This window comes from Sphingomonas sp. RS6 (assembly GCF_054489705.1).
Genome location: NZ_JBTMWM010000002.1, coordinates 54814 through 170156, shown reverse-complemented (window position 1 = coordinate 170156; position 115343 = coordinate 54814). Strand labels below are relative to the sequence as shown.

Annotated in this window: 99 protein-coding genes and 3 tRNA genes (2 of these 102 only partly in view); 38 read left to right on the top strand and 64 right to left on the bottom strand. The window is 66.7% G+C overall.

Features of this window, described 5'->3' with window-relative positions:
• Together ACX40Y_RS05545 and ACX40Y_RS05540 are read left to right on the top strand one after the other, a co-directional pair.
• Nucleotides 1-252, top strand: partial view of a sensor histidine kinase gene (locus tag ACX40Y_RS05545; RefSeq protein ID WP_459118871.1) — the final stretch only. Its footprint begins 1128 nt before the window's first position; only the last 252 of its 1380 coding nucleotides appear in the window; its start codon lies beyond the left edge, outside the window; its stop codon occupies nt 250-252.
• 170 nt (nt 253-422) lie between these two features.
• Nucleotides 423-962 (top strand): hypothetical protein, encoded by a 540-nt coding sequence (locus ACX40Y_RS05540; protein WP_459118551.1) that lies wholly within the window; start codon nt 423-425, stop codon nt 960-962.
• Nucleotides 963-1014: 52 nt separating this feature from the next.
• Here ACX40Y_RS05540 and ACX40Y_RS05535 read toward each other — a convergent pair whose 3' ends face one another.
• Nucleotides 1015-2007 carry an LLM class flavin-dependent oxidoreductase gene (locus ACX40Y_RS05535; RefSeq protein WP_459118550.1) on the bottom strand — a complete coding sequence of 331 codons (993 nt, stop codon included), beginning with the start codon at nt 2005-2007 and terminating at the stop codon, nt 1015-1017.
• A 77-nt stretch (nt 2008-2084) separates the two neighbouring features.
• Complete coding sequence (locus tag ACX40Y_RS05530; RefSeq protein WP_459118549.1) at nt 2085-2819, bottom strand: SDR family NAD(P)-dependent oxidoreductase; 735 nt, start codon at nt 2817-2819, stop codon at nt 2085-2087.
• A 155-nt stretch (nt 2820-2974) separates the two neighbouring features.
• Here ACX40Y_RS05530 and ACX40Y_RS05525 point away from each other — a divergent pair, with 155 nt between their 5' ends.
• Together ACX40Y_RS05525 and ACX40Y_RS05520 are read left to right on the top strand one after the other, a co-directional pair.
• Nucleotides 2975-3412, top strand: a complete 438-nt coding sequence (locus tag ACX40Y_RS05525; protein ID WP_459118548.1) for an antitoxin Xre-like helix-turn-helix domain-containing protein — start codon at nt 2975-2977, stop codon at nt 3410-3412.
• Nucleotides 3399-4106 carry an RES family NAD+ phosphorylase gene (locus ACX40Y_RS05520; RefSeq protein ID WP_459118547.1) on the top strand — a complete coding sequence of 236 codons (708 nt, stop codon included), beginning with the start codon at nt 3399-3401 and terminating at the stop codon, nt 4104-4106. The genes ACX40Y_RS05525 and ACX40Y_RS05520 overlap by 14 nt, the downstream gene beginning before the upstream one ends.
• Nucleotides 4107-4119: 13 nt before the next feature.
• Here the strand turns inward: ACX40Y_RS05520 and pheT are convergent, their stop codons facing one another.
• From pheT to rpmI, 6 genes are all read right to left on the bottom strand, one after another.
• Nucleotides 4120-6543 (bottom strand): phenylalanine--tRNA ligase subunit beta, encoded by a 2424-nt coding sequence (pheT, locus tag ACX40Y_RS05515; protein WP_459118546.1) that lies wholly within the window; start codon nt 6541-6543, stop codon nt 4120-4122.
• On the bottom strand, nt 6540-7625 hold the full coding sequence (pheS, locus tag ACX40Y_RS05510) for a phenylalanine--tRNA ligase subunit alpha (protein WP_459118545.1): 1086 nt from the start codon (nt 7623-7625) through the stop codon (nt 6540-6542). Before pheS ends, pheT begins: the two co-directional genes overlap by 4 nt.
• Nucleotides 7626-7628: 3 nt before the next feature.
• On the bottom strand, nt 7629-7976 hold the full coding sequence (locus tag ACX40Y_RS05505; RefSeq protein WP_459118544.1) for a GIY-YIG nuclease family protein: 348 nt from the start codon (nt 7974-7976) through the stop codon (nt 7629-7631).
• A gap of 135 nt (nt 7977-8111) precedes the next feature.
• The gene (locus ACX40Y_RS05500; RefSeq protein ID WP_459118870.1) at nt 8112-8729 is read right to left on the bottom strand and encodes a LysE family translocator; all 618 of its coding nucleotides are present in this window, start codon (nt 8727-8729) and stop codon (nt 8112-8114) included.
• 90 nt (nt 8730-8819) lie between these two features.
• Complete coding sequence (gene rplT, locus ACX40Y_RS05495; RefSeq protein ID WP_459118543.1) at nt 8820-9185, bottom strand: 50S ribosomal protein L20; 366 nt, start codon at nt 9183-9185, stop codon at nt 8820-8822.
• Nucleotides 9186-9199: 14 nt separating this feature from the next.
• Nucleotides 9200-9403, bottom strand: coding sequence for a 50S ribosomal protein L35 (gene rpmI / locus ACX40Y_RS05490; RefSeq protein WP_116468112.1), 204 nt, complete (start codon nt 9401-9403; stop codon nt 9200-9202).
• Between the two features lie 156 nt (nt 9404-9559).
• On the opposite strand from rpmI, the gene ACX40Y_RS05485 reads away from it, so the two are divergent.
• On the top strand, nt 9560-11689 hold the full coding sequence (locus ACX40Y_RS05485) for an AsmA family protein (protein ID WP_459118542.1): 2130 nt from the start codon (nt 9560-9562) through the stop codon (nt 11687-11689).
• A gap of 211 nt (nt 11690-11900) precedes the next feature.
• A complete protein-coding gene (locus tag ACX40Y_RS05480) occupies nt 11901-13022 on the top strand; it encodes an SGNH/GDSL hydrolase family protein (RefSeq protein WP_459118541.1) in 1122 nt (373 codons plus the stop codon).
• Between the two features lie 7 nt (nt 13023-13029).
• Here ACX40Y_RS05480 and ACX40Y_RS05475 read toward each other — a convergent pair whose 3' ends face one another.
• The gene (locus ACX40Y_RS05475) at nt 13030-14274 is read right to left on the bottom strand and encodes a DUF2254 domain-containing protein (protein ID WP_459118540.1); all 1245 of its coding nucleotides are present in this window, start codon (nt 14272-14274) and stop codon (nt 13030-13032) included.
• 72 nt (nt 14275-14346) lie between these two features.
• Complete coding sequence (hisN, locus tag ACX40Y_RS05470; RefSeq protein WP_459118539.1) at nt 14347-15129, bottom strand: histidinol-phosphatase; 783 nt, start codon at nt 15127-15129, stop codon at nt 14347-14349.
• A gap of 63 nt (nt 15130-15192) precedes the next feature.
• On the opposite strand from hisN, the gene ACX40Y_RS05465 reads away from it, so the two are divergent.
• The 4 genes from ACX40Y_RS05465 to ACX40Y_RS05450 all read left to right on the top strand — a co-directional run bounded on the left by ACX40Y_RS05465 (nt 15193) and on the right by ACX40Y_RS05450 (nt 19396).
• The gene (locus tag ACX40Y_RS05465) at nt 15193-16260 is read left to right on the top strand and encodes a phospholipase A (RefSeq protein WP_459118538.1); all 1068 of its coding nucleotides are present in this window, start codon (nt 15193-15195) and stop codon (nt 16258-16260) included.
• A gap of 68 nt (nt 16261-16328) precedes the next feature.
• Nucleotides 16329-16877, top strand: a complete 549-nt coding sequence (locus tag ACX40Y_RS05460) for a peroxiredoxin (protein WP_459118537.1) — start codon at nt 16329-16331, stop codon at nt 16875-16877.
• A gap of 170 nt (nt 16878-17047) precedes the next feature.
• Nucleotides 17048-18046, top strand: coding sequence for a GGDEF domain-containing protein (locus tag ACX40Y_RS05455; RefSeq protein WP_459118536.1), 999 nt, complete (start codon nt 17048-17050; stop codon nt 18044-18046).
• Nucleotides 18047-18544: 498 nt separating this feature from the next.
• On the top strand, nt 18545-19396 hold the full coding sequence (locus tag ACX40Y_RS05450) for a glucose 1-dehydrogenase (RefSeq protein ID WP_459118535.1): 852 nt from the start codon (nt 18545-18547) through the stop codon (nt 19394-19396).
• A gap of 21 nt (nt 19397-19417) precedes the next feature.
• Here the strand turns inward: ACX40Y_RS05450 and ACX40Y_RS05445 are convergent, their stop codons facing one another.
• The 8 genes from ACX40Y_RS05445 to ACX40Y_RS05410 all read right to left on the bottom strand — a co-directional run bounded on the left by ACX40Y_RS05445 (nt 19418) and on the right by ACX40Y_RS05410 (nt 29989).
• Nucleotides 19418-20032, bottom strand: coding sequence for a YbhB/YbcL family Raf kinase inhibitor-like protein (locus ACX40Y_RS05445; protein WP_459118534.1), 615 nt, complete (start codon nt 20030-20032; stop codon nt 19418-19420).
• A gap of 53 nt (nt 20033-20085) precedes the next feature.
• Complete coding sequence (locus ACX40Y_RS05440; protein WP_459118533.1) at nt 20086-20757, bottom strand: glutathione S-transferase family protein; 672 nt, start codon at nt 20755-20757, stop codon at nt 20086-20088.
• 107 nt (nt 20758-20864) lie between these two features.
• Complete coding sequence (gene gltB, locus ACX40Y_RS05435) at nt 20865-25388, bottom strand: glutamate synthase large subunit (protein ID WP_459118532.1); 4524 nt, start codon at nt 25386-25388, stop codon at nt 20865-20867.
• 8 nt (nt 25389-25396) lie between these two features.
• Nucleotides 25397-25930, bottom strand: a complete 534-nt coding sequence (locus ACX40Y_RS05430) for a hypothetical protein (protein ID WP_459118531.1) — start codon at nt 25928-25930, stop codon at nt 25397-25399.
• Entirely contained in the window at nt 25927-26655 is a 729-nt protein-coding gene (locus ACX40Y_RS05425) for a DUF2059 domain-containing protein (protein ID WP_459118869.1), read from the bottom strand. Before ACX40Y_RS05425 ends, ACX40Y_RS05430 begins: the two co-directional genes overlap by 4 nt.
• Nucleotides 26656-26678: 23 nt before the next feature.
• Nucleotides 26679-28121: an NAD(P)-dependent oxidoreductase gene (locus tag ACX40Y_RS05420; RefSeq protein WP_459118530.1), complete on the bottom strand. Its 1443-nt coding sequence runs from the start codon at nt 28119-28121 to the stop codon at nt 26679-26681.
• Between the two features lie 123 nt (nt 28122-28244).
• Nucleotides 28245-29051, bottom strand: a complete 807-nt coding sequence (locus ACX40Y_RS05415; RefSeq protein ID WP_459118529.1) for an undecaprenyl-diphosphate phosphatase — start codon at nt 29049-29051, stop codon at nt 28245-28247.
• On the bottom strand, nt 29048-29989 hold the full coding sequence (locus tag ACX40Y_RS05410; RefSeq protein WP_459118528.1) for a complex I NDUFA9 subunit family protein: 942 nt from the start codon (nt 29987-29989) through the stop codon (nt 29048-29050). Before ACX40Y_RS05410 ends, ACX40Y_RS05415 begins: the two co-directional genes overlap by 4 nt.
• A gap of 141 nt (nt 29990-30130) precedes the next feature.
• Here ACX40Y_RS05410 and ACX40Y_RS05405 point away from each other — a divergent pair.
• A tRNA-Leu gene (locus ACX40Y_RS05405) sits at nt 30131-30217 on the top strand.
• Nucleotides 30218-30491: 274 nt separating this feature from the next.
• Here the strand turns inward: ACX40Y_RS05405 and ACX40Y_RS05400 are convergent.
• From ACX40Y_RS05400 to ACX40Y_RS05370, 7 genes are all read right to left on the bottom strand, one after another.
• Entirely contained in the window at nt 30492-31904 is a 1413-nt protein-coding gene (locus ACX40Y_RS05400) for a CehA/McbA family metallohydrolase domain-containing protein (RefSeq protein WP_459118527.1), read from the bottom strand.
• A gap of 83 nt (nt 31905-31987) precedes the next feature.
• Nucleotides 31988-35023 carry a TonB-dependent receptor gene (locus ACX40Y_RS05395; RefSeq protein WP_459118526.1) on the bottom strand — a complete coding sequence of 1012 codons (3036 nt, stop codon included), beginning with the start codon at nt 35021-35023 and terminating at the stop codon, nt 31988-31990.
• An 84-nt stretch (nt 35024-35107) separates the two neighbouring features.
• Nucleotides 35108-36052: a FecR family protein gene (locus tag ACX40Y_RS05390; protein WP_459118525.1), complete on the bottom strand. Its 945-nt coding sequence runs from the start codon at nt 36050-36052 to the stop codon at nt 35108-35110.
• Nucleotide 36053: 1 nt separating this feature from the next.
• Entirely contained in the window at nt 36054-36554 is a 501-nt protein-coding gene (locus ACX40Y_RS05385) for an RNA polymerase sigma factor (RefSeq protein WP_459118524.1), read from the bottom strand.
• Nucleotides 36555-36643: 89 nt separating this feature from the next.
• Entirely contained in the window at nt 36644-37774 is a 1131-nt protein-coding gene (locus ACX40Y_RS05380) for a protein-glutamate methylesterase/protein-glutamine glutaminase (protein ID WP_459118523.1), read from the bottom strand.
• 2 nt (nt 37775-37776) lie between these two features.
• Nucleotides 37777-38613, bottom strand: a complete 837-nt coding sequence (locus tag ACX40Y_RS05375; RefSeq protein ID WP_459118522.1) for a CheR family methyltransferase — start codon at nt 38611-38613, stop codon at nt 37777-37779.
• Between the two features lie 92 nt (nt 38614-38705).
• Nucleotides 38706-40070 carry a methyl-accepting chemotaxis protein gene (locus ACX40Y_RS05370; RefSeq protein ID WP_459118521.1) on the bottom strand — a complete coding sequence of 455 codons (1365 nt, stop codon included), beginning with the start codon at nt 40068-40070 and terminating at the stop codon, nt 38706-38708.
• Nucleotides 40071-40677: 607 nt separating this feature from the next.
• Here ACX40Y_RS05370 and ACX40Y_RS05365 point away from each other — a divergent pair.
• The 4 genes from ACX40Y_RS05365 to ACX40Y_RS05350 all read left to right on the top strand — a co-directional run bounded on the left by ACX40Y_RS05365 (nt 40678) and on the right by ACX40Y_RS05350 (nt 46765).
• Nucleotides 40678-41184, top strand: a complete 507-nt coding sequence (locus ACX40Y_RS05365; RefSeq protein WP_459118520.1) for an RNA polymerase sigma factor — start codon at nt 40678-40680, stop codon at nt 41182-41184.
• Nucleotides 41181-42137 (top strand): FecR family protein, encoded by a 957-nt coding sequence (locus ACX40Y_RS05360; RefSeq protein WP_459118519.1) that lies wholly within the window; start codon nt 41181-41183, stop codon nt 42135-42137. The genes ACX40Y_RS05365 and ACX40Y_RS05360 overlap by 4 nt, the downstream gene beginning before the upstream one ends.
• Nucleotides 42138-42272: 135 nt before the next feature.
• Complete coding sequence (locus tag ACX40Y_RS05355) at nt 42273-45497, top strand: TonB-dependent receptor (RefSeq protein WP_459118518.1); 3225 nt, start codon at nt 42273-42275, stop codon at nt 45495-45497.
• A gap of 11 nt (nt 45498-45508) precedes the next feature.
• On the top strand, nt 45509-46765 hold the full coding sequence (locus ACX40Y_RS05350) for a purple acid phosphatase family protein (RefSeq protein WP_459118517.1): 1257 nt from the start codon (nt 45509-45511) through the stop codon (nt 46763-46765).
• A gap of 43 nt (nt 46766-46808) precedes the next feature.
• Here ACX40Y_RS05350 and manD read toward each other — a convergent pair whose 3' ends face one another.
• The 7 genes from manD to ACX40Y_RS05315 form a co-directional block, all read right to left on the bottom strand.
• The gene (gene manD / locus ACX40Y_RS05345; RefSeq protein WP_459118516.1) at nt 46809-48017 is read right to left on the bottom strand and encodes a D-mannonate dehydratase ManD; all 1209 of its coding nucleotides are present in this window, start codon (nt 48015-48017) and stop codon (nt 46809-46811) included.
• 94 nt (nt 48018-48111) lie between these two features.
• A complete protein-coding gene (locus ACX40Y_RS05340; protein WP_459118515.1) occupies nt 48112-50724 on the bottom strand; it encodes a glycosyl hydrolase 115 family protein in 2613 nt (870 codons plus the stop codon).
• Between the two features lie 141 nt (nt 50725-50865).
• Nucleotides 50866-53967: a TonB-dependent receptor gene (locus ACX40Y_RS05335; RefSeq protein WP_459118514.1), complete on the bottom strand. Its 3102-nt coding sequence runs from the start codon at nt 53965-53967 to the stop codon at nt 50866-50868.
• Nucleotides 53968-54402: 435 nt separating this feature from the next.
• Nucleotides 54403-54771 carry a YdbL family probable chaperone protein gene (locus tag ACX40Y_RS05330; RefSeq protein ID WP_459118513.1) on the bottom strand — a complete coding sequence of 123 codons (369 nt, stop codon included), beginning with the start codon at nt 54769-54771 and terminating at the stop codon, nt 54403-54405.
• Nucleotides 54771-54965: a YnbE family lipoprotein gene (locus tag ACX40Y_RS05325; protein ID WP_459118512.1), complete on the bottom strand. Its 195-nt coding sequence runs from the start codon at nt 54963-54965 to the stop codon at nt 54771-54773. The genes ACX40Y_RS05330 and ACX40Y_RS05325 overlap by 1 nt, the downstream gene beginning before the upstream one ends.
• Before the next feature lie 25 nt (nt 54966-54990).
• Entirely contained in the window at nt 54991-58125 is a 3135-nt protein-coding gene (locus ACX40Y_RS05320; RefSeq protein ID WP_459118511.1) for an intermembrane phospholipid transport protein YdbH family protein, read from the bottom strand.
• 154 nt (nt 58126-58279) lie between these two features.
• Nucleotides 58280-58900 (bottom strand): flavodoxin family protein, encoded by a 621-nt coding sequence (locus ACX40Y_RS05315; protein WP_459118510.1) that lies wholly within the window; start codon nt 58898-58900, stop codon nt 58280-58282.
• A gap of 159 nt (nt 58901-59059) precedes the next feature.
• Between ACX40Y_RS05315 and ACX40Y_RS05310 the strand changes: the two genes are divergently transcribed.
• Together ACX40Y_RS05310 and ACX40Y_RS05305 are read left to right on the top strand one after the other, a co-directional pair.
• Nucleotides 59060-59485: a hypothetical protein gene (locus ACX40Y_RS05310; RefSeq protein WP_459118509.1), complete on the top strand. Its 426-nt coding sequence runs from the start codon at nt 59060-59062 to the stop codon at nt 59483-59485.
• An 18-nt stretch (nt 59486-59503) separates the two neighbouring features.
• Entirely contained in the window at nt 59504-60124 is a 621-nt protein-coding gene (locus ACX40Y_RS05305) for an endonuclease/exonuclease/phosphatase family protein (RefSeq protein WP_459118508.1), read from the top strand.
• A gap of 60 nt (nt 60125-60184) precedes the next feature.
• Here the strand turns inward: ACX40Y_RS05305 and ACX40Y_RS05300 are convergent, their stop codons facing one another.
• On the bottom strand, nt 60185-62557 hold the full coding sequence (locus ACX40Y_RS05300; protein ID WP_459118507.1) for a TonB-dependent receptor: 2373 nt from the start codon (nt 62555-62557) through the stop codon (nt 60185-60187).
• A 240-nt stretch (nt 62558-62797) separates the two neighbouring features.
• Between ACX40Y_RS05300 and ACX40Y_RS05295 the strand changes: the two genes are divergently transcribed.
• Nucleotides 62798-65482: a glycoside hydrolase family 2 TIM barrel-domain containing protein gene (locus ACX40Y_RS05295; RefSeq protein WP_459118506.1), complete on the top strand. Its 2685-nt coding sequence runs from the start codon at nt 62798-62800 to the stop codon at nt 65480-65482.
• Nucleotides 65483-65588: 106 nt separating this feature from the next.
• On the opposite strand, the gene ACX40Y_RS05290 is transcribed toward ACX40Y_RS05295, so the two are convergent.
• From ACX40Y_RS05290 to ACX40Y_RS05280, 3 genes are all read right to left on the bottom strand, one after another.
• Complete coding sequence (locus tag ACX40Y_RS05290) at nt 65589-67529, bottom strand: sialate O-acetylesterase (protein WP_459118868.1); 1941 nt, start codon at nt 67527-67529, stop codon at nt 65589-65591.
• A 16-nt stretch (nt 67530-67545) separates the two neighbouring features.
• The gene (locus tag ACX40Y_RS05285) at nt 67546-69087 is read right to left on the bottom strand and encodes a tryptophan halogenase family protein (RefSeq protein WP_459118505.1); all 1542 of its coding nucleotides are present in this window, start codon (nt 69085-69087) and stop codon (nt 67546-67548) included.
• A 74-nt stretch (nt 69088-69161) separates the two neighbouring features.
• The gene (locus ACX40Y_RS05280; protein ID WP_459118504.1) at nt 69162-72062 is read right to left on the bottom strand and encodes a TonB-dependent receptor; all 2901 of its coding nucleotides are present in this window, start codon (nt 72060-72062) and stop codon (nt 69162-69164) included.
• A 233-nt stretch (nt 72063-72295) separates the two neighbouring features.
• Between ACX40Y_RS05280 and ACX40Y_RS05275 the strand changes: the two genes are divergently transcribed.
• Nucleotides 72296-72994, top strand: coding sequence for a SapC family protein (locus ACX40Y_RS05275; protein ID WP_459118503.1), 699 nt, complete (start codon nt 72296-72298; stop codon nt 72992-72994).
• Entirely contained in the window at nt 72991-74007 is a 1017-nt protein-coding gene (locus ACX40Y_RS05270) for a cupin-like domain-containing protein (RefSeq protein WP_459118502.1), read from the top strand. Before ACX40Y_RS05275 ends, ACX40Y_RS05270 begins: the two co-directional genes overlap by 4 nt.
• Nucleotides 74008-74301: 294 nt before the next feature.
• Here ACX40Y_RS05270 and cobA read toward each other — a convergent pair whose 3' ends face one another.
• From cobA to ACX40Y_RS05195, 15 genes are all read right to left on the bottom strand, one after another.
• Nucleotides 74302-75216, bottom strand: coding sequence for a uroporphyrinogen-III C-methyltransferase (gene cobA / locus ACX40Y_RS05265; protein ID WP_459118501.1), 915 nt, complete (start codon nt 75214-75216; stop codon nt 74302-74304).
• Nucleotides 75209-77785 carry a molybdopterin-dependent oxidoreductase gene (locus ACX40Y_RS05260; protein WP_459118500.1) on the bottom strand — a complete coding sequence of 859 codons (2577 nt, stop codon included), beginning with the start codon at nt 77783-77785 and terminating at the stop codon, nt 75209-75211. The genes cobA and ACX40Y_RS05260 overlap by 8 nt, the downstream gene beginning before the upstream one ends.
• A 152-nt stretch (nt 77786-77937) precedes the next feature.
• Nucleotides 77938-78264 (bottom strand): nitrite reductase small subunit NirD, encoded by a 327-nt coding sequence (nirD, locus tag ACX40Y_RS05255; RefSeq protein WP_459118499.1) that lies wholly within the window; start codon nt 78262-78264, stop codon nt 77938-77940.
• A 5-nt stretch (nt 78265-78269) separates the two neighbouring features.
• The gene (gene nirB, locus ACX40Y_RS05250; RefSeq protein ID WP_459118498.1) at nt 78270-80771 is read right to left on the bottom strand and encodes a nitrite reductase large subunit NirB; all 2502 of its coding nucleotides are present in this window, start codon (nt 80769-80771) and stop codon (nt 78270-78272) included.
• Between the two features lie 218 nt (nt 80772-80989).
• A complete protein-coding gene (locus ACX40Y_RS05245; protein ID WP_459118497.1) occupies nt 80990-82198 on the bottom strand; it encodes a hypothetical protein in 1209 nt (402 codons plus the stop codon).
• Between the two features lie 65 nt (nt 82199-82263).
• Nucleotides 82264-83511 (bottom strand): nitrate/nitrite transporter, encoded by a 1248-nt coding sequence (locus ACX40Y_RS05240; RefSeq protein ID WP_459118496.1) that lies wholly within the window; start codon nt 83509-83511, stop codon nt 82264-82266.
• 280 nt (nt 83512-83791) lie between these two features.
• Complete coding sequence (locus ACX40Y_RS05235; RefSeq protein ID WP_459118495.1) at nt 83792-84586, bottom strand: class I SAM-dependent methyltransferase; 795 nt, start codon at nt 84584-84586, stop codon at nt 83792-83794.
• A gap of 154 nt (nt 84587-84740) precedes the next feature.
• Nucleotides 84741-85955, bottom strand: a complete 1215-nt coding sequence (locus ACX40Y_RS05230) for a CmpA/NrtA family ABC transporter substrate-binding protein (protein ID WP_459118494.1) — start codon at nt 85953-85955, stop codon at nt 84741-84743.
• On the bottom strand, nt 85952-86536 hold the full coding sequence (locus tag ACX40Y_RS05225; RefSeq protein WP_019368570.1) for an ANTAR domain-containing response regulator: 585 nt from the start codon (nt 86534-86536) through the stop codon (nt 85952-85954). The genes ACX40Y_RS05230 and ACX40Y_RS05225 overlap by 4 nt, the downstream gene beginning before the upstream one ends.
• Nucleotides 86537-86913: 377 nt before the next feature.
• Nucleotides 86914-86990 (bottom strand) — tRNA-Arg (locus ACX40Y_RS05220).
• 51 nt (nt 86991-87041) lie between these two features.
• Nucleotides 87042-87419: a DUF6491 family protein gene (locus ACX40Y_RS05215; protein WP_459118493.1), complete on the bottom strand. Its 378-nt coding sequence runs from the start codon at nt 87417-87419 to the stop codon at nt 87042-87044.
• Nucleotides 87420-87423: 4 nt separating this feature from the next.
• A complete protein-coding gene (gene nth / locus ACX40Y_RS05210) occupies nt 87424-88086 on the bottom strand; it encodes an endonuclease III (RefSeq protein ID WP_459118492.1) in 663 nt (220 codons plus the stop codon).
• Nucleotides 88083-88808 (bottom strand): 4-hydroxy-tetrahydrodipicolinate reductase, encoded by a 726-nt coding sequence (gene dapB, locus ACX40Y_RS05205; protein ID WP_459118491.1) that lies wholly within the window; start codon nt 88806-88808, stop codon nt 88083-88085. Before dapB ends, nth begins: the two co-directional genes overlap by 4 nt.
• Nucleotides 88809-88849: 41 nt before the next feature.
• Nucleotides 88850-89200 (bottom strand): hypothetical protein, encoded by a 351-nt coding sequence (locus ACX40Y_RS05200; protein WP_459118490.1) that lies wholly within the window; start codon nt 89198-89200, stop codon nt 88850-88852.
• 31 nt (nt 89201-89231) lie between these two features.
• Nucleotides 89232-89747 carry a DUF6265 family protein gene (locus ACX40Y_RS05195; RefSeq protein WP_459118489.1) on the bottom strand — a complete coding sequence of 172 codons (516 nt, stop codon included), beginning with the start codon at nt 89745-89747 and terminating at the stop codon, nt 89232-89234.
• Nucleotides 89748-89862: 115 nt separating this feature from the next.
• Between ACX40Y_RS05195 and ACX40Y_RS05190 the strand changes: the two genes are divergently transcribed.
• Nucleotides 89863-90564 carry an NAD-dependent deacylase gene (locus ACX40Y_RS05190; RefSeq protein WP_459118488.1) on the top strand — a complete coding sequence of 234 codons (702 nt, stop codon included), beginning with the start codon at nt 89863-89865 and terminating at the stop codon, nt 90562-90564.
• Between the two features lie 7 nt (nt 90565-90571).
• On the opposite strand, the gene era is transcribed toward ACX40Y_RS05190, so the two are convergent.
• From era to lepB, 3 genes are read right to left on the bottom strand one after another with little or no spacing between them, the layout of a single operon-like run.
• The gene (gene era / locus ACX40Y_RS05185; protein WP_459118487.1) at nt 90572-91477 is read right to left on the bottom strand and encodes a GTPase Era; all 906 of its coding nucleotides are present in this window, start codon (nt 91475-91477) and stop codon (nt 90572-90574) included.
• Nucleotides 91478-91530: 53 nt separating this feature from the next.
• A complete protein-coding gene (gene rnc, locus ACX40Y_RS05180; protein WP_459118867.1) occupies nt 91531-92202 on the bottom strand; it encodes a ribonuclease III in 672 nt (223 codons plus the stop codon).
• The gene (lepB, locus tag ACX40Y_RS05175) at nt 92199-93089 is read right to left on the bottom strand and encodes a signal peptidase I (RefSeq protein ID WP_459118486.1); all 891 of its coding nucleotides are present in this window, start codon (nt 93087-93089) and stop codon (nt 92199-92201) included. Before lepB ends, rnc begins: the two co-directional genes overlap by 4 nt.
• Before the next feature lie 99 nt (nt 93090-93188).
• Between lepB and pgi the strand changes: the two genes are divergently transcribed.
• The 5 genes from pgi to gorA all read left to right on the top strand — a co-directional run bounded on the left by pgi (nt 93189) and on the right by gorA (nt 97055).
• Nucleotides 93189-94685, top strand: coding sequence for a glucose-6-phosphate isomerase (gene pgi / locus ACX40Y_RS05170; RefSeq protein ID WP_459118485.1), 1497 nt, complete (start codon nt 93189-93191; stop codon nt 94683-94685).
• On the top strand, nt 94682-94987 hold the full coding sequence (locus ACX40Y_RS05165) for an alkylphosphonate utilization protein (RefSeq protein ID WP_459118484.1): 306 nt from the start codon (nt 94682-94684) through the stop codon (nt 94985-94987). Before pgi ends, ACX40Y_RS05165 begins: the two co-directional genes overlap by 4 nt.
• Before the next feature lie 94 nt (nt 94988-95081).
• Nucleotides 95082-95288: a type II toxin-antitoxin system VapB family antitoxin gene (locus ACX40Y_RS05160; RefSeq protein WP_459118483.1), complete on the top strand. Its 207-nt coding sequence runs from the start codon at nt 95082-95084 to the stop codon at nt 95286-95288.
• Between the two features lie 10 nt (nt 95289-95298).
• The gene (vapC, locus tag ACX40Y_RS05155) at nt 95299-95709 is read left to right on the top strand and encodes a type II toxin-antitoxin system VapC family toxin (protein ID WP_459118482.1); all 411 of its coding nucleotides are present in this window, start codon (nt 95299-95301) and stop codon (nt 95707-95709) included.
• Nucleotides 95709-97055 (top strand): glutathione-disulfide reductase, encoded by a 1347-nt coding sequence (gene gorA, locus ACX40Y_RS05150; RefSeq protein ID WP_459118481.1) that lies wholly within the window; start codon nt 95709-95711, stop codon nt 97053-97055. The genes vapC and gorA overlap by 1 nt, the downstream gene beginning before the upstream one ends.
• Here the strand turns inward: gorA and ACX40Y_RS05145 are convergent.
• Nucleotides 97048-98226 (bottom strand): hypothetical protein, encoded by a 1179-nt coding sequence (locus ACX40Y_RS05145; RefSeq protein ID WP_459118480.1) that lies wholly within the window; start codon nt 98224-98226, stop codon nt 97048-97050. The two genes, gorA and ACX40Y_RS05145, sit on opposite strands and share 8 nt — an antisense overlap.
• A 69-nt stretch (nt 98227-98295) precedes the next feature.
• A complete protein-coding gene (locus ACX40Y_RS05140) occupies nt 98296-99570 on the bottom strand; it encodes a dicarboxylate/amino acid:cation symporter (RefSeq protein WP_459118479.1) in 1275 nt (424 codons plus the stop codon).
• Between the two features lie 71 nt (nt 99571-99641).
• Here ACX40Y_RS05140 and glmM point away from each other — a divergent pair, with 71 nt between their 5' ends.
• Nucleotides 99642-100982 (top strand): phosphoglucosamine mutase, encoded by a 1341-nt coding sequence (gene glmM / locus ACX40Y_RS05135; protein WP_459118478.1) that lies wholly within the window; start codon nt 99642-99644, stop codon nt 100980-100982.
• A complete protein-coding gene (locus ACX40Y_RS05130) occupies nt 100982-101206 on the top strand; it encodes a DUF1272 domain-containing protein (RefSeq protein WP_459118477.1) in 225 nt (74 codons plus the stop codon). Before glmM ends, ACX40Y_RS05130 begins: the two co-directional genes overlap by 1 nt.
• A gap of 42 nt (nt 101207-101248) precedes the next feature.
• Here ACX40Y_RS05130 and ACX40Y_RS05125 read toward each other — a convergent pair whose 3' ends face one another.
• Nucleotides 101249-101371, bottom strand: a complete 123-nt coding sequence (locus ACX40Y_RS05125; RefSeq protein ID WP_459118476.1) for a hypothetical protein — start codon at nt 101369-101371, stop codon at nt 101249-101251.
• Between the two features lie 69 nt (nt 101372-101440).
• Here ACX40Y_RS05125 and ACX40Y_RS05120 point away from each other — a divergent pair, with 69 nt between their 5' ends.
• Nucleotides 101441-101680, top strand: coding sequence for a hypothetical protein (locus tag ACX40Y_RS05120; RefSeq protein ID WP_459118475.1), 240 nt, complete (start codon nt 101441-101443; stop codon nt 101678-101680).
• A gap of 75 nt (nt 101681-101755) precedes the next feature.
• Here the strand turns inward: ACX40Y_RS05120 and ACX40Y_RS05115 are convergent, their stop codons facing one another.
• Nucleotides 101756-102172 carry a DUF4279 domain-containing protein gene (locus ACX40Y_RS05115; RefSeq protein WP_459118474.1) on the bottom strand — a complete coding sequence of 139 codons (417 nt, stop codon included), beginning with the start codon at nt 102170-102172 and terminating at the stop codon, nt 101756-101758.
• Nucleotides 102173-102592: 420 nt separating this feature from the next.
• On the opposite strand from ACX40Y_RS05115, the gene thiD reads away from it, so the two are divergent.
• From thiD to folP, 5 genes are all read left to right on the top strand, one after another.
• Nucleotides 102593-103753: a bifunctional hydroxymethylpyrimidine kinase/phosphomethylpyrimidine kinase gene (gene thiD / locus ACX40Y_RS05110; RefSeq protein ID WP_459118473.1), complete on the top strand. Its 1161-nt coding sequence runs from the start codon at nt 102593-102595 to the stop codon at nt 103751-103753.
• On the top strand, nt 103746-104378 hold the full coding sequence (locus ACX40Y_RS05105; protein ID WP_459118472.1) for a ribonuclease HII: 633 nt from the start codon (nt 103746-103748) through the stop codon (nt 104376-104378). The genes thiD and ACX40Y_RS05105 overlap by 8 nt, the downstream gene beginning before the upstream one ends.
• A gap of 222 nt (nt 104379-104600) precedes the next feature.
• Nucleotides 104601-105047 carry a hypothetical protein gene (locus ACX40Y_RS05100; RefSeq protein WP_459118471.1) on the top strand — a complete coding sequence of 149 codons (447 nt, stop codon included), beginning with the start codon at nt 104601-104603 and terminating at the stop codon, nt 105045-105047.
• A gap of 239 nt (nt 105048-105286) precedes the next feature.
• Nucleotides 105287-106417, top strand: a complete 1131-nt coding sequence (locus ACX40Y_RS05095; protein WP_459118470.1) for a DNA methyltransferase — start codon at nt 105287-105289, stop codon at nt 106415-106417.
• A 13-nt stretch (nt 106418-106430) separates the two neighbouring features.
• Nucleotides 106431-107516, top strand: coding sequence for a dihydropteroate synthase (gene folP, locus ACX40Y_RS05090; RefSeq protein ID WP_459118469.1), 1086 nt, complete (start codon nt 106431-106433; stop codon nt 107514-107516).
• Here the strand turns inward: folP and ACX40Y_RS05085 are convergent.
• The 4 genes from ACX40Y_RS05085 to ygfZ form a co-directional block, all read right to left on the bottom strand.
• Complete coding sequence (locus tag ACX40Y_RS05085; protein ID WP_459118468.1) at nt 107513-107923, bottom strand: TadE/TadG family type IV pilus assembly protein; 411 nt, start codon at nt 107921-107923, stop codon at nt 107513-107515. The two genes, folP and ACX40Y_RS05085, sit on opposite strands and share 4 nt — an antisense overlap.
• A complete protein-coding gene (locus ACX40Y_RS05080) occupies nt 107920-108429 on the bottom strand; it encodes a TadE/TadG family type IV pilus assembly protein (protein ID WP_459118467.1) in 510 nt (169 codons plus the stop codon). The genes ACX40Y_RS05085 and ACX40Y_RS05080 overlap by 4 nt, the downstream gene beginning before the upstream one ends.
• Nucleotides 108426-110486: a hypothetical protein gene (locus tag ACX40Y_RS05075; RefSeq protein WP_459118466.1), complete on the bottom strand. Its 2061-nt coding sequence runs from the start codon at nt 110484-110486 to the stop codon at nt 108426-108428. Before ACX40Y_RS05075 ends, ACX40Y_RS05080 begins: the two co-directional genes overlap by 4 nt.
• A gap of 62 nt (nt 110487-110548) precedes the next feature.
• Nucleotides 110549-111280, bottom strand: a complete 732-nt coding sequence (gene ygfZ, locus ACX40Y_RS05070; RefSeq protein ID WP_459118866.1) for a CAF17-like 4Fe-4S cluster assembly/insertion protein YgfZ — start codon at nt 111278-111280, stop codon at nt 110549-110551.
• 46 nt (nt 111281-111326) lie between these two features.
• Here ygfZ and ACX40Y_RS05065 point away from each other — a divergent pair, with 46 nt between their 5' ends.
• The gene (locus ACX40Y_RS05065) at nt 111327-112652 is read left to right on the top strand and encodes a dihydroorotase (protein ID WP_459118465.1); all 1326 of its coding nucleotides are present in this window, start codon (nt 111327-111329) and stop codon (nt 112650-112652) included.
• A gap of 43 nt (nt 112653-112695) precedes the next feature.
• Here the strand turns inward: ACX40Y_RS05065 and ACX40Y_RS05060 are convergent, their stop codons facing one another.
• Nucleotides 112696-113460, bottom strand: a complete 765-nt coding sequence (locus tag ACX40Y_RS05060; protein ID WP_459118464.1) for a DUF1134 domain-containing protein — start codon at nt 113458-113460, stop codon at nt 112696-112698.
• 177 nt (nt 113461-113637) lie between these two features.
• On the opposite strand from ACX40Y_RS05060, the gene ACX40Y_RS05055 reads away from it, so the two are divergent.
• The 3 genes from ACX40Y_RS05055 to ACX40Y_RS05045 all read left to right on the top strand — a co-directional run bounded on the left by ACX40Y_RS05055 (nt 113638) and on the right by ACX40Y_RS05045 (nt 114468).
• Nucleotides 113638-113730: transfer RNA gene (locus ACX40Y_RS05055), tRNA-Ser, on the top strand.
• A 379-nt stretch (nt 113731-114109) separates the two neighbouring features.
• Nucleotides 114110-114250: a hypothetical protein gene (locus tag ACX40Y_RS05050; RefSeq protein ID WP_459118463.1), complete on the top strand. Its 141-nt coding sequence runs from the start codon at nt 114110-114112 to the stop codon at nt 114248-114250.
• Entirely contained in the window at nt 114247-114468 is a 222-nt protein-coding gene (locus ACX40Y_RS05045) for a hypothetical protein (protein WP_459118462.1), read from the top strand. Before ACX40Y_RS05050 ends, ACX40Y_RS05045 begins: the two co-directional genes overlap by 4 nt.
• 246 nt (nt 114469-114714) lie before the next feature.
• Here ACX40Y_RS05045 and ACX40Y_RS05040 read toward each other — a convergent pair whose 3' ends face one another.
• Nucleotides 114715-115343, bottom strand: the 3' portion of a protein-coding gene (locus ACX40Y_RS05040) for an OmpA family protein (protein ID WP_459118461.1). It continues 514 nt past the right edge of the window; only the last 629 of its 1143 coding nucleotides appear in the window; the start codon falls outside the window, past its right edge — the gene reads right to left on this strand; its stop codon occupies nt 114715-114717.

Here is a 115343-nt window from a genome sequence, read left to right as displayed (position 1 = left end):
TTCGTCACCTCGCGTCTCGACTCGGGCTTCGCGGAGATTCTTGTCGAGGATGACGGCACCGGAATCCCGGAGGCCGATCGCATCCGCATCTTCGATCGCGGCGTGCGGCTCGATACCGGCAAGCCGGGCACCGGGCTCGGCCTCGCGATCGTCCGCGACGTCGCGGAAATCTATGACGGCACCGTCAGTCTTGAGGAAAGCGAGGATCTGGGCGGCCTGCTCGTCCGCCTCCGCCTTCCCGCCGCCGGCTGATTTCACCTCCGCAACAAATCGAAATTCGGTTGTTACGTTCGGCGTCCATCTGGACGATCGATCGTGCCTTGCGTGGTCACGCGCCTGGCACGCCCGATCGCGGTTAGAAAAGAATAAACCATATTGGTGTATTCTGTAGCGGGGTATTTCACCTCATTGGAGAACGCATCATGAGCAGCATCGCTGCGATCGGTTCCGGCGCCATGCAATCCCCCCGGACCCAGATGAACGACCGCATTGCCGCCGCCGTATCCACCGGCGAGATCAGCGCCACCGATCAGTCGGCGCTGTCGACCGCGCTGGACGCCATCGATTCCAGCCTCGCCGCCGATCGCGCGAGCGGCACCCGGCCGTCGGGCGACATGAAGGCGCGGATGGATTCGCTGATTCAGCAACAGGTCGATGCCGGGACGCTCACCGACGATCAGGCCAGCGAACTGCAGAGCCTGTTCGCGCAAGGCCCCGGCGGCCCCGGTGGACCGGGCGGACCTGGCGGCGCGGGCGGCCCACCGCCCCAGCGTGCCGCCGAGTCGGAAGATGAAACCACCACCGACGAGGCCGATAGCACGACCGATCAGCTCGACGCGCTGATGGCGTTCCTTGAGGAACTGCGCAGCCAGGCGAGCGAGCAGAGCGGCTATTCCGCGTCGGGCACGACATCGACCAGCAGCACCGCCACCACGGGGCTGGTCCTCGATACCCTGGCCTGATGGCCGGGGGGGCGGCGCCCGCGGGGGCAGGCGCCGCCCAGCATTCCGCCGGTCAGGCCGGTACGCGCATCGCCGCTGCCGCGATTTCCAGGCTGCGGCGCCGCGCCTGATGGTCGTGCATCGCGCTGGTCAGCATCAGTTCGTCGGGCCGCATCCGCTCGATGAACGCCTCGATCTCTCGCCTCACCTTGTCCGGCCCGCCGATCGCCGATGCCGACAGCACATGGTCGAGCATCGCCCGCCCCTGCGTGCCCAGGCTCTCGCGATAGCCGCGCACCGGCGGCGGCAGCTTGATGCCCTTGCCCGTGGTTCGGATCGCGACGAACGCCTGTTGCTGCGAACTCGCCAGATACTCGGCCTCGTCGTCGCTATCGGCGGCGAACACGTTGAAGCCCAGCATCAGATGCGGCTTGTCGAGCGCCGCCGAGGGGCGGAAATCGCGGCGATAGATCGCGCTTGCCTCTTCCATCTGCGCCGGCGCGAAGTGCGAGGCAAAGGCATAGGGCAGGCCGAGCATCGCCGCCAGCTGCGCGCCGAACAGGCTCGATCCCAGGATCCACAGCGTCACGTCGGCGCCCGCCCCCGGCGTCGCGCGGATGCCGGTCTGGCCGTCATCGGCGAAATAGCTTTGCAGTTCGAGCACGTCCTGCGGGAACTGGTTGGGGTCGGCGTCGAGGTTGCGGCGAATCGCGGCGGCGACGCGCTGGTCGGAACCCGGCGCGCGCCCCAGCCCCAGGTCGATGCGGCCGGGGAACAGCGCGTCGAGCGTGCCGAACGCCTCCGCCACCTGGAGCGGCGAATGGTTGGGCAGCATGATCCCGCCCGCGCCGACGCGGATGCGCTGCGTCGCCTGGCCGACATGCGCGATCACCACGGCGGTGGCGGCGCTGGCGATCCCCTCCATGCCGTGATGCTCGGCAACCCAGTATCGCCGGAAGCCGAGCGATTCGGCATGGGCGGCAAGATCGGCGGCGTTGGCGAGCGCCTGCGGCACGCTGCCGCCCTGGACGACGGGGACGAGGTCGAGAAGCGAATAGGCTGTCATGGACAGGAGATGGGTGGCCGCACCGCGCCCCGCCAGTGGCTTCGGATTGGGCGCGGCCAAGGATAAATTGTGGCGGCTCAGCCCTCGCGATGCACCGCGAACGGGCTGAACGCCTGGTTCACCGGCATCAGTTCGAGCGCGTTGATGTTGAGGTGCGGCGGCAGCGTCGCCACCCACAGCATCGTCTCGGCAATGTCCTCCGCCGTCATCGGGTTGACGCCGCCATAAAGCTTGTCGGACACTTCCTGGCTGCCGGTGCGGACCAGCGTGAACTCGGTCTCCACCATCCCGGGCTCGATCGAGGTGACGCGAACGCCTGTGCCAAGCAGGTCGGCACGCAGGTTGAGGCTGAACTGGCGCACGAACGCCTTGGTCGCGCCGTAAACATTGCCGCCCGGATAGGGATAGTTCGCCGCCACCGACGACAGGTTGATGATCGCCCCCTTGCGCGCGACCAGCCCGGGCAGCAGCTTGCGCGTCATCGAGACGAGCGCGGTGATGTTCGTGTCGATCATCGTCTCCCAATTGTCGATCGACGCGTCCTGCGCGGGCTCCAGCCCCAGCGCGAGCCCGGCATTGTTGATCAGCAGGTCGAACGTCCCGAACGGCGCCGGCAGTGCGTCGAGCGCCGCATCGCGCGCGGCGGTGTCGCGCACGTCGAACGCCAGCGTATGGACCCGCTCGCCCGCCAGCTTCGCCAGCCGCTCGGCGCGCCGGCCGGTGGCGACGACATGCCAGCCGGCATCGGCAAAGGCATGGACGGCGGCCTCGCCGATCCCTGCGGTGGCGCCGGTGATGAGGACGGTTGGCATGGCGGGTCTCCTGATTGGCTGATGGGGCGGCTATGCGGCGCGCGCGCGGACCGCGCAATGGCCTGCCCCCCGCAAAGCCCGCGGGCCGAACGTCGGTTCCCTCGACGCTTGCATTAGCGCCATATGATGCCAATATGGACGTCAGGAGACGTTCGATGCCCATGCTTGCCGATCTCGGTCACGCCCTGCCGCCCGACCGCCCACCGCAGAGCTTCGCCGACGAGCCCGATCGCCAGCGGTTGAGCCCCGTCGCCGCCAGGGCAGTCGTCCGGCTGGTTGCCGCCTGGGGCATCGGCAATGCCGATGGCGCGGCGCTGCTCGGCGTCTCGCCCAGCACCTGGGATCGGATCAAGGCCGGGCGCTGGGACGGCACGCTGTCGCAGGATCAGCTCACCCGCGCCTCGGCGCTGATCGGCATCTTCAAGGGGCTGCATCTGCTGTTCGCCGACGAGATGGCCGATCGCTGGCCGCGCCTGCCCAATCGCGGCCCGATCTTCGAAAGTCTCAGCCCCGTGCAGGCGATGATCCGCGGCGGCATTCCGCAGATGATCGAGGTCCGCAACTATATCGATGCGCTGCGTGGCGGGTTCTGACGCCGCGACGATCGACGGGCTGCCGCTGGTGCGCGAGGCGTTCGCGCGCACGATCCGGCTCGTCGCCAGCGCCCGGCTGCGCGAAGCGGCGATGGCCTCGCTCGCCGATGACGATGCCGAGCTTGCCCTGCTCGCCGAGATCGAAGGCGCCACCAGCGCGCGGCTGATCGCCGAAACCCGCGGGCGAGGCGCGCTCACCGCGGCCGAGCTCGTCCACGGCGTGCCGCATGCCCGCTTCATCAACGCCAGCTTCGCCTATGCCAAGCCGCGCGCGCCGATGCGCTTCAACCCGGCGAATCGCGGCGCCTGGTATGCCGCGCTCGCGGTCGAGACCTGCATTGCCGAGGTCGGCCACCATCTGACGCTCGCGCTTGCCGATGCGGGCGATTTCAACGCGGTGGTCGATTATGGCGAGATGCTGGCGAGCATGGCCGGTCTGTTCGTCGATCTGCGCGCCCGCCCCGATCATCCCAGCCTCGATCCCGATCCGGCGCGCGGCTATCCGGCTGGCAACATCGTCGCCGCCTCCGCCCGGGCGGAAGGGCTGAACGGCATCCTCTACCCCTCGGTCCGTCATGCCGGCGGGCTGTGCATCGCCGCGCTGTGGCCGAACGTCGTCCAGTCGGTCGCGCAGGGCGCGCTCTATCGCCTGCGCTGGTCGGGCAGCCCGGCCTATCGCGTCGAACCGCTCTAGGCCGGGCTGAACGTCAGCCCCTCAGCGTCGCGCCCAGCTTCGCCGCCGCCGCAACCACTTTGTCGGCCACCGCTTTCAGCTCGGCATCGGTGAAGCTCTTGTCGCCGGGTTGCAGCGTGACCTCAACCGCGAGGCTCTTCTGCCCCTCGGGCACGCCCTGGCCGGTGAAGACGTCGAACAGCCGCGCATCGACGATGACGCCCTTGTCCGCGCCCTTGACCGTGCGGACGAGATCGCCCGCCGCCACCGCCATCGGCACCAGGAAGGCGAAGTCGCGCGTCACTGCCTGAAGTGCCGGCGGCGTGAAGGCCGGGCGGGTGAAGCCGGCTGCCTTCTTGGCGGGCAGCGCGTCGAGATGGATTTCCACCGCCGCCACCGCGCCGTCGAGGTCGAATGCCTTGAGCACGCTCGGGTGGACCATGCCGAAACTGGCAAGGACGTTCTTCGGCCCCAGCCGCAGCGTCGCCGACTGGCCGGGGTGGTAGGCAGCCCCCGCCTCGCCCATCACCTGCAGGTTGGTGACCGGCGCACCGGCGGCCTCCAGCAACGCCAGCGCCTCCGCCTTGGCGTCGAACGCGTCGAACGGCTGCGCCTTGCCGGCCTGCCAGCCGCGCACAGCCTTCGATCCGGCCAGCACCACGCCCAGCGTCAGCCGCTCCTTGTCCGCCAGATAACGGCGGCCGACCTCGAACAGGCGAACGCTGGTCGCGCCGCGCTTGAGGTTGCGTTCCGCCGCCGCCAGCAGGCCGGGCAGCAGCGAGGGGCGCATGACCTTCATGTCCTCGCTGATCGGGTTGGCGAGCGTCCAGGCGCCGCCGCCGAACACCGCGGCCTGGGCTTCGGGAAGGAAGCTCCAGGTGATCGCCTCGTTCAGCCCGCGCGCAGCCGCCGTGCGGCGCATCCGGCGCTCGAGCCTCTGCTCGGGCGTGGCGGTGGGCGTCGCGACACCGGGGGTGCGGGGCAGCGGCACCGAGGGCACATTGTCGATGCCGGCGATGCGGATCACTTCCTCGACGATGTCGGCCGGGCCGTCCACGTCGCGGCGCCAGCTCGGCGCGGTTACGCGGAAGGCTTCGAAGCCCTCGGCGAGTTCCACCGGATCGCCATTGCCGTCGAGCGGCTGGACGGTGAAGCCGAGGCTCTCAAGGATATCGACCTGTTGGTCCGCGGGAACGGCAAGGCCGCCCAGCGTCTCGGCCAGCGCCGGATCATAGCCGACGACCGCGCCGACCGTGGGCGGCGTGCCGCTGCGGGTGACGTCGCTCGGGGTACCGCCGCACAGCGCCAGCACCAGCCGGGTGGCGATCGCCAGCCCCTCGTCGAGGAATTCCGGATCAACGCCGCGCTCGAAGCGGGTACGCGCATCGCTGGTCAGCAGCAGCTTCTGGCCGGTGCGGGCGATGTGCTCGGGGTCGAAATAGGCGCATTCGATCAGCACGTCGGTGGTCTCGTCCGAACAGCCCGAGTGCTCGCCGCCCATGATGCCGCCGATGTCGTGCACCGCCGCATCGTCGGCGATCACGGTCATGCTGTCGGTGAGCGTGTAGCTCTTGCCGTTCAGCGCGAGCACGGTCTCGCCGTCCTTCGCCTTGCGCGCGACCAGCCCGCCCGAGAGCTTCGCTATGTCGTAGACGTGGAGCGGGCGGCCGAGCCCGAACATCACGAAGTTGGTGATGTCGACCAGCGCCGAAATCGGCTTCTGCCCCACCGCCTTGAGGCGCTGCTGCAGCCAGTCGGGCGACGGCCCGTTCTTCACGCCGCGCACGATCTGGCCATAGAAAGCCGGGCAGCCCGCCGCATCGTCGGTGCGCACGTCCGGCCCCGCGCCCTGCGGCACGAGTCCCGGGAGGCCCGCCACCACCGCGTCGAGCGGCTTGAGCGTGCCAAGCCCCGCTGCGGCGAGGTCACGCGCGATGCCGCGCACGCCCATGCAATCCTGGCGGTTGGGCGTGATCGAGACGTCGATCACCGGATCGTCGAGCCCCGCATAGTCCGCGAACGCAGTACCCACCGGCGCGTTCTCGGGCAGCTCGATGATGCCGTCATGGTCCTCGCCCAGCTCGAGCTCGCGGGTCGAACACATCATGCCGTTCGATTCGATGCCGCGCACCGCCGCGACCTTCAGCGTCATGCCGTTGGCCGGCACCACCGCGCCGGGCAGCCCCAGCACGCCGACCAGCCCCGCCCGCGCGTTCGGGGCACCGCACACCACCTGCAGCGGGCCTTCACCGAAATCGACACTCAGCACCTGCAGCTTGTCGGCCTGCGGATGGCGCTCGGCGGTCAGCACGCGGGCGACGCGGAAGCCGTTCAGCCGCTCGGCGGGGTTCTCGACGCCCTCGACTTCGAGGCCGACGCGAGTCAGCGCCTCGAGGATCTCGGTCAGCGAGGCCTCGGTCTCCAGATGCTCCTTGAGCCAGCTCAGGGTGAACTTCATGCGCCGACTCCCCCGCTCAGGGTGGGCACGTCTAGGCCTGCGAAGCCGTAATGCTTGAGCCAGCGCAGATCGCCGTCGAAGAAGGGGCGCAAGTCGTCCATCCCATATTTGAGCATCGCCAGCCGGTCGACGCCGGTGCCGAAGGCGAAGCCCTGCCATTCGTCCGGATCGAGCCCACAGGCCTCGATCACCCGCCGGTGCACCATGCCGCTGCCCAGCACTTCCATCCAGCCGCCGCCGGGCGCGTCGCCGCTGCCGCCGATCACGCGCTTGCCGTCCTTCCAGGTGAAGCCGACATCGACTTCGGCCGAAGGCTCGGTGAAGGGGAAATAGCTGGGGCGCAGGCGCAGCACGATATCGTCGCGCTCGAAGAACGCCTTGAGAAAGGTCTCCAGCGTCCATTTGAGGTGGCCGAGCGTGATGCCCTTGTCGATCACCAGACCTTCGATCTGGTGGAACATCGGGGTGTGCGTCGCATCCGAATCCGACCGATAGACCCGGCCCGGCGCGATGATGCGGATCGGGGGCTTCTGGCTCGTCATCGTGCGGATCTGCACGGGGCTGGTGTGCGTGCGCAGCACCATCGGCCGTTCATGCTCGCCGGCGAGGTAGAAAGTATCGTGCATCGCCCGCGCCGGATGCGTCTCCGGGATGTTGAGCGCGGTGAAATTGTGCCAGTCGTCCTCGATCTCGGGGCCGGTGGCGACCGCGAAGCCCAGATCGGCGAAGATCTCGGCCAGTTCGTCCATCACCTGGCTGACCGGGTGGACCGAGCCCGGCGCGACACCGTCGACCGGCAGCGTCATGTCCACCGTCTCGCTGGCGAGGCGCGCATCGAGCGCCGCCTGCTCCAGCCCCGCCTTGCGGGTGGCCAGCGCCTCGGTGACAGCTTCGCGAAGCCCGTGGATGCGCGGGCCCTGTTCCTGGCGCTCTTCGGGGGTGAGCTTGCCCAGCGTCTTCAATTGCGCGGTAATGAAGCCTGCCTTGCCGAGCATCTCGACGCGGATGTCTTCCAGCGCGGCAAGCGTCTCGCACTGCCGGATACGGTCCAGGATCGCTTCTTGCGGGTCCAGCTCTGCCACAATTTACTCCGTCATCCCCGCGGAGGCGGGGATCCATTTGCCAGTCGGTTGCCGTGGCTCGAACCCTAGTCCGATCGCGAGGTCAACCCATTGCGGGTTGCTGCGCTCGATCAGGGCGAGCTTCCAGTCCCGATTCCATGTCTTGATCCGCTTTTCCCGAAGGATGGCGGCGCTCATCTCTTCATGCACCTCGAACCAGACGAGACGGGCGATATCGTGTTTGGCCGTGAAGCCCGGGGTAATCTTCTCGCGATGCTGGTAGAGGCGGCCCAAGAGGTTCGACGTCACGCCGGTATACAGGGTGCCGTGCCGTCGGCTGGCGAGGATGTATACACAAGGTTGCTTGTCCACGCCCTCTCCCCCACCCCTTCGTCATCCCCGCGAAGGCGGGGATCCATTGCCCGTGCCGAATCAGCAAGCGCCGCACCCGCTGAGTCAATGGATTCCCGCCTTCGCGGGAATGACGACTTTGAGTGTGGGGCCTGACTAAACCCGGCTCCCCAGCAGCGCCGCGCCAAACGCCACGAACACCCCGCCGGTCACCCGGTTGAACATCCGCTGGCGCGCCGCCGGTGCCAGCCATGCCGCGAGCGATCGGCCGCCCAGCGCATAGACCGAAAACCAGAAGGCCTCGATCACGATGAAGCTGAGCACGAGGATCGCCAGCTGCGGCAGGAACGGCCGGCCCACGTCGATAAACTGCGGGAACAGCGCGGCGGCGAAGACGATCAGCTTGGGGTTGGACAGCCCCGTGCCGAGCCCGGTCAGATAGCGCGCCCGCACCGATTGGCGCACCGGCACGGCCGCGTCGGCATGCGCCTCTTCCACCGGCGCGCGCCAGGCCTTGATGCCCAGCCACACGAGGTAAGCGACGCCCGCATAGCGCAGCACATCGTACAGCCCCGGCGACGCCTTGAGCAGCGCCCCCAGCCCCGCTGCCGAGGCAATGAGGCAGAACAGGTTCGCGCTCATCAGCCCGGCCGTGGTCGGCAGCACGCGGGCCGCACCCTCGCGGATGCTCTGCACCATCACGTGGAGCATGTTCGGCCCCGGCGTCATCGACACGAAAAACACGGCGGTGACGTAGAGCCACCAGGTCTTCATCGCCACGGCATCATCCCTCCCGGTTGAAATGAAAGAGGGCGCCGAGGCCTTAGCCTCGACGCCCCTTGTTCAGCTTGCGCGCAGGTCCGCTCAGGCGGCCTGGGGCAGTGCCGCCTTCGCCTGCGCGATGATGGCGCTAAATGCCTCACCCTCGTTCATGGCGATATCGGCCAGGACCTTCCGGTCCAGCTCGATGCCCGCCAGCTTCAGGCCGTGCATGAACTGCGAATAGGTCAGACCCTCGGCGCGGACACCGGCGTTGATGCGCTGGATCCACAGGCCACGGAACGTCCGCTTCTTAACCTTGCGGTCGCGATAGGCGTACTGGCCGGCCTTTTCGACGGCCTGGCGCGCGATACGGATCGTATTCTTGCGACGGCCGCGATAGCCCTTCGCCTGATCCAAAATCCGCTTATGCTTCGCCTTGGTGGTCGTACCACGCTTCACTCGTGCCATTTGTCAGGCCCTCCTTACTTCAGACCGTAGGGCGCCCAGGCCTTGACGTGATCCACGTCGGCCTTGGCGAGCACGGAGGTGCCGCGATTCTGGCGGATGTACTTCGCGTTGTGCGAAATCAGGCGGTGGCGCTTGCCGGCGACTCCATGCTTCACCTTGCCAGTGGCGGTGAACTTGAAGCGCTTCTTGACGCCGCTCTTCGTCTTGAGCTTGGGCATTTTCGTCTCCTTATGGTTCGACGATTGCGGACAGCCGCGGCAGCCCTAATGGCCGGACGGTCCCTCGATCGCGGAAAGGCGGCCCCTTAACCGATGGATCGGCCTTATGCAACCACCGGGGGGAACCCCTAAGCGCGGCAGGGATTTTTGTGACGCATGGCCGATCTGGATGCTCCGATGACCGCTGCTGACCAGGCGCCGCCGCCCGCCCGCCGCCCGATCGGCACGCCGATCGCCGCCACCATCGCCGTCGCCACCACCTTGCTCGGGCTGATAGTGCTCGCTTGGGCGGTGCTGTTCGTCACCAAAGGGCGGTTCCTGAAGGGAACATTCGAATCGATCGCCAGCGCGAGCACCCACCGCGCGGTCCGCGTCGCCGGCGACTTCCAGCTCTATTTCGCGCCGTTCGATCTGAAATTCGTGGCCGAAGGGCTGCGCATCGCCAATCCCGACTGGGCGGGCACCGGCCCGTTCTTCAGCGCCGCGCGAATCGACGCGCGGGTCGCGCCCTTCTCGCTGCTCGCCAGCCGGAAGCGCTTCCGCTGGCTCGGCCTCACCGACGGGCGGATCGACCTGCAATGGGATCGCGCGGGCAAGCGCAACAGCTGGACCTTCGGCGGCGGCGGCGGCGAACCGCTGGCGATGCCGCTGATCCATCGCGCCCGCATCGCCGGCACCCAGATCCGCTATCTCGATCCGCGCAGCCGGCTCGATGCCGCGATCCGCGTCGATACCGTCGCCGCCGAGGACAATCGCTTCGCCGATACGATCCGGTTCGATGGCAACGGCACCGCGCGCGGCGCGCGCTTCACGCTGGCCGGCGCGCTGCTGTCCTCGAACAAGACGCTCGCCGGCGGCGAGAACAGCCTGCGCCTTCATGCCGAGGGGGTTCGCACGCGGATCGACATCGCCGGCACGCTGCCCGGCGCAACGGTGCTCGACGGCGCGAAGCTGCACATGGATCTGCGCGGCCGAAACCTGGCCGACATCTTTCTGCTCGCCGGCATCGCCGTGCCCGATACCCGCGCCTATCGACTGACATCGGTGGTCACCAAGCAGGACGATCAGTGGCGCTTCACCGGCGTGAAGGGCCGGTTCGGCGACAGCGACCTGTCCGGCAAGTTCGCGGTCACGCTGCGCCAGCCGCGCATGATGGTGACGGCCGATCTGTTCACCCGCGTACTCGACATCGTCGATGCCGGGCCGTTCATCGGCTATGATCCGAACGCGCTGGCGGCAGACGGCGCCCGCGCGGCGGTGACGCAGGTCGACGGCACCCCCCGGCTGCTGCCCGATGCGCCGCTCCGCGTCGATGCGCTCAAAAATTTCGATGCCAAGGTGAACTGGCAGGTCCGGGCGATCCGCGCCCCCGATCTGCCGGTGTCGAATGTCGAGCTGGGCCTCGATCTGAACGATCGCCTGCTCAAGCTCAGCCCGCTCAATTTCAGCCTCGCGCGCGGCACCGTCACGTCGGACATCGTGATCGACGCGCGCCGCTCGCCCGTCGTCACCGATTACGACATCCGCCTCTCGCCGACGCCGATGGGCGTGCTGCTCGCCGGGTTCGGCGCCGATCAGTCGGGCACCACCGGCACGCTCAAGGCGCGCGTGAAGATGACCGGCACCGGCAACAGCGTCCGCACCTCGCTCGCCAGCGCCAATGGCCGCATCGCCGTCATCATGCCCAAGGGCGAGTTCTGGACGCGCAACACCGAACTCGCCGAATTCGATATCGGCACCTTCGTCCAGAAGATGTTCGAGAAGCGGCTGAAGGAGCCGGTGCAGATCAATTGCGGGCTGATCGGCTTCACCGTGCGCGACGGCATCGCCGCCGCCGATCCGATCCTGATCGACACGCAGAAGAACGTCATGCTCGGCCGTGGCGGCTTCAGCTTCAAGAACGAGACGATCGACCTCGCCTTCCGCGCCGATTCGAAGCGGTTCAGCCTGTTCTCGGCCCAGTCGCCGGTGGGCATCGGCGGCAGCTTCGCCAATCCCGTTATCGACGTCATCAGCCCCGAACTGCTCGCCCGCACCGCCGGCGGGCTCGGCTTCGGCCTGATCGCCAGCCCGCTCGCCGGCGTGATCGCGTTCGTCGATGTCGGCGATGCCAAAGCCGCCGATTGCGGCCCGGTGCTCGCCGGCGCCAGCAGCGCGGCCCAGCGCGACGCCAAGGGTCGCGCGCGCGACGATGTCGGCCGCGGCACCACCGCCAAGTCCGAAAGCGGCCAGCGGACACCCGCCGAGACGAAGAAACAGCGCAAGAAATTCCTCGGCATCTTCTGACCGCGCCCGGCGGGTCGATTGCCAACCATATGGTTGGAACTTGCAAAGTAGGATCGCGGCTGCTTGGGTTCGTCCTTGGCCGGAAACCCGCGGATTCGCGCGGTTCGGATCGAGCGGGAGGGACAGGCCCGATGGCTGGCCGATTTGCGGCGGCGTCAACTTCGGCACATTCGCCGCGCGGGCGAACCGCCCGCTACACGGCGTGGCGGCGATGATCCTGCGCCTGCTCGCGCTCGCCGTCGCCCTCGCGACGCCCGGCGACGTGCCGCCGCTACAGAGCGTGTCGGTCGGCCCGGTCGACACCGCCACCCGGCGCGTCGCGCTGCCGCTCCATATCGGCGGCCGCGTCGCGCCGGCGGGCGCCGGTTTCCGCCATCAATGGCCCGGCATCTATGCCGAGGCGGCGTTTCGCGGCCCGCGCGTCGTGCTGCGCTTCGACGATGCGCTGAACGACTTTCGCGTGACGATCGACGATCTTCCGCCGATCGCCATCCCCCGGCCCGGCCGGCACGACGTCACCATCGCCGGCCTTGCCGATGGCGATCACCGCATCCGGCTCGACAAGGTGAACGAAAGCCCGCAGCCGGCGCTGTTCGGCGGCATGTTCGTCGCGCCCGGCCATGCCCTGCCCGCGCCGCCCGCCCGCCGGCGGCAGATCGAATTCATCGGCGATTCGTCGATGACCGGCTATGGCACGCGCTCGGCCGAGCGAGTCTGCACGCCGCAGCAGGTGCGCGACACCACCGATACGCCCGATGCCTTTGCCGCGATCGCCGCGCGCCATTTCGATGCCGATTATCAGGTCAATGCCGTGTCGGGGCGCGGGCTGGTGCGCAACTATAGCGGCACCGCCCCGGACGGCACGATGCTGCGGCTGGCATCTCGGCGCTTTCCCGCTGAGGCGACACCCTATGTCGATCGCGCATGGCGGCCGCAGATCGTGATGCTCAAGCTCCAGGCCGATTTCGTCGGGTTCAGACCCGATGCGCGCTGGCCGGACATGGCGGCCGTCGCCGCCGGCTATGTCGACGGGCATCGCCGGCTGTTCGCCGAGCTCCATGCCCGCGCGCCCGACGCGGTGGTCATCCTGTGGTGGTTCGATGCCGCCGCGATGCCGCCCGCCCAGGTCACCGCGATCCGCGAGATGGAGGTCGGCATCGCGGCCGCCGCGCGCGAGGCGGGGCTGCGCGACCTCCTGTTCCTGCCCTTTTCCACCACCGGTTATGCGCAGAACGGCTGCCATTCGCATTTCGGCCTGGCCGAGCAGCGCCGCGTCGCCGACTGGCTGATCGCCGCGATCGACACGCATCCCGGCTTCTGGAACGGGCGATGAGGCGCGCTCAGCCGCCGGGCCAGAAGCGGGCGTGCGCGCTGGCCAGCAGATGCTGGTCCTGCGGATCGTCCAGCGCGCGCGACATGCGCTCGAACGCCGCCTGCGCCGCCGCGCGACAGGCGGCCCGCGCTTCCGGGTCGATCGCAGCCAGCGCGCCGATCGCCCCCTGGAGCCGGATGCCCACTTCGACGATGCCGGCGCCGTCGCGCGAAATCGGCCGGAACAGATCGTCGAGCAGCTCGCGGAACCGCAGCGGCGGCACCGTCACTCGCTCGGGCGGCGCGACCGCTTCGTCGGGTTCGTGGCGAAGCACCGTCGCCAGCACGCGCGTGCCGGCCTCCATCGTCGCCATCGCCGTCCCCGGATCGTTCACCGCCGGCGACAGCGCCCGCGAGGCGATTTCGGCGAGCACCACCAGCCCGAAGCGCGGATCATGATCGAAGGCCCGCCCCCGATCGACGGTGAACGCCGCGCAGATCCGGCCGCGCTGTTCCTCGTCGAGCGGTGCGTTGGTCCAAAGGATCGGCCGCGCCGGGTCGACGGTGGCGCCGGGCAACGCCATCAGGTGGAACTGCGCATCCATCGCCTCGGCCGCTTCCTGAAGCTGCGACAGGTCGACATGCGTCACCCGGCCGATCCGGGGGTGACACAGCGTGGTCGCCCCGTCGGGCACGTCCTCACGCTCGCCGGCGCCGAACGCCGGCCGCTGGGCGATGCCCTGGACGGCGCGGGTGGCCGCTTTCTCGACGCGCTCGATCGTGTCGCCGACGCGGCCGAAATGGGTGACATGGTCGATCCAGCGCAGAAAGGTGACGACGATCAATCCGATCACCAGGATCGTGCCGATGAACAGCAGCACGCGCCCGGTCTCGCCATAAACGCCGGTCGACAGCGCGATGATGCCGACGATCGCGAACAGGAAGCTGCCGAGGAACGTCGCCAGCGCATTCTGCGCCATCCGGTCGTCGACCAGCAGCTGCACGGCGCGCGGCGTGATGTTGCTGGTCGCACCCGAATAGGCCTGGACCATCGCCGTCAGCGAGAAGGTGGTGACCGCCAGCATGCTCGATGCCAGCACGTCGAGGATGTGGTCGACCGACTTGGCGCCGATGCTGGCGGCGAATTCATAGGAAATGGCATGGCCGAGCAGCGCGCTGCCCAGACCCAGCAGCACCGCGAACAGGCAGAACAGGCTGGCGCGGAACCACATCCGCCGTGTGAGCAGCCGCACCGCCCATTGCCATCGGTTCATTGCATCCCCTTCGTTCGCTGTCGGCGTATCGTTGCCGTAACGAAGCGGGGTGCGATTCGGTTGCCGCCGCGATCAGTGGCCGCGACAGGCCATCGCCTCGAGGATTTCCTCGATCCGCGCCGGATCGCCGGCGGCGATCACTTCGCCGTTGCTGCCGGCGTGGAGCGGATCGCCCGACCAGTCGCACATCCGCCCGCCCGCGCCCTCGACCACCGGCACCAGCGCCGCGAAGTCGTGGAGTTTCAGCCCCGCCTCGACGACGATGTCGAGCCAGCCGCTCGCGACGCAGCCATAATTATAGCAATCGCCGCCCAGCACCGTGCTCATCACCTTTGCGTCGAGATGCTCGAAGGCGTGGAGCTGGTCGTCGTCGAACAGCGCGGGCGATGTCGTGCCCAGGATCGCGTCCTTCAGGTCGCGGCAACGGCGCGATTCGGCGGGCTTGCCGTTGAACAGCGTGCGGCGCCCGGCCACGCCCAGCCAGCGCTCGCCGATGATCGGCTGGTCGATGATGCCGATCACCGGCCAGCCATTGTCGACCAGCGCGATCAGCGTGCCGAACACGGGGCGCCCGGCGATGAAGGCGCGCGTGCCGTCGATCGGATCGAGCACCCATTGGCGCCCGCTCACGCCTTCCTTCACGCCGAATTCCTCGCCGATGATCCCGTCCTGCGGGCATTCGGCGACGATCAGCCGGCGCATCGCTTCCTCGCCGGCGCGGTCGGCCAGCGTGACGGGCGACTGGTCTTCCTTGGCCTCGACGCCATGGTCGGCGCGGAAATAGGGGCGGATGGCGGCGCCCGCCGCGTCGGCGAGACGCTCGGCGAGCGCGATATCGGTCTGGGAAATTGCCATTCCTCGCCCTACCCGGCCGTATTTGACTCGCCAAGGTCACAATCGCCTGTCACTCGGCAAAACATGCGCCTGATCGCCGCTCTTTCCGCTTCCGGCCTGCTGCTCGCCGCGACGCCCGCTTTTGCCCAGGTTCGTGCCGTGCCCGCCCAGCCCGCCTCCGAACAGGCGGCGCTGCGCGGCGTGGAGGTGTTCCTCGTCAACGAGGGGGAGGTGCCGCTCGAAGATGCCGGCCCGCGCCAGATCGAGGTGACGGCGGCCGACGGCACCCGGCTGGTGCTTGAACGCACCCCCGGGCCAATGCCGACGATCGCGCCGCATGGATTCGCCAAGGCGCGCTATGTGCCCGTCGGGATCGCCGGTACGGCGGTGCCGCCCGCCGCCGCGCACCGGCCGGCCGAAATTCCGCCGCAGGAAGCGACCGTGCAGAGCAGCACCGGCAGCTCGTCCGCCTTTGTCGATCGGTTCGAACCGCACGAGCCGACCTATGGCGCCTTCGGGCTGAAGGATGCCGGCGGCAAGCTGCAACTCAGCTTCGCGTTCCGGCCGTTCGCGGAGGATGCGCCGCTGCATCTCGGCAATCTGCGCTTTGCCTATACCCAGACGATGTTTTGGGCGCTGGCCGAACCGTCCGGCCCGTTCCGATCGACCAATTACAGCCCCGAACTCTACGCCGATATCCCGTTCGATTCGACCACCCGTGTCGCGCTCGGCTGGCGGCACGATTCGAACGGGCGCGGCGAGGCCGATTCGGTCGATCTCAACCGGTTGTTCGTCCGCGGCGAAAAGCAGTTCGATCTCGGCGGCAACTGGCGGCTCGATCTCGCCCCGCAGGCATGGGTCTATGTCGGCAACAGCGGCACCTTCCTCGACGCGAAGGACTATTACGGCCAGGCGGCGCTCACTGCCGCGATCGGGCAGAAGGAAGGCGTGAAGCTGGCGATCACCGGCCGCGGCGATTTCCGCACCGGACGCGGCGCCGGCGAACTGTTCGTCTCCTATCCGCTCACCCGGCTCGGCGGCGGGCTCGGCATCTATCTCTTCGGCCAGGCCTTTACCGGCTATGGCGAGGCGCTGGACCGCTACAATGTCGACGATACCTATGCCCGGATCGGCATCGCCTTTACCCGTTAGCGCTTCGCCCGCTGGCATCGGCGGGCGCGTCGGCGTATTCTATGTTCAACTGTTCTTGGGAGATTGAAATGCGCCTGAAACTCGCTCTCGCCGCGATGATCCTGCCCTTCGCCATGCCGGCCGACGCCGCGCTGACGCCGGGGGCAAAGGCGCCGATGTTCACCGCCAACGGCGCCGTCGCGGGCAAGCCGATCACGGTGGACCTCAAGGCCGCGCTCAAAAAGGGGCCGGTAGTGCTCTATTTCTTCCCGGCCGCCTTCACCCCGGGATGCAATGCCGAAGCGCACGCCTTCGCCGAATCGCTCGACGATTTCACCAAGGCGGGTGCGACAGTGATCGGCATGACCGCCGGCAATGTCGATCAGCTCGAAAAATTTTCGAGCGAATATTGCGCGGGCAAGTTCGCGGTCGCGGCGGCGACGCCGGCCGTGGCGCAGGGCTATGACGTGCTGCTGAAGCGCCCGGACGGCGCCGCACCCAAGATCACCAGCCGAACCAGCTACGTCATCGCGCCCGACGGCAAGATATTGCTCGCCCATTCGGATCCAAATCCCGCCGATCACATTCGCCTCACGCTCGCCGCCGTGCGGAAGTATCGGCAGGCCCACCAGCATTGACGGCAGGCACCGGAAAACCGGTAAACGCCGCGACAACCAGATTTTAGCACTCTGCTATTATCTATTTTCCCTCATAAACACCGGCCACACAGGCCGTGAAGACACGGGGGTTAGGGCTGATGCGCATCGCGCGAGCCGTTCGGACGGATGATGGACAAGCGGCTGGCCGCTTGCTGTTCGAACGGATCGGAGAGTTTCTGTTCGATCAGCGGCTGGCCCCCGATCCGGTGAACTATGCCTTCGCGCATCGCCTGCTCTCCAACCCCGATGGCCCGCTCGCCCGCGCGGTGGAGGTGCTGACCGAAGGCGGGGTCCGGCTGACGCAGCGCGACATCCAGTCGCTCGAATCCGATATCGAGCCCAGCCATTCGCCCGTCGATGTCAAGGAACGCGCCGACGGGCTGGTCGCCCGCACGCAGATGCAGGTCGAGGGCTTTGCCGACATGGTGACGGCGATGCGCGCCGAAACCGCCGATTTCGGCCGCGATCTGGCGGCGAGCGCGCAGGCGATGACCGACGCTGCGGCCGTGCCGGACACGCTCGACTCGGTCGCTCGGCTCACCGCTGCGATGCTCGACCGTGTCCGCACCGCCGAGGACAAGCTTGAAACCGCGACCCGCGAGGCGAGCGAGCTTCGCGAGAAGCTTGAGGAAGCAAGGGACAATGCGCGTCGCGATCCGCTAACCGATCTGCCCAATCGTCGGGCTTTTGAGGAAGCATTCGTGGCGCAGCGAAATGCGGGCGGCCGGATGTGTCTGGCGGTGTGCGACGTCGATCACTTCAAGTCGGTCAATGATCGGTTCGGCCATGCCGTGGGGGACCGCGTGCTGCGCGCCATCGCCGATGCGCTGCGCCAGACCTGCCGCGGCCATCTCGTCGTCCGGCACGGCGGCGAGGAATTCGCCGTGCTGTTCACCGGCGTTTCGGTCGAACGCGCGCGCGAGACGCTCGAACGCGCCCGCGCGACCGTCCAGGCGAAGCGCTACAAGTTGCGCGACACCGATGCGCCGCTGGGCGAAATCACCTTTTCGGCGGGGCTCACCCCCGTCGCGCCCGGCGAGGTCCACCAGACCGCCTTCCACCGCGCCGACCGGCTGCTCTACGCCGCCAAAAGCGCCGGCCGCAATCGCGTGTGTGTCGGAACCGACGTTCCTGGCGATATTCGCTGACAAGTCGCAATTTTCACCGCGTGATCGGGTGAAATTTCCGACTTCAAGGGCATGCGAAAGGCACGCCCCTTTGTAATCAACAACTTACGATTCTGGCACGCTCTCTGCAACGCTTCAGGCATCGGCGGTTCGAATGGTTCGACCGCCGCCAAATCAGGGAGTTTCATCATGACCGCACGTCTCGACTCGTTCCACCGCGCCCTCGCCTCGTTCGGCGCCGTGTTCTTCACCGTTGCGCTCGTCGCCTATTCCACGCCGATCATCCCGATCGCCTGACCATGCGCCCCAACACGGAGAAACCTGACATGATTCGCAGCATCGCCATCGGCGTCGTGTCGTTCGCCCTCACCAGCGGACTGATCATGGTCGCCGGCCTGCAGGGTTCGGGCATCATCGCCTGACCCCTGCGGTCCCCCGGCCGGTCTCATCCGCCCGGAACCCCCAACTTGCGGCGCCTGTTCTGTCGATAGCCTCACCGACATCGAGAAGGACCCGCCGATGACCGACACCGTCGAAATGATCCATGAAGACGCGCTTCCCGGCGAGGAACGCGCGCTCGATCCGAAGCCCGAATGGCAGCCCCGTTACCGCGGATCGGATCGACTGAAGGGCAAGGTGGCGATCGTCACCGGCGCCGATAGCGGGATCGGCCGCGCCGTGGCCGCACTTTACGCCCGCGAAGGCGCAGACGTCGCGATCGTCTATCTGTGCGAACACAAGGATGCCGAGAAGACCGCCGAGATCGTGCGCAGCGAGGGTCGCCGCGCGCTGACGATCGCCGGCGATGTGGGCGACAAGGCCTTTTGCGATTCCGCCGTCGATCGCGTGATCAACGAATTCGGCAAGATCGATGTCCTGGTCAACAATGCCGGCGAACAGCATCCCGACAACGACATCACCGACATTACCGAGGAACAGCTGCGGCGGACGTTCCAAACCAACATTTTTGGCATGTTCTTCATGGTTCAGGCCGCGTCACCGTACCTCAAGCAGGGCGCGGCGATCGTCAACTGCACCTCGGTCACCATGTATCAGGGCGAACCCGAACTGCTCGATTACAGCTCGACCAAGGGCGCGATCACCGCGTTCACGCGCAGCCTTTCGATGAACCTCATCGAAAAGGGCATCCGCGTCAACGGCGTCGCGCCGGGGCCGATCTGGACGCCGCTGAACCCCAGTGGCGGCGCAACGAAGGAGAAGCTCGAGCATTTCGGCGAGGGCACGCCGATGGGCCGCCCCGGCCAGCCGAACGAGGTCGCCCCGGCCTTTCTGTTCCTGGCATGCGAGGATTCGAGCTATATGTCCGGCCAGGTGCTTCATCCGAACGGCGGAACCGTCGTCAACGGATGATCGCGGCAAGGCGCCGGTGCGTCACACCGGCGCTGTCGCGCCCACCAGCCCCGTCGGCTGCGGCTCGCCGCGCGAATAGACGCCGGTCAGCAGGCCCGCCGCCAGCACGCGGCCCGCCATCGCCTTGACAAGCGCACCGCGGCCCGGGCTTTCGCCGATCGCCGGTCCGGCGCCCAGCGCGAAAATCTGGAACGCATAATGATGCGGGCCATGCCCGGTCGGCGGGTCCGGCGGCATCCAGCCTTCGCCGAGCGAACTGTTGCGGCCGACGTCCTTGCCCTGCGCATCACCGGCACCATCGGCACGGATCGCGCCTTCCTTCAACTCGCCGTCAAGCGGCAGCCCCCAGACCAGCGCATGCACCAGCGGCTGCGGCGTCGGCGCATCGGGGTCCTCAACAATCAACGCCAGCGTCTCCGTCCCCTCCGGCACGTTCGTCCAGAACAACGGCGGCGAGACCCCCTCGCCGTCGGCGGTGAAGCGCTCGGGCATCCGTGCGCCATTGGCGAAGGCGGGGCTGGCAAGGTTCATCACCTGAAAGCTGCCGAGTTCGGGCTGAACGATCGCCAGCTTCGCGCTCCCCGCGCGGAACCCCTTCAGCGCGCTGCCAAGCCAGTGCGGCACATGTTCGAGCATTGCAGTCTCTCCCGTTGCTGCACGAACGCCCAACCGCCGGCGATTATCCTAACCTAGAGGTCGAGCTTCTCATAATCGGCCGGCGGGTTGATCCCCTCCATCCGCTCGCTCAGCAGCTGGCGAAAGCTCGGCCGGCTCTTCATCCCGATATACCAGCGTTTGGCGAGTTCGTGGCTCTTCCAGTCGATGCCGCCCAGATAGTCGGCGATCGAGATCTGCGCAGCCGCGGTAAGATCGGCGAGGCTCATCGTCGCGCCGGCGAGCCAGGTGCGGTGATCGAGCAGATAATCGATATAGTCGAGATGGCCGACCGCCGCCTTCATCGCCTCGCGCAGCACCTTGGCGTCGGGCGCCTGGCGATACACCAGCCGCTTGATCATGCGTTCGTGGAGCAGCGGCGCGGTGATGTCGCCATAGAAATGATGGTCGAACCAGACCACCAGCCGCCGGATCTCCGCGCGGTCGGTCGCGCTGCCGTTGAGCAGCGCGGTCTTGCTGACGGTTTCCTCGAAAAACTCGCAGATCACGGTCGAATCGATCAGCGTCACGCCGCGATCGGTGTCGACCATCACCGGCGTCTGCCCGGTCGGGTTCAGGTCGAGAAACTCGTCGCGGCGCTGCCACGGCGATTCGCGAACCGGCTCATAGCCGACACCCTTTTCCGCGAGCAGAAGCCGGACCTTGCGCGAGAAGGGACAGAGCGGAAATTGAAGGAGCTGCCACATGTCCCTGCCATAAGGGGCGACAATCGGGCGGGGAAGGCCCGATCTGAGCGGGGCTGAAATTGGGCGGCGGCCGGAGTCGTTTCGACCCGGCCGCCGCCGATCACGCCTTATTCCGCAGCGACTGCCTCGACCGCATCGTCGAGCGGATGCGAAAGACGGCCGAGCATTTCCTTCGGCACCACCTGCCAGAACTTGCCCACCTCGCGGTCCCAGTCCTCCAGAATACCGCGCGACCATTTGCTGTCGGTCGCCGTCGCGTGCGACGCGATCAGCGCGCGCAGTCGCTCCTCCCAATGCGCCGAAGCCAGCCGCTGCCAGGTGATGTTCTCCGGATTGGCGTGGCGTTCGAAGGTGCCGTCGACGTCGTAGACGAATGCCATGCCCCCTGTCATGCCCGCGCCGAAGTTCATGCCGACGCGGCCGAGCACCACGGCGGTGCCGCCGGTCATGTACTCGCATCCGTTCGCGCCGCAGCCTTCGACCACCACTTCGGCACCCGAGTTGCGCACCGCGAAGCGCTCGCCCGCTTGACCCGCCGCGAACAGCCGGCCCGAGGTCGCGCCATAGAGCACGGTGTTGCCGATGATCGTGTTGTTCCAGCTTTCGATCGGCGAGCTGACCAGCGGCCGCACGACGATCACGCCGCCCGACAGGCCCTTGCCCACATAATCGTTCGCATCACCGAACACTTCGAGCGTGATGCCCTTGCACAGGAAGGCGCCGAGCGACTGGCCCGCCGACCCGCGCAGCCGGACATGGACATGCCCGTCGCTGAGCGCCGACATGCCGAAGCGGTTGGTCACTTCGGACGACAGGCGCGTGCCCACCGCGCGGTGCGTGTTGCGCACCGAATAGGTGAGCTGCATCTTCTCGCGCCGCGCGAACACGGGCGCGGCGTCCTTGATCATCTGCGCGTCGAGGCTGTCCGGCACCGCATTGCGGAAGGTGCTGAGGCTGAACCGCCGCTCCGCGTCATCCGCATCCACCTTGGCGAGGATCGGGTTGAGGTCGAGATCGTCGAGATGCTCGGCACCGCGGCTGACCTGGCGAAGCAGCTCGGTGCGGCCGATCACCTCGTCCAGGCTCTTGAAGCCGAGCTTGGACAGGATCTCGCGCACTTCCTCGGCGATGAAGGTCATCAGGTTGATGACCTTTTCCGGCGTGCCGACGAACTTGGCGCGCAGCCGTTCGTCCTGCGTGCAGACGCCGACCGGACAGGTGTTCGAATGGCACTGGCGCACCATGATGCAGCCCATCGCGACCAGGCTGAGCGTGCCGATGCCGAATTCCTCCGCACCCAGGATCGCGGCGATAACGATGTCGCGCCCGGTCTTGAGCCCGCCATCGGTACGCAGGCGGACGCGGCCGCGCAGGCCGTTGAGCGTCAGCGTCTGGTTCACCTCCGACAAGCCCATTTCCCAGGGCGTGCCGGCATATTTGATCGAGGTGAAGGGCGAGGCACCCGTGCCGCCGGTGTGACCGGCGACGAGGATGACGTCGGCATGCGCCTTGGCCACGCCCGCCGCGACGGTGCCGATACCCGCCGAACTCACCAGCTTCACGCACACCCGCGCCCGCGGATTGATCTGCTTGCAGTCATAGATGAGCTGCGCCAGATCCTCGATCGAATAGATGTCGTGATGCGGCGGCGGCGAGATGAGCATCACGCCCGGCGTCGCGTGACGCAGCTTCGCGATGAACTCGGTCACCTTGAAGCCGGGCAGCTGGCCGCCCTCACCGGGCTTGGCGCCCTGCGCCACCTTGATCTCGATCTCGTCGCAGGCGTTCAGATATTCCGCCGTCACGCCGAAGCGGCCCGACGCAACCTGCTTGATCATCGAATTGGCGTTGTCGCCATTGTCATAGGGCTTGTAGCGGCTCGCATCCTCGCCGCCTTCGCCCGACACGGCGCGTGCGCCGATTCGGTTCATCGCGATCGCCAGCGTCTCGTGCGCCTCGGGACTCAGGGCGCCGAGCGACATGCCCGGCGTCACGAAGCGCTTGCGGATTTCGGTGATCGCCTCGACCTGGTCGATCGGGATGCCGCTTTCCGGGAAATTGAATTCGAGCAGATCGCGCAGATAGACCGGCGGCAGATCGCGCACCCCGCGCGAGAAGGCGAGATAGCTCGAATAGCTGTCAGTCGACACCGCGGTCTGCAGCAGGTGCATCAGCTGCGCCGAATAGGCATGCGTCTCGCCGCTATGGCGCTGGCGATAGAAGCCGCCGATCGGCAGCGCCGCCGCCGCATGCTCATAGGCGGCATCGTGACGCAGCTTTGCCGACAGATGGAGCGAGGCATAGCCTTCGCCCGAAATCTTGGCCGGCATGCCCGGGAACAGATCGTTGACCAGCGCACGGCTGAGGCCCACCGCCTCGAAATTATAGCCGCCGCGATACGAGCTGATCACCGCGATGCCCATCTTCGACAGGATCTTGAGAAGCCCCTCGTCGATCGCCTTGCGGTGGCGCTTGAGGCAGTCGGCAAGGCTCAAATCGCCGAACAGGCCGCGCGCCTGGCGGTCGACGATCGCCGCTTCGGCGAGATAGGCGTTCACCGTCGTCGCGCCGACGCCGATCAGCACCGCATAATAATGCGTGTCGAGGCACTCCGCGGTGCGGACGTTGACGCTGGCATAGGAGCGCAGCCCCCGGCGGACGAGGTGGGTATGCACCGCCGCCGCCGCCAGCACGCCGGCGATGGCAACACGGTCCGGCCCGCTATGTTCGTCGGTGAGGAACAATTCGGTGCGGCCCTCGCGCACCGCCTGCTCCGCCTCGTTGCGGATGCGCGTGATCGCCAGCCGCAATTCGTCCGGCCCGGCATCGGCCGGGAAGGTGCAGTCGATCTCCGCCGCCTGCGCGCCGAAATGCGCGCGCAGCCGGTGCCAATCGTCATTGGTCAGCACCGGGCTTTCCAGCACCAGCACCGCACCGCCATTGCCCTTGGTATCCAGGATGTTGGCGAGGTTGCCGAACCGCGTCTTGAGCGACATCACGTGCCGTTCGCGCAGCGGGTCGATCGGCGGGTTGGTCACCTGGCTGAAATTCTGGCGGAAGAACTGGCTGATCAGCCGAGGCTTGTCGGAAATCACCGCCAGCGGCGTATCGTCGCCCATCGATCCGATCGCTTCCTTGGCGGTCTCGATCATCGGCGCGAGGATCAGTTCGAGATCCTCGAGCGACTGGCCCGCCGCAATCTGCCGACGGGTGAGTTCGGCACGATCATATTGCGGCGCCTGCGCCGGCGCCGGGGCCAGATCCTCCATGCGGACAAAGCCCTTGACCATCGCGGCATAGTCCGCCTCGCCAGCCACCTGGTCCTTGATCGCGCGATCGTGAAGCAGCTTGCCCTGATCGAGGTCGACCGCGATCATCTCGCCCGGCCCCAGCCGGCCCTTCGCGACAACATTCGCCTCCGGCACCGGCACCATGCCGGTTTCCGAACCGACGATCAGCAGCCCGTCCGAGGTCTGGGTGTAGCGCAAGGGGCGAAGCGCATTGCGATCCATGCCGGCGACCGCCCAGCGGCCATCGGTCATCGCCAGCGCGGCCGGGCCGTCCCACGGCTCCATGACGCTGGCGAGATACTGGTACATCGCGGCGTGCGCCGGCGGCGTCGATTCGCCCTGCTGCCACGCCTCGGGCACCAGCATCAGCTTGGCAGTCGGCGCGTCGCGACCCGAACGGCAGATCGCCTCGAACACCGCGTCGAGCGCGGCGGTGTCCGACGCGCCCGCCGGGATCACCGGCTTGATGTCCTCGCTCTGCTCGCCGAACGCGATGCTCGCCATCTTGATCTCGTGGCTGAGCATCCAGTTCTTGTTGCCACGGATCGTGTTCACCTCGCCATTGTGGGCGAGGCAGCGGAACGGCTGCGCCAGCCACCATTGCGGGAAGGTGTTGGTGGAATAACGCTGGTGGAAGATCGCGACGCGGCTCTCGAACCGGGCGTCCTTCAGGTCGGGATAGAATTCCGACAGCGACTCGGCGAGGAACAGCCCCTTGTAGATGATCGAGCGGCACGACAGCGAACAGATGTAGAAGCCGCCGACCTGTGCCGCGATCACCCGCTTCTCGATGCGGCGGCGGATCAGATAGAGCTGCCGCTCGAACTCGGCGGCATCCATCGCATCCGGCATCGGCCCGGCGATCATGATCTGCTCGATCTCGGGGCGCGTCGCCTGCGCCTTCATGCCGATCACCGAAACATCGACCGGCACCTGGCGCCAGCCATAGATGGTGTAGCCCGCCTCGATGATCTCGCTTTCGACGATGGTGCGGCAGGTCTCCTGCGCGCCAAGGTCCGTGCGCGGCAGGAAGATCATGCCGACGGCGAGGCGGTTCGGCAGCACGCGGTGGCCGCTGCCGACGATCTGTTCGTCGAAGAAGCGCAAGGGCAGATCGACATGGATGCCGGCGCCGTCGCCGGTCTTGCCATCGGCATCGACGGCGCCGCGATGCCACACCGCCTTCAGCGCGTCGATCGCCGACTGGACGACGCGGCGCGACGACTGGCCGTCGGTCGCCGCCACCATACCCACGCCGCAGGCATCGCCTTCGAACTCGGGGCGGTACATGCCCTCGCGGGCGAGGCGCTCACGTTCGGCGCTGAGCTTGATCTGGTCCATCTCGACTCTCAATCCTTGATTCCTGCGCGCGCCAGCGTCTCGTTGCGCGCGCTTTCACATGCCGAAAAGGCATCCATGGCCTTTGAAAACATTGCGGGCATGGCTTCGCCCATCACGGCCGAAAAGCGTTCCAGCGGATAGCGCTTTGCCAATGCCGCCATTTCGCCGTCCGAGGCGCCCGCCGCGAGCCGCTGATAATCCGGGCCGGTGTAAAAGACCGTCAGTTGCTCGATCTCGTCATCGGTCAGCCGCTCGATCGCATTGCGCATGCCGTCTGCCGCCAGCTGCCGGGCGGTGTCGTTGCTGCAGCGGGCCTGTGCCGCAAAGGCATCGACGATCACCGGCTTCTGGTCCGGATGATCGGCAACCAGCGCGTCGCGTTGCGCCACCAGCGTCTCGTCGTCCGGCTCGACGACCGGTTCGCCCTCGCCCGATTCCTTTGGCAGCGCGGCGATCAGGCGATCGACGCGCGCGGCATGGTCCTGCGCGGCACCGGGGGGCGCGAGCACCAGCGCCACCGCCAGAAGGGCGAGCGGCGTCATTCCGACTCCTTGTCGTCCGCGTGGCCGTCCGAGCCCGCTTCCTGGCCCAGCAGCGCTTCGATCTTCTTGCGCTCGGCCGGCGTCAGATCGCTTTTGTCGCGCGGCGCCGGCAGATCCTTGGTCGCTTCCTGGCCCTTGGCGATCAGCGCCGGCATCGCCTTCATGATCTCTGGGACGGCCTCGGACATCGCCTCCATCATGTCGGGCCCCATCATCAGTTCCATCGACGTGCGTGCATAATGCGACCCCGCCGGCGTGGCGAAGAACCCCTGCATTTCCTGCAGCTCTGCGAGACTGAATTCGCGGGCATAGGCGCGGGCCAATGCTGTACGGATACGCGGCTCAAGCGAAGACATCAGGTCGCCCATGCCGCTCATCATGGCGCTCATCATCTTCTGCTGGCGCTCTTCCCAATGCGGGTCATAGATTTCCATGACCTCGCGAAGCGTCGTCTCACCCAGTTCGGCGGCTTCCGCTTCGCTGACACCTGCGGCGCTCGCGAACTGGCGGATCGGCAGGTCGCCGGTCATCCCGACCACAGACTGCATCATCTTGTCGAAATTTGCGCCCAACATGCGCTTGTACATGCCGTCCTGAACCAGCTGGTCAGCCACACGCTTAGCAATGGCCAGACGGGCAGGGTCGGGGGCAGGCGCCGCCGACGTCGCAGTCTGCGCGATCGCGGCGGCCGGCGCCGCCACACCGATCGCTGCCGCGACCAACATCGTCCGAAACATGCCAATCCTCCTCATGCCGCCACCGCCGGCGCCTTGGCGCGTGCCTTCATCCAGGCGTGTATGTGCGCCGCGACATCGCGGCCGTCGCGGATCGCCCAGACGACAAGGCTAGCGCCGCGGACGATGTCGCCGGCGGCGAACACGCCGTCCAGGCTGGTCATCATCGTCTTGCCGTCGGTACGCAGCGTACCCCAGCGGGTAACGCCCAGCTCGTCGGCGCCGAACAGCCTGGGCAGATCCTCGGGCTCAAAGCCCAGCGCCTTGATGACGAGATCGGCGGGCATCTGCAACGCACCGCCCGGATCGACTTCCGGCGCACGGCGGCCCGAGGCATCGGGTGCGCCGAGCCGCATCTTCGACGCGCGCACGCCGGTCACCTGATCGGCGCCGTCGAACGCTTCCGGGGCGGAGAGCCAGACAAACTCGACGCCCTCCTCCTCGGCATTGGCAACCTCGCGCTGCGAGCCCGGCATGTTCGCGCGGTCGCGGCGATAAAGGCACTTCACCGACGCCGCGCCCTGGCGGATCGCGGTGCGGACGCAGTCCATCGCCGTATCGCCGCCGCCGACCACGACGACGTTCTTGCCCGAAGCATTCAGGCTGCCATCCTCGAACGCCGGCACGCTGTCGCCGAAGCTCTTGCGGTTCGACGCCGTCAGGTAATCGAGCGCGTCGACCACGCCCTTCGCGCCGACGCCCGGCGCCTTGATGCCGCGCGGCTTGTACACACCGGTCGCCACCAGGATCGAATCATGGCGCGCACGCAGTTCGTCGAGCGTCGCGTCGCGTCCGACATCGAAATTGCGGTGGAAGACGATGCCGCCTTCCTCCAGCCGCTGGATGCGGCGCATCACCACGTCCTTTTCCAGCTTGAAGCCGGGGATGCCATAGGTGAGTAGCCCGCCCGAGCGGTCGTAGCGGTCATAGACGTGCACCGCATAGCCATAGCCGCGTAGATATTCGGCGGCCGCGAGCCCCGCCGGGCCGGCGCCGATGATGCCGACCGACTGGCCACGGTCAGGGCCAACCAGTACCGGCTCCACCCAGCCTTCGGCCCAAGCGGTGTCGGTGATGAACTTCTCGACCGAGCCGATCGTCACCGATCCGTGGCCGGAAAACTCGATCACGCAATTGCCTTCGCACAGCCGATCCTGCGGGCAGATGCGGCCGCAGATCTCCGGCATGGTCGAGGTGCTGTTCGACAGCTGATACGCCTCGCGCAGCCGCCCCTCGGCGGTCAGGCGCAGCCAGTCCGGGATATGGTTGTGCAGCGGACAATGCACCGAACAATAGGGAACGCCGCATTGCGAACAGCGCCCCGCCTGCGCCTCGGCGTCGGGCACGGCATAGCGTTCCGCAATCTCGCGGAAGTCTTCCGCCCGGATCGCAGCAGGGCGCTTGGCCGGGTAAGCCTGTCCACGCCCGACGAATTTCAGCATCGCATCATCAGCCATGCGCGCCCTGTATCGCAGAGCGCCACGGATAAAAAGACAGCAATGCTTACCTATTTTCCGCGCAGCGGCCGATTCTGCAGTCAAGCCTCGTTATTGCGAACCAGTTTTAATTCCGCTTCGGCCCTATCTCATCGAGAGCCAGATCAGCGCACCGGCGCCCGCAACGATCCGATAGAGTGCGAACGGCGTAAAACCGTGCTTGCTGACGATGCCAACAAACCATTTGATCACGGCGAGCGCCACGACGAACGCGACGAGGAAGCCGACGCCGATCTCGCCCCAGCCGACGCCGCTGGTGACGATCATTTCGCGATTCTTGACGAGTTCGAGCACCGTCGCGCCGAGCATCGTCGGGATCGCCAGGAAGAAGCTGAACTCGGCGGCGGTGCGCCGCTCGACGCCGAGCGACAGCGCGCCCATAATCGTCGCGCCAGACCGGCTTACGCCGGGGACCATCGCCAGACACTGGATGAAACCGATGCCGATTGCGCGCACCACCGGAATTTCGGCGATGCCGTGGATCGTCGCCTGCTTCACCAGCCGCTCGATCACCAGGATCGCGACGCCGCCGACAATCAGCGCCCAGGCGACGACGCGCGGCTCGCCCAGCAGCCCCTCGATCTGCTTGTGCAGCGCCAGCCCAATGACAGCGGCGGGGATGAACGCGATCAGCAGGTTGCGCACGAATCGAAGCGACACCGGATTGAGCCGGATCAGCCCGTCGAGCAGCGCCCAGAAGGTGCGCCAGTAAAGCACCACCACCGCCAGGATCGCGCCGAGCTGGATGACGACGTTGAACATCGCCCAGCGCGCCGAATCATAGCCCATCAGCTCGCTGGCGAGGATCAGGTGCCCGGTCGACGAAACCGGCAGGAATTCGGTGACCCCTTCGACGATGCCGAGCAGGATCGCGACCAGCATTTCGCTCATCGAGCGGGCGCACCGAATCGGCTGAAGCGCCCGGCGCGGCGGAACCGCACCAGCCACGAGGGCGCCACGCTCGCGAGCGGCGTCGCCGACACGCCGAGCGCGGCAAGGCCGTCGTCACCCGCAGGAACGACATTGTCGGTCTGCAGCATCGCCCATTGGTCGCGCGTGATCGGCGCGCCCGGCAGTGCGCCGAAACCGGCGATGAGCCCACCCAGCGCGTCGGGAAGCTCCAGCAGATGCGGCTTGCGGCCGATCGCGCCGGCGATCCAGCGCATCAACCCGCTCATGCTCATCACGTCAGGCCCGCCGAGCGAATAGAGCTTGCCGCCATGCGCGGCCGGATCGGCCAGTGCGGCGACCACCGCCTGCGCGACATCGGCGACATAGACCGGCTGGAACCGCGTCTCGCCGCGCAGCACCGGCACCACCGGCGCACCGGCGATCATCCCGGCAAAGCGGTTGACGAACTGGTCCTCGGGGCCGAACACGATCGAGGGCCGCAGGATCGTCGCGCCAGGGAAGGCGTGACGGACGGCGACTTCGCCCTCGGCCTTGCTGCGACCATAGGCCGACGCCGATGCCGGGTCGGCGCCGATCGCCGAAATCTGCACCATCGCGGTCGCGCCGGCTGCGGCTGCCGCCTCGGCGGCGTTGCGAGCGCCGTCGACATGGACCTTGTGGAAATCGCCCTTGAGGATCCCGACAAGGTTGACCACCGCGTCGGAGCCCTGGAGCGCGCGGGCCAGCGTCTGCGGCCTGGTCACGTCGCCGACGACGAACTGGGTCTGCCCCAAGCCGCCGAGCGGCTTCAGGAACCACGCGTCGCGCGGGCGGCGTTCGACCACGCGAACGCGCGCGCCGCCGCGCAGCAAGTCCTGCGTGACGTAGCGGCCGAGAAAGCCCCCGCCGCCGATGAGGGTTACGAGCCTGTCCTTCATCTCTGCCTCTTGTCCTGACGAGCGGCTCCCATGCCGTGTGACGGCCTAAACGGCAAGCGGCAGGCCATGTCCAATATTTTTCCGATCAAAGCCCGTTGACAACCCCGCCAATGCTCCCCTAGAGGCGCCGGCCTACCCCGTGCCCAGATGGCGGAATTGGTAGACGCACCAGCTTCAGGTGCTGGCGGGGGTAACCCCGTGGAGGTTCGAGTCCTCTTCTGGGCACCATTTTCCCCCTGATGGGCGGGACCGCTAGATTTTCTTAGTTTTGGCAACCGGTGGCACATAGCCGTGTCACGGAACGGTTTTTGTCGATAAATGGCTCGAACGTTCTGCCTGTTGAGCCATATCGCGATCGCAGCGGAGTTTGGAGAACGCGCTGCGCTAGCGCAGGCATCCATCAACGCGTGGATGGTATCCCGAGCGGAGCGACGTGTTACCCAATGCTGACCGCGGCCTCGCGGCGCGAAATTGCCGGTTAACGCCCGGCCTGCAACGCCGGTCAGTCCTTCAAATAGATGGGGTTGCCGTAGAACCAGAGATCCTGCCACGGATCCTCGTCGGCGAAATCCGGTGCGGGTTCACCCTCGCGCGTGCTGGTGCCGCGAAGCCGGAGATAGCCGTTGCCAGGCGCCGGCAAACGGTAGCGGATCACCATCATGTCGCCCTCGCGGCGCCAGTCGCGCGCGGTGAAGCGTCGGACCAGGCGGGTCGTCGGGTTGCGGTCGCCCGCGCCGCTGGTTGCGCCGCCGACGATCAGATCGACATGATCGACCCTGGGGACGACGCCCGCCGGATTGGGTCTGCTCGCCGGCCGAAAGCGGATGGTGACGGCGAGCGTCTGGCCCTTTTCCGCCTTCAGCTCGCCCCCCATCCCGGCGGTGCCCCCGGCTGCACGCGCGCTGAAATCGAGCTCCTCGATCAAGCCGCCGGTCGCTGCGAACACGCGCCCGGCGCGCAGCCCGTCCAGGATGTCGGCGGGGTCGGGCGCGGCGAACACCCAGGTCTTGGCATATTCGCCGGGCCAGAAATCGGCGCCGCCCTCGCTGCGGTGGCGGTGCGAGTCGGAGGTTGCGGTGATCGTCCACCGCACGCCCTGCCCCAGCATCGCGTCCCACGCGCCGCCCAACGTCGCGACCATCTGGTCGAAACCGCCCATCGTCGGATAGCCGCCATAGAGGCCGCGCATGCCGTGCGCCGCATCCTCGGCATGCTCCGGCGTCGCCGCCTGATGGCCGGGCGCACCCTCCATGCCGATCGCGACGCGCGGCGCGGCATCGTGCCAGCGGATATATTCGGCCGGGGCGTGCAGACCCCATCTGCCGAAGCCAGTGGCGGTACGCGAGGGATGGTTGGCGATCAGCACCGGCGGCACCGGCAGCGCCCCCATATAGCGCAGCGCCTCGATCATCCGCGCCTTGGTGCTTCGCGCAGGGTCCGGCGGAAACGCCTCGCGCTTGCCGAACCGCGATTCGATGTCGCGCAGCATGTCGCGCTCGCCCGGCCCCGTCGGCAGGATCAGGCTGGCATGTTCGCCGCCGGGCACGTCGAACTCCCAGCCATAGAACAACGTCAGCCCGGGCACCGCCGCGCGCGCGGCCACCACATCGGGCCAGGCGCGATCATGGTTGAGCGCCGAGTGCGCCGGCCCGCCATGATCGGTCGACACCATCCAGTCGAGCCCGAAGCGCCGGGCCATTTGCGCGTTCTGGAGGATGGTATGAATCCCGTCGCCACCAATCTCGGGTTCGGGCAGCATGTCGGGATGCGCCGCATCCTCGCGATAACGGGCGCTGTAAATGCTGTGGACGTGATGGTCGCCCGCCAGCCAGCGCCGTGCCCGGTCCGGTTGCGCCGCCGCCGGGCTCGCCAGACCAGCCAGCGACAGCAGAATGAGGATCGAAGCGCGGAGCATTGGCGTCTCACCGGAGTCAGGAAATGAAAAAAGGCAAAGGAGGGACGCCGCGATTAACGCGGCGCCCCTCCCCTATGTGACGATCAGAATTTGGCGCGGACGCCGAAATTCACCGTGCGGCCAAAGGTGTGGATTTCGCTGAACTCGTCACGCGAGCCCGCAAACGACACCTGGCGCTGGTCGAACAGGTTCACCGCCTGCGCAAACAGCTCGATATTGGGCTTCACCCGATAGCTGGTGCCCAGATCGACGATGCCGAACCCCTTCTGATAAAAGGCGACGACATCCTCCGCCGTCGGCAGCGAGGTCACCACCGCACCCGAGTCGGTGATATAGTCGCTGCGATAGGTGTAGCTGACGTTGATTTCGAACGGCCCGCTTTCGAAGAACGGCGTGATCGAATAGCTGACGTCGGACACGCCCTGAATGCCGGCGGTCTGCAGGCCGACGCCCGTGCGATCGAGCTCGAGCTTGGTCGTCGCGAAGGTCGCGGTCGCCGTCACGCCCAGGCCGAACGGCAGCTTGTTGGTATAGCCGAATTCGACGCCCGAGATCTTGGCATCGCCCACATTGGTGGGCGTGGCGACGAGGATGTCGACCGGCAGCGTCGAGCCGTCCTTCACCGCAAAGGCCAGCGTGCGCGTCTCGAAGTCCGACGCGACATAGTCGCTGACGTCCTTGTGGAACGCCGCCACCGTGAACGCGCCGAACTTGTCGAAATACCATTCGAACGATGCGTCGAAATTCCACGCAGTATAAGGCCGCAGATTGGGATTGCCGGCCGATGCCTGGAGGTTGAGCGTCGGATCCTGCAGCGCGGCAGCGCCTTCGTTATAGATGGTCGTGACCGTCACGCTGTTGGTGTTGATCGAATTGCGCAGTTCGGAAAGCGACGGGCGCGTCATCGTCTTGGCGATGCCGAGGCGCAGTTGCACATTGTCGTTGAACTTGAACATCGCATTCGCGCTGGGCAGCCATTCGGTATAGCTGGCCCGCGTCGTCACCGGCGTCACCTCGGTCGTCACGCCGCCATTGCCGTCGTCCACCGGCGACACCGTCGTACCCTGAACGTCGGTGCGCGTCCGCACATAGCGAAGGCCGATATTGCCGCTCAGCGGCACATCGCCCATCGACGATTCGAAATCGAGGCGGCCATAGCCAGCGGTGATCTCTTCGCCGATGCGATAGGAATTCTGGAGATCGGCGGCGGTCGGCGCCAGATCATCGGCACTGGGGCTCACGCCGTCATATTCGCTGCCCAGCGTGAAGTTCTGGTTGAACAGCGACCAGTCGACATTCTTCCAGGCCTGGAACTGGCCGATCGACTGGTCGAAGGCGTTGGACGGCACCGGATAGGCAAGATAATCGGCTGTCAGCGTTTCACCGGAGCGCAGCGACGTGCTGTTGCGGTCGCGGCGCTGATAGTCGCGGTAGCGATCCGAATATTGGCCGCCGAAACGCAGCCGGGTGAAGCGGAAACCACCGATCCCCAGATCGAGGTCGCGCGCCACGTTCAGCACGCCGGTCTTGTCCTCGTCCGTCGAATTGATCGGCCGCACCGCGAAGCTTTCGAACTTCATCGCCGATCCGTCGGTGAGGTCAAGATCGGTGAACAGCGCGTTGACCTTGCCGTCCTTGAGCACGTCATTGCTGAAATCGAAGGTCAGGTTGCCGCCCGCGCCGCTGGCGGTGCGATACTGGACGCGCTGGATCGGCGTATCGAGGTCGCTGTCCGCCCGCGCATAGCTGACGCGCGGCTCAATGTGCCAGCCGCCGAAATCGAGCTTCAGCTTGGCGTTGAGCTGAAGGTTCTTGTGAACCTGGTCCATATATTCGGCATAGTTGCGGATGCGCGCGCCGCGGATCGTGCCGGCCACCAGCCGCCCGTCCTCGACCACCGCCGTCGCCGGATCGAGCCGGGCGATCTGGCTCGGGATGTAATAGGTCAGGCGACGTTCGATCGTCTCGTTCTCGAACCGCGAATAGAGGCCGTCGAGCTCCAGTTCGACGCCGGGCGTCGGGCGCCACTGCATGCCGAGCACCGCGCTCAGCCGCTCGCGATTTTCCAGTTCGAGATAGGGCTGGGCATCGCCGGGCGCGCGGATTGTCCCGAAACCGGGCACATCGGTATCCTGCCAGCCGACGCGCAGCCGATCGAACTGGACCTCGCGCTTGGTATAGGAAAGGCCGGTGAGCAGGCCGATGGTCTGCGCCTGGTTGCGCCAGCCGGCGGAGATCGCGCCGTTCGGGTTCACCGTGTCGGTGCGTTCCTCATAGCCCGCATAGGCGCTGGCGGCGATGAAGGGGGTACGATCAAGCGGCTTGATCAGGCGGATGTCGACGGTCGAGCCGATCCCACTTTCGGTCAGGTCCGCCGTCGGCGACTTGATGACGACCACGCTGTCGATCAGTGTCGCCGGCAGCACCTGAAGCCGGAACTGGCGTCCCGACTGGCCCGAGTTGCGGATATTCTCGTTATACGCCAGCGGCATGCCGTCAAAGGTGACCGCCTGGAAATTCGGACCGAGGCCGCGCACGCTGATGAACTGGCCCTCGCCGGCTTCGCGCACGATGGTCACGCCGGGCACGCGCTGGAGCGCTTCTGCCACGTTGAACGCCGGCAGCTTGCCGATATCAGCCGCAACCACCGCGTCGGCGATCGAATCCGCGTTGCGCTTGACGTCGAGCGAGCGCTCGACGCCGTCCGAGAAAGTGGCGGTGACGACGATCTCGTCGCCGGGCGCGGCGGCCTCCTGAGCCGTGGCTTGCGAGGTCTGGCGCGGCGGGGTGGCCTGCGCTCGGACGATCAGCGCGCCCGATGCGTCGCGCACAACCGTCAGCGGCTTGCCCGCGATCAGCCGGCGCAGCGCGGTTTCGGCGTCAAATTCGCCCGACAGCGCCGGCGCGGTCAGCTGCGCCACGGCATCGCGGGTGAACAGGATGTCGCTGCCGCTCTGGCGCGCCAGCTGTTCGAGCGCACGGTCCATCGGCTGTGCCGCGATCGCGATGCGCACCCGGCGTTCGGCGGCCTGCGCCTCCACGGTGGTGGCGATGGCGAGCGTGGAAAGCGTGAGCGCAAGCGCCGCCGACCGGCAGAGCTGCCGCTTGAAATTGGTCATGAAGTCAGTCCCCGTTTCGCGCTCCCTGCGAGCGCCCCGCCTGTCGACGACCGGCAACGGGTTTTCCCCACCCCCCGGATGGAATTATTTTTTGCTCGACGCCGAAACCCGGATCGTCTCGCCGTCCGAAGTGACGCGGACCGGCAACAGGATCGCCACCGATCGCGCGAACGCCTCGGGATCGCCCACCCGGTACACGCCGCTTAGGCGCATCGCCGCCGCCCGCGGATCGGCGACGATCAGCGTGTGCGGCGTGTATCGGTTCATCTCGGCGGCGGCATCGGCGAGCGTATCGTCCCGGAAGGCGAGCCGGCCGCTCTGCCAGGCGACCAGATCGTCGAGATCAGGCCGATCCAGCCGGTCGGCATGGCCTGCCTGCATCGCGATACGGCTGCCTGGCGGAATCGATACCGGCGCGCCGGGCGCATCGATCCGCACGCTGCCCTGGATCGCGGTCACTGCGGCACCCCTGTCATCGCGGCGCAAGTCGAGCCGTCCGGCGCGCGTCGTCGCCCGCCGATCGCCCATGTCGACGACAAAGGGCCGCGGGTCGCGGGCGATTTCAACATCGATGCGGCCGGTGCGAAGCGCCAGCATCCGCACATCCGCGCGCGCGCGGAAACGAACCTGCGTGTTGGTATCGAGCATCACCCGGCTGCCATCGGCAAGCACCAGCCGGCGCTGCTCACCGATGCCGGTGGTGTAGACGCCGGCATTGGCCTCGCGCCAGCCAAGCATCGTGCCGCCGGCCACGATCGCGGCGGCGCCGCCGGCCAGCACCATCCGGCGCGACATGCGTGCTGTCGCCAGCGCAGGAACCGGCGCCTCGGAAACGGTGTCGTCGCGCAGCCCGCCAACCGCGTCCCACACCGTCGATGCACGCGAAAAGGCGTCGCGGTGCAACGGATCGGCCGTCAGCCACCTCCGGAATGCCGCCTCGTCCTCGGCCGTCCGATCATCCGCGTGCAATCGCGCCAGCCAGTCCCCCGCCTGCCGGTTCACATTTTCCGGCTCACTGCGGAAGATCACGTCACCAATGCTCCATCCACTCGGTCAGATAGGCCATCGCCCTGGCGATGTGCTTTTCGACGGCACTCTGGCTGATGCCCAGCGCCTGCGCGATCTCGCGATATTTACGGCCATCGAGCCGGTGCATCAAGAATATCTCGCGCGTCCGCGGGCTCAGTTGCTCGACGCCGCCGCGCAACCGTTCGAGCCGATGGCGCGCGATCAGCACATCATCCTGACGCGGCCGGAAATCGGCGATCATCTCGGTGGCGATGCCATCGGCGACCAGCATCGCCCCCATCCGGCGCTCGCGGCGATAGGCGTCGAGCCCGCGATTGGCGGCACTGCGCGCGATCAGCGCTTCGGGATTCCGGATGTCGGGGCGCCGCTCCGCGAGCCCGATCCAGGCATCGTGCAGCAGATCCTCCGCATCGTCGCGCCGCGTCATCCGCGCGATCTGGTTGCGCAGCCGCGCCCAGCCCGATTCGATCGTCCCTGCGTTTCCCGTCCGGCGCCCGCTCATGAAAGCGCGCGCTAGAAACCGGTCGATACGCTTTGATGACATATCGGGGACGCCGGGATGACGCCCGCGCAAAAAACCTCGGCCGGCCCTCAGCCGGATTTCGCGGGGCGATTGCCGAACCCGGTGATCTCGGCCGCCATCCTCCCAAGCGGCGCGATCTTCTGCGCCGCGCCGAGCTCGATCGCCTCCTTCGGCATGCCAAACACGACGCAGCTCGCTTCGTCCTGCGCGATGGTACGTGCGCCCGCCTCGCGCATCTCGAGCAGCCCGGTCGCGCCGTCATCACCCATGCCGGTCAGCAACATGCCGAGCGCGTTTCCGCCGGCCTGTTGCGCCACCGAGCGGAACAGCACGTCGACCGAGGGGCGATGCCGCGAGACCAGCGGTCCGTCAAACACCCGCACCTTGTAGTTCTGACCGACCCGCACCAGCGCCATATGGTGGCCGCCGGGCGCGATCAGCGCGCGCCCCGGCAGCACCGCATCGCCATCCTCGGCTTCCTTCACCGCGATGTCGCACTCCATGTCGAGCCGGCGCGCGAAGGCGGCGGTGAAATGTTCGGGCATGTGCTGGACGATGACGATGCCGGGGCAATCGCGCAGTCCCCGGAGCACCTGGCCGATCGCGTCGGTGCCGCCGGTCGATGCGCCGATGGCGACAACCGGCACCGTCTTGGGCACCGCGCGCGGCGGGCGCGGCGCAAGGACAGAGTCGGCATTCAGCTTCGGCGGAACGTCGAGCGTGATCGGCGGCTGGCGGCGGCCGCGCAACTGCACGCGCGCGGCGGTGCAGGCGATGTCGCACAGCGCCTTGCCTTGTTCGCGCAATGCCATCGCGGAATTCTGCACCGGTTTCGCCACCACCTCGACCGCGCCCAGATCGAGCGCCTTGAGGAACACGTCGCTGCCTTCGGTGGCGATCGTCGAGCAGATCACGGTCGGGATCGGGCGCTGCGCCATGATCTTCTGAAGAAAGGTCAGCCCGTCCATCCGCGGCATCTCGATGTCGAGGAACAGCACATCGGGCAGTTCCTTCGCCATGCGCTGGGCCGCGACATAGGGGTCGGATGCCATCGCGATCACTTCCAGCCGCGGATCGGCTTCGAAGATCGCGGCTAGGCCCATCCGCACCGACGGCGAATCGTCGACGATCATCACGCGCACCTTGCGCGGATCGCGTGCATTGCGCCGATCGCGCGCGATCAGGCCCGTATCCGGCATCGCTAAACCTGGAAGACGGCGGGCTCTACCTGCTTCAGCCCGACCTCGACGCCGATCATCGACTCGGAATGGCCGAGCAGCAGATAGCCGCCCTTGTGAAGATGGGTGCAGAGCCGCCGGATCACCGCATGCTGCACGTCGCGCTCGAAATAGATCAGCACATTGCGCAGCAGGATCACGTCGAACGTGCGATCATACGGGTAATGGGCGTCCATCAGGTTGAGCTCAGCGAATTTCGCCCGCGACCGCAATTCCGGGACGATACGCACGCGGGCATCCCCGGCCGAGCGGCTCTCCATCGTATAGCGCCGCTGCATCGGCTCCGGCACCGGCTCGATCATCGCCGCCGGGTAGACCGCCTGGCGCGCAGCCGCGATCATCGTGCTGGCGATGTCGGTGCCTAGAATGCGGAAATCGAACGCCGCGCCCGCCCGTATCGCCTCGGACAGCACCATCGCCAGCGTATAAGCCTCGGCTCCGTTCGAACTCGCCGCGCTCCAGAATTTCAGCGGCGCACCGCTCGTGCGCGCCCGCAACAGCGCCGGCAGTGCGACCTCGCGCAGAAAATCGAAATGGCGCGGCTCGCGGAAAAAGTCGGTCTTGTTGGTGGTGGAAATATCCACCAGGTGACGCGCCTCCGCGGCGAGATTGGCCGGATCGGCCAGGAAGTCGCAATAGGCGCCGATCGAAGCGAACCCGGCCTCACGCGCACGCCGCGCCACCCGCCCCTCGATCATCGACCGCTTGGTTTCGGGCAGCTTGATCCCGGCGTGGCGGGTCACCAGCGTCGCGATGCGGTTGAAATTCTCGGTGCTCAGCCGGTCGGCGGTCAGCAGCATCTGAGTATCGCCGGTGGCCTGGCGGCTGCGGCGGGCTGTTTGCCATCCCGCCGCGTCCCGTTGGCAATCGAGTTCATCCTCATGGCGCGCAATCAGGCCGATCGCCGGACGAACTGCGAGTCGAGCGAATCACCGTCTTCGCCCAGATCGAAGCTGAAGCTGTCGCCGCCGCCGCGCCGCATCTGCGGTGCACTCTTGGCGATCGCCTTTTCGATCCGCGATCGGCTGGGCATTCCCCCCCTCTGCGGCCGGCCGCGCGCGGTGCCGTCGAGCGTGAAATAGCTGAGCGAGCTCTGGAGCTGCTCGGCCTGCGACGCCAGCTGCCCGGCGGTGGAGGCCAGTTCCTCGGCGGCATTGGTGTTCTGCTGCGCCACCTGGTCGAGCTGCTGGATCGCGGTGTTGATCTGCCCGGCGCCAATCGACTGTTCGCGCTGGCTGGCGGCGATGTCCTCGACGAGTTCGGACGTGCGCTGGATATCCGGCACCAGCTTGGTCAGCATCTCGCCGGCGGTCTGCGCGGCAGCGACGGTGTTCGACGAGAGCGACGAGATTTCCTGCGCCGCCGCCTGGCTGCGCTCGGCGAGCTTGCGCACTTCGGATGCGACGACCGCAAAGCCGCGGCCATGTTCGCCGGCCCGCGCCGCCTCGACCGCGGCGTTGAGCGCCAGCAGATCGGTCTGGCGGGCGATTTCCTGCACCACCATGATCTTCTCGGCGATCGTCTGCATCGCGGACACTGCGGTTCGCACGGTCTCGCCGCTCGCGATCGCGTGGCTGGCCGATTCTCGCGCCATCTTCTCGGTCTGCACCGCATTCTCGGCGCACTGCTTGATCGTCGCCGCCATCTGCTCCATCGCCGACGATGCCTCTTCGGTCGACGCGGCCTGTTCGGTCGCGCCCTGCGACAGCTGCTCGGCCGTTGCCGACATTTCCTGGCTACCCTCGGCCACGCCTGACGCCACCTGGGCGACCTCGCCGATCACGTCGCGCAACCGCTCGACCGCCTGATTGTAGAAGCTGCGCAGCTCGACATAGGCCGGCGGGAATTCCTGATCGATCGTCCGCGTCAGATCACCGCGCGAAAGCTGTTCGAGCACCGGGCGCAGCGCCGAAACGACCTCCTTCTGATCGACCGCCATGCCTCGAAACGTCTTCATCGCGCGGGTCAGCCGGCCGACACAATCGGTATAGTCGGTGAACTGGATCGGGCTGTCGAGATCGCCATCGGCCAGTCCCTCCATGCGCAGCACGGTGGTGACATAGGGATCGGCGATCGCCGATCGGAACAGGCAACCCAGCACGATCGAGGTCGCGATCGTCACGACGCCGAAGATGCCGGCATAGGGTTGCGGCGCCAGAACGCCGACGATCACGGTTGCGGTGAGCAGCGTCGTCATCGTGATGAAGACGACTGACAGCTTTTTGCGGATGGGGGCATTCGCCCGAAACCAATGCACGACCAGTTTCCTTTCAGTCAGAACAGAGTGGCCCGGGCACGGGCCGCGAGGTTGATGTGATATCCAGCGGGTTCAAGCCGGATCATGCTGCCTGGAATCCGGGCGGCTCGCCGAAGCCCGCGCCCGCGCCAAGCAATCCCGCCCGGCCCCGCATCGCGGCAACCGAACGATGCCCGGCGCAACCGAGCACATCTCCGCACGCACACACGCCCAGGCGCTTCGTGCAGGCAAGCCATTGCTGCCCCCTTCCAAGCTATCCTTTCCGCATTATAGTTAAACTGGCAGATGAACTTGCCATCACGAGTAAATTTCGTGCCCTGTGATTTTTAGCACAGATCAGGCCTATGTAAGATTACGATATTGATAGACCAAATGACACTTGATCACCGATCTATTCACAATCGTGCGATTATCATTCACCGAAACAACCGCGCCAGGACAATGCCATTCGACGACGGTCGCTGTAATTGCAACGCTTCCGAAACGGTCTGTCTTGCTATTTCTCCCTCAGACGGCGCTCCCCGGATGACGGGATGGCGGGCGCAGGACACTTCCCCAAAGTGTCACATGGCATGGCTAGGGCGCCGGCGTGGTTCAAGCATGCGCCATGACCGACGACGACGCGCGCGACTGGGTGGGCATCCGCCGCGCGGTGCTTCGCTATGCCCAGCATCGCGCTGGTCGCGGTGACGTTTCGGAAGACGTCGCGCAGGAAACGCTGGCCCGGCTGATGCACCTCGCCCAGACCGAGCAGATCGGTAGCATCATGGCACTGGCGTTTCGCATCGCGGACAATCTGCTGGTCGATCTCCACCGCCGCGAAACCCGGTTCGGCGCCGATCTCGACACCGAATGGCAGAGCGATGCGCCCTCGCCCGATCGCGTGCTGGATTCGCGAACGGCGGTGGCGGTGTTCCAGCGGTGCCTGCGCAGCATGCCCCCGCTCCGCCGCGAGGTGCTGGTTCGCCGTCGCCTGCACCATCAGGGCTGCCGCGAGATCGGTGAAGCACTCTCCTTGACGCCGAAGGCGGTCGAGAAGCATATCACGCGCGGTCTTCAGGACCTGCGCCGCGCAATGACCCGGGCCGGCATCGATATCGAGGAGGCCCTGTGACGTCCGCCGATCTTCACGCAATGGACGAAGCGGCGGCGCTATGGGTTCAGCGCATGGCGATGCCCGTGCAGGATAGCGAGACGGCCGCCGCCTTCGATCGCTGGATTCTCGAGAACCCGAACCATGTCGAGCGCTATGCCCGGATGGCGCAGCTCTGGCAGGCGGACGGTCTGACGCGCGCGCTTCGCGAGGTTGTCGAGCCTTCTGCGCGGTCGCACCCGCTGGCGCGGTGGCGCGGGCTCGGCGGAACGGGGCGCCACGCCGCACGGCTGATCCCGGCGCTGGCCGCGGTGATCCTGCTGCTGGTGGCGGTGCCGGCGATGCTGCGCGCGCCGATCCGCTATGCTGCGCCGCGCGATGCGATGCGCGAGGTGAAGCTGGCCGATCATTCGCATGTCCAGCTCGCGCCCGGCGCGCAGATCGCGGTGCGGCTGACGCCCTGGTCGCGCGAGGTGACGCTGGAACGCGGCCAGGCCTTTTTCGACGTCGCGCACGAACGGCTTCGCAACTTTGCCGTCGATGCAGGCGACACCCGCGTGCGCGTGCTGGGCACCGCGTTCGACGTCGATCGGCTCGACGGGGAGCAGGTGATCCGCGTCTATCGCGGCACCGTCAGCGTTGCGGCGGGCGCTGGCCGCGAATGGCGCCTGCCCGCTGGTTCGGGCCTCGCCGTGCGCGGCAGCAACGCGCGCACGCTCGACGAAGTCACCGGCACTCGCCCCGATTGGGCCGAGGGCTGGTTCGATGCGAGCAACACGCCCGTCCGCCAGTTGGTGGCGCATCTCAACCGCACCTCGCCCGTCCCGATCCGGCTCGCGGAACCGGTGCTCGGCGATCTTCAGGTCACCGGCCGTTTCCGGCTCGACGCGCCGGAGGAGGCGCTCCGCGCGGTCGCAGCGATCCATGATCTGCACCTCGAACGCGATCCGAACGGCTATTTACTGTCACGCTGACGGCGCACGCCAGTTGTGGCGCCTTGTCATCAAAGAATAGAATTGATGTAATTTTTCAGTAACATAAATATTTTGTCGGGTTTCGCCGATCCTGCCGTCTCTCGGGCAGTTCACGATAGCAGAACGAGGGGGTCCATGTTTCCGAATTTCAAGTACGGCGCCGGTGTTTCGGCGCTGGCGTTGGCGTGCGCGGTCGTTGCGGCCGGGGTCGAACCGTCGCGGGCACAGGTCGCGGGCGAACGCAGCTTCACCTTCGCGATTCCGGCGCAGGATCTCGCCAGTGCGGTCCGCGCCTTTTCCAAGACCACCGGCCTTCAGATCGCAGCCTCGCCCGATGTGCTGCGCGGCCGTAACAGCCATGCGGTTCACGGCGTCATGTCGGCGGAGCGGGCGCTGAAGCAGCTGCTCGGCGATGCCCGGCTCGACGTCGTGCGTCAGGGCAGCGCCTTCGTGTTGCGCCCGGGCCGGCCGGCCGAGCCTCGTCCGGCCGCCGCCAAGTCGCAGTCCGCATCGTCGCCGGCGCAGCACATGGCGGACCAGTCCCGCACGCCCGATCCGGTGGACGAGACGCGCCCCGAGGAGATCGTCGTCAACGGCTATATCGAGGCGGTCCAGCGCTCGCTCGCCAAAAAGCGGAGGACCGACGTCATCTCCGATACGGTCAGCGCCGACGATATGGGCAAGCTGCCTGCGAACAATGTCGCTGAATCGCTGGCGCGCATGCCCGGCGTCAATGCCGTGCGCGATCCCAACACCGGCGAGGGCGATCGCATCACTGTGCGTGGGCTTTCAACCGAGCTGAACAATTATTCGATCAATGGCGTGCGATTGGGCGGCGCCGGCTCGCGCGACGACGTCTTCTATCGCGGCGTGCGGCTCAGCGTGCTGCCGCCCGACGGCATCAAGGAGATCACCGTCTACAAGTCGCTGACGCCCGATCGCGACGGCGATGCGCTGGGCGGGTCGGTCGACATTTCGACGCCGACCGCGTTCGATCAGACGCCCACCTATTTCCGGCTGTCGGCTGAAGGCGGGATGCTCGACAAGTTCGATCGCCCGATGTCCGGCCAGATTTCCGGCGCCGCGTCGCGCCAGTTCTCGGACTCGCTCGGCGTGTTCGTCGCGGCGAGCTGGAGCCGGCGCAAGTCGCAGTTCGAACAGAATGGTGTCGATGGCGATAACCAGCCCGACACCTGGTATGCCGACAGCGAGACGCTGGGCTGGGATCCCAACCGGTTCGTGATGCGCGGCATGGATCTCGGCGTTGGCGAAACCGATGTCCGCCGTTGGGGCGTCAATTCGAGCGTCGATTTCCGATCGGACGATCACGACCTGCACCTGCGCGGCCAGTATAACCGCTATCGCAAGAAGCAGTTTCTCAACCGGCTGAACTTCCGCAACGATACGTCCAAGAACTCGACCCGGCTGGTGCAGGTCGATCCCGAAGACAGTTCGCTGAAGCAGCCGGACGACAATATCATCGGCTATGATGCCAAGCTCGGCCGCATCTATGGCTATAGCGTCACCCAGATCGTCGACCGCGATCGCGACGGGCGGATCACCGATGCCGATCGCTCGTCCAAATCCTTCTACAGCCTGTTCGGCGGATCGGGCACCTGGGATCCGCAGGGCTTCCGCCTTCGCCGTTTCTGGGAGGCGGAGAATGAGACCGGCAGCCTGGCCTCGGCCAATTTCGGCGGTGAATCGCGGTTCGGCACGCTGCGTGTCGATTACGACGTCTCCTATTCACAGTCCGAGGACAATCTCGACGACGGCTACGAGATGGAGTTCCGCAGCGACAAATATGGCTGGCTAGGCAACAATGGTGTGCTGTTCAGCAGCTCGGAAGATTCGCGCTTCCCCAAATGGCTGCTCAACGATGCCGGCCTCACTGCCGTGCAGGATCCGTCGCAATATGCGTTCAACGGCCTCGAAGGCGAAGTCGGCGGCAGCCGCGAGAAGCTGTGGCAGGCGCAGTTCAACGCTGAATGGCGGCCCGATGGCGGCTGGCTGGAAGCGGTGAAGGCCGGCGCGAAATTCTATGACTCGCACCGGCGTACCTATGAAGGGTCGTTCCTCGATCTGAACGCCAGCGGCACCTTGGCCGACTTCTCGGATTTCTACGGCAAGGAAGTGACCAGCCTGTTCGGCGGCGCCTATTCGGGGCTTTACCGGCTGGGCACCACGATCGACAACGAGGCGATGCTCGCCGAGCTTCAGCGCGCCGAGCAGGGCGAAAGTTCGGTGTTCGACGGCTTCGCGGTCGATCCGTCCAATGCCACCCTGTCCGACGAGGACAGCTTCCGCTTCGAGGAGCGGGTGATCTCGGGCTATGCGATGGCGACCGCGCGGCTGGGCAACGTCCAGATCATCGGCGGCGTCCGGCTGGAGGCGACCCGCAACACGATCGAGGCCTGGAATGTCGATCCGGTGCGCGGCACGCGCTTCGCCAATGATCGTTCGAGCTTCGACAACTGGTTGCCCTCGATCCACGTCAATTACGATCTGAGCCAGCAGACGCGGCTGCGCGGCGCCGTGTGGACCAGCTTCGCGAGGCCCGACATCGCCCGGATGAGCTCGGCCCGCAACTATAGCTACGATCAGGATCCGGACGGCGACGGCGTCGTCAATCCGACGAGCGAATGGGTGCTGATCGGCATCGAACAGGGCAATCCCGATCTGAAACCGCTGCGATCGACCAATATCGACGTGTCGCTCGAACATTATGCCGGCCGGACCGGCGCCTATTCGGTGGCGATCTATTACAAGCAGATCGAGAATTTCCTGTTCCGATCCTCGTCGAGCAACATCCGCAACGGCACCGTCGGCGAGAACGTCAATCCCGAGGGCGTCGCGATCTCGATGCCCAACAACGGCAAATGGGCGGAAGTCTACGGCATCGAGCTCAACGGCCAGCAGCTGCTCCACTGGCTGCCCGGCGTGCTCGGCTCGCTCGGCATCGGCGGTAATCTGACGCTCCAGCGCTCTAAGGCGGTGACCGGCCTGTCCTGGCATCCCGAAGGCTATACGCTGCCGCTGATGGAGACGCCGGAGACGATCGCCAATCTCCAGCTATTCTGGGAACGCGACGGCTGGGAAGTCTATGGCGCGTGGAACTATCAGTCGAAGATCCTGTCGGGGATCCAGGACTTCGGCAACGATCCCTATCAACAGGGCTATCAGTTCGTCGACCTGACCTTCCGCCGAACCTTCCTGAAGAAATCCTCGATCCAGCTTCAGGTGCAGAACCTGTTCGATTCGCACACTTATTGGCAGACGGTGTCGTCCAGCCAGGGCGCGAGCCGCGCGTACATCAAGAACGGCCGCAGCATCTCGCTCGGCTTCAACCTGATCTTCTGAAGGAGCGCCCGATGCAACGAAGGCTCGCCCTTGCCCTGTCCGTCCTCGCGCTGCCGATGCTGCTGGCGGCGCAGGACGTCCCCGACGCGCTGGCGCCCGCCAGCATCGTCCCCGAACGGATCGTCCTCAACCTCACGGCCAGGCCCGCGACGGAAATGGCGGTGACGTGGCGCAGCGCGCCCGGCACCGCCGGGATCGTCCAATATGCCCGCGCCACTCCCGGCCCCGACTTTGTGAAGGCGCCGCAGACGGTGGCCGCGACCACCGACGACGCCACGCTCGACGTGCAGGAACAGGCCGGTTTCCGCGCCGCCTATCATTCGGCGGTGATGACCGGGCTCGCCCCTGACACAGTCTATGCCTATCGCGTCGGCGACGGTGTCCACTGGTCCGAATGGTTCCAGTTCCACACCGCCGCCGCAACGCCACAGCCGTTCCGCTTCATCTACATGGGCGACATGCAGAACGCGATCCTGTCCGAAGCCTCGCGCACGCTGCGCATGGCCTTTCGCCAGGCGGGCGACGCCGCATTCGTGATCCATGCCGGCGATCTGGTAAACCGGCACAATGCCGATCGCGAATGGGGCGAATGGTTCGCCGCCGGCGGCTTTGTCTATGCGCAGACGCCGCAGATGCCGACGCCGGGCAACCATGAATATGTGAAGGATCCCTCGGCCCGCGCCGGATCGTCGCTCACCGGCCAGTGGCGCCGCCAGTTCACCCTGCCCGACAACGGCCCGGCCGGCGTACCCGAAGGCGCGGAGACCAACTGGTACACCGACTATCAGGGCCTGCGCCTGATCTCGGTCGATGCGCCGCAACTCGATCGCAATGCCGAGGGCCGGGCGGCGACCGTCGCGTGGCTGGAGGGACTTCTCGCCCGCAACCCCAGCCGCTGGACGGTGATCTTCCTCCACTTCCCGCTTTTCTCGAGCGATCCCGACCGTGACAATCCCAAGGTGCGTGCTGCGCTGAAACCGCTGATCGACAAGTACAAGGTCGATCTGGTGTTGCAGGGCCATGATCACGGCTATGCCCGCGGCGCGGTCGGCCCGGATGGACCGGCCGCCGACGATCGCGGCGCCACCTATGTCGTCGCGGTCGCCGGCCCGAAGATGTACGATGTCGGCAAGCTCGACTGGGCACGCAAAACGGCCGCGCATACCCAGAGCTATCAGGTGATCGACGTCACCCCGACGACGCTGACCTATCGGGCCTATACCGCCACCGGCGAACCGCTCGACACGCTCACGCTGCGCAAGCGCTGACCCCCATGCGCGCCCAGCCGCGACGGGCCGGCGCGCCTTGCGCTCACCAGTTCCACATCGTCCCGTCCTCGAGCCGCGCGACCGGCAGGCACGCCATCTTGTACGGATATTTGGCGGCCAGTTCCTCGTCGATATCGACGCCGTGTCCGGGCGTCTCGCCGCAATACATATAGCCGTTCTCGAACCGGTAATCGTGCGGGAACACGGCGTCGGTCGCTTCCGAATGGCGCATATATTCCTGGATGCCGAAATTGGGCACCCAGCTGTCGAAATGCAGCGCCGTGCCCATCGTCACCGGCGACAGGTCGGTCGCGCCGTGGCAGCCGGTCCGCACCTGATAGAGCGAGGCGAGATCGGCGATGCGGCGCAGATGGGTCAGGCCGCCCGCACCGACGATCGTCGCGCGGATATAGTCGATCAGCTGGTTCTGGATCAGGTCCTTGCAGTCCCAGATCGTGTTGAAGATCTCGCCCACCGCCAGCGGTGTCACCGTGTGCTGGCGCACCAGGCGAAACGCCTCCTGGTTCTCGGCGGGCGTGCAATCCTCCAGCCAGAACAGCTGATAGGGCTCGAGCATCCGGCCCAGATTCGCCGCCTCCTGCGGCGTGTAGCGATGATGCCCGTCGTGCAGCAGGTGATGGTCGAAGCCATAGGTTTCGCGCAGCTTCTCGAACAGCTTCGGCACCGTGTTCAGCGCCTTGCGCGTGTCCCAACCGGTTTCGCTCGGCAGCCGGGCATCGGCGGGCTCGTAATACAGGTCGCCGCGGCCGACGCCATACGCATCCTTCACGCCGGGAATACCGGTCTGCGCGCGGATCGCCTTATAGCCCATGTCGATATAGCGGCCGACCGATTCCACCGTATGGTCGATGTCCGATCCGTTGGCATGGCCATAGACCATCACGCGCTCGCGGCTCTTGCCGCCGAGCAGCTGGTACAGCGGCATGCCCGCCATCTTGGCTTTGATGTCCCACAGCGCCACGTCGACGGCGGCAATCGCCCGCATCGTCACCGGCCCGCGCCGCCAATAGGCACCGCGATACAGATATTGCCAGATATCCTCGATCCGGCTCGGATCGCGGCCGATCAGGCACGGGATCACATGATCCTCTAGATAGGCGACCACCGCCAGCTCGCGCCCGTTCAGCGTCGCATCGCCAATGCCGTACACGCCCTGATCGGTCTCGATCTTCAGTGTCACGAAATTGCGGCCTGGACAGGTGGTGATCACCTTGGCGGATTGAATCTTCATGCGAATCCTCTGAAAAACAGGCCGTCTCGAACCAGGAATTTCTTGGCCGCGTCAGATTGGCCTGTCAAGTTCGGAGAACTGGTAAGGCCACTCCTCACGACTGGGGGCCCAGATAGGATGGCGACACCGGCACCGTAGCCAGCACCAGTTTCTGGAGAATGACATTGTCGTCAATCCGCCACACCCGCACGCGGTGACGCCCCGCCTGGAGCGGGCCGGTGCGAACGGAAAGGCGCACCGCATTGTCGCACACCGCCTGCGCCCAGCGCCGCTTGCCCGGCGTGTCTTGCGCGCCGCCTGTCGCCTCCAGTTCGACGCGCAGCTCCTGCACCGGCCCATCGTCCACCGCGACGGCGATCCGGCCGCCGCCCCCGCCCGACGTGTCGAGCGTCGGCACCAGGTAGAGCGTCAGTTCGCCGTCCCCCGCCACGGACACGGTGGCATCGTAATCGAGCCAGATCCCGTCCGAAACGCGCGTCGCCGGCTGCCCCTGCGGCAGCGCGACCACTGCGCCCGCCGTCCGGCCCAGATGCGGGATCGTCACCCAGCGCAGCCCCTTTGCGTCGCTCCGCCGCGCGAACGCCGTGGCCTCGATCGCGGCCACGCCCGCCCGCGCTGCCCTGGGCGCGACGAATGTCGGCGCCGGCCGTTGGCGATCCGCCGGCGTGTCGCCGCCGACCCGGCTGATGCTCGGCATGGACTGCCGGGTGGGATCGTTCCAGATGACGTAGCTCATATGGACCTGCGCCATCATGCCGTCCCACTTGCCGCCGTTGATGCGATGATAGCGCTCGGTCAGTTCGGCATCGCGCCTGAACGTCGCCTCCACCTGATCGGCGAAGTAATTGGCCCGGGCATCGTTGCGCGAGGCGAGCAGCTTGTTCCACGCGGCGGCGTAATAGAGGCGATAGAGGTTCGCCATCGCGCTGATCGGATGTTCGATCAGCTGGTAATAGGCATCGTGCTGGTCGGCGCGCAGCCGGGCGCGCGTCGTCGCCATCTGCGCCTCCAGCGCGTCCCACTGCGCCACCAGCGCCCCGAATTCGCCGCCGTCGAGCCCAGCCTCGGTGATCCCGCCGAGCGGGAAGCTGTCCTGATCGATCAGTTCGGGTTTCCGGCGCGCGGCATATTGGCTGTACGCGGTTATCATCTCGCCGATTGCCGCCGCCTCGCCGGGGCCGAACGTCGCTTCGGCCCAGCGGCGCGGATAGGCGGCCAGCGCGTCGGGCTGCACCCCTTCCGGGTTCCAGGCCATCGCCATGAAGAACCCCAGCGGATATTCCATAGGCTTGATATCGCCAACATTGACGATCCACATCGCCCGCGCGTCGTGGCGATAGGCAAGGTCCATCTGCTGCCAGACCTTCTCGATCTGGTTGGTGTTGATCCACTTGTAGTTGCGGGGCACGCCGACGTAATCGAAATGATAATAGACGCCCTGCCCGCCCTTGCGGCGGCGGTCGCCCGCGCCGGGCAGTCGGCGGATCTGGCCCCAATTGTCGTCCGCGAACAGCAGGATCACATCGTCGGGCACCTTCATGCCCTGGTCGTAATAATCCTGCACTTCCTTGTAGAGCGCCCAGACCTGCGGCTGCGCCTCGGCGGGCCGGCCGGTCACGTCGGCGATGATCGCGCGCTGGTCATGCACCACCCGTTCGAGCAGCTGCGTCGCGGTCCCTTCGGCCATCGCCTCGTCGCCGTCGCCGCGCATGCCGATCGTGACGACCGATTCATAGCCCTTGCCGTCGCCCTTCGACATCATCCGCTCAATGCCGCCGCGCCAGAAGGTCCGCAGATTTTCGGCATTGCGGGTGTAGTCCCATGCGCCGCCGGTCACGCCGCCTTCCTTGTTGCGATGCCATTCGGCCTGTGCGCGCAGCATCGGCTCGTGATGCGAATTGCCCATCACCACGCCCATCGCGTCGGCCAGCACCATGCTGCGGGGATCGTCGTCAGCGAACGCCTTGCCCCACATCGCCGGCCACAGATAATTGCCCTTCATCCGCAGCAGCAGTTCGAACACATGCGCGTACATCGCGGAGTTGACGCCGCCGAACGCCTTTTTCGCCCAGCCGCTGAGGCAGGGATCCTCGTCGTTGATGAAGAAGCCGCGATAGCGCACGCCCGGCTGCTCGCGCGCAGTCGGCACCGCCAGCGTCACATCGCGGCGGCGCAACACCGGCACATCGGCGAACCAGTACCAGGGCGAAACGCCCATCCGCTCGGACAGGTCATAGGTGCCGAACACGGCGCCGCGCCGATCCGATCCCAGCACGACCAGCGCCTCGCGCACGCCCGGAAACGGATTGCGCACGACGACGCGGCGATAGGCTTCCCATTGGCCGCGAAGATCGTCGACCGAAAGCGTGCCGGCGGCGACCAGACGATCAACGATCGGGCTGCGGCCGACGTCGGCGACGATCACCAGCGGCCCGCGCGTGGCCCCCGGTTCGCCGCGCAGCACGCGCGGCTTGCGGCCCGATACGCGTTCCAGATCGTCGGCAAAACTCGTCGCGACATGGCCGATCGCCGAATCCGCCGCCGCATCGATCAGGATGTCGGCTGGCTGGCCGTTGGCGATCAGCGTGAAGGAGGCAGCATCGGCCGCGGCGGCGGCCGCGCCGGATGCCAGCGGCGCGAGCAGCGCGGCGCCGGTGGCGGTGGCAAGCAGCGTGCGCCGCGACATGCTGGCATGGGTATCGTTCATCGTCATTCTCCCGGTCGCGATTGGATCGCGGCACGGCGCACGCACGATACCGCATGAAAATCCGCGTCCCGGCGGCGGGGATGGGAGTCCGCTGGGACGCGGAAGGCCGGGCCGTCTGACGAGCGGCCCGGCACTAGGGTATCAGAAGCTGCCGCGCAGACCGATCAGCACCTGGCGACCCGGCTTGTACTGGGTGAACGTCGCATTCTCGAACTGGAAGTAGGAACGCAGCGTCGCATCGGTGAAGTTCGACACGTTGATCGTCAGCTGCGGCGCGTGGCGAACGCCCAGCAGCTTGTCGAGGTCGAACGCCGACGAGAAGTCCCAGGTGGTATAGGTGGTGCCATAGAGCGCCGCCGCCGGGATGCCGTTCTGCGCCGTGCCGCTGTTCTGCGAGCCTTCGCGCGAGGTCACGGCGACGCGCAGCATCACGCCGCCACGTTCGTAATAGCCGGTCACGTTATAGGTGAAGGGCGAAACGCCGAACGCCGTTGCCGCACCGTCGCTGGTCTGGTCGACGAGCGTCGCGTTGGCGTTGAAGCCGAAGCCGCGCACGCCGAACTTCTCGGTGATGAAGTCGAGCGGCTGGACCCACTGGAATTCCAGGCCGTTGATCTTCAGCTTGTTGTCGACGTTGATCTGCGACGTGACCTGCACCTCGGCCACGGTCGGGCCGCCGCGCGAGTTGATCGCGATCTGTTGCGTGGGGTTCAGCGTGTCATAGGTGATGCCATATTGCGCGAGCGCGCTGAACGGCACCGTGGTGATCGAGGTGGTGGTGAAGCCTTCGATCGACTTGCGGAACGCGTTGAAGCTGATCACGCCCTCGCGGCCGGTATAATATTCGAAGCCGAGATCGATATTGTTCGACAGATAGGGCTTGAGCGCCGGGTTGCCGATGCTCGCCTGATCGGCCGACGGCGCACCGAAGCTGACGCCCGGCAGCTGGGCCGCCGGATCGGGGCGCGTCATCGTCCGCGACGCCGCGACGCGGACCACCGCGTTGGAGCCGACGTCATAGGCAACCGTCGCAGCCGGCAGCCACTTGGTATATTCGTTGCGCGTCGAGACGATGTTGACCACGTTCGGATAGCGCGAACCATCGGGCAGCGTGCCGCCCCCGGCCGGGCTGTTGCGCGGATCTGCGATCGAGACGCGGCCTTCGATCGTCTGGATCGTGTTGACGTAGCGCACGCCCGCATTGAAGCGCAGCATGTTGCCGCCCAGTTCCTGCTCGCCGTTGATCGTCGCGAATGCCGATTTCGCGATCTCGCGGATGAAGCCGCCGCTGGCGCCGGTGTTGGTGCCGCCGCTCTCCGGCGCATTGTCGTGATAAAAGTCGTAGTTGCTCGCCTTGCGGAATGCATCCCAGTCGACCGTCACGAAGCCGGCCGGCCCCGGCATCAGATAATTGGGTGCCTCGCTGTTGGGGATCAGCGATCCGCCATAGGTGACCGTGCCCGTCTGCCCGGCGGTGTAGCCAGTGCCATAGCCCGGATAGGTCGGATAGCCGGCCGGCGCCGCGCCCGGCGCATCGAGGCCCTGGCAAGGCGGCTGCGAGTTGGGCGAGGGCACATAGATGCTGGGATTGTTGCCGCAGGTCGCGTTCTGCCACGGCCCGGTATTGTCGAAACCGCGGATCCGGCGCGAGATGTTGTCATAGGCGCCGCCGACCTTCAGGTTGAGCGCGCGTTCACCCCAGGTCACGTCGCCGCGGATGCCCTTGCTCTCGTTGCGGCGGCGTTCGTCCTGCATGTTGACGCGGCTGCCCGCGTTCCAGCCGAAATTGTTGGGATCGTTGAGGTCGAGGCTGCTCGTGATCTCGGGGATGCCGCCGGTGGTGTTGAACGTGACGGTCGCGCCCTGGCCGAGCGGCGTGGTGAGGCCCACCGTCGGGCTTTCGCGGTGGAAGGTCGACCGCGCATAATTGCCCTGCAGGTTCACCTTCAGCGTGTCGGACACTTCCCACATGCCGCCCGGATTGACGCTGAACAGCTCGGTCGTCTCGGTATAGGGGCGGAATTCGTTGAAGAACTGAACATTGGCAAAGGTGCCGCCGGTGACGGTGCAGCCCGCGCTGCAATCTTCCTTGTCGAACGTCAGGTTGGTCGGGATCAGCGCGCCGTTGCGCACGATCCAGGCGACGTTTTCGCGGATCAGCTCGTTCTTCTTGTAGCCATACAGGCCGTCGACATAGAAATTGAGCGTGTCCGACGGGCGCCATTCGGCGCTGACGATCGCGTTGACGCGGTCGCGCGGGCCGCGGATGCTGGTATTGCGGCCGAGGCGCGGCAGCAGGCCGTTGTCGATCTGCTCGATCGTCGCACCCGGATTGTTGGCGAGCAGGAAGTCACGGTCGATCACCGTGCCGGCGACCAGGCCCGCGCCAGCGCCGGCCGGCACCACCGCCGGGATCGTCCAGTTGCCGCCGCCGGTGCTGTTGCAGCCCGAGGTCGCGCCGCACTGCGCGGCGGTGAGCGCCGGGTTGGTATAGCCGATCGTCTCGAAGCCGCGCGTGTCGGTAAACAGCCGCTGGGCCGAAACGCCCGCCAGGATGCCGACGGTGTCGTTGCGCCAGCTGCCGATCAGCGATCCACGCACGCCGATCTTGTCCTCGGGCGTCTGGTTCGAACCCTGGATATTATACGCGACGAACGAATCCGCACGGTCGAACGGCCGCGCCGACCGCAGGTCGACATTGCCGGCCGCGCCGCCTTCCAGCAGGTCGGCGGTGTAGCTCTTGTTGACGGTCAGCTTGGTGAACAGGTCCGTCGGGAAGAAGCTCAGGTCGACCGAGCGGTCGGTGCCCTGCGCGTCGGTCGCGCCCGAGGAGGCGACCGCGATCGGCGCGCCGTTCAGCGTGACGTTGGTGAAGTTCGATCCCAGGCCGCGAATCGCGACGTTCACACCCTCGCCCGTCACGTCGCGGGTGATCGTGATGCCGGGAATGCGGTTGAACGATTCGGCGATGTTCGTGTCCGGGAACTTGCCGATATCCTCCGCGAAGATCGAATCGATGAAGCCGGTCGCTTCACGCTTGGCATCCACCGCCTTGGCAAGGCTCTGGCGATAGCCGGTGACGACGATTTCCTGCTCGGCGCCCTGCGCGGCGGGGGCTTCGGTCGATTGCGGCGCGGCCGGTGCGGTCTGCGCCCATGCGCCGGCGGCGAAGGTCATGCTCAGCATCGTCGCGCACGACAGGGCGGCGCGAATCGAACGAATGCGGCTGGTGTTGGAATGCATGTCTGATCCCCTCGAATGATCGCGCCCCCGTTTTGGATGGCGTCGTTGTTTCTGGTTTTGGATGTTGCCGGCGGTGCTGGCCTGTCCATTCGGCCTGGTCGCGCCGGGTCTGTCGCAGCTCGACGCTAGCTGGCGTCGCCGCCTTTGATCGCACGCGATATTCGCACCATCAGTTCCCCTCGCTAACCGGCGCCATCTTTTGTCATGGTCGCGTCTGTTAGCGGTAACTTTCACCTTTTGGCCCGACCGTCAAGCAACCTCTGGCCAGACCAAAGCAAATTAATTGGAAAGATCGTGGGAGCGATGCAAATTTGCCACGGCGCCGCATGGGCAGATCGGCAGGACGTGCGACTACGCCGCGGTGCGACGCAGGCGCCGCGTGCGTCAGAATGGTCTAGCCATTATCGGCACGCGCCGGCCCGCGCGCCGTGCTGGTCAGAGGCAGCGCGCGTCGCGCACCGGATCATCATTGCCGCGGGTCAGCCAGCGGCCGTCGGGCGCACGATATTTCTCGCCCGGCACGGTGCGCGCGATCAGGTTGCAGCCGGTGACGAACGCCATCTGCTCGACAGTCGAGCTCGCCGCCGCCTGCTGCGTATATTGCCGCTTCCGCTGGATGTTGATGTTGTTCACGATCCGCTGGAGCTCGGGTGTCGGCGTGCCGACGATGCCGAGATAGCCGTCGGGCTGTTCGCCGACCAAGCCCTGTTCCCGCGCCGCCTGATAGGCAGGGTCGCGCTGTGCGATGGCGGGGACGGCGACGAGCGAGGTCGCCATGGCGATGAGAGGAAGCAACGTTCGCATCAGAAGATCCCCGGATTGTCCTGGATAATGGCCTTCGCCTTGTTGTCGAGACGATAGACCACTTCCTGGGTGATCGAAATGTTGAGGTTGATGACGATCGGCTTGTCCGGCGCGGTGACGTTCACGCAACCGCCCGCCATCAACAGCGGCGCGAGCCCGAGGGGGCCAAGCCGGCGTGGCCGACGCTGTATCATAGTGCCAAGCTCATCTTATTGCCTTTCATGGAACGGGCGCGCTTTCGCGGGGCTGAACGACCTCCCCCGCCTCCTCTGCACGTTTCTGCGCCTCGATCAACGCGGGCAGGTTACGCTCGACGAGGCGGCTGGGGTCGTACCAGGACTGGACCGTGTCGATCAGCTGGCGAAACGGCGCGCTGATCCGCACGTTGAACACGAAGGGCAGCTTCGCCAGCCGCCGGATCAGGAAATTGGATCGGGCGCCCTCACCCTGGCTCAGGCCCGAAAAGCGGATATCGGTGATCATCTCGCCGGCCAGCGGCCCGTTCATGCGGATCGCGAGATTCTTGTAGTCGAGTGACTTGAGCGCCTGGAACGCCATGTTGCCCCACATCCCCAGATCGCGCTGCGATACCTCGCCGACATAGGCGATGTGGCCGCCCGCCCGCGCGCGCAGCTCGCCGCCTTCGATCCGCCCGCCATTCTCGTCGAAGATCATCGGCAACACGCCGTCGAACGTCCCGCTCGCGTCGAGATTGTCGAACGCCATCTCCTTCAGGAACAGCGCCGCGTCGACGCCCTTCACATGAAAGGTCAGCCGCCGTTCGCCCGCCTCGCTGAAATCGAGCGTGGTCGGGTCGAGCACCAGCTCGCCGCCCGCGAATGGCCAGCGTGCGCCCTCCACCCGCACCCGCTGGCTGTCGAGCAGCTGATAGCGGACGTCGCCGGCGCGCACCGGCACGCCCGGATTGATCTCCGCAACCGTGGCGACTTGCCCCGACTTGCTGCGGAGATTGAGCAGGTCGGCAAAGTCGATCCGGGTATTGAGGCCCTGCACCGGGCCGAACGCCGCCGCCAGCGCGACGTTGGACGCCTCGAACGCGCCGCTGCTCGTCACCCCCTCGCCGGACCAGTCGAACCGCCCGGTGCCGCGCACCTCGCCATCGACATCGGCGATCACGCCATAGGTGAGCGCGGTCAGGTCGTTGGGTTGCAGGCCGCCGACGCGAAAGCGCACGCCGGGCACGTCGATCACCGCATGGCCCGTGCCGGTGCCCAGGTCGTGCGCCAGCGTCACCTCGCCCACCGCCACCGGCTTCTTACTGCCGACCAGCGCTGCGCTGGCCTCGATCCGATCGTCGCGCAGCCGCAGCATTGCCTGCTGCGCGTCGAGCGGCTCGAAGCGGGGGGAAGCCGCCGCATCGGTCAGAATGAACCCGCCCGCCAGCGATAGTGCGCCGTCGCCGAAGCGCCACATGCCCTTGCCCGCCGAAAGCACCAGCGGCACTGCGCCGATCTGCCCGCCCAGCCCCTCGAAGCTGCCCGCCGGCGCCGCGTCGATCCGCCCGTCGAGCCGGGCGATGTCCAGCCGGGTCGCGCCCTCGGTGCCCAGCCGCACCGCCGCGTCGCTGATCCCGAACCGGCCGGCGCCGAGATCGAGCCGCGCCCCGCCGGCCGCCAGGCGCACCGGATCGTCGCCGATGCGGCCGTCCAGCGCGACGCGCCCGCTGCGAATCCCGCCCGCCAGGCGGTCGGCACGCCATGCCAGCATCGCCGGGCCGACCGGGCACAGCGCGATGCGCGCCGGATCGAGGGTGAGCCCGGCGACGGCGACGCGCGCGAAGCTGGCGGTTTCGCAGCCGGGATTGAGCGCCAGCGCGCCGCCATCCCAGCGCAGCCGCAACGGCATCGACAGGCGATCGACCCTGCCCGTCCCCACCGGACCAGACAGCGTCGCCACCGTCGTCAGTTCGCCCTGCCCGCCGTTCGAACGAAATTCCAGAGCGAACAGGCCCAGGCTGGCGCCCCCGGCAGCATAAGGTCGCATCCATCCTTCGCCGCGCAGCGCCTTGCTGCCGGCCGGGCGGCGCAACGCCATTGCAAGTTCGGGCAGCCCGCCACCGCCCAGCGTGATTCGCCCGTCGAGTGTGGTCTCGAACGACGGCAATGTCAGCCCGGCGCCTGCGCCGCCGTCGAACGTTAGCCTTGCGCCCGACCGGGCGGTGAGCTGGCCGCGTGTCAGGCGGAGCGATGTCCGGTCGCCCTGCATCGCCAACGCAACCTCGGCCTCGCCGTCCACGTCGCGGCCCGCCGCGCGCACGGCAGCGGCCAGTCGCGGCGCGAGCGGGCCGACCGGCGTTCCTCGTGCGAGCGCGGCCTTGCGCACAAGATCGTCGAGCAGCGCCGTCGCCACGCGCGCACCCGCTACCGACACCTTGCCCTCAAAGCCTTGGGTCTTGCCGATAACATAGCGCCCATCGACGCTTGCGTCGGCGGCGGCGCCCTGCGGCGTGGTCAGCCCGCTCGCATGCAACGCAAGCTTGCCTGCCGTACGCGATTGGTCCCCGACAAAGTCGATGTCGCCGCCCGCTTGCCGAACCTGCCCGAACGATGTCTCGACCAAACCCGTCGCAAGGCGCGCACGCCCCTGCCAGCGGTCGAGCGAGCGAGCGATCACCGCATCGACGTCGATATGCGGCTGCTCGATCCGCGCGTCCGGGCACGTCAGCCGCGCCGCCTTCAGCGGGCCGGTGATGTCGGGTGCGCCGTCGCGAATCCGCAACTGGACCGTCGCGGCCATGCCGGCCATCGAACAGTCCGCGGCCGCCAGTTGCGGGGCCGCCGCGTTCAGCGCGCCGACAAAGCCGTCGGCCAGCAGTCCGCTGCCGCTCAGTGCAAGGTCGATGCGGCCATTGTCGGTGTCCAGCCGCATTCGCGCGTCACGCACCTCGACGGTAAGCCGCGGCAGCACGAACGGCTTGCCCGACGGCGCCGGCATCAGCCGGTCGATCGTGCCGAGCGACAATGCGCCGTCGACGATCCGGCCCTTCATCCGCACCGTGCCCGCCTTCACCACCAGCACATCCGCGCGCCAGGGGGTGATCGCGGTGCGAAGCTCGATCCAGTCGGCGGTCAGATCGGGGTGGCGCGGATCGCCGATCGAAACATTGGCAAGCCGTTGGCGCCACGGCGAAAGCTGTTCGATCTTATAGCGCGCGGGCACGCCCAGCCGCGCCAGCTCGCGATCAACGAAGCCGCGCGCGATCGTCCGCCGCCCCAGCCAGGCGGTCGCCGCCACCACTGCCAGCAGCACCAACAGCGCGACCGCCAGCCTGCGCCAGCGCAGCCCGCGCGGCGTGCGCCGTCCAGCCTCCGCCTCTTCGTCGCTACGGTCCACGCCCGCTCCCGCCAACCCGCCCGTCCCGTCGCGGTGGAGCTACAGCTTCCGCGTCCTGCAAAAGTTCCGGCGTCCCCGGCGTGTAGCGCGCCCGGCTCGCCGCTTAAAGGTCGATCGTGCCCGCATCGGTCGCGCCGGCCGCCGCTCGCTCGGTTCAGCCTTGCTCCGGCAGGCCGAGATAGGGCCGGTCCTTGAGCAGCCCGGCGAGATGCGCGGCGTTCGCGGCCACCATCGCGGCCGTGCTGGCGACTGCATCGGGCACCTTCGGCAGGTCCTTGAAGTCGGTCGATCCCATCGCTTCGCCGACCCAATAGGCAACGGCGGAGGCCGGGATCGTCCAGCCGGCATCGTTCAGGCCCTGGTACAGCGCCGCGCTCACCGCATGGGCGCCATCCTCATTGCCCACCACGCCGACGATCGCGACCTTCGAAAAGCTCGGCATCCGGCCGCACTCGTCGGTCTCGCCGATAAAGGCGTCCATCCGCTCGAGCACCCGCTTCGTCACGCTCGACGGCTGGCCGAGCCAGATCGGCGTTCCGAATATCAGGATATCGCAGGCCAGGATGCGGGGACGAATGTCGGGCCAGTCGTCGCCCTCGCCTTCGTCGGACCGGACGCCGGGTTTGACGTCATGGTCGGCGATGCGGATCGTCTCCTCGACCGTCACGCCATGTTTTTCCAGTTCGGAGGCGATCAGTCCGATCATCGCATCGGTCGACGATGGTTCGCCCGATGACCGCTTGAGCGTGCAGTTGATCGCGATGGCCTTCAACACAGGGCGTCTCCTCGATGTGACATGCCGTGCGAACCGACGGGCGAGGCGGATGGTTGCCGCGTCGTCGCGCGGCCGCCCTGTTCGGGCGCAAGGAACTTAAGCCACGGCAGGCATTTGACAGCTGAACCGCGTCCGCTGCCCGAACGCTCATGGATCCGAATGAACAACATCGTCACGATCGGCATCAGGGTTCTGGCGGGGCTGCTCGTTCTGGTGAGCGGCCTCAGCATCGTCGAGTCCAACGAATGGTGGATCAGGGTGTGGGATTTCCCGCGCGCACAGATCCTTTGCGGTCTCGTCCTGGCCGCGGGACTGGCGCTGTGGCGAGACCGGTCGCTCGGTCGCTGGGTTGCCCTTGCATGCGCCGTCGCGGGCGGGTGGCAGCTCTATCGGATCTTTCCGTACACGCCGCTCGCCGCCCTGGAGATCGCGTTCGCCGACGCAAGCGCCGCGTCGGAAGGGCGCTGCTTCACCGTGATGTCGCTCAACGTGCTGCGATCCAATCACCAATATCAGCGAACGGCGCGGCTGATCGATCGCGTCTCGCCCGACATCCTGCTGCTGATGGAAACCGATCATGGCTAGGCCGATGCGCTGTCGGACGTGCTTCGTCGGTACCCCCATCGCCTCGAAAGGCCGCTCAAAAACGGCTATGGCATGATCTTCGCCACCCGGCTGGCGATGCGCGACGGCCGCATCGAAAGCATCGTGCGGCCGGATACGCCCTCGGCGCATGCGGCGCTCACCGCGAAGGCGCCGTTCCGGGTGATCGCGCTGCATCCGCGGCCGCCGGTGCCCGGCCGCGACAGCGATTCGCGCGATGCCGAAATCGCCGTTGCCGCGCGTCGGGTCGCGCGCGAACAGTTGCCCGTTCTCGCGATCGGCGATTTCAACGATGTCGCCTGGTCGCATACGTCGCAGCTGTTCAAGCGGATCGGCGGCTATCTCGATCCCCGCGTCGGGCGCGGCACCTATCCGCCATTTCCCGCCTGGGCACCGATCCTCGGCTGGCCGCTCGACCAGCTGTTCGTCACGCCCGAATTCGAGGTGCGATCGATCAACGTGCTGGAAAATGTCGGCTCGGATCACCTGCCGATCCATGCCGAGCTTTGCCTGGCAGGCGCGACGACCGGCAGCGCCGATCCCAAGCCGGTGTCGCAGGAAAACCGGGAAGACGTGCGGGAAATCATCAACGCCTATGAGGGCGACCGCGGCGAGGATTGATCGTCCGCGCCCGGCACGGCGCCCGTCAGGCGCCGTGCCATGTGCTTGATCCCCGCCGGCTCAGAAACCGAACCGTGCGCGGATACCCGCATAACGGCGCGAGTTTCGCGGCAGCAGTTGCGCGACCGCCTGTGCATTGGAACTGCCGGTATAGCCGAGCGACGTGGCGTAGGACTGGTCGAACAGATTGTTGACGAACAGGGCGACGCGGTAGTTATCGCTACCCCGTCCGGCAACGCCGATGCTGCCGTTCAGCACGCCATAGGCGTCCTGATAGGAAACCGGGCTGCCCGCCAGGTCCAGCTTGACGCTGCTCTGGTGCGCCCATTCCGCCGTAATGAAGCCGTCGAATGGCAAAGAAGGCAGTTCGACGTCGTAATTGACGGCGATATTGTATTTGAACTTGGGCGAATTGGCGAGCGTCGCACCCGACAGATCCTGAAAGCTGCGTCCGCCGGACACCGGCACGCAGCCCTCGGCCACCGTCTGGTTGGTGTAGCAGGGGGCATTGGGGAAATCGCGGATCGTCGCGTCGGTATAGGCGGCGGACGCATCGATGCGCAGTTGCCGGGTCGGCCGGGCGGACAGTTCGGCCTCGACGCCGCGGCTGCGCAGCCTGCCGACATTGCTCAGCTGGGGAACGATCGTGCCATCCGCCTGAGTCACACCGCCCTGCGCCTGAAAATCCTTGAAGTCGGTCCAGAAGCCGGTCACGTTCAGCTGCACCCGGTTGTCGAGGAAACGGCTCTTCACGCCGATTTCATAGGCCTTGCTGGTTTCCGGGCGCACCGGGTCGGCGGCACGCGCGGGACTGAAGCCGGTGCTGATGTCATAGCCCTGCCCCTTGTAGCCGGTGGCGAAGGAGGCATAGGCCATCACATGCTCGGCCAGATCCTGCCGCAGCGCGACCTTGTAGGTCACGCGGTCGTCGGTCGCGCGGCCGACGCATTCGGCCAGGCACGATGCATTGTCGGCCGGCGGCGTCGCGACCGATGTGGTGTTCAGGAAGGTCGCACCGATCTTTTCGTGATTGTATCGCAAGCCGGCATCGAGATGCGTGCCGCTGGCGAAATTATAGGTCAGCTGGGTGAAGGCGGCGAATGTCTCGGTCTGCGCGCTGGCCTTCCAGCTGGTCGCGGCATTCGGGCCGCGGCTGTAGTCACGGTCAGTATCGCCGTTCGCATAGAAGAGCGCGAACAGATAATCGAGGCGGCGCCAGCCCGACGACACCAGGCGCAACTCCTGCGTGAAGTTGGTGGCATGGAACGACGCATCGGCGCGCGATCCGTTGGGCAGGATGCTGGCTGGGTCGGCGGTATTGAGCAGCGTCGGTGTGCCCAGCGTGTCCAGATCTTCGCGGAACCGGAAGCGCCAGTCCTGATAGGCGGTGATCGAAATCAGGTTCGCCCCACCCAAGTCGAGCGTCGCGCGGCCAGTGAACATCGCCTGCTTGCTGGTGTTGCTCGGTTCGGTGTCCAGCCGGATGCGGTAATTATGGTCGGAAGGGGTGATGCCCTCGACCGAGTCGGCCACTGCCGCCCCGAACACGGTCGCGCCCGGGTTCACGCTCCGGAACGTGCGCACCAGCCCATCGCTGTCGACCCGGCTATAGGTGCCGGTCAGCACGACGGCTAGGTTGTCGGTAGCTTCGACATCCACACGCCCCCGAACACCCCAGCTCTCTTCGCCGTTCAGCTTGTTGCCGGTATTGAGGTTGCGGATATAGCCGTCGCGATCATCATAAAAGGCGTTCAGGCGGAAACCGACATTCTTCGCCAGCGGCCCCGACAGCGAGCCTTCGATGCGGCGCTGCGAATCGGTGGTCGCGACCGCGCCGACCGAGCCGCTGAGCGTTTCAGTCGGCCCCTGCGTTACGATGTTGATAACGCCGGCGGACGCATTCTTGCCGAACAGCGTGCCTTGGGGGCCGCGTAGCACCTCCAGCCGGGCGATGTCATTGAGGCCGGAAAATGCCTGTGCCTGCTGGAGCAACGCGACGTCATCGACAACCACCGCGACGCTCGGCTCGATGCCGATGCTGAACGAAAAGGTGCCGATGCCGCGAAGATTGATGCTGTTGCCCGTGGCATTGGTGTTTTCGGTGATTGTCAGGCTGGGCGCCACCCGGGCGACATCGGTCACCGTCGTCACCCCACGCGCCTCGAGCTGGTCAGCGCCGATCGCGCTGACGGCAACCGGCACGTCCTGAAGATTCTGCTCGCGCTTCTGCGCGGTGACGATGATTTCCTGGAGCGCGTCCGAGTCCTCGGCTGCGCCTTGAGCCGTCCCCTGCTGGTCACCGGCCGGCGCCCGCGGACTCGCCTTTTCGGTCCCCTGTGTCGTGGCGGCTGGCGCAATCGTGCCCGACTGGGCGTGCGCGGGCGCCACGACGAGGGCGGCGGTGCTGGCGAGCAGCATGGCAACAAGGCGCATGTCGATAATCCTCCCTAAATTCTGTCGCTGCGGGCGATCTGGTAAGGACATTTCAGGATATTGGCATGACAAGTCAACTGATAACTTGTCATGCCTCCGTTCAAAACGGCAGAAATGCGCTGTTAGCGCTAACTTGGCCAAATTCATCGTGAAATCGCTTTGATTATCAAAGCGGATTGTGGTCATGCCAATTTTTACATGCTATCCGCCATTGCAGATAAACGGGACAGGAAGAGGGATATGAGGCACGGCACCGCGGCGTTGATCGCCACCACGGCATGGTTTGCGATCGCCGCGCAACCAGCCGTTGCGCAGCTGACGGCAAAAGACGCGCGGCAGTTGACACCCCTCACCGACGGCTGGCGATTCCATCTGGGTGACCTGCCGGAGGATGCTGCGGGCGAGCGTTACGACGATTCCGCCTGGGCGGCGGTTGAGGTGCCGCACAGCTGGAACCGCGTGGGCTATTACCTGCCGAATCCGACCGCGCACCTCAACCGTGCCGAAACCGTCAACAAGACGCAGGGGCGCGGCTGGTATCGCCTCCATTTCCGGGCGCCGGCGTCGCCGGGCAAGCGCGTGTGGCTTGAATTCGATGCCGCCAGCCGCGTCGCCAGCGTCTGGCTCAATGGCCGGAAGGTCGGCGATCATGCTGGCCCCTTCTCGCGTTTCCGCATCGACGTCAGCGATGCCGTGAGGCCTGGTGATGACAATCTGCTGGTGGTCCGGGTCGACAACAGCCCACCGGCGGAAGGCGGCGCAACCGCTGACGTGCTACCGCTCACGGGCGATTTCTTCGTGCATGGTGGCCTGTATCGGCCGGTTCGGCTGATCGTGGCGAACACCGTCCATATCGATCTGGCGGATCTGGGCGGGTCCGGCGTCTATGCGACGACAAAGTCGGCCACGACCGATAGCGCGCAAGTTGCGGTGCGCACCCGCATCGCCAACGATTCCGGGCGGCTGGCTACCGTCCGGATGACCGCACGGCTGATCGATGCCGCAGGCCACGTCGCTGGCAGTGCGCAGCGCCGCATGCCCCTGGTCGCGGGCACCAAGGGCGAAGCGCTGGTTCAACTGGACATCCCCTCGCCGCACCTTTGGCAGGGGGTGGAAGATCCCTATCTCTATACGCTGTCGGTCGAAGTCGCGGACGATCGCGGCCGCGTGCTGGATCAGCTGAACCAGCCGTTCGGCATCCGAACCATCGCCATCGATCCCGACAAGGGTCTGTTCCTGAACGGGCGGCATCTGGCGCTCCACGGCGTCGGCTACCATCAGGATCGTGAGGGCAAGGGCTGGGCCATCGCCCCCGAGGATGTGGCCGAGGATCTTGCGATCATGCGGGAAATGGGGGCGAATACGATTCGCCTCACCCATTATCAGCATGGCCAGACCATCCACGATCTCGCCGATCGATATGGCCTGCTCGTCTGGGACGAGATTCCGCTGGTATCCGCCTGGACCCGGCGCGGCGAACTCGAGCCGCGCGCGGCGCTCGTCGAGAATGCCCGGCAGCAGTTGCGCGAACTGATTCGCCAGAACGGCAATCATGCGTCGGTCATCAATTGGGGCATCGCCAACGAGGTGGATTTCGGCAATTCCTTCCCCGCGTTCCTCACCGGCTATCCGGATGGAAAGACGCCCGATCCGATGCCGCTGCTGCATGATCTCCAGGCGCTGGCGCACGCCGAGGATCCGGACCGCCCGACCGCACTTGCCACCTGCTGCGAGGGGCGACTGTTCGATCCCGGCGTGGAAATTCCAACGACGGCGGTGGCGGCCGATCTCGGCGGCGCGAACCGCTATTTCGGCTGGTATTTCGGGGTTCCGGGCGATCTGGGGCCGCAACTGGACGCGCTGCATGCGAAGCGCCCGCTTCAGCCCCTGTCCGTCACCGAATATGGCGCGGGCGCGGCGACGACGATTCACACCGACAATGTGCTTGGCGGGCCGATCGACTCGCGCGGCATGAACCAGCCGGAGGAATATGCCAGCTACATTCACGAAGAAGCGTGGAAGTCCCTGAAGGCCCGCCCCTATCTATGGGCGACCTGGCTGTGGAACAGCTTCGATTTCGCCACGACGATTCGTACCGAGGGCGACGCCCAGGACATCAACACCAAGGGGCTGGTCACCTATGACCGCAAGATCCGCAAGGACGCCTATTATTTCTACAAGGCAAACTGGACCACGACGCCGACCGTCCATCTGAACGGCAGCCGCTATACCGATCGCGCCTACCGCGTGACCGATGTGCGGGTGTACAGCAATGCGCGTTCGACCGATTTGATCGTCAACGGGCAGACGGTTGGGCGCCGCACCGATTGCCCCGATCGAGTTTGCGTCTGGGAAAAGGTGGTGCTCGCGCCCGGTGCCAACAATGTGGTGGCGCGGGGCGTGGTCCCGGCGGGCACAGTCGAAGACAAGGTGACCTGGACGCTTTCCGACGATGCGGCCGCATCCGTGCGCATCGACGCCGGCGCCATCGTCGCGGCGCCGGCCACCCGGCGCTTCGGCTCCGACGATTTCTTTGAAGGCGGGTCGGCGGGCACGCTCAACAAGCCGGCGGACTATGGCAAACCGTTCGTCCCGACGCTGATCGCGAACAGCCAGGATCCCGGCGTCGCCGCTACGTTCCGCGAGGGCATCTTCGCCTACCACATCCCGCTCCGGCCGGGCCGCTATCGCGTGCGACTGACGTTCGTTGAACCGACTTTGCAAATGGGTGCTCGGGTCTTCGACGTTCTCGCGAACGGCCGTCCGATCGTCCAGTCGCTCGACATTGCCGGTGCGGCAGGCGGCACCGCCGTCGAACTCCGGCGGGAAGCGCTGGTTTCGGTCACCGGCGATATGCTCGACCTCCGCTTCGTGCCAACCGCGGGCAAGGCGATCGTCTCCGCCGTGGAGGTGCTGCCGGAATAACGAAAGCCTTAAGGCGCGCGTCGCCCTCGCCTCGGTCAAGTAACGGGCGAGGCGGCCGCGCCATCCGGCCCGTGCCGCGTCTCGAGGATGAGGTGATGTCCGCCCCTCAGCGAATCGCGATCTCGAACGTGCCGACCGGCATGCGTGCGTCGTCCGCCAGGTTGGTGGCGGGCGCATCGGCCCAAGCGTAGCGGACGCGCGTGGCCGGGTGGCCGTCGCCGGTGATCACCACGCTGGATCCCATCGGTCGCGCGGCGGCGTAGCGACAGCTGCCCGGTGCGGCGTCGCACAGCTCGAACCCGATCGCCCGATCCGAACTCATTGCGTGCAGCGCCCCCGTCACCCCTTTGAAGCGTAGCACCACGTTCGCGCCATCGCGTTCGGCAGAGGCGATCGCAGGCCCCGCCCGGCCGTCGGGATCGCCGGCAAGCGCGGCGCGCATCGCCTTGGCAAGCCGCTGGCCAACGAGCCGCTTCTCGCCCGGATGAATGTCCGTCGCGTCGCCGATGTCGAGCGTCACCGCCATCCCGACATGCGGATCGGTCGCAGCGACCCGGCGCTGGGCATTGCGGACATTCGCCCAGCCGCTTTCGGCCGGGGCGATGGCGGGCGCGCCATAATTGGCGAGCTGGGCGATGACGAACGCCGTTGCCGGGCTGCCGAAGCGCGCGCGCCAGTCGGCGATCATCGCGCGGAGCCGCCGGTCATAGCCGGGGATGCCGGTGTCGGATTCGCCCTGATACCAGGCGATCCCGGCCAGCCGGAGGGGCGCGAGCGGCGCGATCATCGCGTTGAACAGTGTGCCGGCGCCGTTGATATCGTCCCACGGGACGCGCGGCGCGGCGCCCGGAATGCGTTTGGCGATGGCATAGCGCCAGTCGGTGCCCAGCGGGATGCTGGTGCCGTCGGCGAGCGTCAGCCGCATCGCCTCCACCGGGCCCATCATCCCGCCGAACGCATAGACATCGTCGTCGTTGACGGTGATGACGTTGCGGCCCGGCCTCAGCGTGCCGGCGGGCAGGACATAGACGCGCGGCGTTCCGGCAAGGCTCGTGCCGCCGACGCCGACCCCATTCACCCAGGTGCGATCCGCATCGTCGATCATGCCCAGCGACAGCGTGGCGGCGCCCTTCGCCTGGGCCTCGGTGAGATCGAGGCTGCGCTGATACCAGAGCATGCCGTTGTAATCGGCCAGTTCGGGAACGCCCCAGCTTTCGAAATTGGTGAAGGCGGGCACCGGGCGCCACTCGAGCGCGGCATCGGGCTCCCACGGCGCCTTGCCCTGTGCATCACCGCTGCCGGCGCGCCACCACGCCTCCCAGATCGTCGAGGCGCGGCGGTTCGCCGCGGCCGGATCGCGGTCATAGAGCGCAAGCAGATCGGCCTGGTCGGCCATCCCTGCCTCGCGCAGGGCCGCATCGCTCATCCAGGCGCTGATCCGCGATCCGCCCCAGCTCGAATGGATCGCCCCCACCGGCACGTCGGATGTGCGACGCAGCGACTGGACCATGTAGAGGCAGGCGGCCGAAAAGGACGACGAACTGTCCGGGCCGGCGATCTGCCAGGCGGGGACGTCGTCGAACCGGCGGGCGGGGCTGACGGCAGTCTTCTTGTCGATCGTCAGCAGCCGAAGCCTTTTGTCGGCGGGCGCGTGCGCCTCGGGAAACAGGCTCTGTGCCTCGCGGACCTTCATCTCCATGTTGCTCTGGCCCGAGCACAGAAACACGTCGCCGATCAGGATGTCGCTCAGGACCGTCGCGCCGCTGGGCGCCGCGAGCGTCAGTGTGAAGGGGCCGCCCGCCGGCAGCGCGGGCAGCGCCGCCGCGAACCGCCCGTCGCGATCTGCCGTCACGCTGACGCTGTGGCCCGCCAGGCTGATCATCACGGGCTCGCCCGGCTGGGCATTGCCGGACAGCGTGATGGGCTGGCCGCGCTGGAGCACCGCATGATCGCCGAACACGCCATCGAGCCGCGGCTGCGCCGCGGCGCCCGTCGCCCCGGCCAGCCCCGCCAGCAACAGCCCGGTGCCGAACGATCGCCTAAGCACCCGTTGCAAGCGCGGTTCAGATTGGCTGGAGACCATGTTGGACGATCCTTTCGATCAACGAGCGATGCGTGGGCAGGCCCCGAAGCAGGCGATCGGTATAGGCCCGGTTTTCAAGGCGAAGGCGTGCCGCCTGGCTGGCCTCGGCCTCCAGCGTGCCGGGCGCGACCATCGTGCGATGACCCATGCCGTAGAGCACATATTGATAGCTGGCGGAGGGAAAGACTTCCTCGGCGCGGTCGAACTCGTCGTGCAGCCAGGGCGCATGATATTCCCAAAGCGACATGAGTTCGCGCAGTCGATCGGGGATCGTTTCGGCGCGCTGGTTGTCGCGCCAGAAGTCGGTATCGGTGCGCTTGGTCAGCGAATAATGCAACTTGAGGAAATCGATGATCCGACCCCACCGATAATGGGTCGTCTCGTTATAGCGTCGGGCCACGGTATTCATCACCTCGCGACAGGCGGGCAGTTGCTCGGCGATGATCTTGGCTGACAATTCGATCAGGACGATCGCCGAGGCTTCCAGCGGCTCGAGAAAGCCGGCCGCAAGCCCCACCGCGACGCAATTATTCTTCCAGAAGGTTTTGCGATGGCCCGATCGGATCGCAAGGCGGCGGACCGAAAGGTCGCGCGCGGCCGGGCCGACATAGTCGCGCAGCGCCCGTTCCGCCTCGTCCGCACTGATGTGGCTGCTCGAAAAGACATGGCCGACGCCGCGACGCGTGGGCAGCCCGATGTCCCAGATCCAGCCGGCCGCTTGCGCGGTGGAGATGGTGTGGCTGGCGATCGGATCGTCGGGGCGGTCATAGGGCACCTGCATCGCCAGTGCCGTGTCGCAGAACAGCACGTCGCCGCATTCGCGGAAGCCGACGCCCAGCGCCTTGCCGATCAGCAGTGCCGCAAAGCCGGTGCAGTCGACGAACAGATCGCCATCGATCGTGATGTCCTGTTTCGTCTCCAGCCGATCGATGTCGCCGGTTTCCGTCAGGCGGACGTCGGTGACATCGGCCAGCACATGCCGCACGCCAAGCACGTCGCAGCAATGGCGTTGCAGGAAGGACGAGAATTTTCCGGCGTCGAGATGATAGGCATAGTTTGCCAGGCCGTCATATTCGGCCGTGGCCATCGTCTTCGGCGCCAGCCCGGCATCGCAAATCCGGCCTTGCGGCGTCACCGCGTCGCAGAAGCTTTCGCCGTCTTCGGCCGCCAGCCAGTGCGGCACCATGTTGGTGTGGGCAAAGCCCTGGGGCAGCATCAGCGGGTGATAATAGCCGTCATCGGCGGCACCGGTGGTCCAGCGGTTGAAGCGCGCACCCTGCTTGAAGGCTGCATCGCATTGCCGGAAGAACTCGGTCTCCGACACGCCGATCTTTCGCAGCGTCGTCCGCAGCGTCGGCCAGGTGCCTTCGCCCACGCCGATGATCGGCACGTCGGCAGATTCGACGAGGGTGACCGTGAACCCCTGCCCGCGGCGGCCCTGGTGGCGGGCGGCAATCACGCCGGCGGTCAGCCAGCCTGCGGTGCCGCCACCGACGATCACGACGTTCTTGATTTCGTGCATAGGTACGCCCGATGCGGGAACATGGGGCGGGCCGCTGATCGCGCCCGCCCCGGGATCATCGGTACCGGGAGGTATCAGTACCGATAGCGCAAGCCAAGCGTGTACCGCCGGCCGTAATCGAACACGTCGAGCAGCTGGTTGCTGTAGCGGCCGTGCGTGCTCTGCTGGTTGTTGTTGACGTTCAGCGCTTCGGCAAAGACGCTGAAGTTCCGGTTGAAATCATAGCTCGTCGTCAGATCGATCTGGAAGCTTTCGTTGACGAAGGTCGGCTCGGCACCGAACGAGCCGGTATTCTGATTCTGGCCGAACTGGAGCAGGTATTTCTCGCGCCAGTTGAGTGCGGCACGGAACTGGAATCCGGCCTTGTCGTAGAAGCCGACAAAATTCGCCGAATTGGCGAGGCCGGTCACGGCGAAGCCGGTCTGCGAGATATTGGTGTCGTCATAGGGGCGGTTGGTATCGACCAGCGTGGCGTTCGCCTGGAAGCCGAAGCCGGAATCGCCGAACACCTGCTGCCAGGCAAGCTCCACGCCCTTCACCGTCGCGTCAGGGCCGTTGACCTGCTGCGAAACGGCGAAGCTTGCGGGCTGCCCGGTGGTCGGGTCCACCACATCGTTGATCGTCTGCCTCGTGACGCCGCCGACGATGAAGTTGGACACGTTCTTCAGGAAGAAGCCGACCGACAGGTAAGAGTTTCGCTGATAATACCATTCGGCGCCGATGTCGAAATTGTCGGCGAGATAGGGCTTGAGGTTCGGATTGCCGCCGCTGGCCGTCAGCGCACCGACGCGCTGGCCGCTGCCGACATTCAGCACCGGGTTTAGCAGATTGAGCGTCGGCCGCGTCAGCGTCCGTGACGCATCGACGCGCAGGATCAGGCTATCCGTCAGCTCGAGCTTCGCGTCGAGGCTGGGCAGCAGATAGGAGTAGGAGCTTTTGTTCGTGACCGGCTGGACATCGGTATAGCTGGACACGGTGAGCAGCGTCGGATCGGCGGCGCTGGTCACGATCTGGGTCGGCAGGCGGCCCTGCCCGGTTGCCGACAGGTTTGTCGTTTCGTTGCGGATGCCCGCGTTGAGCGTGAACGGCAGGCCACCGACTTCCGTCTTGAAGCTGGCGCTCATGAACAACGCCCAGGTCTTTTCGCGCACGCGCAGCACGCTGCCCGGATCGACCGCTTCGTCAAACGTCCCGGTGAAGCCGTTGACGCTGTCATAGTTGAAGGCCGGGATGTTCTGCGTCTGCGGATTACCCAGGCTGGTGAGGTAGTTCTGATATTCGATCGGGCTGAACACATAGACCGACGGCGGCAGCGCGCCGGCGAAGCCCGGGATGAAATTGTCGAGGCTGATCGATCCCTGGTAAAGGCTGGCCGGCAGCGGGGCGACACCCGTGGTGCGGCCCGAAGGCGCGCCATAGCCGGCATAGGCCTGCCAGTAATTGTTGACGAAGGTGCTCTGGTTCCGGAAGTTGAACGTATCCTGATAATATTGGCCGCCGGCCTTCAGCGTCAGATTGTCCTGCTTCCAGGTGGCGGCGCCGCGGAACTGGATCAGGTCGTCGGTATTCTTCTGCGTCTGATTGACCGTGACGTGCGAGCCGATCAGCGACTGGTCCGCCCAGCCGGCGGCGTTACCCGCCGGTCCGAAATTGCTGATCGTCGGGAAGGCGTTCTTGCTGTCGCCGTCGACAGTAAAGCGCAACGTGTTCGCTAGGTCGCCGCCATAGCCGATATCCCCGTTCTGGCTGCCGATCGTGTCGCCGGGGTTGAGCCAGCTCTTGGCATAGGCCACATCGCCTTCCAGCGTCAGATTTTCCGACGCATTATATTTGACGTTCAGGCCCGTCTGGTTCGTCTGCAGGATCTGCTTGTTGAGCGCGGCGGTAAAGTCGGTCGGCGTGCCGGTCTGGGTGAAGTCGACGGCGGTGCCGTTCTCATCCAGCGTCACGTTGCGCAGATCGCCCTGGTTGAACCAGACGCCGAACGCGTAATTTTCCTGCGTGATGTTCTGGCGCGAATAGTTGTTGTCCAGCGTGACCATCAGGTCTTCGGACGGGTGATATTGCAGCGAGATGCGCGCATCGACGCGCTCGTCGCGAACGCGCTGCTGTTCGGCGCCATATTGCTGCGGGAACCAGCCCGGCAGCGTCTTGTTGGCAAGCTCAGCGGAGGTGCAACTCGGGGTGAGCTGGCAAGGCGCGAAGTTGCCGCCCGGCCAGCCGGACACATAGACGCGGTTCGTATCGGTATCGCGACGCGTGTAGATCACGTCGGCCAGCACGCCGATCGTATCGTCGGCAAAGGTATTGCTCAACAGCAAGCCGCCGGTCGGGACGATATTGTCGGCGCGGTCCTGGATCGATCCCGACGCGGTGGCTGCCATGCGGAAGCCCGGATTATCGAACGGATTCGGAAATTTGATATCGACGGTGGCGCCGATCGAGCTGGACGCGAGCGACACGTCGGGCGTCTTCAGGACCGCGAGCTGCCCGATAAAGTCGACGCCGACGGTGCTGAAATCGATCTGGCGCCCGCCGGTGGCGGTGGAGATGCGGCGGCCGTCGTACAGCGTCGTGTTGAAGTCGCCGCCAAAGCCTCGCACGGTGATGCCGGTCGGCTCGCCGCGCGAACCGGACCGCTGGATCGACACGCCGGGCAGGCGCTGGAGCGACGCCGCCACGTTCGAATCGGGGAACTTGCCGATGTCTTCCGAAGAGATGACGTCGACCACGCCCGACGATTCGCGCTTGATGTCGAGGTTGCGCTGAAGCGATCCGCGAAGGCCGGTGACGATGATTTCATATTCGCTATCGCCTGGAGTCTGCGTGCTCTGGGCCGTATCCGTGGCGGGCGCCTGCGCCTGGGCAAGCGCCGGCGAAGCCGCGGCCAGCGCCAGCAGGCTGGTCGCGCCGGCGAGCGCGGGCAGCGCAGCCCAGGCGTTGGTGCGGACGCGACTCGAGATCGATGAAGCCATTCTGATATCCCCTCTCTCAGTCGCGCCCCTTCTCAGCTGAGGGATCGCGACGGGTGAATTTGCCTGGCGGGCAGCGGGATTCCATCCCTCACACCCGGCAAGTTAGCGGTAACAATATCAAAGCTGCCAGCCGATGCAAGTTTTGTCGGAGCAAATATCGGCCTTGGCCGCGTCCGCCCGGCGGTGCATCACGTGACGCGCAGGCGTGAATTTTGGGACTGGAGGGACAGGACGTGGACAATTGGGAGACGCTGAACGTCGAGTCGCATGGCGCGCTCCGCCTCTCCCAGGCGCCGGACGCGACGCGTCATTTTGCGCAGATCGTCGCCGACGAATTTGTGTCGGCGGCACACGACCATCCGATCTTTTTCACCAAGCATCTGGAAACAGGCGCCTTCTACGCGGGCGTCGTGCTGGGCCTGCAGCCGAACGAAAGCCTCAGCTACGCCGACGGTCGCCTGACCGGATATCGCCCGGCCGATCTGGAGCGTCAGGGATTCTATGTCGTGGAAGACAGGATCGTCATCGATCGCGACCATCCGGTGTTCGCGGCGGACAAGGCGGTGGACAGGGGCGATCGTCTGTTCGAGGACGATGGCGAGCCGAGCGCGGCGCTCCGCCGTGTTCAGCGCGCACTGGCGACGCTCCAGCGCGGCTTGCCGGCCACCGATGCGGCGATCAGGCGGCTTCTCGAGCGGCGGCTGCTGGAGCCGATCGACATCGATCTGAACTTCGACGATGGCAGTCACATCCAGCTCGACGGCCTCTATACCATCAGCCTCGATCGGCTGCACGCGCTCGACGATGCCGCCGTGATCGACCTGTTCAGGCATGGCGATCTGCAACTGGCCTATGCCCAGGCATCGTCGATCACGCATGTCCGCCGATTGGCCCGGCGGTACAATGACCGGCTGGCGGGACTCGCAGTGTGAAGGCCCTCCGCGTCCACGAGGTCGATTCGCCGGCGCTCCGGGATCCCGCCGCATTCCAGGACGCGGTGATGGTGCACTGCGAACCCGTCCTCCTCCGCGGCGTGGCGCGGCAATGGCCGATCGTGGCGTGCGACGATATCGGGTCCACAACCGAGCAGATGCTCGAATTCGATCAGGGTCGGGAGGCCGATCTCTTCGTCGGAAATCCCGAAATCGGCGGACGCTATGGCCACGCCGATGCCACGCTGCGAGCCTTCAACTTCGCGCACCGGACGATGCCGTTCGCGGAGGCGGTGCGCCGCATTGTCGATACGGCGGACGTGCCCGGCCATGACACGCTCTACATGGGGTCGCTGACGTCGGAGACCTATCTGCCCGGCATCGAGCGCCTAACGCCACTCGCCTTCCTGCCGCCTGCGGTGCGGCCGCGGTTCTGGATCGGTCACAAGTCCGCGATCCCCTGTCACTATGACACCATGGACAATGTCGCCTGCGTCGTCGCGGGTCAGCGGCGGTTCACGCTGTATCCGCCGGACGCGATCGCGGACCTTTATGTCGGACCAATCGACAACACCCCGGCCGGACAGCCGGTCAGTCTTGCGGCAGCAAGCCCCGGGCCGGACGCCCGATATCCGCGCTTCGAACATGCCCGGCACCGCGCCATCAACGCCGAACTCCAACCTGGCGACGCGATCTACATCCCGAAGCTTTGGTGGCATCAGGTGGAAGCGACAGGCAGCGTCAACCTGTTGGTCAATTTCTGGTGGGACGGCTTCGCCGCGGGGCCCGATCAGCCCTATACCAGCATGTTGCTGGCGATGATCGCGATCGCGGAGCGGCCGCCGGCCGAACGTGCAGCCTGGCGCGCATGGTTCGACCATTATGTCTTCCGCCCCGACGGCCATCCCCTCGACTTTCTTGAGCCCGGGCAGCGCGGCATCCTCGGTCCGTTGCGAGAGGGCAATTACGGCCGCATCCGGGCGATGGTGATGCGGCTTCTGCGATTGGGGTAGCCGGGGCGCTTGAGCCGGGTTTCGCGGCTCGAAGCGACTAGGCCGTGTTGACAAAACGGATTCCCAAATGGGCTGATCTCTGATTCAAGGCTGCTCTTTGCGGGGAGCAGCAATGGCGCGTGGGGATCTGACGGACGAGGAATGGGCGGTGCTCGAAGGCTCCTACCGTCCGAGCGCGGCCGAAAGGCACGCCCCTCCCACGCGACTGGCAGCACATGATCGACAGCACCACGGTCCGCGGCCATGTTCGGCAGCGGGCACTAAAGGAGGACTCACAAGGAAGCTTTTGGTCGATCACGCGACGGTTTTACGTGCAAAGTGCACGCCCGCTGTGACAATTAGGGATGCCCTCTCGGCTTCATCCTGACCGATCGCGAAGCGTCGGATTACGGCGCTGTCGAGGACCTCATGGCGCTGCCCGTCAACAAGCCCATTGCAAGGGGAGCTCAACCCGGACCGACCATTTGCATCCTTCCCCCCCACCCCAAGTGCTTCACCCACCAGAATGAGGGTCGGCTGATCGCTGGAGAAGGCCGATACTGCGATATGGAGCAGATCGAGCCGAGTGTGCAGCAGCCGCTCGCTGGGCAGGCTCACATCACATGCGAGCAGCACCGGCGTGGCGCCAGAAAGCCCCGCAGCTGTGAGATTGCGGCTGATCTCTGCAGCCGCGCTGCGGCCCATGTAGAAGACGGTAGTGCAATGCGGGTCCGCCAGCGCTGCCCAGTCCAGATCGAGGGGCGCATCGCCACGCTTGTGCGCAGTGGCGAACTGCACGCGCCGCGCCAGCCCGCGCAGCGAGAGCGACAAACCGGCCGAGGCTGCCGCCGCGCTGGCGGCGGTGATGCCGGGACAGATTCGCACCTGCACGCCTGCCTGATCGAGCGCCGAACACTCCTCCATCGATCGGCCGAAGATCGAGGGATCGCCGCCCTTCAGACGCACCACGCGCTCGCCTGCCAATGCAGCGACGACCAGCAGATCGTTGATCGACCCCTGATCCTTGGAATGCCGGCCCGCACGCTTGCCTACCGGGATCTGCCGCACCGTTGCGGGAATCAGCGCCAGAACGCCCTCACCGACCAGGGCATCGAAGAACACGATCGTCGCTGTGCGCAGCAACCGCTCGGCCTTGCGGGTAAGCAGGTCCGGATCGCCGGGGCCGGCGCCGACCAGCCAGACCATGCCGGCGGGAAATTCCTCAGCCATGTGCGGCCTCCCTGGATATATCGGAAAGAATGCGGGCGAGTGCCGGGCGGCACGATCCGCAATTGGTGCCGGCCTGCAGCGCCGCCCCGATCGCCGCGACATCGGCAAGCTGCTGGTCGCGGATCGCGGCGGTGATCGTGTGGAGACCGACATCGAAACAGGCGCAGACCACGCGCCCGCGATCCGCCTGCGCCCCCGGCGCGCGGCCGGCGAGCACCTGCAACCCCTGTGGCCGCGCAAGCTGGCTGATCAGCCAGTCGCGGCTCGGCAGTTCACCGCTGCGGGTTATGAACAGGACTGCCGCCAGCCGTCCATCGTGCAGGACCGCAACCCGGCGGCTGCCGCGCGCGGGGTCGCTCGCCTCGATCCGCTCGCCCGCCGGCAGCGCACGGTCGAGCGCGGCGGGATCGCCGATACCGGCAACTTCATACAGTGCGCCGCCGGTCACGGTGACTCGCGTGGCCCACAGGGAATCCGGCGCTGGCCCGGCGCCACGGACGATCAGGAAGCCGCGCCAGTCGACCGCGACTGCTTCAACCCGCGCCGGCGACAGCTTGAAGCCCGGTTGCCCCGAATGCGGGTCGACCAGATCGCGGGGGAGCAGGCCGGTGCGCCCGCCGCTCGACTGGCGATCGGTCCAGTGGATCGGGGTGAACAGCTCGCCCCGGCGCTGGCCCGGATGGTGCGCGACCCGGAACAGGCTTTCGCCCTGCGGCGTCAACACCCGCGCCAGGCCGCCATCGGCCAGCCCCAGTGCGGTGGCGTCGTCCGGGTGGATTTCGACCAGCGGCTCCTCGCGATGCCGCGCGAGCCTGGGCGACAGGCCGGTGCGGGTCATCGTATGCCACTGGTCCCGGTATCGGCCGGTGTTGAGCGTCATCGGCCAGTCGCGCAGCGGCGCCTCCAGCGGCCGCTGGGCTACCGGCACCAGCCGGGCACGCCCGCCGGGCGTGGGATAGCGGCCATTGGCGAAGGGGGTCGCGCACCACTGGAACGGCGCCATCGCGTCATAGGCATGATTGCCGATCGCCGCCTGCGCACGCAGGTCGAGCATCCGGACGCCGCCGTTGCGATAGGCGGTCAGCCGGGCATGTTCGCGCCAGATCTCGGCCGGATGATCATAGGTGAAGGCGGTGCGGAACCCCATTCGCCGCGCCACCTGGCTCACGATCCACCAATCGGCCCTGGCCTCACCGGGCAAGGGCAGGAAGGCGCGCTGGCGGCTGATCGTGCGTTCGGAATTGGTGACGGTGCCGTCCTTCTCCCCCCAGGCGGCGGCGGGCAGGCGGACATGGGCGTGGCGGCTGGTGTCGGTCTCGGCGATCACGTCCGAGACGACGACGAACGGACAGGCGGCCAGCGCCGCGCGCGCGCGCCCCGCATCGGGCATCGACACGGCAGGGTTGGTCGCCATGATCCACAGCGCCTTGATCCGCCCCTCGCCCACCGCGCGGAACAGGTCCACGGCCTTGAGCCCCGGCCGTGTCGCCATCCGGGGTGCGGCCCAGAAGCGGCCGACGTCCGCGACATCCTCTGCCGCAAAGCCGCGATGCGCCGCCAGCGTCGAGGCGAGCCCGCCCACCTCGCGCCCGCCCATCGCATTGGGCTGGCCGGTGATCGAGAAGGGCGCGGCGCCGGGCGTGCCGATCCGGCCGGTGGCGAGGTGGAGGTTGAGGATCGCATTCACCTGATCGGTGCCGCGGATCGACTGGTTGATGCCCTGGCTGAACAGCGTGACGGTGCGCGGATGCCCGGCGAACAGCTGGTAGAAGCGCTGCAGGTCGGCGGGCGCGATGTCGCAGGTCTGGGCGGTGGACCAGAGATCGTGGCCCTGCCCCAATGCCTCCCAAAAGCCGTCCGGCACGTCGATGCCGGCAGCTTCCGCCAGTCCCTCGGCGCGGCAATAGGCCAGCAGCCCGTTGAACAGTGCCACGTCGCTGCCGGGGCGCAGCGGCAGATGCAGGTCCGCTTCCTCCGCCGTCTCGGTACGGCGCGGGTCGATCACGACCAGCTTGGTGCCGCGCTCGGCGCGCGCTGACATGATCCGCTGATAGACGACCGGATGGCACCACGCCGTGTTCGACCCCACCAGCACGATCAGATCGGCCATGTCGAGATCGGCATAGCTGCCGGCGACCACATCCTCGCCGAACGCACGCATATGGCCGGCAACCGCGCTCGACATGCAGAGCCGCGAATTGGTGTCGATATTCGCCGAGCCGATGAATCCCTTCATCAGCTTGTTGGCGACGTAATAATCCTCCGTCAGCAATTGCCCCGAGACATAGAAGGCCACGCTGTCCGGTCCGTGGTCGGCGATCGTCTGCCGGAAACGTCGAGCGACCAGGTCGAGCGCCTTGTCCCAGCTCGCACGGCGCTTGCCGATCATCGGGTGGAGCAGGCGCCCCTCCAGCCCGATCGTCTCGCCCAGGTGCGTGCCCTTGGAACAGAGCCGGCCATGGTTGGCGGGATGTTCGGGATCGCCCTCGATGCGAACCACGCGCTCGCCGGTAACGGTGGCGCGGATGCCGCAGCCGACGCCGCAATAGGCGCAGGTGGTGCGGACCATCTACCGATCCTCCCCGGCACGGGGAGGGGGACCAGCCGCAGGCTGGTGGAGGGGGGGCTCCACGAGGGACATCGCTGGCGGAGAAGCCCCTCCACCACCGCCTTCGGCGGCGGTCCCCCTCCCCGTCCCGGGGAGGATCTGCCGCTCGCCCCTCACGCCGCCGCCTTCACCGGGAGGGCGAGCAGGATCCGCTCGCCCTCCACCCGCACCGGCACCACCGGCGTGCAGCCGGCATCCTCTCCCAGGGCGGTGCCGCTCGCGAGGGAAATGCGCATGTTGTGCAAGGGGCAGGCCACCGCATGGCCGTGCACGATCCCGGCGCTCAGCGGCCCGCCCTTGTGCGGGCAGCGGTCGATCAGCGCGAAGACCTGGTCGTCATGGGTGCGGAACACCGCCACCGGCTCGCCGGCAAGCGTCAGCGTGCGGCTGCCCCGCTGCGGCAGGTCGGCAAGCGTGCCGATATCGATCCAGTCGGTCATGGCGTTCACTCCGCAGCGGCGAGCAGGGGCTGGTGCAGGCCGGCATCGGCGCCCGCGACGCGATCGGCCCAGGGATCGTCCTGGCTGAAGGATTGCGAATGCCAGAATCGGGCGGCCAGCGCGTCGCGCCCGGCCTCGTCCTCGACGACGCGGGCCTTCACATAGGCGAGCCCGACGCGCTCGATCCACGGCGCGGTCCGCTCCAGATAGCGCGCTTCCTCCCGGTAGAGCTGCACGAAGGCGGCGGCATAGTGCATCGCCTCCTCCTCGGTCGCCACCTTCACCAACAGGTCGGTCGCGCGGACATGGATGCCGCCATTCCCGCCGACATGCAGCTCGTAGCCCGAGTCGACGCACACCACGCCGAAGTCCTTGATCGTCGCCTCCGCGCAGTTCCGCGGGCAGCCCGAGACCGCCATCTTGAACTTGTGCGGCATCCAGCTGCCCCAGAAGCCCCGCTCCAGCTTGATGCCGAGCCCGGTCGAATCCTGCGTGCCGAAGCGGCACCATTCGGAGCCGACGCAGGTCTTCACCGTCCGCAGCGCCTTGGCATATGCATGGCCCGAGACCATCCCCGCCGCGTTGAGATCGGCCCAGACGGCAGGCAGATCCTCCTTGCGGATGCCGAAGATATCCAGCCGCTGGCCGCCGGTGACCTTCACCATCGGCGCGTTGTACTTCTCCACCACATCCGCGATCGCGCGGAGCTCCTGCGGCGTGGTCACTCCGCCCCACATGCGCGGCACCACCGAATAGGTGCCGTCCTTCTGGATGTTGGCGTGGAGCCGCTCGTTGACGAAGCGGCTCTGCTGGTCGTCGACATATTCGCCCGGCAGCGCGCAGAGCAGATAATAGTTGAGCGCCGGGCGGCACGAGGAACAGCCGTCGGGCGTCGACCAGTGCAGCGTCTGCATCACCTCGGGGATCGCGCGCATGCCCTGCTCGACGATCGCGCGACGCACCTCGTCATGGCCGTAGCTGGTGCATTTGCACATCGTCTTGGGGCCGGCCTGGACGCCGTCCTCCCCCAGCGTCAGCGCGAGCAACTGCTCGACGATGCCGGTGCACGAGCCGCAGCTGGCCGAGGCCTTGCAGCCGGCCCGCACCGCATCGAGGCTGCACGCACCCCCGGCGATCGTGGCCAGGACCTGCCCCTTGGAGACGCCGTTGCAGCCGCAGATCTCGGCATCGTCCGAGAGCGCCGCAACGGCCGCCTTAGGGTCCGCCAGCCCCCCTCCCGAGGCGAAGGCCTGGCCATAGATCAGCACGTCGCGGATCGGGGCGACGCTCTCGCCCTTCTTCAGCAGGTCGAAATACCAGCCGCCATCGCTGGTATCGCCGAACAGCACCGCGCCGATGATGCGATCGTCCTTCAGCACCACCCGCTTGTAGATGCCCCGCGCCGCATCGCGCAGCACGATATCCTCGCACCCCTCGCCGCCGGAAAAGTCGCCGGCCGAGAACACGTCGAGCCCGGCGACCTTGAGCTTGGTCGAGGTGACGGAGCCGCGATAGGGGTTGGCGCGCGCGACCAGCCCGTCGGCCAGGCTGCGGCACATGTCCCACAAGGGCGCGACCAGGCCGTAGCATTGCCCGTCATGTTCGACGCACTCGCCGACCGCGAGCACGTTCGCGTCGCTGGTCACCATATGGTCGTCGACCTGGATGCCGCGCCCCACCGCCAGCCCGGCCTCGCGGGCCAGCTTCACCGATGGGCGGATGCCCACTGCCATCACCACCAGCTTCGCCGGGATGACGCGGCCGTCCTTCAGCTGCACGCCCTCGACATGGGTGTCGCCCAGGATCGCTGCGGTATCGGCGCCGGTCAGGATCGTCTGGCCGCGCGCCTCCAGCGCCGATTTGAGCAGCCAGCCGGCTGCCTCGTCGAGCTGGCGTTCCATCAGTGTCGGCATCAGGTGGAGGACCGTCACCTTCATGCCGCGCAGCGTGAGGCCGTGCGCCGCCTCCAGCCCCAGCAGCCCGCCGCCGATCACCACCGCGTCGCCGCCGTCGCTGGCCGCGGCCAGCATCGCATCTACATCGGCCATGTCGCGGAAGCTGATAACGCCGGGCAAATCGTGCCCCGGCACCGGGATGATGAACGGGTCCGAGCCGGTCGCGATCAGCAGCTTGTCATAGCCGGTGACGCGCCCCGACTTCGCCGTGACGGTGCGGGCGGCGCGGTCGATCGCCACCACCGGATCGCCGGCGACCAGCTCGATGCCATGCTGCGCATACCAGCCGTGATCGTTGATCACGATGTCCTGGAAGGTCTTTTCACCCGCCAGCACCGGCGACAGCATGATGCGGTTATAGTTCACATGCGGCTCGGCACCGAAAATGGTGACGCGGAACCGCGTGCCGTCGCGGGCGAGCAATTCCTCCACCGCGCGGCACCCGGCCATGCCGTTGCCGATCACGACCAGATGTTCGCGCGCCTCGGCCGGTGCCGCCGCCTCGGCGGGGCGATCGTCGGCCAGGGTAATGCCGGGGTCGAGAAACTCCATCCGCTTCGCTCCAAAACGAAAAAAGCCGCCATCCAGCGCCCGGTCCAAAGAACCGAGCGCTGGATGGCGGCTTTGCCATCAACAGGACCATGTCTCGCCCATCGGCGGGCCGGCATGGCTATGTGGGGAAGGACAGCCTCGTCCTTCGCATTGCAACATAAACCGATTCGGGCGGGGGCTCAAGCGTTTACATCGATGATCCCCGCCCGAACCCGGCGTCAGTAGCTCCAGTCCAGCTGCAGCCACATCTTGGTCGTGTCCGTGGCGAAGCGATCGGCCTCGTAGCGCGCGAAGCGCGCGGAAATGGCCGTCTTCTTCACCTTCACCGTCGCGAGCAGGTTGACGACATCGCCATAATGCTGGTCCAGCCGATCGCTCTGGAAGCGGTGGTACAGCGCCTGGAACGAGATCAGGTCGATCTTGCCGATCTTCTTCCAGCTATGGCTGCCGCCGACATAAATGTCGTGCAGACCGTTCGGCGGATTGGTGGTGAACTTGTCCGCCCAGCCCTGGAACTTGAACACGCTGCCGAGCGGTGTCTGGAAGCTCGTCAGCGCGGTCCCGTTGCCGGCGCCAAGCACTTCATAGCCAGCGTTGAGCGTCCAGTTGCCGAGATCGAGCGCACCATCGGCGAGCCAGTAATCGGCCTGATAGTCGTTCGGATTGCGGTGATAGTCGGACTGGCTGGCATAGCTGAACTGATAATGGAGCTTCACCTGCGGCCCGAGCGGCCGACTGCCCGCGAGGCGGACGCCGTAATTCTGGTTCGACAGGCGATAGCCCTGCACCGCCGCTTCGTCCTGATCGACCAGATAGGCGAAGCCGGTCAGCGTGCCGACCGGGGTGGCGGCCGAGACATTGGCGAAGACATTGTCGCCGGAAACGCCGCGCTGGCGGAATCCCCGCCCGTCGCTGCCCCAGATGGTACGGACGTTCCACGCATAGGTGACATCGACCTTGACGCCCTTCAGCGGCACGAGTTCCGTCCGCACGGCGTCATAGGTCTGGCCGTTGTTGCGGAAGCCCGCGCCGCCGACAAAGCGTTCGTCGTCGAGCGCGATGCGCTGGCGCCCGGCGGTGACGGTCAGCGGCTGGGCGCGATAGCGGATCTGCGCGCGATAGATGGCGGCATTCTCCGGGTCGCCGATCACCGGGCGATCGGCGGCGCCGCGAAGGCCGTCATAGTAATTGTCCACGAGCGCGAGATTGCCCTGCGCCTCGCCCAGCACCGACCATGGGCCGCGCGTCGCCTCCACCCCGGCGCGCAGGCGGATCGTCACGGCGTCCGACGCGGCGGCCATGCCATCCTGATCGACATGCTCATAGCGCGTACGCGCTTCGACCAGCGGTTTGACGTCGATGTCCTGCGCCAGCGCCGGCCCGGTGGCGAGCAGCAAGGCCGCAGTCGTGGCAGTCGAAAAACGCATCATGCCCCCTTCAATGACAAGGCGGCGGCGCTACCGCCCCGGTGCGCCGCCCTTCCAGTTACAAATTATATCCGGGCGCCGGTGCTCCAGGTGGATCGCCACTTGATTTTTACGATGGTGATGCCGGCGAGCGCCGCCACGCAGAGCCCCGCAAAGACCAGAAAACCGGGCGCGAAACTGCCCGACAGCTGCTTGGCGATGCCCAGCGACGAGGCGAGGTAGAAGCCGCCGACGCCGCCGGCCATGCCGACCAGCCCGGTCATCACGCCGATCTCCGCCTGGAAGCGCTGGGGCACCAGCTGGAACACCGATCCGTTGCCGGTGCCGAGTGCCAGCATCGCCCCCACGAAACAGCCGAGCGCCACCGGCAGCGTCGGCGCGATGCTCACCCCGGCCAGCGCGGCGGCGGCGACCAGGAACACGCCGGTCAGCGCCTTCACGCCCCCGATCCTGTCGGCCAGCGCGCCGCCCAGCGGCCGAACCAGCGAACCGGCGAAGACGCAGGCCGCGGTGCAATAGCCCGCAACGATGGTGCTCAGTCCGAACTGGTCGGTGAAATAGATCGGCAGCGACGCCGCGAGACCGACAAAGCCGCCGAACGTCACCGAATAGAAGCCCATCAGCCACCAGGCGTCGGCGGACTTGAGCGGGTGGAGATATTCGAGCCAGCTCTTGGGCGCCGGGGCGTTCGGTGCATCCTTCGCCATCGCCATGTACAGCACGAACACGATCGCGAGTGGGATGCAGGCCAGCCCCAGCACCGCGTTCCACCCGAACAGCTTGGCGAGCGCCGGCGCGAACAGCGCGGCGAGAACCGTTCCCGAATTGCCCATCCCGGCCAGGCCCATCGCCTTGCCCTGGTGCTCGGCCGGATACCAGCGGCTGGCGAGCGGCAGCGCGATCGCGAAGCTCGCCCCCGCAAAGCCCAGGATCACGCCCAGTGCCAGCGTGCCGCCAAAGCTGTTCACGCCCAGCAGCCAGGCGGAAAGCAGGCCGCCGATCACGATCAGCTGGCTGATCGCACCCGAGCGCTTCGGGCCGATGCGATCGACCAGCAACCCATTGACGACGCGCAGGAACGCACCGGCGAGCGTGGGCGTCGCCACCATCAGCCCCTTTTGCGCGGCGGTGAGGTGCAGCGTCTTGGCGATGTCGGGCGCCAGCGGCCCGAGCAGCACCCACACCATGAAGGCGAGATCGAAATAGAGGAACGCGGCGACCAGCGTCGGCCAATGCCCGCTGCGCCAGAAACTGCCGTCTTTTGTCGTGCTGCCAGGTTCTTGCACGCGTTGATCCAGAAATGCCGTTGCCATGATGACTTCCCCAATGCCGATCTGAAAAGGACATGAAAAAAGCCGCTCGCCGGACGTTCGCACGGTTGCGAAATCCGGTCAGCGGCTTTGCTGCGTTCAGAGGGGGAGGCTTGCCCCGGCCTTGGGGTGCCCTCCCGATGGGCGCGCTTCGATGCGCGACTCGGGGATCATCGCGCGGATTGCGTTTTGCTGCAAGCGCGAAGTTTAGCGACGAGCATTCTGTGCGAAGCTTCGCGTTAATGAGAAGTCAGCCCGCCCGACGGGAGGGCGGGCTTGTCTCTCATCTGCTCGCGACGATGGTGTAAATTTGCCGGGTGCGGTCGCCATATTTAAACTTGTTCCAGACGATTCGTTGATTGCCGAAGCCAAGAATGGCGAGATACTCCCGGACCAGCAGCGGCGGCATCCTGTACCAACCGTCGTTGATGCCGTTCGGCTTCAGGCCCCTTGGCATGAAACGAGGATTCCGTCGGAACAAGCTTGCGAGCTTACCGTACGGGGAGAGTTCCGAGACAATGATCGTCTCCTTAGTTAGTGCTGCGACATTCGTCAGGGCGAGAAAGGGGTCGCGCAGGTGGAGTAAGATGCTTCCCAGCACCGATACATCCACCGGGCCAATTGATGTTGGAATATCGTAGACGACGCCATTGACCATTTGTGCGTCGGAATTGTAGGCTTGGTGGCAATACCAATAGGCATTGTTGATTTTCTGAATATGCCGCCGACGCGCTCTTCGCGTCTCATCTGCATCATTTTCTGCGAACGGGACAATATCCCAGTCGAACGCGTCCGAAAGATCGAACGAGACAACTTGCGCGCCCTGCTTTTCGATATGAAACGTCAGAATTCCGGAAGCGGCGCCAACGTCTAGAACGCGCTTGTTCGCGAAATCAAAATGCCCGAGATAGCGATCCACCAGGCCACGAAGGTCCCATTCCCCTTCAACAGTTTCATGCCCAGGAATGTCCATGGTATGATAGAAGTAACAATCGTCGATCGACTTTACCGTACGCGGATGAGCATAAGGAGAAGATAATTTTTGGTCGACTTGGATGGTATAAACGTTTTCTTTCATTGACATACTCAATACTCGCGAAGATCCTGTACCTCAGACAAGTGACACGGCAGGATCTTTCCACAAGATTATGGCCTTGACAACTGAATATAGGCGAAAATAATTGCGTGGGTCGGGTCGATCAGCATTTAGTTTGTTACACGAAACAATCCGCTTAATGCACTCTCCGCGCAGACCCCGCAAGATACTCCTCCAGTCGCTCGGGATCGAAAACCCGTCCGTCGAAGAAGCGGTCGGGCCCGAGCGTCAGGGCGCCATGGTGGGATCCCACCCCGGTGGAGACGCCGACGGCGCCTTCCAGCTTCATGCTGGCACCGGGCATCGGCTCGCCGCTGGCGGCCAGTGCGCGGCGGTACACGTCCGGGCGGAACACCGCGCCGGCGGCTGCCTGGGCCTCCGTGCTGGGTTCCGCTTGTTTCCAGCGGACGAGCTGTGAATAGATCCACAGCGCCTGGCTGCGCCAGGGGAAGGCGGTCGCCTCGCGGTGGAACAGCAGGAAATCGGGCTGCAGGATCGCCGGGGCGCTGGCCCGGGGGATCACGATGCCGGCCAGCGATGCCTCGATCAGCTCGGCGGGCTCGCCGACATAGGCGTCGCGCGCCAGCAAGGCCGCCAGTTCGCCGCGGTTCGCCGGGTCGTCGCACCAGCGCGCCGCCTGTGCCAGTGCAAGCAGCAGCCGGTCGACGGTGTCGGCATGCGCCTCCATCCAGTCGGTGCGCAGCGCCAGTACTTTCTCGACGCCGCGCTGCCAGATGCGCGCGCCGATCGCCACCGCTTCGGCCAGGCCCTGCGCGATCGCCGCAGCCGGCCAGGGGTCGCCGGCGATAAACCCGTCGATCTCGCCCAGCCGCATCGCCTCCACGGTCAGCGAGGGCGGCAGCACCCGGAGCACCACGTCGCGGTCGGGATCGATGCCCACGCTGCCCAGCCAATAGCGCAGCATCAGCGCGTGGCCCGAAAAGCGGTGCACGATGCCGATGATCGGCTTGCGGCGGAACAGCCCGATCGCGGTGGCAAAGTCGTGGCCCGTGCCCAGCGGATCGGCCAGCCGGGCGTGAAGGTCGGGCTCCAGCGCCGCCGCGAACTCGCCGGACATCACCAGCATGTTGCCGTTGCTGTTGAGCTTGAATGGCGCCGAAAGGGCTGCCGGCTGCTGGCTAAGACCCAGGGTCACCGCGACGGCGAGCGGCGCGAGCATCTGCGCGGCTTGTACCTGGCCATAGACCAGCCGGTCGCGCAGCGTCGCCCAGCTGGTGGTGCGAACCAGCTCCAGGTCAATGCTTTGCGCCTCGGCGAACCCCTTTTCGCGCGCGGCGACCAGCACGGCGCTGTCGGTCAGCGGCAGGAAGGCGGCGCGTATCGTGATCATGCGCCGCCTCCGCCCAACAGGCTGCTTGCGGTGATCAGCGCCTCGGCCACGTCGACCAGCCGCCGTCCCTGGTTCATCGCCGTCGAGCGCAGCAGCGCATAGGCATCGGGTTCGTTCAATCCGCGCTGCGCCATCAATATCGCCTTGGCCTTGTCGATCGTCTTGCGGTTGGCGAGCGCGGTGCGCGCCTCGTCCAGCTCGCTCTGCATCCGCGAGAAGGCGGTGAACCGCCGCACCGCCAGTTCGAGGATCGGCTTCACGCGGTCCTTGCGCAGCCCGTCGACGACATAGGCGGAGACGCCCGCATCGATCGCCGCGCCGATCATCGAATCGTCCGACTGGTCGACGAACATCGCGATCGGCTTGGCGAGCGCGCGGCTGACGAGCAGCATCTCCTCGAGCGTGTCCCGGCTGGGGCTGCCCAGGTCCATCAGGACGACATCGGGCGCCATCCGCTCGATCCGCGCGACAAAGGCGCCGCGCGGCGGCACGAAATGGATGTCGTCATAGCCAGCCTCGCGCAGCCCCTCTTCGAGGACCGATGCCCGCGCCCCGCTGTCATCGACAATGACGATCCGCAACCCCGCCGCCTTTCGCAGTTGCGGGAGGAATTGGCAGCAAAGCGCGGGTTCGTCAAACGGCCGGCGGTCAAAGCTGGTGTGCCAGAGGTGCCCCCCTCGGCTCAAGCCGAAGCCGACGCTATTTCCGGTGCGAGACGGATGAACGCCCTTTTGCATTCGGCGTCGACGATATCTTGCTCCGGCGCGACGGCGAACCTCGATGGAGTTCCCCGCAAGCCCTCGGATTGTTTTGAAATAAGATTACCGAGAAAACAAGCGATCGGCTGCCCGGCGGACCTCTAGCGACCAACGAAAACATGACCGGAGAACGGATATTCAAAACCACAAAATCTCTTTGCCATTCAAGGCTTAAGAGACGTTTCGACTGCGATGAAAAATGGCGCACCCGACAGGATTCGAACCTGTGGCCTCTGCCTTCGGAGGGCAGCGCTCTATCCAGCTGAGCTACGGGTGCCTGGAACGCAGGCGCCTAGCAAAGCATTTGCCGCTGCGCCAGCCCGTTTCGTCACTTTGCGAGCGTCACCGGCTGAAACTCGCCAAGGCCACAGGTGACGCCGCGCGAAAGGTCCGGCGGGATCAGCACGGTGATCAGGTCTACCGAGCAGATCTGGTTGAGCGTGGTCTGATAGGCGAACCGCTTTTCGAAGCCGAGCTGCGGGCAGGCATTGGGCAGCGTGTTGCGATACACCTGCCCGCCGCTCGTCACGAAATCGATCGTCCGGTCGTCGCGCACCTTGGTATCGCGTATGCGCGACAGCGACAGACAGCTGACCGGCTTGCCCGCCGGGGTGGCGGCCGGCACGGCCCCCTGCTGCTTCTGCGGCCCGGCGGCGGCGGGGGCGGCGAGGAGCGGCAGGGCCGCGGCGACAAGCATGGTGCGCATGATCCTATCCTCCTGCCGGCTTTCGCGCCGCCGGCGCGGGCGTCTTGGGCTTGAACGCACAAAGATCGGCGACGATGCATCGCCAGCATTCGGGCGTCCGCGCCTTGCAGGTATAGCGGCCGTGCAGGATCAGCCAATGGTGCGCGTGCAGGCGGAACGGCTGCGGCACCGCCTTGTCGAGCTTCAGCTCCACCGCCAGCGGCGTCTTGCCGCGCGCCAGGCCGGTGCGGTTGCCGACGCGGAAGATATGCGTGTCGACCGCGAAGGTCTCGGCGCCGAACGCCACGTTCATCACCACATTGGCGGTCTTGCGGCCCACACCGGGCAGCGCCTCCAGCGCGTCGCGATCGGCGGGCACCGCGCCCCCATGATCGCGGATCAGCGCTTCCGAGAGCGCGATGACGTTCTTCGCCTTGGTGTTGAACAGGCCAATCGTCTTGATGTGCGCTTTCAGGCCCGCCTCGCCCAGCGCCACCATCTTTTCGGGCGTGTCGACCTGGGCGAACAGCGCGCGCGTCGCCTTGTTGACGCCGGCATCGGTCGCCTGGGCCGAAAGCACCACCGCGACGAGCAGCGTATAGTCGTTGACCGATTCGAGCTCGGTCTCCGGGTGCGGGTTGTCCGCCGCCAGCCGCGCGAAGAAATCGACGACCTGCGCCTTGTTCACACCCCCAGCACCGCTTCCATCGTGTAGCGGCCGGCATCGCGCCCGGCGAGCCACAGCGCCGCGCGCACCGCGCCCCGGGCAAAGATCGCGCGATCGTCGGCGCGGTGGGTCAGCTCGATCCGCTCGCCCTCGCCCGCCAGCAGCACGGTGTGATCGCCGTAAATGCCGCCGCCGCGCACGCTGGCAAAGCCGATCGTGCCGTCGGTGCGCGCACCGGTCAGCCCGGCCCGGCCGATCACCGCCGCTTCGGCCAGCGTCGTGGCGCGCCCCGCCGCCGCCGCCTCGCCCAGCATCAGCGCGGTACCCGACGGCGCGTCGACCTTGTGGCGGTGATGCGCCTCGATAATCTCGATGTCCCACTCGGCCAGCCGCTGCGCCGCATCGCGCACCAGCTTGGCGAGCAGCGCCACCCCCAGCGAGGTATTGCCGGTCTGCAGCACGGCGATCTCGCCCGCGGCCTTGTCGATCAGCGCATGATGCTGCGCGCCGAGCCCGGTGGTGCCGATCACGATCGGCGTGCGCGCGGCGACGGCGGCGGCGAGATGCGATTCGAGCGCCGCGGGGGCGGAGAAATCAACGAGCACATCGGCCTTGCGCGCCAGATCGGCGGGATCGTCGCGCACGTCCGCGCCCCCTGCCACACGCGCGCCGAGTTCGGGTGCGACGGCGGCGATCGCCTGCCCCATACGCCCCATGCTGCCATAGATGCCGATGCTGGTCATGCCGCGCCCTGTGGCACAAAGGCGGCGGCTTGCGAAGCGGCCTATTGGTCGTCTTGCGCGGGCTTTTTCTTGGGCCCACCCAAGGGAATGCGCAGCGTCAACATCGCCGCGGGCACCGAATAGAAGCCGGTATCGTGCTGCTGCGCCTCCGCCCGCGCCTCGCCGACGCCGGGCACGCGCACCGCCGCCTGCGGGAGCCCCCCGCGCCGCCGCAGCGGCGGCAATGCGCCCAGCCGGTCGCTTTCGGCGCGGCGACAGACGACGATATCGTCTCCGCCCGTCGCACCGCAATCGCGCACGGCCTGGCTGCCGGTGCCGTCATCATCGGCGATCGGCCCGCGGAAATGATCCTGCGGCAAGGCCAGCGCAAACATCAATGCGGCGATCGACAACGGCCTTCCCCCTTCGCGTCCATATGGTCTCTCACCGCCCGGCCCGCCGGTATCGCACCACATGGCGGGTCCGCCCCCCATCCTGGTCGGTCAGCTGGAACACGACGGTCATCGCATCCGGCCCGTCGCGAGCGAAGGTGATTCCATCGAAATAAAGCGTGTCGGCATCATGGCGCAGCAGTGGCCGGTCGACATAATCGGCGCGGTCCTGCCGCGCCACCAGGCTCGGATCGAAATGGCGGTTGCGATAGGTGAGCCCCCCGTCCGTTTCGAGGAACGACGAGAATTCGTAGAAATCGAGCCGGCCGTCCTTCGATAAGCGCACCAGCCCCGGCATCTGCCCGCCCAACGGCGCCATGATGCGATGCTCCACCGCCTCGCCGAACACCTCGCCCTGCCACAGCCCCTCGGTCCAGCCGGCATCGGCGATCGTCGCGCGGGCGGGCGTCGCCACCTCGGCGGCGGTGAGCACCGCCGGCGGGGCGGCCGTCTGCGGAAGCGGCATCGCCAGCCCGATCAGTGCCGGTACGAACAGCGCGTGAATCATCGCCGATCCCCCCATTACCCCGCCCGACTATCCCGTTTGCGGCGTGGCGAGGCAAGCGTCGCGGTTGCGATCGCCGGGCGCGCGGCTATCCCGGGTCACCAGAAGAGGTGAATCGATGCCCCAGCCTGCCAATCTCGTCATTCTCACCGGCGCCGGCGTATCGGCCGAAAGCGGCGTCGCCACCTTTCGCGGCCCCGGCGGGCTATGGGAAGGGCACCGGGTGGAGGATGTCTGCACGCCCGAGGCGCTGGCCGCCCATCCGGCGCTGGTCCACCGCTTCTACGATCTGCGCCGCGCCGCGCTCGCCACGGTCCAGCCCAATGCCGCGCACCGCGCGCTCGCCCGGCTCGATGCCGAATGGCCGGGCGAGCTGCTGATCGTCACCCAGAATGTCGATGATCTGCACGAGCGGGCGGGCGCCACCCGGCTGCTCCACATGCATGGCGAGCTGCTGTCGGCGCTGTGCCCCGCCTGCGGCATCCGCGAGCGCTGGACCGATGCGCTGCCGCCCGCCACCGAATGCCCCAATTGCGGCACGCCCGCGCTCCGCCCCGACATCGTGTTTTTCGGCGAAATGCCTTACCAGATGGATCGGATCGAGGCGGCGCTGACGACCGCCGATCTGTTCGTCTCGATCGGCACCTCGGGCGCAGTCTATCCCGCCGCCGGCTTCGTCCAGACCGCGCGCCATTACGGCGCCGCGACGCTGGAGATGAACCTCGATCCCTCCGCCGGCAGCCACTGGTTCGACGAAAGCCGGATGGGGCCGGCCGGCACGCTGGTGCCCGAATGGGTCGATCAGCTGCTCGCCGGCTGACCCGCGATCAATCGACCCAGTCGAGCCCGATCTCGCGATAGAGGCTGCGATCCTCTTCCCATTTCGGGTTGACCTTGACGTGCAGGTACAGGTGCACCGGCACGCCCATGATCCGCGACAGTTCGGCGCGGGCGCGCGCGCCGATTTCCTTGATGCGAGCGCCCCCCTTCCCCAGCACGATCGCGCGCTGGGTGTCGCGCGCGACCAGGATCTGCTGGTGGATCTCCACCGATCCGTCCGCCCGCTCGCTGTACTTCTCGGTCTCGATCGCGCTGGCGTAGGGCAACTCGGCATGAAGCTGGAGATAGAGCTGCTCACGCGTCACCTCGGCCGCGATCATCCGCTCGGTCGCGTCGGATACCTGGTCCTCGGGAAAGTGCCACGGCCCCTCGGGCATCGCCGCCGCCAGCGCCGCCTTCAGCTCGGGCACGCCGTCGCCGGTCTGCGCCGAGACGAAATAGGTCTCGTCGAACGCCAGCGCCTCGTTGAGCTTGGCCGCATGGCCCAGCAGCCGGGGCTTGTCGGCGATGTCGACCTTGTTGAGGATCAGGATCTTGCGCTCCGGCCGGCCACGCAGGCTGTCGAGGATCGCCATCACCTTCGGCCCGATCCCGCCCTTGCCATCGACCACCAGCGCGATCAGGTCGGCGCCATCGGCCCCTTCCCAGGCGGCGGCCACCATCGCGCGGTCCAGCCGGCGCTCGGGCGTGAATATGCCGGGCGTGTCGACCAGCATCAGCTGGGCATCGCCCTCGATCGCGATGCCCATCAGCCGGGCGCGCGTCGTCTGCGCCTTGGGGCTGACGATCGCGACCTTCTGGCCGACCAGTGCATTGACCAGCGTCGACTTGCCGGCATTGGGCGCACCGACGATCGCGACGACACCGCAGGATTGGGAATTGGTTTCGGTCATGGGGTCCAGTTGTAGAGTGGATCGGGCGCAGGCGCGAGAGCAGGGCTCGCGCTTCAGCCGCCCAGCTTCGCGAGCAGCGCGGCGGCGGCGGCGGTTTCGGCTTCCTGCTTGCTGGTCCCCTCACCATCCGCCTCGGCCAGCTTGCCGATCGAGACGCGGACGATGAAGCGCGGCGCATGGTTCGGGCCGGAGCGATCGACCACCGCATAGTCGGGCGGCCGCCGGTTGTGCGCGGCGGCCCATTCCTGCAGCGCCGATTTGGGATGTTTCGGCGCCTTGGCGTGCGCGCTGATCCGCTCGCCCCACAGCCGCCGGATCAGCGCCCGCGCGGCATCGAGCCCGGCCTCGCGGTAAAAGGCACCGATCAGCGCCTCCATCACGTCGCCCAGCACATTGTCGCTGTCCGCCGCGCCGTCGTCGCGCGCCTGCTTGCCGAGCCGCAGGTGCGGCACCACGCCCAGTTCGCGCGCCACATCGGCGCAGACCGGCCCCGTCACCAGCGCGTTCAGCCGGCGCGACAGCGCGCCTTCGGGCTCGTCGGGAAAGCGCTCGAACAGCCATTCGGCCATCACCAGCCCGAGCACCCGGTCACCCAGAAATTCGAGCCGCTGGTAATTGCCCGCGGCCTGGCTGCCATGCGTCAGCGCGCGCTCGAACGCGGCGAGATCCTTTGCGGGCCGGCCAAAGGTCTGCGCGATCCAGCCGCCCAGATCGGGTCTGCTCAGAATCCTTCTCCGATCCGGCTCCACCGCGCCGCGCTGAACCAGGTCCAGGGCAGGAACCAATTGGCGCTGCCGTCGGTCGACCAGAAATTGACCACCGCCTTGCCCTCGATATTCTCGATCGGCACAAAGCCGATGCCGCGGCCATAGGGCGGCTGCTGGAAGCGGCTGTCGGTCGAATTGTCGCGATTGTCGCCCATCAGGAACACATGGCCCGCGGGCACGGTGAACACCTCGGTATTGTCCTGGTCGAGCATCGCCAGATCGAGCACGTTATAGCTCTTGCCGTTGGGCAGCGTCTCGCGGAACTGCGGCATGCTGCACACCGATTTGCCCGCCTTGTCGGTGACGACGAAAGACTGGTCGCAGCCGCGCCCCTGCGTCGCCGCGCTGGCGATCGGATAGTTGGGCGAAATCGGCACCACGAAATTGGCGATGCGTTGCTTGGGCACGGGCTTGCCGTTCAGGATCACCTGGCCGTTCACCATTTCCACCCGGTCGCCCGGCAGGCCGATGACGCGCTTGATCCAGTCCTCGCCATTGTGGTTCGGCGCTTTGAACACCACCACGTCGCCGCGCGCCGGCGTGCCCGGGAAAATGCGGCCGGGAATCAGCGGCAGGCTCCACGGCAGCGAATGCCGCGAATAGCCATAGTTCCATTTGGTGATGAACAGATAGTCGCCGATCAGCAGGCGCGGCAGCATCGATTCGCTGGGGATGCTGAACGGCGAGAAGATGAAGCTGCGCACCACGAACACGATCAGCGCGAGCTTGAGCAGGAATTCGGCCAGATCGCGCCATTCCGATTTGGGCTTGCCGGGCTTGGCGGCCGGCTTTTTGGCGCTGTCGGAGGCGATCGCTGCGGATTCGGCGGAGGAAGGCGTTTCCATGTCGCTGCTCTGCTTGGGCCGGGCGGTGAGGTCAAGCCGATGAATGAGGCTGGCCCAGGCGGGATTGGGACGATAGGGGCTCGCACAAAGGAGATGAACATGGCCTTGCCCGACTTCACACCGATCCAGGCGCTCGAAACGCCCGCGCTCACCCGCCTGTTCGCCGACGACGCCGATCGGCTCGCCGCGCTCAGCCTCGATGTCGCCGGCATCCATTTCGACTGGTCGAAGACGCACCTGACCGGCGGCGCGATCGATGCCTTCGCGACGCTGGCCGGGCAGATGGACTTTGCGGCCAAGCGCGACGCGCTGTTCGCGGGCGAAATCGTCAACGTCACCGAGGGCCGCGCCGCCGAACACACCGCCGAACGCGGCGAAGGTGCGCCGGACAGCGTCGCGCGGGCACGCCATTATCAAGAACGGATGCGCGCGCTGATCGACGCGATCGAGGCCGATGCACTCGGCCCGGTGCGCCACATCCTGCACATCGGCATCGGCGGATCGGCGCTCGGCCCCGATCTGCTCGTCGACGCGCTCGGCCGCGACATGGATCGCTACGACGTCGCGATCGTCTCCAACGTCGATGGCGTCGCGCTCGAAGACGCGCTCGACCGCTTCGATCCGCAGGCGACCCTCATCGCGATCGCCAGCAAGACCTTCACCACCACCGAGACGATGCTCAACGCCGAAAGCGCGCTCGCCTGGATGGCGGAAGCCGGCGTCGCCGATCCCTATGGCCGCGTCATCGCGCTCACCGCCTCGCCCGAACGCGCGATCGAATGGGGCGTCGACGAAACCCGCGTGCTGCCGTTCTACGAAAGCGTCGGCGGCCGTTATTCGCTCTGGTCGTCGATCGGCTTCCCCGCCGCGCTCGCGCTCGGCTGGAGCGCGTTCGAGGAACTGCTTGAGGGCGCGGCCGAAATGGACCGCCATTTCCGCCTGACCGAACTCAGCCGCAACGCCCCCGCGCTCGCGGCGTTCGCCGATCTTTACTACACCCAGGCGCGCGGCTGCGAGACGCGCGCGACCTTCGCCTATGACGAACGGCTGAAACTGCTGCCCAGCTATCTCCAGCAGCTCGAGATGGAATCGAACGGCAAGCGCGTCACCGCTGCGGGCGAAGTCGTTTCGTGGCCGACTGCCGCGATCACCTGGGGCGGCGTCGGCACCGATGCCCAGCACGCGGTGTTCCAGCTTCTGCATCAGGGCACGCGCCTCGTGCCGGTCGAGTTCGTCGGCGTGATCGAGGCGGGCGACGCGCTGGCCGAGGGGCATCACCGCCAGCTGCTGCTCAACATGTTCGCGCAAGGCGCGGCGCTGATGGCGGGCAAGGGCCATGACGATCCGGCGCGCGCCTATCCGGGCGACCGGCCCTCGTCGACGCTGCTGCTCGATGCACTCGATCCGCGCACGCTGGGCGCGCTGATCGCCTTTTACGAGCACCGCACCTTCGTGAACGCGGTGCTGCTCGGCATCAATCCGTTCGACCAGTTCGGCGTCGAGCTGGGCAAGGAAATGGCCAAGGCGGCCGACAAGGGCGGGCTCGATTTCGATCCCTCCACCAACGATCTGATTCAAAGGGCATTTGGCGCATGAGCGGCGAAGACGAATATGTGTATGACGAGGCGAGCGGGGAGTGGATCCCCGCCGCCGAAGCCGCGGCCAAGGCAGCGGCGGCGGACACGGTGGAAGTGCGCGACTCAGTCGGCAACCTGCTCCAGGACGGCGATCAGGTGACGCTCATCAAGGATCTGACCGTGAAGGGCGCGGGCCAGACGCTCAAGCGCGGCACCCTCATCAAGTCGATCCGCCTGACCGGCGACGCGCAGGAGATCGACTGCAAGTTCGACGGCATCAAGGGCCTCGTCCTGCGCGCCGAGTTCGTCCGCAAGCGGTGAACGCCGCCCCCCTCCCGCGCGCGGGAGGGCACGCGCTTGTGGCGACGCCTACCACCGCCTATGTGTATGTTCGGCGGGAAGGATGTGTATCCCCATGCGGACCAATATCGAAATCGACCCCGAACTGGTGGCGCAGGTGATGCGCGTTACCGGCGCGCGCACCAAGCGCGAGGCGGTGGACCGGGCGCTGCGCGAGACGCTGCGCCTCCGCCAGCAGGAAGCCTTGCTGCAACTCTGGGGGCGTGGCTGGGATGGCGATCTGGACGCGATGCGGACCAGCAAGCACCTCACCGCCGAATGACGCTGGCACGATGATCCTCGTCGACAGCAGCGTCTGGATCGACTTTCTGAATGCCCGCGAGACACCGGAGACACGCTGGCTCAAACAGGCATTGCCGCGTTTTTCGCTCTGCACCGCCGACCTCGTTCTGGCGGAGGTGCTGCAGGGGACGCGCAGCGACCGCGACTTCGATCTGGCGCGCGACCTGCTGACGATGCTGGACATTGTGACGCTGGGCGGCACGGAACTGGCGATCGCTGCGGCAGCCAATTATCGGCGTTTGCGGGTGCAGGGCATCACCATCCGCAAGACGATCGACGCGTTGATCGCCACCTATTGCATCCGGGAAAATCGCCCGCTGCTCTTTTCCGATCGCGACTTCCAGCCCTTTGTCGACCATCTCGGGCTGATTGCGGCGATTCATCATCCAGGAGTGAACTGATGTCCGACTATGACTTCGATCTGTTCGTGATCGGCGCAGGCTCGGGCGGCACGCGCGCCTCGCGCATGTCGGCGGCCTATGGCGCGAAGGTCGCGGTGGCGGAGGAGTATCGCGTCGGTGGCACCTGCGTGATCCGCGGCTGCGTGCCCAAGAAGCTGCTGATCTTCGGCGCGCATTTCGCCGAGGATCTGAAGGATGCCCGCCGCTTCGGCTGGGACGTGCCCGATTGCCATTTCGATTGGCCGACGCTGCGCGACAATGTGCTCGCCGACGTCGATCGGCTCAACGGCCTCTACACGCAGGGGCTGGAGAATAACGGCGTCGAGATCATCCTCGAACGCGCCACCGTCACCGGCCCGCACGAGGTGACGCTGGCGAGCGGCCGGGTCGTCACCGCGAAATACATTCTGATCGCAACCGGCGCGCACCCGCATGTGCCGAACTTCCCCGGCTGCGAGCATGGCATCACCTCGAACGAGGTCTTCCATCTGGAGACGCTGCCCCGCCGCGTGCTGATCGCCGGCGGTGGCTATATCGCCAATGAATTCGCCGGCATCTTCAACGAGTTCGGATCGAAGGTCACGCTCATCAACCGCACCGACGTGATCCTGCGCGGCTATGACATGCAGGTGCGCGACCGGCTGCTCCAGATCTCGATGACCAAGGGCATCGATTTCCGCTTCTTCGCCGAGTTCGAGAAGATCGAGAAGCAGGCGGACGGCACCCTGCTTGTATCGATGACCAACCATGATCCGGCCGAAGTCGATTGCGTGCTGTTCGCCACCGGCCGCGTGCCCAACAGCAAGGGGCTGGGGCTGGAAACCGTGGGCGTCGAGCTCGACGCCAAGGGCGCGGTCAAGGTCGATGCCGACAACCGCAGCACGGTCGAAAGCATCTTCGCGGTGGGCGACGTCACCAATCGCGTCCAGCTCACCCCCGTCGCGATCCGCGAGGGCCAGGCATTCGCTGACACGATGTTCGGCGGCAAGCCGCGCCAGGTCGATTATGCCAATATCCCCAATGCGGTGTTCAGCCACCCGCCGATCGCGTCGGTCGGCATGACCGAGAGCGAGGCGCGCAACAAGCTCGGCTCGGTCAAGGTCTATACCTCGGACTTCCGCGCGATGAAGAACGTGCTCGCCGGCCGCCACGAACGCGCGCTCTACAAGATGGTGTGCGACGGCGTCACCGGCCGCGTCGTCGGGCTCCACATGATCGGCCCCGATGCGCCCGAAATCCTTCAGGCGGCGGCGGTCGCGGTCAAGGCAGGGCTGACCAAGGAGGCGTTCGACGACACCGTCGCGCTCCACCCGACGATGGCTGAGGAACTGGTGCTCCTCAAATAGGCACTGCCTCGGCTGCGGCAAAGCCGAGCGCGCGCGGCCAGCGCGCCGGGTCGTGCGGCCGGTCGATCCGCGCGATCAGCTCGTCGAACGAGGTCGTCACCGGCACGAACGCGTTGTTGGCATAGTGATAGCCATACCAGACGAGCGCGTCGTCGAGCGACGGCGCATCGGCCCGCCCCTCGCGCAGCGCCACCGCGAACGCCGCCGGATCGGTATAGGCGCGCACCCACGGCGCGGTGGCGTGGGTGGACAGCCGCAGGATCGGCTTTTCGAGCAGCGCCGCGATCGAGATCGACTTGGATTCGGCCACCGCCAGTCCGTCGCTATGGCGGATCAGCGTTTCGGTCAGCGCGCCGCGATATTGTTCCTCGCGCACCGTCGCGATCCGCACGCGCCGGGGGTCCATCGCCGCGATCCGCTCGAGCCCGGGCACGCGGTTGCGCTCGCGAATGTCGATCGGGTGCAGCGAGACGACCAGAAGGAAATCCTCGCCCAGCCCCTCGGCCACGCGCGCCACCGCCTCGTCGGGCGGGGCCTGTTCGCCGTGCAGCCGGCCGAAGAAATTGTCCGATCCCTGATATTGCAGCGGCATCGCCACCAGCCGCCGGTCGTCGGGCAGGCCCAGCGCGGCGAGATCGGTGGCGCGGTCGGAGGTCAGCCGCTTCGCATGCGCGAACCATTCGCCGCCGGTCGCCTCGCGCAGCCACTCGCGCTGCCCGGGCGTGAGCGGCGGCACCTCGCCGAAATCGAAAAAGTCCGGCCAGTCGATCCGCAGCCGTCCGCCGATCGGCAGCGGCGCGAACAAGGTCGGCGAATATTCCCCCTCCATCAGATACGCCACCCGCCCGGGAAAGCGCGCCGGCGTCTCGACATCGGCGGAACGGCAGATCGTATAGGCCGGGTTCAGCTCGCGCACGAAGGCGACCAGCGCCTCGGGATCGTCGGGGCGGGTGCGATAGCTCGGATGGTCGGGATCGTTCAGGATGTGCCAGCGCACCTCGGTCAGGTCGGCGCAGCGTTGCAGTTCGGGCGCGCCGATGCCGGTGCCGTGCCACATCACCGGCACGATGACATGCACCTCATGCTCGCGCGCCGCCGCGCGGATCAGGTGATTGACCGCGTCGTTGAACCAGTTCGGGGTAATGACGGGCAGATAGAACAACACGCGCATAGGGTCTGGCATTCCCTGACGATACCGAACGCTCTCGTGACACGGCGCCCCCGCCGCCAGCAAGTCCCGTCAGTCGGCGTTCGTCGCCTCGATCAGCTCGTCGCCGCTGTCGTGCGGCACCGCGCCGGCCTTTCGCGAGAGCCACATCGTCGTCGCCAGGTCCCAGGTGACGTTGCCCACCGTGCGCATGATATCGGGCAGCGTCTCCACCGCGACGAGCAGGCCCAGCGGCGCGATCGGCGCGCCGATCGTCGCGGCGACGGGCGAGATCGCGCTGACATAGCTCACCGTCCCCGGCAGGCTCACCGATCCGAGCGAGGTCAGCGTCGCCACCACCGTGCCCAGCGCCAGCGTCGCCGGCGTCAGCGGCACGCCGAACCATTGCGCGACATAGATCGCGACCGCGAAGTTCATCGCCGGCCCGGTCGCGCGGAAGATCGCCACCGCCAGCGGCAGCGTCACGCCCGATACCGCCACCGGCACGCCCACCGCGCCCGCGCCCTCCACCATCACCGGCAGCGTCGCCAATGAAGACTGGGTGCTGATCGCCACCGCCTGGCTGGGCAGCGCCGCGCGGAAATAGCGGATCAGCCCCACGCGTCCGGCGATCACCGCGGTCGGATAGGCGAACAGCGTCACCACCAGCCCCACCGACGCCACCACCAGGATATAATGGAGCAGCGCGCCGAACGCCCCGGTCCCCGCCTTGGCGCCCACCACCAGCGCCAGCGCGAACACGCCGATCGGGCCGACCCACAGCACCCAGTCGATCACCACCAGCATCACGTCGCGCAGCGCGACGAAGAAATGGGTGAGCAGCGCGCGCGATTCCGCCGCCACCCGCGTCACCGCAAAGGCAAAGATCAGCGCGAAAATGATGAGGGACAGGAACGCATTCTCCACCGCCGCCTTGACGATGTTCGACGGCACGATCGCCGCCAGGAACTCGCCGATCGGCGGCACCGGCCCCACCTTCTCCGCCCCCGCCAGCGCCGCGCGCAGGCTCGCCGCCGATTCCTGCGGCAGCGGCGCAAGCTGGAGGAACAAGGGCGTCAGCAGCGCCGCGGCGGCGGCGGACAGGAACAGCAGCACGACGTACATCGCGATCGCGCGGCCCGCCAGCCGCCCGGCCTGCGCCGCCTCGGCCGTCGCGGTAACGCCGGTGATCAGCAGCGCGACGACCAACGGCACGATCGTCATCTGAAGCGCGTTGAGCCAGGCCTGCCCCACCGGCTGCGCCCATGCCGCCACCGTCAGCCCGGTCGCCGGCGAATAGGCCGCCATCAGCGCGCCGATCGCCAGGCCGGCCAGAAGCGAAAGAAGAATGCGGGTTGGTTGCGACATGCTCGCCCTTTGTCGTTTTGGCCGCTATCACGGCAGGCATACAACGCCACAAGGGCGCGAGAACGTAGGGCATGGCAAGAAAATATTTCGGGACGGACGGCATTCGCGGCGCGACCAACTTCGCGCCGATGACCGCGGCGATGGCGATGAAGGTCGGCATGGCGGCCGGCGCGCATTTCCGCCGGGGCGATCATCGCCACCGCGTCGTGATCGGCAAGGACACGCGCCTGTCGGGCTATATGCTCGAAAACGCGATGGTCGCCGGCTTCACCAGCGTCGGCATGGACGTGGTGCTGGTCGGCCCTATGCCGACGCCTGCCGTGGCGATGCTCACCCATTCGATGCGCGCCGATCTGGGCGTGATGATCTCGGCCAGCCACAATCCCTATGCCGATAACGGCATCAAGCTGTTCGGGCCGGACGGCTACAAACTGTCCGACGCCGATGAGGAGGCGATCGAGGCGCTGATCGACGGCGACGTGCCGCTCGCCCCCTCGGCCGCGATCGGCCGCGCCCGCCGCGTCGAGGATGCGCGGGGCCGCTATATCCATTCGGCCAAGTCGACCTTCCCGTCCGATCTGACGCTCGACGGGCTTCGCGTCGTCGTCGATTGCGCGAACGGCGCCGCCTATCAGGTCGCGCCCGCCGCGCTCTGGGAACTGGGCGCCGACGTCGTCAGCATCGGCGTCAATCCCAATGGCAAGAACATCAACGACGGCGTCGGCTCCACCGCGCCGCAGACCTTGTGCGAAACCGTGGTCGGGTCGGGCGCGGCGATCGGCATCGCGCTCGATGGCGATGCCGATCGGCTGATCGTCGTCGACGAGACCGGCACCGTGATCGACGGCGATCAGTTGATGGCGCTGATCGCGGCCGGCTGGGCACGGCGCGGCCGCCTCGCCGGCGGCGGGCTGGTCGCCACGGTGATGTCGAACCTCGGGCTCGAACGCCACCTCGCGGCGCAGGGGCTGGGGCTCGTCCGCACCAAGGTCGGCGATCGCTACGTCCTCGAAAAGATGCGCGGCTCGGGATACAATGTCGGCGGCGAGCAGTCGGGCCACATCATCCTGTCCGATTATGCCACCACCGGCGACGGCCTGGTCGCCGCACTTCAGGTGCTGGCCGAACTGGTCCGCGCCGGCGCCCCGGCGAGCGAGGTGCTGCACCGGTTCGATCCGCTGCCGCAGATCCTGAAGAATGTCCGCTTCGCCGGCGGCAAGCCGCTCGACGATGCACGGGTGAAGGACGTGATCGCCGAGGCCGAGGCCGCGCTGAAGGGCAATGGCCGCCTCGTCATCCGCGCCTCGGGCACCGAGCCGGTGATCCGGGTGATGGCCGAAGGCGACGATCGCGGCCAGGTCGAGGCGGTGGTCGATCGGGTGTGCGACGCGGTTCGCGAGGCGGCGGCCTGATGCTGGAGATGCGCCCCGATTGCGAACGCTGCGGCGTCGACCTGCCCGCAGACGAGGGCGGCGCCTTCATCTGCTCGTTCGAATGCACCTTCTGCGCCGACTGCGCCGATCGCCTCGACGAACGCTGCCCCAATTGCGGCGGCGAGCTGCTCGACCGGCCGGCACGCGTCGACGAAGCCCTGGCCCGCCACCCCGCCTCGACGGTGCGCCGCGGGCCGGGGTAGAAAGGGCCGGCCGCGACGGGCTTGGCGCGAATGTGGGTGTCCTCAATCCTCCCCCGGTGGGGCAGGGGGACCGGCGAAGCCGGTGGAGGGGTAGCCTCCGCGGGCGACAGCGACGCTGTGGAGGATCGCGGCTTCAAGGCCGGACAGGATGATCTGTGCAGGCATTCGGAGCGCCCGAACGCGCCAGATGACCGAAAGCGCCCAGTTGCGGACATCGAAAGGGGATGAGATACCATGGGTATGGACAACGAACGGTTCGTCGCCAGCCAGCAAAAAGGCATCAACATCATCTTCGTGGCATTCTGCTGCCTGGTGACAACGATGTGGGTGGCAACTGTTTTGGACTGGGCAATTAATCTTGGGTGGGGCTGGGACCGCCAAGGGCTATGGGTTGGACCATTGATGGTGCTCTTCGCAGTCCTTGTGCGGTTCTCCGCGATGGCAATTTTGAAGTTCGTCCGTAGCAACTACTGACGGCAGCTTTCCACCACCTTCAGCCATTTCGACGCCGTTCGCGCCGGATGACCGCAAGCGCCCAGAAGCAGACGTTTAGTCAGGCTGATCCAAACCGTAGATGTCGAGGTCGATCAGCAACCCGCGCTCGCCGAGGCGCAACAGCGTCTCAGACCGCAACGTCAGACCTTCGTTCCCGCTGTCGAGAAACAGCCCACAGAATGCCCGGCCGCGGTGTCGCTGTGAAAAGGATCGCCACGCAACCAGATCGTCCGACAAACCGTCAAGCAAGCCGTTGATTTGGCCATCGAGATCACCGGGCTCACGGTACTCGGCTTCGATCCTCCACGATCCAGTCACAGCTGTCTTCACCGCCCCTGACTTTGTTTTCCACACACCGCCCTTTCTCACGCCAACGGTCGGTTCGGCCCCCAACGCCTCCGTAATCGCTGTGGGATCGAGATCATCACCGTAGAAGCCAATGGTAGCGGCGGATTTATGCAGGATGCCCATATCCACCTAATCGCATCAATTGATGCGCGCCGCTAGGAAGCGGATTGGCAGCTCTCCATCAAAGCCAGCCGCCAAGCCTCTCGCTGGTCGCGCCTCTCCAAGTCACCCATAGTCGAAATCAAGTTCCGACGCCCCCGCCACAGAAACCCATCGGCAAGCAAATTCCGCCGGCGATGAAAATTCCAAGATGATGCCGCAGCCGCTTCGATCGGGCCGGCCTGCGGCACTTGCCGGCGGTTTTGCCCTGTCCTACGAGGGCCGGTCTGTGCAAGAAGGCGGCACCATGTCTCGATCGATCCGCCCCCTGTTCTCCCGGCCCTTGCGCCCGTTTGCGATACGCGCGCGCGAGTGTGAACTTTGGCAACTTAGCCGCATCACCGGGGCGCCATCGCGCGGCCCGAACCTCGGGCGTTCCGCGCAATGAGCACGCCGCGCATCCTCATTATCGCCGGCTCGGATTCGGGCGGCGGCGCCGGCATCCAGGCCGATATCAAGACCGTCACCATGCTCGGCGGGCACGCGATGACGGCGATTACCGCGATCACCGCGCAGAACACGCTGGGCGTCCAGGCGGTGCATCCGGTGCCGACGGACATGGTGCTGGCGCAGATCGATTCGGTGGTGCGCGATATCGGCGTCGACGCGGTGAAGATCGGGATGATCGGATCGGCGCGCACCGCGCTCGCCGTCGCCGAGCGGCTGGCCGAGCTTCCCGGCCTGCCGGTGGTGTTCGATCCGGTGATGGTGGCGAGCAGCGGCGCGCGGCTGGCCGACGAGGCGACGGTCGCCGCGTTCGAGCGGCTGATGGACCATGCCACCGTCGTCACCCCCAACCTGCCCGAGCTGGCGGCGCTGGGCCGCGAGCCGCGTGCGCTAGTCGCCGCGCATCGCTGCGCCGTGCTGGTCAAGGGCGGGCATGGCGACGGGGCGGAGGTGGTGGACACGCTCTATTCGGTCGATCCCGACGATCCCCCCCGGATCGAGTGGCGCGATCCGCGTATCGAGACCGACAGCGATCACGGCACCGGCTGCACGCTTTCGTCCGCGATCGCCTGCGGGCTCGCCAGCGAATGGGATCTGCCCGAGGCGGTGAGCCGGGCGCGGCGCTTCGTGCGGATCGCGATGCGCGAGGCAGACGGGCTCGGCCGCGGCCACGGCCCGATGGCGCAGCAGGCGGTGCGGCTCGACGTCAACATGAGCTTCTTCGAACCGATGCTCAACCAGGTGACGGTGCCGGGGGCCGACCTTGCCGCGAGCGAGCGATTCTACCGGCTGCTCGGGCTGCGCCAGGTGGTGCGCGCGCCGCATTATGCCCGGTTCGAGACCGAAGGCGGCGCCACCTTCTCGGTCGCGACCGACAAGGATTATACCGGGCCGGTGGTCTATTTCGAATGCGGCGATCTCGACGTGACGGTCGCCTATCTCCAGCAACAGGGCGTGGCGTTCGAGCAGGAGCCCCGCGACGAGAAATGGGGCTGGCGCGAGGCGCGGCTGCGCGATCCGGCGGGCAATGCGATCCGGCTCTATCAGGCGGGCGAAATGCGTCGCTTCCCGCCGTGGCGGATCGACGACGATGCCTGATCTCGTCCATGAAACGCGCTATTTCCAGCTGCATGGCGGCCCGGTCGCCGGCGTCGACGAGGCTGGGCGCGGGCCGCTCGCCGGGCCGGTCGTGGCGGCGGCGGTGGTGCTCGATCCCGATTGCATTCCCGACGGCATCGACGATTCGAAGGCGCTGACCGCGGCGAAGCGCGCCCGGCTGTGCGAACAGCTGCTCGCCTGTGCGCGCGTCGGCATCGGCATTGCCGAGGTGGAGGAGATCGATCGGCTCAACATCTTGTGGGCGACGATGCTGGCGATGACGCGCGCGGTCGATGCGCTGGGGTTCGCGCCGGGCTTCGTGCTGGTCGACGGCAATCGCTGCCCGGATTGGGCGCATCGCAGCCAGCCGGTGGTCGGCGGCGACGCGCTGTGCCTGTCGATCGCCGCCGCCTCGATCGTCGCCAAGCATCGCCGCGACTGCATCATGATCGATCTCGATGCGCGTCACCCCGGCTATGGCTGGGCGTCGAACAAGGGCTATGCGGCACGCGCGCATCAGGAAGCGCTGCGCCGGCTCGGCCCGACGCCGCATCACCGCCGCAGCTTTGCGCCCGTCGCCCAGGCCGAACTCGATTTCGGGCCGTGCGCGGTGGCGGCCGAATAGCCCCCGGCAAAATTTGCCTAGCGCCCGGCGCGGCCGGGCTCCGGCGCTCTACAATAAGGAAAAGGACAGCAGGAGGAGACAGGCGGAGATGGCATCGTTGGCTAGCGGCATGATGGCTCGGAAACTGGCGGGCACGCGGCCGCCGATCCCGTTTCCGCACGTTGATCCGCTGCTCGCCGAATGGATGCGCGAGGCGGTGGTCGGCCCGGCCAGCTACCACGAATGGCGGCGCTGGTCCGCTATGCCGAATCGCGCGGCACGGGCGTTGCCCGCTTCCGTTTCGACGACGGCGCGGCGCTGACCGATCCGATGCATCCGCTCCACCTGGCCTTCATGGAAACGTTGCGCGATCCGGTGCTCGCCAGCGATCAGGCCGATCTCGGCGATGTCGCGCCGTGGCGGGAACGGGCGCTGACGATTCGCCTGCCCTCCGATCTGCTCGGCGAAGCGTTCGGGCGCCAGGGGCTGCTCGCGGCGATCGGCGCGCCCGGCACGTCGACCGAGGTGCGGGTGGCGCTGTGCGCCGCCGGTCGCATCCGGCTGGGCGACGATGTCGAACTGCTCGGCCGCGAGGCGCAGGCGCTCTACGAACTCGGCCTGTTCCTCCAGGCCCGCGCGCGGCTCGCCGCCTGCGTCGCCATCGGCGGGGAGGCGATCGCGATCGGCTGAGCATGTTGGCGGAACGTTCCAGCTTATCCACAGGGGCGAAAATCGACGGCTGAGTCTTTTTGGCCACACTACCAGCGCTTGCGCCTGTGGATAACTTCTTGACTCAATATCTGGCGGGTGCCGAAATGTTCCGCCCCGGCAACGGCTTGTCCGGCCGCCGCCGTTAACCAAAGGAAGCTTGACGCCGGACTCGTTCCCCCGCGAAAACGCGCGGCTCGTACAAAAAGGGGCTTCGTCGAATGGGTGTTCTGGAAAAGGTTCGTCGTGCAGGGGCACGCGCTACGGCAAAGGCGCCGGCCGTGCTGCCGCTCGACACGATCCTGCGCCAGGACTGTATCGAGGCGATGCGCGGGCTGCCCGACAAGTCGATCGACATGATCTTCGCGGATCCGCCGTACAACCTGCAGCTGGGCGGCGACCTCAACCGTCCCGACGGCAGCCATGTCGACGCGGTGACCGACGAATGGGACAAGTTCGACAGCCTCGCCGCCTATGACAAGTTCACCCGCGAATGGCTGGCGCAGGCGCGCCGCATCCTGAAGGACGACGGCACGATCTGGGTGATCGGCAGCTATCACAACATCTTCAAGGTCGGCTCGGCGATCCAGGATCTGGGCTTCTGGATCCTCAACGACATCATCTGGCGCAAGGCCAACCCGATGCCCAATTTCAAGGGCACCCGGTTCACCAACGCGCACGAAACGCTGATCTGGGCGTCGAAGGGCGAGAAGTCGCGCTACACCTTCAACTATCGCTCGATGAAGACGCTCAACGACGAGCTTCAGATGCGCAGCGACTGGGAATTCCCGATCTGCAGCGGACAGGAGCGGCTGAAGAAGGACGGCCACAAGGTCCACCCGACCCAAAAGCCGGAGGCGCTGCTGTACCGCGTGCTGCTCTCCTGCACCAAGCCGGGCGACGTGGTGCTCGATCCCTTTTTCGGCACCGGCACCACCGGCGCGGTGGCCAAGCGCCTCGGCCGGCGCTGGATTGGCATCGATCGCGAGGGCACCTATGTCGAGGCCGCCTGTGAGCGCATCGCCGCCGCGCTGCCGCTCGACGAAAGCGCGCTCCAGACGATGCAAGCCCCCAAGGCCGCGCCTCGCGTGGCGTTCGGCCAGCTGGTCGAGAATGGCTATCTCGCGCCCGGCACGGTGCTCAGCGATCTCAAGGGCCGCTGGCGCGCGCTGGTCGGTGCCGATGGTTCGCTCAGCTGCGACGGCCAGGCGGGCTCGATCCACAAGCTCGGCGCGCTGCTCCAAGGGGCGCCGTCGTGCAACGGCTGGACCTTCTGGCATTACGAGGCCGATGGCGGGCTGAAGCCGATCGACGCGCTGCGCCAGACCTATCTGCTCGCGACCCAGCCCTGATCCCGCGCCGCGGATGATCGAGCTTCCCGCCGCCGCCCGGCTGTATCTTCGCCCCGTCCAGTTCGCCGATACGCCGGTGGGCCGCGACGGCGACGTGGCGCGGCTGGCGGGCGGGCTGTGCTGGTTCTCCGCCTATGAACTGATCGCGGTCGAGCATGGCCGCCGGGTGGTCCAGCGCACCATCCCCGTCGCCGAGGCCGAGGCCGATCCGCGCCTCGCGCCGCTCGCCGCCCGGATCACGGCGCCGCGCGCGCCGCTGCTGCTCGGCAGCCGTACGCTGCGGCTCGATCAGCCGCACGTGATGGCGATCCTGAACGTCACGCCCGACAGTTTCTCCGATGGCGGCGCGCATGTCGGCGATCCGGCGGGCGCGGCGCAGGCCGGCGTCGACCTCAGCATTGCCGGCGCCGCGCTGCTCGACATCGGCGGTGAATCGACCCGTCCCGGCGCCGAGACCGTGTGGGAGGGCGACGAGATCGCCCGCGTCCGCCCGGTCATCGAACGCCTCGCCGCCAGCGGCACCGCGATCTCGATCGACACGCGCAAGGCCGCGGTGATGGAAGCCGCGCTCGCCGTCGGTGCGCATCTGGTCAACGACGTATCGGCGCTGCTCTATGACGATCGCGCGCTCGAAACGGTGGTGCGCGCTGGCTGCCCGGTGGTGCTGATGCACGCCGCCGACCCCAAGCAGGGCGCCAAGCGCAACGGCAGCTATGCCGATCCGCTGATCGAGGTCTATGACTGGCTCGAGGCGCGCGTCGCGGCGGTGGTCGCGGCCGGGGTCGATCCCGGCCGCATCGTCATCGATCCCGGCATCGGCTTCGGCAAGTCGCTCCAGGACAATCTGGCGCTGCTCAACGGCCTTGCGCTGTTCCACGGCATCGGCTGCCCGGTCCTGCTGGGCGCCAGCCGCAAGCGGATCGTCGGCGCCCTGTCCAACGAGGCGCCGGTCGACCAACGGCTCGGCGGCTCGCTCGCGCTCGCGCTCAAGGGCGCGGAACTCGGCGCCCAGCTGCTGCGCGTCCACGACGTTGCCGAAACGGTCCAGGCGCTGCGCGTCTGGCGCGGCCTGCGCGATGCCGCGCTCTCCGCAGTCTAGCTGAGCTTGGGGAAACACCCCTCGGCGCGGAGCTGCGACGGCAGCATCGGCAGAAAGCCCGATAGCGGCGAGGAAAAGGGATAGCTGATCTGCACCCGCGCCGTCCCGCTGTTCCCGGCGCAGGTGGTGCTGGCGGTATAGCTGATCGAATTGGTCCGCAGGCGCAGGCCCAGTCGCCCGGCCCGGGCAGTCGCGAAACTCTGGACGTCGGTGGTGCTCTTGCACCGCGAGGCAAGCACCGCGCACCGCGCCGAGCTGTACGCGGTCTCGGTCAGCACCTGTTTCACCCACACCATTCGGCCGACCTCGATGATGCCGAACAACAGCATCAGGAATACCGGCGCCAGCAGCGCGAATTCGATTGCGGTGGCGCCGCGAACGTCCGCAGCCAGCAGGCGCCGGATCATTGCAGCCTTACCGTTACCGATTGGGTGATCGGCGTTCCGTTGAGCATCCCCTTGGGCAGCAGCAACGCACGATAGGTCGTCGTTGCGCTGATCTGCATGTAATAGCCCGCCGTCGATCCCGCCGTCATGCCGGCCGGGCAACTGCTGCCGCAACTCACGTTCTGATAGGTGCCGGTGCGCGACAGACAGGCGCAGCTCCGCCCGCTGTTAACGCACCCCCCGGTGGCGCCGTTGCAGCCCACGCTTACCTGCGGCAGCGGTGTTAGCCGCGATGCGTTCTGGACATAGGCCGGCAGGCTCTGGAACGGCACCGAGCTGCGGTTGGCAAAGGCCGAAATCGACCCCGCCGACACGGCGGAGGCAAGCTGGCTGCGCTGGAGGAAATAGCCCGCAACGTCGAGCGCCAGCAGCGAGAAGACGAAGAAGAACACCGTAAGCAGCGCGAACTCGATCGTTGCGGATCCGCGCTGGTCACGCAGCAGATGGCGGCGGCGCGGCATCGTCATTGCACCAGCCCGATCTCGCCGCTGGACGCGCTGCCGCCGCTGCCGGTGATGCTGGTACAGGCCGATCCTGCGGCGGCCCCGCCCGTCGCGCTGATCGTCCGCGTGATCAGCATGAAGCATTGCCCGGCCGAAAGCGTGGTGCTGCCACCGGACATCGTCAGATCGGAATTGGGCAGATGCACCGCGCCGACGAACACGTTCTGCGCGCCCGCGCCCCAGTTGGTGGCCGTGGCGGTCAGGCTGTCGATCAGCAGATCGGCGATCGCCCCGCCCGAAACGCTGGTGCTGCTCGCGATCAGCTTGGTGCGCGCGCCGCCCGCCAGATTGACCGTGCCTGAAAGCACGAACGACACGTTGATCCCCGCCATGTCATAGCCTGAGACGTCCACGCCCTCCAGCATATTGCCATAGGTGACCCCCGTCACATCGGACTTGTAGGGCCAGGTCGTTCCGCCGGTACCGTTGGTTAGGTTGCCGGCGATGGTATAGCGGCTGGTGCCGAACAGCACCGAACCCGCGATCGTCATATTCCCGTTGATGAGGTGATTGGCGGTGCGCCCGAACACGATCCGGCTGCCGCCGCTGGTCACGATGTCGCCGTCCGCGCTGAATGCGCCGTCGCCCATCAAAAACACGCCGCTGCCCGAAAGCTCGATTGCCCTGCCGTTTGCGGCACGGCCGATGCGATAACTGCCGGCGCCCGCTGCAAGCGTCGAATCGCCGCCCACCGTGATGCCCGCCCGCACGTCGAGATCGCCGTCGCCCATCTTTATCCAGCCGCCGCCGCCGATGCTGATCGCCCCGAATGCATGATCGCCAACCCCCAGCGTCAATTTGCCGCCGCCGCCCAGCGCGATCGTGTCGTTGATCGTCACCGGTCCGTTGCCGAACGCATTCGTTCCCTTAAAGCTGATCGATCCGCTGCCGATCGCAAGGCTGCCATTGCCGAAGGTGACGCCGCTGCTGCCGCTGTCGAAGCCGCCATTCACCCGCAGGTCGACATCGCCGAACGTCACAGTCGATCCGCCGCCGATCGCCAAGCCGTTGGAGACGGTGATCGTCGATCCGCTGGCGAATTTGACGTTCAGGCCGCCCTCGATCGTAAGGCGGCCGATCGTGTAGTTGCCTGCAGGGATCACGTAATTGGCGGAACTGCCCTTGCGATAGGCCGCAACATTGGCCGATGGGGACCAGCCGATCACCCAGTCGGCACCCGCCGGCGTCACCGGATTCTGGATCGTGTGCGGCGCAACGCTGGTGCCGATCAGTTGGCGCGCGGCCGCCAGTTCGGCATTGTCGGCCAGCGGATCGACCACCGTCGTCCTCGCGTTGACGCGCTTGTCCTCGGCGGGAACGTTGGTGTTCCACGATGGGTTGGTGAAGCTGCCGGCGTAGCGCAGCAGCGTCGTCGTCAGCGTGCCCCAATCGTTGATGACGCTTCCCGCGCCCGATACGATGTTCTTCGCGTTGATCCGCGTGCCGCGATTGGCGATGTCCGCCACCGCGACCACCGAGCAGTCCGGCGTCTCGATCGTCGCGCCGCCGCTCGTCGAAATGCCGATGCCCGAACTGGCCAGCGCCAGGAAACAGGCCGGCGCGATCTGGCTCTCCGATCCGAGCGAGGCATAGGATGTCGCGCCGACATTATAGCTACCGCGATAGCCGATCGCCGCCGCGATCGTGAACGGCACGCGCGTCGTCACCGTTACCTTCACCGCCTTGGCGCCGGCACTCGGCACGTCGGTGACCAGCGTCGCGGTGACCACCGCCCCCGATATGCGATTGGCGACGACGATATCCTGCGCCGTGGGCAGCAGGATCGCCGCGTTCGAACTTGCGCCCTTATAGGCGAGCGCGGCGCCCAGCGCGGCGGCATCGGCGGCGCGCTGGTTGCTGATCAGCTGGCTATATCCGTTCGACAGATCGACCGACACCGCCCCGATGCCGAGCAGCGCCGTCAGCGAAAGTGCGCCGATCACCGCCACTGCCCCGCGCACATCGCGCGCGAGCGAAGCACGGATCGTGCGCAACCGGCTCTGGATGAAAGCGAATTTCATGGCCCCGGTGTATCGCGACAGAGTCGCGAACCCGTTAACGCGGCCGACGATCTTGCGAGCGGCTATTCCGTGGCCAGCGCCACCGCCAACCAGTCGGGCACCAGCGCATCGCCCAGCGCCTCCACGCGGCGCAGTTCGACCATCCGGCCGAGTTCGGGATAGGCGGCGCGCGTGCGGTCCCCCGGCTCGCCCAGCGGCGCCACCACCAGTCGGCGGTTCACCTTGGCGCGATAGTGCATCCGCGCGGTATTCTCCTGCCCGACATAGCAGCCCTTGGTGAAGCTCACGCCGCCCAGTTCCCCGGCATTGCATTCGAGCCAGAGCGTCTTGTCGCTACCCAGTTCCGCCTGCCCCTCGGTGACGCCGAGGGCGAGCCGGTGCGCGCGCCAGGCGCCGCTCGCGCTGCCGCCCGATGCCTGTGCCAGCCAGCGATGCCCCAGCGCCGCCAGCCGCGGATCGGGCACGGCGCCGTCGCGCGGCGCGGGCGACCAGTGGACGCCGCCGTCGATCGGCTCGATCGTGATCGCGCGCCGCAGCCGATACATGGTCAGCCGCCGCGCCAGCGCCTCGCGCGCATCTGCCTCGCAGTCGATCAGGATCGCATCGCCGTCTGCCCAGAGCAGGAAATCGAACAGCGCCTTGCCCTGCGGTGTCAGCATCCCGGCCCAGCGCGGCGTCTCCGGCGTCACCATCGCCAGGTCCTGCGTCAGCAGCCCCTGCAGAAAGCCGCGAACATCGTCGCCGGCAACGCGCAGCAGCGCACGATCGTCTAGCCAGGTGCTGGTATCGTCCATGCCGAACAGGTAGGACGCGGCCAACGCTCACGAAAGAGGCAAAGCCATGGCAAATGTCGAACTCAAGCTGCGCGGCGGCCGCGTCCATCTCCCCAGCGGACCGGCCGAGGTCGATGTGGGCGTCTCCGGCGGCAAGATCGTCGCGATCGGCGATGTCGGCGATGCCGGCGAGACGATCGACTGCACCGGGCTCGACGTGTTGCCCGGCGTGATCGACAGCCAGGTGCACTTCCGTGAGCCGGGCCTCGAGGCCAAGGAAGACCTGGAAAGCGGCAGCCGTTCGGCGGTGCTGGGCGGGGTTACTGCCGTTTTCGAAATGCCGAACACCAAGCCCAATACCGACAGCGAGGCGGCGGTGGCCGACAAGCTGGCCCGCGCGCATCACCGCATGTGGTGCGACCATGCCTTTTATGTCGGCGCGACCAACCACAATGCCGAGCATCTGGCGGCGCTGGAGCGTCTGCCGGGCACGGCGGGCGTGAAGATTTTCATGGGCGCCTCGACCGGCGACCTGCTGGTGTCGGACGATGCCAATCTCGCGCGGGTGCTTGCCTCCGGGCATCGCCGCGTCGCGATCCATGCCGAGGACGAGTTCCGCATGCAGGAGCGGCTGGGCGAGCGCGTGCCGGGCGATCCTTCCTCGCACCCGGTGTGGCGCGACGATGAAAGCGCGATCCTCGCCACGCGCCGCATCCTCCGGCTGGCCCGCGAAGCGCGCCGGAGGATCCACGTCCTCCACGTCACCACGCCCGCCGAATTGGAACTGCTGGGCCAGAACAAGGACATCGCGACCTGCGAAGTCACGCCGCAGCACCTGACGCTGGCGGGCGAGGAAGCCTATCCGACGATCGGCACCTTCGCGCAGATGAACCCGCCGATCCGTTCGGCCACGCATCGCGACGGACTATGGCACTGGCTGCGCCAGGGCGTGCCCGATGTGCTGGGTTCCGACCATGCGCCGCATACGCTGGAGGAGAAGGCAAAGCCCTATCCCGACAGCCCCAGCGGCATGCCGGGCGTGCAGACGCTGCTGCCCTTGATGCTCAACCATGTCGCGCAGGGCCGGCTGACGCTGCAGCGGCTGATCGATCTGACCAGCGCCGGCCCGCAGCGCATCTTCGGCATTGTCGGCAAGGGGCGCATCGTCCCCGGCTATGACGCCGATTTCACCGTGGTCGACCTCAAGGCGCGCTGGACGGTCGAGGAAAGCTGGCTCGCCTCGCGCTGCGGCTGGTCGCCCTTCACCGGCATGGAACTCACCGGACGCCCCGTGGGCACGATCATCCGCGGCCAGCGCGTGATGTGGGAAGCCGAGCTAGCCGCCCGGGCGATCGGCGAGCCGGTGCGCTTCGAAGCGGTCGAATTCGGCTGAGCGGATCGGGCGGGGCGGCCGGTGCTGCCCCGCCGCCCGGCGATCAGAAGGGCAGCCAGCGCTGCTTTTCGCTGAACTTCATATAGCCGGCGTTGACGCCCAGCCGCCAGCCGACGCCCAGCCGCACCGGGATCAGCACGATATCGACGCGGCGCAGATACGAGGCCGAAAAGCCGCCGACCAGATAGGCATGGCCTTCGCCCTGCGGGAAGCGCTTGTACAGGTCCTGCGTGTCGTAAAGATTGTAGACGAGCACGAACACCTTGTTCGCGTCGCCGCCCAGATCAAAGCCGATCGACGGCCCGGTCCAGTAGACCGGCCGCTGGCCCTCGATCTTGTGGAACAGCTCGCCCTTGCCATAGCGCAGGCCGACCCCGATCGCGCCCGATGCCTCGTTGCCGGCGATATAGGCGTTGGGGCGGCCCTGGTCCTTCAGAATGTCCTCGATGATCTTGGCCAGGCCCGACGCGCCCTTGCCGAACACGCCCTCCGCGGCGGCCAGGATGTCGTCCTGCTCGAACGTGTCGGTCGCCTGCTCGCGGATCGCGCTGTTCGTTGCGGCCGCGGCGGGCACCGCCGGTGCCGGCGCGGTCGCCGGCGGCTGCGGGGCATAGGGATCGGGCGCGCTCTGGGCCGGATAGGCCGTCGATTGGTCATAGGGCGCCTCGGCGGGCACGGCCGGCTCGTCCTGGGGCGCTGGCGGTGGCGTGTTCAGATCGGAATCGATTGCCGTATTGGGGTCGATCGTGGTGATCTGCGCCGACGCCGGCACCGCGCCGAACGCCATCGCGGCAACCGCCAAGATCATACCGATGCGCAACCGCATAGCCGAATTCCCAACCCCCTGTGTCATCGCCCCACGCTATGGCCCGGCGCCTGTCGCTGCAATGAACAATGGACAAGGCGAGTCGATTTCGCGGTCGGGCGCCGATCCCCCGTTGATTGCGCGCGCGACCCTCGTTATAGGCCTCGCTCCAGCGCATCCGGAGACGTGGGTGAGTGGCTGAAACCAGCGGTTTGCTAAACCGCCGTAGGGGGATTACTCCTACCGAGGGTTCGAATCCCTCCGTCTCCGCCAAATGCCAGTTCCCAGCGGTTCGCAGCAGTGCACTGGGATTGATAAAATCCGCAGAAAATCGAGGGTATACCCATTCGGCCGTTTCTGACGGTCCGTACGCGTGCGCACCTCACGGGGTATGGAGATGGGGTATCCGACCGCCATGTTGACCGACACCAAATTCGCACCGCGAAGCTGGAGCTGAAGGGCTACAAACTAGCAGAAGCAAATCCGCTCTACATCTACGTGTACCGCGGGGATCGAAGCTCTGGCGGATAAATTCTAATTCGACGGGAAAGAGAAAACCCTCTAACTAGGGCCTTACCCCCTCGTCAGCCTGGTTGCAGCCCGAGAGAAGCGGGACAACGCGCGGCGGTTGCTCGCTGAGCAGAGTGTTACGATGATTGATCCGGAACAATCCCAACTCGACAAGTTCAAGGAAGCCGCCCGCGAGCTAGAGACGGACGACGATCCTGAGCGCTTTAAGGATAGGCTTGCCAAGGTGGTGAAGCATAAGCCGGTGTCGGAGAAGGAGAAATGATACGGCGGCATCTGGCCGCGTTTTTCGCCTTGGCAACGTTGGGCTTTCTCGCTTGGAACATAAGCGACGGTGTGATCTATTTTCACGGCGGTGGTGTAAAGCGCTCAGAGCATCCCGTCTTGTTCTGGATAGAGGCAGCGCTTTTAGCCGCAGCAGCTTTCGCGTTCCTTTATGCGGCTGTCTTCGTGAAGCATAAGCCGGTGGAGAAACCGGAGTAAAAGGACTCAATGCCTATCCGTATTGGGTTAGGCTGCTCCTTGGTGCAGCCTGCATGATCGGTGCTGGTCTCGCTGGCCCCTCCAATCGAATCCTCCAACTGATGCTGGGTGTCATTGGGGTCGGCCTAATCATTCCAATGCGAGCGCCAGAGCAATAGGTTTGCAATCTACATAATCGCCAAAAAGAAAGGGAGGCCGAAACCGGCCTCCCTCCTTTTGATCGATCCTTGCGGGGACCGGTCGGGCTTACATGCCCGAGCCGGGACCGTAGGAGATTTCGACGCGGCGGTTCTGCAGCTCGCGGACGCCGTCGGCGGTCTCGACGCGCGGGCGGCTTTCGCCGAACGCTTCGGTCGTGATCACGCCGTCGGGGATGCCACGGCCGGTCATGTACGCCTTCACCGAGTCAGCGCGACGCTGCGACAGGCCGACATTGTAGCTTGCCGAACCCGAACGGTCGGCGTGGCCAGCCAGCACGACCTTGGTGTTGTCGCAATCGGCATAGTTGCTGATGGCGTTGTCGAGGATGCTCGCGGCTTCCGGCGTGATGTCCGACTTATCCCAGTCGAAGAACACGATGTACGGGCCAGGCGTGCAGACCTTGGCTTCCGGTGCGGGCGGCGGCGCCGGGGTCGGCTCCGGCGTGTAGACCGGGGCGGGCGCAGGCTCAGGCGCAGGGGCCGGCTCGGGTGCCGGAGCCGGAGCACCGAAGTTGTAGGTCACGCCTGCGAGCAGGCTGTGCGACCGGTAACGGCCTTCCCACTGGTTGCCGCCGAGATCGTTGAACTTCGCGTTCGACGCGTTGAAGAAGCGATACTTCAGCGACACATCGATGTTGTTGGTCACCGGTGCGCGAACGCCGGCGATCGCCTGCC

What these genes read in the sequence shown, in the direction of transcription:
- ACX40Y_RS05540 (WP_459118551.1), top strand. Translation starts at nt 423, where the DNA reads ATGAGCAGCATCGCTGCGATCGGTTCCGGCGCCATGCAATCCCCCCGG.
- ACX40Y_RS05535 (WP_459118550.1), bottom strand. Translation starts at nt 2,007, where the DNA reads ATGACAGCCTATTCGCTTCTCGACCTCGTCCCCGTCGTCCAGGGCGGC.
- ACX40Y_RS05530 (WP_459118549.1), bottom strand. Translation starts at nt 2,819, where the DNA reads ATGCCAACCGTCCTCATCACCGGCGCCACCGCAGGGATCGGCGAGGCC.
- ACX40Y_RS05525 (WP_459118548.1), top strand. Translation starts at nt 2,975, where the DNA reads ATGCCCATGCTTGCCGATCTCGGTCACGCCCTGCCGCCCGACCGCCCA.
- pheT (WP_459118546.1), bottom strand. Translation starts at nt 6,543, where the DNA reads ATGAAGTTCACCCTGAGCTGGCTCAAGGAGCATCTGGAGACCGAGGCC.
- ACX40Y_RS05500 (WP_459118870.1), bottom strand. Translation starts at nt 8,729, where the DNA reads ATGAAGACCTGGTGGCTCTACGTCACCGCCGTGTTTTTCGTGTCGATG.
- rplT (WP_459118543.1), bottom strand. Translation starts at nt 9,185, where the DNA reads ATGGCACGAGTGAAGCGTGGTACGACCACCAAGGCGAAGCATAAGCGG.
- rpmI (WP_116468112.1), bottom strand. Translation starts at nt 9,403, where the DNA reads ATGCCCAAGCTCAAGACGAAGAGCGGCGTCAAGAAGCGCTTCAAGTTC.
- ACX40Y_RS05485 (WP_459118542.1), top strand. Translation starts at nt 9,560, where the DNA reads ATGGCCGATCTGGATGCTCCGATGACCGCTGCTGACCAGGCGCCGCCG.
- ACX40Y_RS05480 (WP_459118541.1), top strand. Translation starts at nt 11,901, where the DNA reads ATGATCCTGCGCCTGCTCGCGCTCGCCGTCGCCCTCGCGACGCCCGGC.
- ACX40Y_RS05475 (WP_459118540.1), bottom strand. Translation starts at nt 14,274, where the DNA reads ATGAACCGATGGCAATGGGCGGTGCGGCTGCTCACACGGCGGATGTGG.
- hisN (WP_459118539.1), bottom strand. Translation starts at nt 15,129, where the DNA reads ATGGCAATTTCCCAGACCGATATCGCGCTCGCCGAGCGTCTCGCCGAC.
- ACX40Y_RS05465 (WP_459118538.1), top strand. Translation starts at nt 15,193, where the DNA reads ATGCGCCTGATCGCCGCTCTTTCCGCTTCCGGCCTGCTGCTCGCCGCG.
- ACX40Y_RS05460 (WP_459118537.1), top strand. Translation starts at nt 16,329, where the DNA reads ATGCGCCTGAAACTCGCTCTCGCCGCGATGATCCTGCCCTTCGCCATG.
- ACX40Y_RS05450 (WP_459118535.1), top strand. Translation starts at nt 18,545, where the DNA reads ATGACCGACACCGTCGAAATGATCCATGAAGACGCGCTTCCCGGCGAG.
- ACX40Y_RS05445 (WP_459118534.1), bottom strand. Translation starts at nt 20,032, where the DNA reads ATGCTCGAACATGTGCCGCACTGGCTTGGCAGCGCGCTGAAGGGGTTC.
- ACX40Y_RS05440 (WP_459118533.1), bottom strand. Translation starts at nt 20,757, where the DNA reads ATGTGGCAGCTCCTTCAATTTCCGCTCTGTCCCTTCTCGCGCAAGGTC.
- gltB (WP_459118532.1), bottom strand. Translation starts at nt 25,388, where the DNA reads ATGGACCAGATCAAGCTCAGCGCCGAACGTGAGCGCCTCGCCCGCGAG.
- ACX40Y_RS05430 (WP_459118531.1), bottom strand. Translation starts at nt 25,930, where the DNA reads ATGACGCCGCTCGCCCTTCTGGCGGTGGCGCTGGTGCTCGCGCCCCCC.
- ACX40Y_RS05425 (WP_459118869.1), bottom strand. Translation starts at nt 26,655, where the DNA reads ATGTTGGTCGCGGCAGCGATCGGTGTGGCGGCGCCGGCCGCCGCGATC.
- ACX40Y_RS05420 (WP_459118530.1), bottom strand. Translation starts at nt 28,121, where the DNA reads ATGGCTGATGATGCGATGCTGAAATTCGTCGGGCGTGGACAGGCTTAC.
- ACX40Y_RS05415 (WP_459118529.1), bottom strand. Translation starts at nt 29,051, where the DNA reads ATGAGCGAAATGCTGGTCGCGATCCTGCTCGGCATCGTCGAAGGGGTC.
- ACX40Y_RS05410 (WP_459118528.1), bottom strand. Translation starts at nt 29,989, where the DNA reads ATGAAGGACAGGCTCGTAACCCTCATCGGCGGCGGGGGCTTTCTCGGC.
- ACX40Y_RS05400 (WP_459118527.1), bottom strand. Translation starts at nt 31,904, where the DNA reads ATGCTCCGCGCTTCGATCCTCATTCTGCTGTCGCTGGCTGGTCTGGCG.
- ACX40Y_RS05395 (WP_459118526.1), bottom strand. Translation starts at nt 35,023, where the DNA reads ATGACCAATTTCAAGCGGCAGCTCTGCCGGTCGGCGGCGCTTGCGCTC.
- ACX40Y_RS05385 (WP_459118524.1), bottom strand. Translation starts at nt 36,554, where the DNA reads ATGAGCGGGCGCCGGACGGGAAACGCAGGGACGATCGAATCGGGCTGG.
- ACX40Y_RS05380 (WP_459118523.1), bottom strand. Translation starts at nt 37,774, where the DNA reads ATGCCGGATACGGGCCTGATCGCGCGCGATCGGCGCAATGCACGCGAT.
- ACX40Y_RS05375 (WP_459118522.1), bottom strand. Translation starts at nt 38,613, where the DNA reads ATGCTGCTGACCGCCGACCGGCTGAGCACCGAGAATTTCAACCGCATC.
- ACX40Y_RS05365 (WP_459118520.1), top strand. Translation starts at nt 40,678, where the DNA reads ATGACCGACGACGACGCGCGCGACTGGGTGGGCATCCGCCGCGCGGTG.
- ACX40Y_RS05355 (WP_459118518.1), top strand. Translation starts at nt 42,273, where the DNA reads ATGTTTCCGAATTTCAAGTACGGCGCCGGTGTTTCGGCGCTGGCGTTG.
- ACX40Y_RS05350 (WP_459118517.1), top strand. Translation starts at nt 45,509, where the DNA reads ATGCAACGAAGGCTCGCCCTTGCCCTGTCCGTCCTCGCGCTGCCGATG.
- manD (WP_459118516.1), bottom strand. Translation starts at nt 48,017, where the DNA reads ATGAAGATTCAATCCGCCAAGGTGATCACCACCTGTCCAGGCCGCAAT.
- ACX40Y_RS05340 (WP_459118515.1), bottom strand. Translation starts at nt 50,724, where the DNA reads ATGAACGATACCCATGCCAGCATGTCGCGGCGCACGCTGCTTGCCACC.
- ACX40Y_RS05335 (WP_459118514.1), bottom strand. Translation starts at nt 53,967, where the DNA reads ATGCATTCCAACACCAGCCGCATTCGTTCGATTCGCGCCGCCCTGTCG.
- ACX40Y_RS05330 (WP_459118513.1), bottom strand. Translation starts at nt 54,771, where the DNA reads ATGCGAACGTTGCTTCCTCTCATCGCCATGGCGACCTCGCTCGTCGCC.
- ACX40Y_RS05325 (WP_459118512.1), bottom strand. Translation starts at nt 54,965, where the DNA reads ATGATACAGCGTCGGCCACGCCGGCTTGGCCCCCTCGGGCTCGCGCCG.
- ACX40Y_RS05310 (WP_459118509.1), top strand. Translation starts at nt 59,060, where the DNA reads ATGAACAACATCGTCACGATCGGCATCAGGGTTCTGGCGGGGCTGCTC.
- ACX40Y_RS05300 (WP_459118507.1), bottom strand. Translation starts at nt 62,557, where the DNA reads ATGCGCCTTGTTGCCATGCTGCTCGCCAGCACCGCCGCCCTCGTCGTG.
- ACX40Y_RS05295 (WP_459118506.1), top strand. Translation starts at nt 62,798, where the DNA reads ATGAGGCACGGCACCGCGGCGTTGATCGCCACCACGGCATGGTTTGCG.
- ACX40Y_RS05285 (WP_459118505.1), bottom strand. Translation starts at nt 69,087, where the DNA reads ATGCACGAAATCAAGAACGTCGTGATCGTCGGTGGCGGCACCGCAGGC.
- ACX40Y_RS05280 (WP_459118504.1), bottom strand. Translation starts at nt 72,062, where the DNA reads ATGGCTTCATCGATCTCGAGTCGCGTCCGCACCAACGCCTGGGCTGCG.
- cobA (WP_459118501.1), bottom strand. Translation starts at nt 75,216, where the DNA reads ATGGCTGAGGAATTTCCCGCCGGCATGGTCTGGCTGGTCGGCGCCGGC.
- ACX40Y_RS05260 (WP_459118500.1), bottom strand. Translation starts at nt 77,785, where the DNA reads ATGGTCCGCACCACCTGCGCCTATTGCGGCGTCGGCTGCGGCATCCGC.
- nirD (WP_459118499.1), bottom strand. Translation starts at nt 78,264, where the DNA reads ATGACCGACTGGATCGATATCGGCACGCTTGCCGACCTGCCGCAGCGG.
- nirB (WP_459118498.1), bottom strand. Translation starts at nt 80,771, where the DNA reads ATGGAGTTTCTCGACCCCGGCATTACCCTGGCCGACGATCGCCCCGCC.
- ACX40Y_RS05245 (WP_459118497.1), bottom strand. Translation starts at nt 82,198, where the DNA reads ATGCGTTTTTCGACTGCCACGACTGCGGCCTTGCTGCTCGCCACCGGG.
- ACX40Y_RS05240 (WP_459118496.1), bottom strand. Translation starts at nt 83,511, where the DNA reads ATGGCAACGGCATTTCTGGATCAACGCGTGCAAGAACCTGGCAGCACG.
- ACX40Y_RS05235 (WP_459118495.1), bottom strand. Translation starts at nt 84,586, where the DNA reads ATGAAAGAAAACGTTTATACCATCCAAGTCGACCAAAAATTATCTTCT.
- ACX40Y_RS05230 (WP_459118494.1), bottom strand. Translation starts at nt 85,955, where the DNA reads ATGATCACGATACGCGCCGCCTTCCTGCCGCTGACCGACAGCGCCGTG.
- ACX40Y_RS05215 (WP_459118493.1), bottom strand. Translation starts at nt 87,419, where the DNA reads ATGCGCACCATGCTTGTCGCCGCGGCCCTGCCGCTCCTCGCCGCCCCC.
- dapB (WP_459118491.1), bottom strand. Translation starts at nt 88,808, where the DNA reads ATGACCAGCATCGGCATCTATGGCAGCATGGGGCGTATGGGGCAGGCG.
- ACX40Y_RS05195 (WP_459118489.1), bottom strand. Translation starts at nt 89,747, where the DNA reads ATGATTCACGCGCTGTTCGTACCGGCACTGATCGGGCTGGCGATGCCG.
- ACX40Y_RS05190 (WP_459118488.1), top strand. Translation starts at nt 89,863, where the DNA reads ATGCCCCAGCCTGCCAATCTCGTCATTCTCACCGGCGCCGGCGTATCG.
- era (WP_459118487.1), bottom strand. Translation starts at nt 91,477, where the DNA reads ATGACCGAAACCAATTCCCAATCCTGCGGTGTCGTCGCGATCGTCGGT.
- lepB (WP_459118486.1), bottom strand. Translation starts at nt 93,089, where the DNA reads ATGGAAACGCCTTCCTCCGCCGAATCCGCAGCGATCGCCTCCGACAGC.
- pgi (WP_459118485.1), top strand. Translation starts at nt 93,189, where the DNA reads ATGGCCTTGCCCGACTTCACACCGATCCAGGCGCTCGAAACGCCCGCG.
- ACX40Y_RS05165 (WP_459118484.1), top strand. Translation starts at nt 94,682, where the DNA reads ATGAGCGGCGAAGACGAATATGTGTATGACGAGGCGAGCGGGGAGTGG.
- ACX40Y_RS05160 (WP_459118483.1), top strand. Translation starts at nt 95,082, where the DNA reads ATGCGGACCAATATCGAAATCGACCCCGAACTGGTGGCGCAGGTGATG.
- vapC (WP_459118482.1), top strand. Translation starts at nt 95,299, where the DNA reads ATGATCCTCGTCGACAGCAGCGTCTGGATCGACTTTCTGAATGCCCGC.
- gorA (WP_459118481.1), top strand. Translation starts at nt 95,709, where the DNA reads ATGTCCGACTATGACTTCGATCTGTTCGTGATCGGCGCAGGCTCGGGC.
- ACX40Y_RS05145 (WP_459118480.1), bottom strand. Translation starts at nt 98,226, where the DNA reads ATGCGCGTGTTGTTCTATCTGCCCGTCATTACCCCGAACTGGTTCAAC.
- ACX40Y_RS05140 (WP_459118479.1), bottom strand. Translation starts at nt 99,570, where the DNA reads ATGTCGCAACCAACCCGCATTCTTCTTTCGCTTCTGGCCGGCCTGGCG.
- glmM (WP_459118478.1), top strand. Translation starts at nt 99,642, where the DNA reads ATGGCAAGAAAATATTTCGGGACGGACGGCATTCGCGGCGCGACCAAC.
- ACX40Y_RS05130 (WP_459118477.1), top strand. Translation starts at nt 100,982, where the DNA reads ATGCTGGAGATGCGCCCCGATTGCGAACGCTGCGGCGTCGACCTGCCC.
- ACX40Y_RS05125 (WP_459118476.1), bottom strand. Translation starts at nt 101,371, where the DNA reads ATGCCTGCACAGATCATCCTGTCCGGCCTTGAAGCCGCGATCCTCCAC.
- ACX40Y_RS05120 (WP_459118475.1), top strand. Translation starts at nt 101,441, where the DNA reads ATGGGTATGGACAACGAACGGTTCGTCGCCAGCCAGCAAAAAGGCATC.
- ACX40Y_RS05115 (WP_459118474.1), bottom strand. Translation starts at nt 102,172, where the DNA reads ATGGGCATCCTGCATAAATCCGCCGCTACCATTGGCTTCTACGGTGAT.
- thiD (WP_459118473.1), top strand. Translation starts at nt 102,593, where the DNA reads ATGAGCACGCCGCGCATCCTCATTATCGCCGGCTCGGATTCGGGCGGC.
- ACX40Y_RS05105 (WP_459118472.1), top strand. Translation starts at nt 103,746, where the DNA reads ATGCCTGATCTCGTCCATGAAACGCGCTATTTCCAGCTGCATGGCGGC.
- ACX40Y_RS05100 (WP_459118471.1), top strand. Translation starts at nt 104,601, where the DNA reads ATGGCGGCGCTGGTCCGCTATGCCGAATCGCGCGGCACGGGCGTTGCC.
- ACX40Y_RS05095 (WP_459118470.1), top strand. Translation starts at nt 105,287, where the DNA reads ATGGGTGTTCTGGAAAAGGTTCGTCGTGCAGGGGCACGCGCTACGGCA.
- folP (WP_459118469.1), top strand. Translation starts at nt 106,431, where the DNA reads ATGATCGAGCTTCCCGCCGCCGCCCGGCTGTATCTTCGCCCCGTCCAG.
- ACX40Y_RS05085 (WP_459118468.1), bottom strand. Translation starts at nt 107,923, where the DNA reads ATGATCCGGCGCCTGCTGGCTGCGGACGTTCGCGGCGCCACCGCAATC.
- ACX40Y_RS05080 (WP_459118467.1), bottom strand. Translation starts at nt 108,429, where the DNA reads ATGACGATGCCGCGCCGCCGCCATCTGCTGCGTGACCAGCGCGGATCC.
- ACX40Y_RS05075 (WP_459118466.1), bottom strand. Translation starts at nt 110,486, where the DNA reads ATGAAATTCGCTTTCATCCAGAGCCGGTTGCGCACGATCCGTGCTTCG.
- ygfZ (WP_459118866.1), bottom strand. Translation starts at nt 111,280, where the DNA reads ATGGACGATACCAGCACCTGGCTAGACGATCGTGCGCTGCTGCGCGTT.
- ACX40Y_RS05065 (WP_459118465.1), top strand. Translation starts at nt 111,327, where the DNA reads ATGGCAAATGTCGAACTCAAGCTGCGCGGCGGCCGCGTCCATCTCCCC.
- ACX40Y_RS05060 (WP_459118464.1), bottom strand. Translation starts at nt 113,460, where the DNA reads ATGATCTTGGCGGTTGCCGCGATGGCGTTCGGCGCGGTGCCGGCGTCG.
- ACX40Y_RS05050 (WP_459118463.1), top strand. Translation starts at nt 114,110, where the DNA reads ATGATTGATCCGGAACAATCCCAACTCGACAAGTTCAAGGAAGCCGCC.
- ACX40Y_RS05045 (WP_459118462.1), top strand. Translation starts at nt 114,247, where the DNA reads ATGATACGGCGGCATCTGGCCGCGTTTTTCGCCTTGGCAACGTTGGGC.